Source organism: Streptomyces sp. 4F14 (genome assembly GCF_048159485.1).
In the GTDB taxonomy this organism is placed as follows: domain Bacteria; phylum Actinomycetota; class Actinomycetes; order Streptomycetales; family Streptomycetaceae; genus Streptomyces.
Genome location: NZ_JBLRVY010000004.1, coordinates 393151 through 480475, shown reverse-complemented (window position 1 = coordinate 480475; position 87325 = coordinate 393151). Strand labels below are relative to the sequence as shown.

Below are 87325 nucleotides of genomic sequence, written 5' to 3'. Positions count from 1 at the left end.
ACCTGCCCGGCCTCAGCCACCGACAACGAAATGGGCCCCCGACTCCGTCGGCGGCCCATCACGAAAGATCGAGGCTAAGACCGTGGACATGACCACATTGTGACCCAACTTTCCTTACCTCACAGGAGGTTCGCCGAGGCGGGCCGGCGCAACGACCGTGTGGTGCTGCCGCAGGTCATCAGGTGTGACGGGAAGGTGTATGTGGGCTCCGGTGGCCGGGCGCCGCGGCGGTTTCGGGGACGGCCGTACGACTTCGCGCCGCCTGACAGCCGCGCGCCGCTGTGAGATCGGCACACCGAGAAGGTCGCGGTCCCTGGGCCCATTCCGCCAAGAGATCCTGGTGCTGCGCCGGTTTTGCGGTCACACCTGTGTGCACTGAGCCGCTTCAGCGGCCACCCCGGCGTGTGAGCGGCCACCGGGTGTTGACGGAGTCGGTGAGCGGAGCGCTGTGGACATGGCAGACTCGCGTGGTCAGCGGCGTTCTATGGTCGCTGACCACGCGAAGGGGCTCCTGGCCGTGCGCCCCGGCACCCTGGTCTTCAGGATCAGGGTGCCGCTCGCCGGTCAGATCAGCCCAACTGGTGCTTGGCCTTGCACTCGTAGTACGCGTACGTGCCCGGCCGGAGGTGGTCGCAGGGGCCGCCGGACGAAACTGTCGCGAAGCTGAAGATTCCTGCGGCGGAAAGTATAAGGGCTGCGAGAATTCTGCTCATTTTTCAGTCCGATCGATTGTGGCGATCAAGTTATGGATGGCGTGCCGCGCACATCTGACGGGTCGTGTGCGCCGGATGGCCGGGCACGCACGAATAAGGCAAGAACTGGCGGCCTCGCGTAATCGGGAGTCGCGTCTTCCTCTCACCGTGACCAGTCAGTCAAGCCGAAATATCACCCCAGCTCAACAGGACGCGACCGAATCCCGGCCTCGAGAAGGCCGATTTCCGGCATACGTAACGTCGCTGGCCAGGCCGCCCTGACCTTCCGTCACCCCTGCTGAACAGCTACGCACATATGATGGGCCGCCACTCGCAAGGCTGTTTCCATGAGCTGATGCTGTCGCTCCAGTCCCCCAGTCTGGGAATCTGAGTGCGTCCACTCATCGAGAAGCTGGCCCCTCCGTAGCCCGCATGCTCGTAGAACCTGATCCAGTAATTAGTGTTGTTGATGATGGAACTCGCTCGGTCGTTCATGTAGTCACCGACATTGGGGCGGTCATGACCCTTGAGATTACCGATCCAGCGCCCCTCGTAATTCGCGTGCTGGAAAATGCATACATAGTGGTCAGGGCAGTCGCCAGGGGCGGCGCTCGCGGCAGGCGCGGAAGCTAAACTGCCGCCCGCTATGACGGCCACCACCGCTGCCGGCACGGCCACTCGTCGGAGGAGTCGCTTGTAGGTCACAGGAGAGATTCTTTCCATTTTTTGATGAAGCCGAGGTGTTCGAGCACAGCTCCGCCAGTGTGCCGGGACCTCGCTGACCGGATGCTGACCCAACCTGACCGGACGATCAGGAAGGCGGGCCGGCGCTGTGCGAGGCCGCACGACATGCGCATCCTGGTGGTCGAAGGCGAGGTGGACCTTGCTCACACCCTGCACACCGGTCTGACCGCCGAGGGCTACAGCGTCGACCTCGCCTATGGGCCTTGGCCCAATGCCGGGTAATTGACGTTTTCGCAGGTCACACAGGTGGTGCTGGAGACCATGATGTTGCGGAGTGGAGGCAGGGGCCGAGCTTGTGGATGAGGCTGCTGACGGCCCATCGATTCAGTTGCCTGCACATGCTCTCCAGGGTGATATCGCCGAAGCGGGCAGCGATGGCGCGGGGCTGTCAAAGACGCGTGGGGTCTTCCTGGAGGAGTGCAAGGACGCGGTGTCGTCGCCGTGCGGCAGGGGTGGCGTGCCGGTCGTCCCGGGATGCCATGGGCAGTGCCGGTGAGTGGACCTCTTTCATCCTTCTCGCAGGTGTAAATGGGCTGGTGGACAGAGGCGTGACAGGGCAGGGCCCCTCGTCGTTGGCCTGGTGATCTCACTCATCACGCCGGCGACCGAGGGGCCCTGCTGGTTCCGTATCCTTCTAACCGCTGTCTCCTGAGGGCATGGCGGGGCTGGGGAGCCGAAGAGACCGGCCGTGTAACCGTAGAGGTTCCACTTCGGTAGCACGGTCACATGGCCGAGTGGCAAGGTGCCTCTGTTCGGCTCAGCGTGCCGTTGGGTCACTGGCGTCGAAACGGTCCTCGAATCAGGCCGCCCACCTGGGTGTTCGCCGGCGGCCGGTGGACCTGACGCCGGTGGCCGAGCGCCGGCGCGGGCACCGCGAGCGGCACGCCCCGGACACAACCTCGGACCGCCCCCGTCTTCCACGACGGCGGTCAGCGGGCAGACGGGTCACGCCGGGCGATAAACCCGGTACCACTTCTGGTAGTTGCCGCCGTTGCACCCCAGTGCGTAAACACTTCCGGCCGCATTGCTGTCGAGGCAGATCGAGCCGTTGTGGACCTCGGCTTCGGGAGAGCCCGTGGTCCGGAGTGTCCACATCTGAGGTCCGTACCCGGAACGGCACCGGTCGGCGATGATCGGCCCTGGGCCCCTGGCGGGGCGCTGCAAGCACAACCCGGTGGCCACATTCCGGATCGAACCAAGGGAATTGAAGCTGGCAGTCCCTTCCCACCTCTGATATTCCCCGTAGTTGCAACGGAGTGTGTAGACGTCGCCCCTGCCGTTGGAATCCAGGCAGCGAAGTGTCCCCAGGCTGACGAACTCGGTGCCGGCGGCAGCGATGCCGGACTGGGAGACCGAAGCACCCGAGGCCGATGCCGAACCGGGGAACAAACCGGTGACCAGCGTACCTAGCCCCAGGGCCAGGGCGGCGACGCGTGTGCCGACCGTCAGGGATGCTTGCCTTTTCTTCATGCTTCTCTCCTCAGCAGTGTGAAGCGATGGCGAAGACATTCCGTCAGTGTGCTCGAACCGTGCTGACCCGTTGCTGATCCGACCTGACCAGATGATCAGGAAGACGCTCGTTCACTCAGCTTCAGTCGTCAGTGAGCGACTCTGTCGGGAATCTTGATGCCGGTAGTCATTTGCCCTGGCGCTCGCAGATTCTGATGATCCGGTGGGTGCGGGCAGCGGTCAGGTCGTGTGTGCGGCCCGGCAGGGCGGGTGAGAGCCACAGCAGCCGGCCAGCCGGGTCGGTGACGACCTGCACGTTCACGCCGTGGCGCCGGTGTTTGATGCCCCTATGTTCGTCAAGCTGCGGTCATCAGGATCGCTTCGGTATCAGGCTGCTGGTGGCACGCGATCATGTCGGCGCGGATCAGGTGGTAGACCTCGCGGGCTGTGTAGCGTTTCAGGCAGCGCATGACCTCGCGTTTTCCCTTTCCTTCGGCAGTGCGTCGCTCCAGGTAGAGACGGGTGCGCTCGTCTTGTCGCATGCGGGTGACCACAATGCGGTGCAGCGCGGCGTTAGCCTGCCGGTCTCCGCCGCGGTTGAGCCGGCGGCGCTGGCTCTTCCCCAGGGTCTCTTGCATGATCGAGGTCTGTCCGGGTTCATCCGGTGATGCCGAGGGCGGCCAGGGGCCTTCGCCAGTCGCGAGCGGTGTGACGTAGGGCGGCGGCGATGTTGGTGTGGCCGTCCTGACGGTGGACGCTGATGGCGAGGTTGCGCAGGCCGGCCATGATGCGTGGGAGATGCCCGGCATGGATCTTGGAGTCGTCCTCGCGGAGCGTGCGGTCGCGGACGTGGTGCAGAAGATTTTCGATCTTCCAGTGGCCTCTGATCCAGTCGGCGAGCTGGGCGCCGGTAATGGCGCCGGGCGGCAGGCTGGTGATCAGGTGGACGCGCTCGATGGTGAGCTTGCCGCTGGTGAAGTCCTTCCTCCAGCGCACGACTTGCAGGGCCTGGCGTGCGTCGGGGTAGTCGAGGTGGGCGAAGGCGGCGGTCTTCAGCCGCCGGATCTCCAGACGGTGGTGGGCGCGGGTGCGGTCGTGGTGGTCGAGCGTGATCTCGCGCCAGGGCAGGCGGCGGACGCGGTCGAAGAGGCCGGGATGGTTGGCCTTGACCTGGGCGATGTAGTGGGCATCGCGCTCGCGGAGGTAGGTGCCGTGAGCGTGCTGGGTGTGCAGCGCGTCGGCGGTGATGACCGTGCCGGTCAGGTCGACGCTGTCCAGCAGGGGCCGGAAGGCGGGGATCTCGTTGCTCTTGTCGGCGACCTGGCGCTGGGCCAGGACGTGACTGCTGTGGTCCATCGCGGCGAGCAGGGTGACGTGCCCGGTGACATGGGTGCGCGAGCCGCGCAGAGCTTTGCCGTCAACGGCGATCGCCCGCGGTCCGGGGCCGGCCGGGGTGGCGCGGGCGGTTAGGAAGGCGCCGGTCGCCCGGTCCAGGGCGTCGCCGTCGAGCTGGACGAGCAGACGGCGCAGGGTGTGGGGGTGCGGGACGGACACGGTGCCGGAGAGCGGGTCGGTGGGGAAGCCGGGAACCCGGCAGGCCCACGCGGGGACGTCGCTGATCCATTCGGTGATCGCGGTGAGCGAGCGGGCACCGGCCAGGACGCTCGCCGCGGCTGCGGCGACCAGGGCGGACAGCCGGTAGCGGCGGCCACGGGCGCCTCGCGGGTCGGGCACCAGGTCCAGGAAGCCGGACAGTGCGACCGCGTCCGCCAGCGGGATCGGCGCAACAGTCCGGCCCAGTTGGGCCAGCGCGGTGGGCATGGGGGAAGATGCAGGAGCAGGCACGGACTCGCCAGGTGTTCATGGGACTTCGACACTCACATGATCACTGAGACTGCGCCTGCACCGCGTCCGCCCCCTGCCCGAACCGGGGTGTCCCCTCCCGGGCTGGGCCAGCACGGCACTCCGGACGAAACGTGATCACGCAACGGCCCCTGGGTCCTGCCCCGGGAACGCCCCCAGGCCAGTGCCACCTTGTCAGCCACACCCGCGAAGTGCGTGAGAACCATGCTGATTGCGCATGGGCAGCCTCAACTCACGCCCCGGAGAATTCGCCTATCCGCATCACGGATCCGTTGCCCGCCATCTACAGTGAGTGAATGGGGTTTCGTGCTCGCTCTGCGGACGACGTCTTTCGTTACGCCTTCAGGCTGGACAGCGGACACCGCTCCCTGAGCGACGGATTCGGCTGGACCATTCTGTTCCTCGGCGACAGCGGCGAGCTGTCCAGGGAGTTCCTGCTGCGCCACGGAGTGGACCTCAGCATCGCGACCGCGCACCGGGTCCGCTTCGTCTTCTTCTCCGAGATCCCGGAGCAGGCGATGTACCGCTTCCAGGAGGCCCGTGCCTTCGGCCGGTCGCAAAGGCGATCGTTCCTCGATCTGCTGGAGCGCGCCCTGCGGAGTTCGCCCCGCCGGCATCAGCCGCTCGACTGGGAGGGAGACCCCTGGCGGGTTCTGCGCCCCGCTGCGTTCACGCCCTTCACGGGCGCGCGGGATGTCCACACGCACCTCAGCAACGAGTACCGCTTCTCGGAGTTGGCGATCCCGGGAGTCGAGGCCTCGGTCAGGTTCGCGCAGACCCTGGGCATCGGACGCCATGTGCCCTGTCTGCTCATGTTCACCGACCTCGGAGCCCCGCACTACCACATCCTGCCGATCGGGGACCTGACTGCTGCCGAGGCCTACGCCCGCGTCCGGGGCTGGATCGACTCGTTCTACGAGACCAACCATTTCGACCTGACGCGCTGGTCCTCGGTCGAGCAAGAGATTCAGCGGCTGGCCGCGCAGGCCCGTCGTTCCCTACAGTCCATCCAGAGCGAGCCTGAGCAACGCAAGAGCGACTGGCTCAGCCTGAGCACGCTCGCGGAGTGTGCACGCATCACACGAGAGAGCCCAGCCGAAGCCCTGCTGACGCTCCAGAGGCTCCCCCTCCGGTCCCGCATGCACTGGCGGATCAACGGAGAGCTTTACAACCTGCAACAGCGAGGCAGGGAGCTCGAATCCCGGGAGGAGACCGGGCGGAAACTCTCCGTGCTCGCCCGCTCTCTCCAGGACACCTCGGACCCGTACGAGATCTCCGTTCTCCTCGGCCGGCTGAGCCGCCGAAAACCAGCCGGACTCTCCCCCGAGCTTCGGCAGGCGATAGAGGCGGCCTCCGCCGCCCTTCAGACCGATCCCCCGCCCGTTCCACCAGACGTCGAACTCTTCATGTGGTGGCGGCACATCGGCGGTTCCCCATTCTCCACGCACCAGTTCCTTCGCCTGCGCCGCGCGTGGCGCACATTCCACCAGCCCCTGCAGCGGGCGGACGAGTCGGACGCAGAGCAGGAGAAGAGGGACTACACCGCCTTCTGGACAGCGATCGGGCACTGCCCTCTATCGGCAACGGCGGAAGACACCGCGGAAAACGTGCGCGCATACCTCGCACGCCACTACGAAGTGGCACCTTCCGAACCCACGTGGCTCACAGCCACAGACAAGCTCCGCGATCATGTGGTCGGCGGTGTGCGCAAGTACCAACGCACATGTCCTAGCTGGATTCTTGAGTGGACCCCTCCCGCGCTGCTGCACGAATGCTTGCTTCCCAGCGGCCAGCGCGATGAGAACAGCCTCCGGCAGTTCCTCGCCTCGTCCGCCAGGCTGGTCGCTGCCACGCGCGACCGGAGCGCGGATTCCGGCAACCGCTTCGCCGCATCCAACAAGGTCTATTTCCACCATCGGGACGTTCTCGCCCAAGTGCTGCTCGCGGACGCCCGCCGAACGAAGACGGTTCCCGAGAGTCGCGCGTCATTTACACAGGACACAGCCGACTATCTCGAAAAGGTACGAGCGGAACTCCAGGCCGAGATGCAGAAAAGTTCCGAGACCGTTTTCGGTGAATCGGTGGACATTTCGGCGCTCAAGGACGGTCTGGTGGTCGCGGAACGTCTCGGCGCGGCGCTGGACGAATACGACGAAGCCGTTCGCGGGCTGGTCTACCCCTATGTGTACGACCCCCGTGTTATTCCATACGAGACCCCGCCCGACCTGATCGAGGCCACCATCGGTCGGTACGGGCGTGACCTGCTTCCCGAAGCCAACGCGACGCTCCGGAAGGCCGTGCAGCAGACCCACGAGGATACCGGTGAGGTGCTGGCCGGGTGGCAGGGCGCGCGAAGGGAAGCCGCCAGATGGACGCCTGAAACCCGACTCGGGGAAGTCGTCACCACGGTGCTGACCCCAGCGAGGACAGCCGAGGTCCTGGACCCGTTTTCCGGTGCGACGGCCGAGGAGAAGGTGTCCCGCGCCGTACGGGATCAGCGTGCGGTGGAGTTGCTCGCGTCTCTGCGACCCGAGGAACTGGCCTCGGTCCTGGAACACGCCCGCCCGTCCGACGCACCGCGTCGCCCCCGGCTCCTACCAGAAGAGACGGTGACACCGACCGTGGTACTGAACTATTTCGGACTGAGTGCCCCGCCCCGGGTGTTCATTTCCTACGCACACGAGAACGACGGCGGTGTCCACGCCGAGCGTGTACGGGCGCTGTGGCTGCTGCTGCGTGCACGGGGGGTCGACGCACGGCTGGACCTGTCTGCGGCGGAGGAGCCGCAGGACTGGGCGCTTTGGATGCAGGGCGAGTTCCGGGCTGCGGACTACGTCCTTGTGATCGCGTCGCCAGCCTACAAGCGCCGCGCCGAAGGCACCGAGACCCCGGGTGCCGGAGAGGGCGTGATCTGGGAGGCGCGCGGCATCAGGAGTGAGGTATACGCCCGTCCGGATACCTGGTACCGCCGCATCCTGCGCGTCATCCTGCCCGACGGCTCTCGCGAGAACCTGCCCGACTATCTGGGCGGCCACGCCGTCACGCACTACACCGTCGACCCGATCGACGACACGGGCGTGGAGAAACTTCTGCGCTACCTCACCCAGCAGCCGTACGAGGTCGAGCCCCTGATCGGTACCCCTCCGCTGCTCCCGCCGCGCGGAGCGGAGTGACAACGCCGACCGCACTCGCTGATGCCCCCGGTCACGCCAAGAACTCGTCCAGCAGTGACCGTTGGCCGCCCTCGGCCTCACCGGATGAATCCGGACAGACCTCGATCATGCAAGGGACCCTGGGCTCTTCCCTGAGGATTTCTCAACAGGGCTGACACCGCACAGGGCGGCGAAGGAAGCCTCGCTGCCCAGCCGTTCCGGGTTGTCGCCCGCAGTGATCAGCAGGGCTGCCGCACTGTCCGGTCCGATCCCGAGCTGCTCCAGCAGGCTGGGCGCGGTAGCCCGGACCGCTATCGTCATCCGCCTTCCGAGCTCGGTGGCTTCTTGCCGAAGCTGCACGACGCGCTGCGCCAGCAGCCGCAGCGTGAAGACCGCCGTGTCGGCTGCCGGACTGCCCCCGCAGGTGTCCGCCAGTTCTGCGCACCGGCGGACCAGCAGCGAATTCGAGAGCGGCTCCAGCTCCTCGCGTAGGGCGTACGGAGCGTTGACCAGCACGGCCTTGAGCTGGTTGAGCGCCTGCGTGCGGGCTTTGACCGCGGAGTTCTCGCCAACCGGAGCATACGCAACGCTTCCACATGCCCGTCGCCGCTCTTCGGCAGTGCCCGTGCGATGCCGGACAGCGCGGCCCGGGCGGCAGACTCGGCGTCAAAGGCGTCGGTCTTGCCACGGCGGCGCCGGGTCGAGCGGTCGGGCTGGTTGACCTCCACCACCGGAACCTGCTCGGCCGCGAGGTGGCGAGCCAGGCCCGCACCGTAGGAACCAGTGCACTCCACCCCAGCCCGCAGCACCGTGCCGAACGTGCGCGCCCAGTCGAGAAGGTTGCGGTAGCCGGGCGCGGTGGCCGGGAACTCCCCTGTGTTCAGCAGTCGGCCGAGATGGTCAAGGACAGCGGCGACGTGCACATCCTTGTGGGTGTCGACGCCCAGCACCACTACGCGCGACTCGACCTCAGCCCCAACAGCGTGGACAGCAGGAAAGACAGCAGGTATGGCGAGGGCGGTCACGGTGCTCCTGTTCGATGACGTACCGATAGCCAGCACCGGTCGGTGGAGCGGTGAGAACTGTGACGATGCCTTCGAGGCCAAGGCCCCTATCGGGACACGCTCCGCCGGCCCAGCGCCGGTGCGTGCCGTCCCGGCCAGGCTGACAGATCAAACACAAGGCACAAGAGGCCAGTGGGAATACGAGTCAAGCCGTGGCCAGAACGACACGGCCACCATCCTCACAGTGGGAGTAGTCGCCTCGCCCGTCGCCGACCCGGCCGCACTCGGCGAGGGTGCCGTCCAGCAGGACGAAGTCCGCATCGGTCTCGCGCAGGACCTTGAGCAGACCTGGTGATCGTTCGGCGAGCAGGGCGACGACCGCACTGGTGTAGGCGTGGGCGGTGGACTCGCTGATCCCGAACCCGGCTGCGATCTTTGCCAGAGTGGTGTGTTCCCGCAGGTACACCAGTGCCACCATCGCGCGTTGGGACGGGCGCAGCTTGCAGCGGCGGTCGCCCTCACGGGTGACGATCAGCATGGTGACCCACTCGACGAGCACATGCGGCAGGTCGAGTGCGGCAGGATGGACGACCAACGAGGCCCCCGAGCAACGTGATGGAGACGTCAGACATCTCGATCAACAGCCCGGGGGCCTCGCTCGTTGCGCTTCACGGCACCATCACCTGATCGGTGGCCAACCCGAAGAAGCTCACTGTGTCGAAGACGGCCCTGGGCGGTTTGAGGGAGTACGCGTGGTTGAACTCGGTGACCGCGAGGTCGAGGTGGTCCAGGGTTCCTGAGCCGAGGGAGGACGCCTCGGCCTGCTGGGTGAACTCCACGGCCTCGGCGGCGGCTTGTTCGAGGATCTGTGCTGCGGCGGCCGGGGACGCCATGGCCAGGCCAGCGAGTTTCTCCGCGTCGCGACGTTTCGTTGCCTCCACCTCCGTGAAGGTCCGCGAGCTCTTGTCTGCTCGGGCTGCTTCCCCCACGGACAGGGTTTCATCCGGACTGTTCCCGTTCTGGGAAGGAGAGGTCTCGTTCGCCGCAGGGGCGGGTGAGTAGTCGCGGGCGAAGTCCAGCTCGACGGGGTTGGTGGCGAACAGGCGGAACAGCAGGTCCTGGTAGCCGGGGCTGGGCAGGCGGCCGGCCTCCCAGTCCTTCCACGACCGCTCGGACAGTCCCACCGTGGGCAGGTTCTCGTCCTCGACCACTTGGTGGGCGGCGGCGACGGCCTGGGCGACGGTCCATCCCATCGCCAGGCGGCGGCACGGGGTCGGGAGAGCCGCCCTGGCCCAGGGCGCGTTCGCGCAGGGCCTTGCCGCAGGTGATGGCGTGGACCGTTCTCGGTTGCTGCCGCGCCTGGTGTGTCACCGGCCTGCCTCCCCGAGGGCACGCGGCGCGTTGGGTCGCGCCGCTGGTGCCGACCAAGGATTTCCTGCCTGTCCCGGCGCGCGGTGAAACCTTCCGCAAGCGGGCGGACCGGCTGCCCGCCGCAGGCGGCGTGACCGCCCAGGCGGCGCGAGCACCTCGCACTACCTGCGGTGACGTGGGCGAATCACTCTGATGCCGGCGCCGCGTCCGGCCGACGGACCCCGGCATCCACGGTTCCCTCGACGGTGGACTCAGGGGCATCCGGCCGGATGCGGTGCCTTCCACCCCCTGTCCACATGCCCGGGGCCTCGGCCGTGGGCGGGAGAACGAGAGGGACATCATGGAAATGGAAGAAGTGCAGCCGACTGCGGCCCTATCCGGTCAGATCGTCCAACTGGACGGTCTGGACGGGCAGTTGATCGAGCGGATACGGCACGAGGTACTGACCGCCCCCGCGCCGTGGAAGGCGGAGTACGGCGAGTTCCAGTCCAGAGGCTGGTGGACCACGTCGTTGATGAATACCTCCGGCGACGCCGCCGAGGTACGGATCACCGACGGCGTCGCCCGGCCCACCGCGCTGCTGGAGCACATGCCCGCCACCGCGGGCCTGCTGGCCGGCCTCGGCCTGAGCTACATGTGGGTGCGGCTGGAGCCGAACGTGTTCCTGTGGCAGCACCGCGACTACGACGAACTCGACCGGGTCGAGCGGCATCGGCTCCGCACCAACTCCTCGGCCGCGTCCTCGGCCCACTCCCGTCGGTGTGGCTGCCCGGGCCATATACGACCCGGCGCAGGAATGGGTCCAGATCGATCCATAAGGCCACGTCATGGGCTTTGTGTCGGCGGCCATTGTCGTTGCTCGGCTTCGACGATGAGGGTGCGGCTCCCGTTGAAGCGGCTGGTCCAGTACGGATCTTGGGGGCGACGTTGCGCGTGAACGGTGAGTTGGAGGACCTGGCTGGTGTTGAGGCAGACACGGCGGTCGACGGGTACGTCGATGGTGAGAGTTCTGTTCTGTGCGTCCCAGTGGTAGGGGATGCCGGGGTGGCCGAGTTTGGTCAGGTGCTGGGTGATGGCGTTCTCGGTTATGGGCGGGGTCTCGCGAGCAGCGGCGGTGCACAGGGTTCGTTGCTCGGTGGGGCAGCGGTTGACGTGTCGGCAGGTGGGTGTGTCGAGGACGCGGAAGCGGTCGGGCTGGTGCAGGACGTGGGCGAGGGCGCAGGAGTTGGTCTGGTAGATGGGGTGGCCGGCATAGCGGGCGGGGACGTTGCGGAGGGCTTCCCAGTCGGCGTCGGGCCAGATGGAGTCGGCGCTTTCGGGGTCGAGGTCGGGGTGGGCGAGGGCGGGCCAGAGTTCCTCCATCTGGTGGCGGGAGCCGGGCGGGACTTTGAGGCCGATCGACACCGAGCAGTCGGCGTAGCGGGTGGCGAGGCCGAGGACGGTCTCGATGCTGTCAGGACTGGAGTTGTCGGGGAGGGCGGGCCGCCAGTAGTGGACGATAGGGACGCCGGCGGCGTGGAGGCGGGGAAAGTTCGCGCGCAGGGCCTGATGGTCGATGCCCAGTTCGATCGTGGGGCCGAGTCCGGAGTACGAGAGGTAGACGATGACGCGTTGGCCGTGGGTGTCCCGATTGCGGACAACGGAGTCGAGGACGTCGTCGGTGACAGCACACTTGGTGATCATCACCAAGGGGTTGGGGACGAGGGCGGCGGCGAGGGCGTCGAGGAGGCGGATGAGGTGGCGCCGGTTGGGCGGTGTGGCCAGGGCGTCGGTGCAGGTGTAGAGGGCGACGGCGGCCTCGGGGTGGTAGTAGGGGCTGGTGAGGAGTTGGCGTACGGCGTCGTCGGCGGCGGCCAGTTCCGTGGGGCGTACGCGGGTGAGGCCCCGGTCCTTGAGGAAGCAGTAGGTGCATGCCTTGGGACAGCCTTGCCGCGGGTTGAGGGCGAGCCAGCTCTCGTGCTGGTCGACGACGGGCTCGAAGACGGGTCGGGGAAGTTGCACGGTCGGTCCTCCGGAAAGGAGAAAGGGGAGGGTCCGGGGCGTGCTGTCCCGGACCCTCCCCTGGTGGATGTGTTGGCTCAGTCGGCAGTGCCGATCACGTGGTCGCGCCGGTCGTACCAGCGCAGGGAGTCGCGGATGCCGTCCTCCAGGGACAACTGCGGCTTCCAGCCGAGGAGTTCGGCGGCGAGGTGGCTGCGGGTGTAGGCGCCGGCGGCGTCCCCGGGGCGGGGGCCGGTCTCGGTCGTGGGCAGGGCGCGGCCGGTGACCGTCTCGAAGGCGGCGATCAGTTCGCGCACGGTGGTTCCGTTGCCGGTGCCGAGGTTGATCACCCGGTAGGGGGCGGGGCGGGTGACGTCGTCGAAGCGGCGTACGGTCTCGATGTGGGCGGCGGCCAGGTCCCAGACGTGGATGTAGTCGCGGATCCCGGAGCCGTCCCTGGTCGGCCAGTCGGTGCCGGTGATGGTGAACGTCTCGCCGGTGTGGTGGACGTCGATCATCTTGCCGAGGGCGTGGGTGGGCTTGCGGATCTGGAGGCCGGAGCGCAGCTCGGGGTCGGCGCCGATCGGGTTGAAGTAGCGGAGGGAGACGACGTTCAGGGCGCCGGAGTCGGAGATGTCCTTGAGGACGGTCTCGAAGACGGCCTTGGTGCGGGCGTAGGGGCTGAGGGTCTCGACGGGTGAGTCCTCGTCGACGGCGAAGGTGGCGGGGTCGGACTGGTAGATCGACGCCGAGGAACTGAACAGGAGCCGTCGGCAGTTGTTGCGGACCAGGTGCCCGATGAACTCGATGCCCTTGGCGACGTTCTCCCGGTAATAGCCGAGCGGGTCGGCGACCGAGTCGGGTACGACGATCAGGGCCGCGCAATCGATCACCGCGTGCAGGTCGGGGTGTTCGGAGAAGATCCGGTCGATCAGCTCGCCGTCGGCGATGTCGCCGCGGTAGAAGGTGCGGCTCTCGGTGAACTCCCGGCGTCCGGTGGCGAGGTTGTCCAGGACAACCGGCTGGATGCCGTTGTCGAGGCAGGCTGAGGCGATCGTGCTGCCGATGAATCCGGCGCCGCCGGCGATGAGAATCTTCACAGGGTTCCTTGTTCGAATCGAGGTGGATGGGTTCCGTCTGTGCTGCCGCGGGGACGGGCGGCGGGAGCACCTTGGCCGGGCACTGTAGCGTCATCGCCGCCCCCTCACGGTCGCTGACGGCTCGTCAGGGTGACGGTCGGCGGCGCACCGGAAACCCGTGCTGAAGTTGCTGTATGCGGGGTCGGCGGCGATGCGTTCCGCGCACCGGGACTGCCAGCGGTAGTGCATCCAGCTCCCGCCCCGGATCACCCGGTAGCGGCCGAAGAGGCGCGCGTACAGATCGCCGTAGTCGCGGGCGGCGTCGTAGGGCTGATAGAAACTGGCGGTCCACTCCTGAACGTTGCCGGCCAGGTCGGCGACTCCGGTCGGGGAGTCACCGGCCGGGTGGGCGCCGACGGGTGTGGTGCCGGGCACGACGTGGGTGGTTCGGTAGCCGGTCCACCAGGAGCGCCAACTCGCCATGTCGTTGACTGCGGCGCCCCCGGGGGTTTCGGCGGTGGTGCAGCGGGCCGGGTCCCAGTCGTCGCCCCAGGGCCAGGTCCGGTTGTTCCCGGAGCCGCGGGCGGCGTACTCCCACTCGGTTTCGGTGGGGAGGCGCAGTCCGGCGAAGTCCGCGTAGGCCATCGCGTCGGGCCAGGCGATATGAACGACCGGGTGGCCGGGACTCTCGGCGGCCGGGATCCCGCCCGGACCCGCGGGGCGACGCCAGGAAGCGCCCGGTGTCTCCTCCCAGAAGTCGGCGCCGTAGACCAGCCCGAATCCGCGTTCCTCGGCCACGGTGCGGTATCCGGTGGTGGCCGTGAACTCGGCGTACCGGGCGTTCGTGACGGGGTGGCGGTCGATCAGGAACGCGTCCACCGGCAGGGTGTGCTGCGGGGACTCGTCTTCGAACCAGGACCGGGGCAGGTGCTGTGCGGCGGCGATGGCGTCGAGCTCCTGTTCGCCGGTTCCTCTGATCAGGGTTCCGGCCGGTATGGAGAGCAGGCTGTGGCCGTTCACTCCGGGCTCTTTTCCGGGGCGGGGGTGAGGTAGGCGGCGAGGGCTTCGTCGAGGGGGCGCAGGCGGATGCCGCACGCCTCGGTGAGGTCGTGGGCCAGCAGCCGCTGTTCGAAGTCGCTGGTGCGGGTGGTGACGGCGGCGGGCAGTCCGGACAGATCCAGTACCTTCCGGGCGAGTTCGGCAGGCGTGGTCGTGCCGTCGTTGACGAGGTGGTAGATGCCGGGGTGGCCGACGGTGGCCAGGTCCAGGACGGCGTCGGCGACGTCCTGGGCGTATGCGGCGTCGGTGACCGTGTCGGCCGTCATGTGCAGGGGGGTGTGGTCAGCGGCGTGCCTGAGGACGCGGCCGACGAGTCCTCCGGGAGTGCCGCCCGCGCGGTTGCCGAAGAGGCAGGCGGTCCGGACGATCACGGGGTTGGCCGCGAGGGTGCGGATGTAGCCCTCGGCGGCGGTCTTGGCCGTGGCCAGGACGCCGTGCGGGTTGTCGGGGTGGTCCCACTCGTGGCGGGCGTGGAGGGAGGGCCGGAAGACGATGTTGCCGCTGATCTGGACGCACAGGGCGTCGACGGTATTCGCGGCGAGGGCGACGTTGCGGGCGCCCAGGGCGTTGACCGCCCAGGCCTGTTGTGGATCCGCCTCGCACGAACGGGTGTCGGGCAGGGCTGCGGCGTTGACCACCGCGTCGGGCCGGTGGGCCGCCACCATGTCAGCGATCTGCACGAGGTCGGTGACATCGCACAGGGCGCGGGACACGCCGGTGATCTCCGTCCCGGTGCGCTGAGCCGAACACAGGGCGGTGCCGAGTACGCCGGTGCTGCCGAGGACAAGGACACGCATGAGGAGCCTCCGCGGACTGGTAGGGGTGTAGGGTCAGCCGCCGGCCAGGGCGGGCACGATCGTCACGTCGGCTCCTGGCGCGAGGACGGTGTCCAGTCCGCCGGTGTCGCGTACGTCGTCCTCGCCGACGTAGACGTTGGTCCAGCTCGCGATCCTGTCCCCGGCGAAGATCCGCTTCCTTAAGTCGGGGTAGCAGGAGGTGAGTTGGTCGAGGACCTGGCCGACGGTGCCGCCGGGAACGGTCAGGCTGCTGCGCCCTGCGGTCGAGGGTGTCCAGGCGCCGGGGATCTTCACGGTGGGCACGGTGACCCCTCCCCTTCACCGGCTGGGATCGCGGTCGGCGTGGAACGTGAGGACGTCGAGCAGGCCCTCCCGTAGTCCCACGGTCGGCTCGAAGCCGAGCATCGTCCGGGCCCGGCCGATGTCGGGGCACCGGTTCCAGGTGTCGTCGAAGTGCTCGGAGTAGGCGTATCCCTCGGTCAGGATCTCCGGGGCCTTGTCGACGAAGCCCTCCGTGACGGCGAGTTCGGCGATCAGGTCCGCAAGCTCCCGGATGCTCACGTACGTGTCGGGGTTTCCGAGGTTCATCGCGAGGTTCCCGCCTTGCGTGAACTTCCCGGCACTGTCGAGCGAGCACGCCATGCCGACAACCAGGTCGTCGATGTGACAGAACGCTCGGTGCTGGCTGCCGTCGCCGCTGACCCGCAGCGGCAGGCCCGCGAGCACGGCCGCGGTGAACCGCGGGATGACCCGCCTGGGCTGCGGGTGGTCGAACCCGGGACCGTACGCGTTGAAGATCCGTACGCAGACCGTGCGCGCGGGGCAGCAGGCGAACAGGTTCTCCGCGAGCGACTTGGCCCGGCTGTAGTTCCAGCGGCTGACCGACGGACTCTCGTACACCGTGAGGTCGTCCTCCGCCATCGGCCTGTTCCCGTAGTGCTGGGAGTGCAGTCCGTAGACGTCCGAGGTGGACGCGTACAGCACGGTGTGATCCGCCGTCAGTAGGCCGGCCAGAGTGGCGGCTTCCTGGAGCGCGGCGACCTGCGTGCCGGGGGTGCGCAACATCTGCTCGACGCCGACGGTCGGCGCGGCCAGGTGTGCAACCGCCTCATGTTCGTTGAGCAGATGCCGCATCAACACCTGGTCACCGACATCGCCCTTGACGACGGGGATCTCCCACCGCGTGAGTTCGTGGCACCCGAAGACCGCGTTCGGGTCCCCCAAGGTGTCGAGAGCGGTGACCTGGTGACCCTGATCGCGGAGCAGCAGAGCGAGGTGGCGTCCGACGAATCCGGCGCCGCCGGTGATGAGAATGCGCATGCCGTCTCTCCCTACAGAGGTAGATGGGTGGAGTCGTTCGGGTTCGCCGACGAGAAGGACGCGAAGGCGACGCCCGTAGCCGGCGTCTGGCACTATTCGGCCCCAGGCGGGCAGGATGAGGTGATGGTGAGGACCGCTCACTCACGTCCTCACTCAACTCCCGTGGAGGAATGGCCTTTTGGAGAGTGGGGGGCGCGGCAGGTTCGCGGCGGAACTCACGCGCTGGCGCACCGTGCGGGGGCTGTCGAAGCGTGCTCTCGCGGCCCGGCTCAGCATCGACGCTTCGTACGTCAGCCACCTTGAAGCCGGACGGGAGCGCGGGAGTTCCGCTCTGGCCCGCAGCGTCGACGCCGAGCTCGACGCGGGCGGGGCGTTGTGGAGGGCGTGGCAGAGCACCGGTGACTCCCTGGTGTCGGCTTCCGAGCTGTCCGAATCCTCGGGAGGGGCCGGGCTGGTGGTCCTGGAGGACGAGGCGGCGCTCGCTTTCGACGGCAGCCGCTACCACCTGCGGATGCGGCGGCTGTTGCGCAACGACGGGACGGAGCCCATCACCCGCTACCTGGTCCGCATCGCGGTGGACCGCTACCCCGACGACCCGGAGCGGTCCAACGCGCTGTACCGGCGCACCCCGCTCACCTGGGAGGAACTCGCCTTCGAAGCCCGGTGCGGTGACGAACCGATGGACTGGACGGTGAAACACGACCGGGACGCGGTCAAGGAGGTGTGGATCCAGTTCTGCAACCCGACCCGACGTTTCCCTCTCTACCCGGGCCAGAGCGCGGAAATCACCTACTCCTACCGGGTTGGTGCGGACAAGTGGGGCCGTTGGTTCCAGCGAGCCGTGCGCCTCCCTACCCAACGCCTGTCCGTGCAACTCGTCTTCCCCGTAGGGACCGGGCCGACGGTCTGGGGCACCGAGACCTCGCTGAGCGCCGACTCCGTCCCCCTGCGCACCCCGCCCCGGCGGACCGAGCAGGACGACCGGACGGTGTTCACCTGGACCACCCTGGATCCGCCCCTGCACGCCCGCTTCCGTCTCGAATGGCGCCTGGAAACCGGCCCCGACATGAAAGAGAACGTCCCCGTGAGTACCCTCTCCGCGAGTCAGTCCATGGCGAACGCCGGTGTCGTCCAGGACGGCGACCCCGTCCTGGCCCGCCCCGCACGGCCTTTCGACCTTCCCGGCGAGGCGGACGAGGCTCAGCGCGTCGTCGGAGAACTCCTCGATGTGATCGAGCGGGTGCGCCGACTGCACACGTTCGGCAAGGGGATGGGGATCGCGGCCCCGCAGATCGGCATCGACCGCCGCGCCGCCCTCGTCCTTCCCCCGGATGCCGGCGCCGAGCCCTTGGTCCTGCTCAACGCCCGGATCGAGGAGTCTTCCGCTGAACTCGACGAGCAGTTCGAGGGGTGCTTGTCCTTCTTCGACGTCCGCGGTCGGGTTCCCCGGCCGCTGAGCATCGTCGTCGCCCACACCGAACTCGACGGTACTACGAGATTGTCCCGGTTCTCCCTCGGGGCGGCTCGTCTCGTCGCTCACGAGGTCGACCACCTCGACGGCGTCCTCTACCGCGAGCGCATGCGGCCGGGCGTCCTCCCGATCCCGGTGGAGGAGTACCGGGGAACCGGAACGCGGTGGAAGTACAGCTGACCCGGAGAAACCTGCGTGCCCCGGTGCGCCGCGACCGCCAATCTCGTCGGGGTATCGGCGGTTCCTGCCGGATGGCGGGAATGCCGGGCCCCGTGGGGTCGGGGTGTTCATGTGGCGGGCGGCCGCGCCGCGATGTGAGGTTGGGCGAGGAGGCGGGCGATGGCTGCGGAGATGGGAAGGCCGGGAAGTTCTTTCTGGAGCCAGTCGTAGTGGCCGGCGGGGTTGAGGTCGATGAACCACCAGCGGTCGTGGGGGTCGACGATCAGGTCTGCTGCGGCGTACGTGAGCCGGTAGTGGTGCAGGAGGCGGGTCATACCGGTACGTACGGTGTCCGGGACAAGGACGTGGGAGTACGTCAGGGCCGTGTAGTCGGCGCGGAAGTCCCGGCGTGCCGCACTGTTGTGGGCATCGATGCGGGCGGCGAACATGTCTTCGCCGACGACGATCAGGCGGACCTCGTACGCCTTGGGGACGGTGTGCTGGAGCTGATGGGCTCCTCCGGCGATGGACCGGTCGATCTGAGTGGGGGTCACAGAGGTGGTGTAGAAGGAACTGCGGCGGCTTCCGTGGCGGATCTCCGGTGTCACCAGTGACTTGCAGACCGTCCCGGACGGGCCGGTGCGGGCGAACTCCCGCGCCGGACCGGGGGTGTTGCCGATCCAGGTCGCAGGGACGCGAAGGCCGCATCGGACGGCGTGGACGAGGGTGTCGGCCTTGAGCTGAGCGGTGAGGGTGGCCGGGGGGTGGTTGAGATGGAGGCAGTCGAGGGAGGCCAGGACGCCGACCAGGCCGGCGGTCGCCTCTTTCTGAACCCACTGCGCCTGGGCGTCGGACAGGCCGTTGGTGGTGATGCGGGGTCTGCCGGGGTGCCACCACAGGATCGCGCCGATGTCCTCCAGCACGGCGGTGCGGCCGTGGACGCGGAGGGTGCCGGTCCATCGGCTGCCGTCGAGGGCCGCGTCCAGGGTCACCTGGCGGGGGAAGTCGGCGAGGTCGAAGCGGAGCGTGGGGACGTCGAGTTCGGCCAGTTCCAGAACGATGCGGTCGGCGGCGGGGTCGGTGTTCTCGGTGACCACGCAGACCGGGCGCGTACGCCCGGTCTGCGGGTGCGCGGTCGCTACCACTCCAGGCCACCGGCAGGAGCGGATATCACGTCCATGGCCTCGGGCTCGGAGCGCGTCGACACGCCGTCGCAGGTGTAGGTCGTGGTGTAGGCGGAGGAGGCACGGGGGGTTCCGTCGGCCAGGACGGTGACCTGGTGTTCGGAGTCGAAGTGCTCGCCGGGTGCCGGGGCCGGGGCGGGGACTTCGGCGGGGTCGGTGAACAGGCGCAGGGCGAACACCGTGGGGTGGTTCATCGGGATCTCCGTGAGGTATTGAGCACAGCGGACGGTGGGGCGGGGCGTGCGGGTCTGTACGGATGGTGAGGCCAGGTGGGGCAGGGCGGGACGTGGGTGGGGGTGGCCTCCTGCCGCTGCCACCCGGCCCAGAGCAGGGCCGCGGGGTGGCCGCGCGCGCTGGCCTGAGGGATGAGGGTCAGGGGGTGGGGCCGCTGGCGCGGAGGTGGATGCGCCAGATGCGTCGGCGTTGCTTGTCGGGGAGGTGGTGCTGGAAGCCGCCGAGTGCTCCGTGGCCGTGGGCGCACAGGTGCTGGTTGGTGATGAGGAGGTCGCCGATGGCGAGGCGCATACGGCGTTGGCGGGCGACGAGTTCGTGTTCCAGGGCGTGGAGGGCGCTGGTGTGGGGGTCGGCGGGGTCGGTGTTCTTGAGGAGGTGGGGGTGGAAGCGGACGTAGCCGTCGGCCGGCGGGAGGGTGGTGTCGAGGACGGGGAAGACGTCGAGGATGGTGCCGGTGCCGGTCGTGGTGTCCGTGTCGTGGGGGCGGTGGATCCGGTCGGTCAGCAGGGCGTGTTCGTCGTCGGTGAGGCGGGATATGGCCCGGTGGATCGGGGAGACGAGGCTCAGGCCGCCGCCGCGTGGGTCCGGCCGCCCGCACAGGAATGCCGTGTAGTCCGGCGGCCGGGCCGTGTGCACGGCGTCGATATGCAGGGGGCTCTGGTCGACGGTGTGCTGCGGGTCAGCGTCGAGAAGGCTCCACAGGGGTTCGGTGTCGTTCGTTTTGAGGGGTGTGGCGAGCCACGACAGGATTACCGTGACGGCTTTCAGGCCGTCGTCGATGCCGCGGTGGTCGAGGAGCGGGGTGGCGGTCAGGACGCCGAAGCCCTCGCCCTGGTCGTCGTCGAGGAGGTCGCGCAGGTGCTGGATGAGCGCCCAGGCGTCAGGCGTCCCGGCGAGCACGGCCCGGTAGCGGTCGGCGACGTCCGCGCTCAATTGACCGTCAGTCAGGCTGAGTTTGGGGTTGGGGAGGTCGTCGAGGTGTTTGCCGATGAGGTCGATGAGGCGGTCGGGCAAGGGCACCCGGTAGGCCGGGGGCACGGTAGTCATACGGGTGGTCACCAGTTCCTTCGTGATCGGGAGCGTGGGGTTGCGGCACGTCGCGCTTCGGGCGAGTGGATGGGGCCGCTGCGGGGACGTCCGGGGTCGTCACCGGTCGAGCGTGGGAGACGTTGGCTGCGGGGGATGTCTTCGGTCGGGTAGTCCGGCCTGTGTCTTGCAGCTCGAAGACAGGCTTTGCCGTTGGTCTCCGGTTCCGGCAGGCGGTGAACCCGCCGGGACCGGAGGCTGTGTCACCTCCTGTGCCGGCTGTCGGTCATCCCGTCTCTTTGCCGCTGGGCTTGTAGCCCAGCTCCCGCAAGTAGACCTCGTCAGGTTTCCGGGGGACCGCGAGGCGGTCCGAACGCACACGAGCCACTGGTAAGCCTCCACACCACACGTCAGAGAGAAAATGGACAGGTTCATGCCGTGCAAGGGCCGGTGTGGAAGTCATGGACGGACCCCGGCCACCGGCATCGACTCGGCTCGCGCCCGCAGGAGAAACGCCTCGCCGGGATCGGTCTGCGAGGACCCGGTGTAGACCGAGGCCCACGGTTCGTGGCACGCGTACGGCTCCAGCGCCGCGAACACCTCTGCCGCCTCCCGGAGCCGGCCACCCGCCCACAGCGCGTACGCGAGCAGACTCGAATCCGCCACCGACCGCTCCACCAAAGGGGTTTCGCGGAACCAGTGGTGGAAGGCGTCGAGCGTGGAGGAGAGCATCGCGCCGTCCTCCCAGTAGAACCGCCATGCCCGGTTCGTCACGCCCCGGCGTCTGCGCTCCACATACGCGTGGGCGGGAAGGAGCAACAGCGGCGACCCAGCCGGGCGTTGGAGGGTGACGTAGCGGCCGAAGTCATGCACTGCGGCCAGCGAGGCCCAGGTCCCGCAGCCCCGCGCGAGCAGGAACTGCACCACCCGGTGGTACGCCTCTCGGTTGAACGGGTCGAGCCGGTCGGCCTCCGCCAGCAGCCCCCACGGCCCCGGCGGGAACCCCTCCCCGGACACCACCCGGTGCTCCTCCCGCACCCGCCCGGAATCGAGCTGCGCGAGCGCCATCAGACACACCCACCCCACCGGATCCCCCGGCCCCCGACGCAACGCCTCCCACACCGCACCCCGCGCTCGCACCTCCAACGTCAACGCCTGCGGATGCTCCCGCTTCCGCGCCCGCAACGCCCGCTCCACCGCCACTCGCGCACTCATCAGCCACGCGTCGTAACACCCCGGCTCCTCACGCAGCCACACCCCGACCACGTCCGAGCGGGCCGCCGCCACCGCCAGCACCTGCGTACGCGACGTCCGCAACCTCCATCGCGCGCCCGTCACCCGCAGCAGATCCCGCATGCCCCGCCAATGCCCTGCCTGCACCTCCACGAGCGCCATCCGCAGCTCGTCGTCATGACCCGCCGGGTGATATATGAGCTGCGTCATCACACCTCCCCGGAACGGGAGTTACCCGTGTCCCGGAGGCCGGCGAGCGGGACCTCGACCCACACACCGTCCCCCTCGGCGAAGGCCCACCGCCCGCCCAGCCCCTGCACCACGGCGTCGACCAGAACGAGCCCCCGACCGCCGTTGGACAGAAGATCCTCCTCCCCGCGCACCGGCACGGACGGACACCCGTCACGCACCTCCAGCCGCACCCACCCGTCCCAACACCGGCCCCACAGCACCACCGGGTCGGCGCCGCTGTAGAGGACCGAGTTGGTGACCAGCTCCGACACGACCAACTCCAACTCCCCGCCCCCTGCACCGCAGCCGCGCGTCAACCACTCCCGCACACTGCGCCGCACATCCGGGACGTACCGGCACTCGGCCGGAATCTCCATCTCGAACTCCTCGGCCTCAGCCACCTCGGCATCCCGCCGCCGCACCTCGGCCAGACCCACCAGACGAGCACAGAGCATCAGGGACCGCCCCAACACGTGACCGGTTGCCGCCGACGGACGTACCGCCGCCCTCACCGCCGGCCTCCCTCGACCACCGCGACGAACGCCAAGTGCGCGCTGAACCAGGCCAGTTCCTCCGCGTACTCGTCCCGGCCGGCGTCGACGTCGACGTGCGCAGGCACCACGACATCGTCCGCACGCCTGACCTGCTGATATACCCGCCCCCACCCCGGCTGGTCCGTGCACGCGTTCCGCAGGAACTTGTCCGCCGGCCGGTGTCGCAAGGCGTCGGGGGCCAGAAGGAAGGACTTGCCGACCGGGCGGTCGCGATTCATCTGGATCAGACCGTGATGGGAGGTAGCGCTGTGCATCTTCTGCCTCGGCTTCCCTGGAGGTGCGAGGGTCTCCGTCCGCAACGTGCGTGAGCGGAGGTGCAGACGGCCGGCGGAGAGGAACCAGCACGTCAGATTGGTGTGCCTGGACTTTGGTGAGGCTCCGTGGAGGCTCGCCGGTCCGTGGCTCAACCACGGTGCCCCATGGGAGAGTTACATCGCAACGGATACAGCGGAGAATATTCTTCGAAATCAAAGTTGAGGCATGCCGCAGAATCGCGCATGGACTATTCCGGCGAGCGAATGGCATGTCAGACTGCGCGTATCGCTGTTTTCGGCGAGCGCATGAGACGGAAGGCTAGACGCATGGCAGCAAAGCCCAGGCCGACGGTGCGACGCATCGAGTTGGGTCATGAACTGCGCCAACTGCGCGAGCGGGTGGGCCTCACCCTGGAGAACGTCGTCGAACGGAACGTCGTGGAGGGGCTCTACTTCGCCAAGCTCCAGAGAGTCGAGACCGGCCTTCAGGATCTTCGCTCCGCCGCCGACCTTCGGGCGCTGCTGAAGCTGTACGACGTCACCGCCGAGGAGGACGTCAACCAACTCCTCGCCATCCAGCGGGAATCCGCGAGCCAGGACTGGTGGACGCCGTTCCGCAAGAACCTGCCGTCGGGCATGCCCAGGTTCGTCGGGATCGAGTCGGCGGCGCGGGAGACCTTGGCGTTCCACCCGAGCCTGGTTCTCGGGTTGCTTCAGACCGAGGCATACGCTCGCGCTCTCTTCCGGCAGTCCCAGCCGATCGAGGAGACCACCAGCGAGTTCATCGACAAGAACGTCGCGTTGCGGATGCTCCGCAAAGAGGTGCTGACGCGTTCCAGCGATCCGCTTGTCCTGCGCGCCGTGCTGTGGGAGCCCGCGCTCAGGCAAATCATCGGCGACGCGGACACCATGGTCGAGCAGTACGACGAGATCGTCTCCTTGGCCGCTCTCCCGAACGTGACCGTCCAGGTCCTGCCGTTGTCCCCGTCAAAGGTCAGGGGCTACATCCCCGAGCAGAACTTCAGCGTGCTGCACCTGACCCAGAACCTTCCCACGACCGTGCAGGTGGACAACGCCTGGAGCACCACGTCCGTGAGCGACAAGCCACGTGAAGTGGGCCGCTTCAACCGCATGTTCACCTCCATCACAGCTTCTGCCCTCGGGCCGGAGGACACACCAGCGTTTCTTGAGAAACTGAAGCGAGAGATCATCCAATGACTGATAAGCGCATGTACGCTGCCCCCGAGCTGACGGCAGCCGGCGCGGTCTGGCGCAAGTCGTCTTACTCCAACGGCTCCGGGAACAACTGCCTCGAAGCCGCTACCTTCCCGGCCGTCGTCGGCGTCCGCGACTCAAAGACCCCTGAGGGAGCCGCACTTGTCTTCCTTCGTTCGTCGTGGACGGACTTTGTCGACGCTGCCGGGTCGGGCGCGCTCGCTCCGTACGCCTGATCCGCAGTGAGGTTGGCTACCCGAACCAGTTGGTGAGTCGGCGAGTGGTCGAGGAGGTGTGGACTCCCCGACCACTGCGGCGGACGCGGCCTGTTCTGTGGCGTTCTGGTTGGCGGGTTCGCATCTACCTCCTGGGCGGCGAACCCACGACCCACCCCGAACTCGACGCGATCCTCGACGTGTGCAAGGCCCAGGACTACAAGACCGTCCTCACCTCCAACGGCCTCATCCCGCCGAAGACGTGGCCCGTCCTGGACGAGCGGCTCGACTCCTTCAGTTTCTCCATGGACGGTGCCCGCCGGGAGACCCACGAGACCATGCGCGGCCCCGGTACCTGGAAGCCGTTGCTGCGCAGCATGACGCGAGCCGTCGAGGCCGGTTTCCAGACCCGGGCGATCTTCACCGTCACCACCGACAACCAGCCCGACGCCATCGACCTCGTCGACCGCATCGGCCTGGAGATGATCTCCTTCCACTACTCACCCCCACTGAGCTCGGCAGGACCGCCCCGCACCTCCAACTCCCGCCCACCGCCTGGATGGAGCTGTGCCAGGACATCCGGAGGCACGCCGGCGGCCTGCGCGTCCGCGTCTTCTACCCACCCGCCTTAGCGACCCCCGACCAGCTCCCGCAGATCAACGCCCAGGGCTACCGCGGCTGCACCGCCCGCAACCTCGAACGCCTCGCGATCTTCCCCGACAACCGGGTCTACATCTGCTCGGCGTTCTTCGACACCGAGCTGCACTACGGGACGTGGCACAACGGCGCGATCCGCCCCCGTCTCCACCAGGGCCGCAACGAACTGACCCTCGTCAGCAGCACCGCACCCGGCTGCCGAAGTTGCACCCACGCGAGCGTCTGCGGAGGCGGCTGCGCCGCCCACGATCACCTCCAGCGCACCCTCGTCAGCACCGAATGCGACCAGCAGACCATCCCCATCTGCCCCCTGTGGTCGATGTCTGCAACCCCCACCACCACCGCACACCGCCTCGTCGACCTGCGCTGACGACACAACCGACGAGCGGCTCCGGCGAAGACAGGGGCCGCTCGTCTGCGTTCATCCCGCCTGGAGCTTCGCCGACGCCGCGTCGATCCGCGCGAGCGTCCGCTCCCGCCCCAGCACCTCGACGGACTCGAACAGCGGCAACCCCACCGTCCGACCGGTGACCGCGACCCGCACAGGGGCCTGTGCCTTGCCCAGCTTCAGCCCGTGCTCTGCGGCAGCCTCCTCAAGCCCGCCCTTCAACGCGGCGGCGGTCCACTCTGACTCCGCCCAGCGGGCCCGGGTGGAGGCCAGGATCTCGGCGGCGCCGGGTTTCATCGCCTTCGTCCACGACGCCTCGTCCTCCTCGGGGGCGTCGAGGAACAGGAAGTCGACGTACCGCGTGATCTCGCTCAGCACGGCGATCCGGGTCTGCGCCAGCTCCGCCACCGCACGCCACACCCCCTCGTCGAAAGCCTCCGCAGTCCACGTCGCGTACGGCGCCTCCAGCCAGCGCCGGCCCACCCGGACGAACTCCTCCAGCGGCAGCGCCCGGATGTACTCCCCGTTGAACGCGGACAGCTTCTTCACGTCGAAGAACGCGGACGACTTGTTCACGTCCTCCAGCCGGAACAGCTTCTCCAGCTCCTCGTACGGCCGGATCTCCACATCGTCACCCGGCCCCCACCCCAGCAACATCAGATAGTTGACCAGCGCATCAGGCAGGTACCCCTCCGCGAGATAGTCCTCCAGAGCCACCTTGTCCCGCCGCTTGGACAGCTTCTGCCGCTTCTCGTTCACGATCACCGGCAGATGAGCCCACACCGGAGGCCGCTCACCGAACGCCTCCCACAGAAGCTGCTGCTTCGGCGTGTTCGACAGATGCTCCTCGCCGCGGATCACATGCGTGATGCCGTCGCGGATGTCGTCCACCGCATTCGCCAGGACAAACACCGGCGACCCGCTCCCACGCGCGATCACGAAATCTTCGATCGCCTCGTTCGGGAACTCCGTGCGCCCGCGTACGACGTCCTCGACGGCCGTGGCGCCCTCGTCCGGCGTACGGAACCGCAGCGCCCGCCCCTCCCGGTACTCCAGCCCGCGTTCCCGGCAGAAACCGTCGTACCCCAGATGCTGCGAACCCGTCCGCGCGACGAGTTCCTCGCGGGTGCAGTCGCAGTAGTACGCCTTCCCCTCGCCGAACAACCGCAGCGCCGCATCGCGCTGGCTCTCGGTGTTGTGGGACTGGAAGTACGGTCCCTCGAAGGTGGGGTCGTCGGCGTTGATGTGGATCGCGGACAGAGCGTTGAGGATGCCGTCCACCCATTCCGGTCGGTTCCGGGCCTCGTCGGTGTCCTCGATCCGGAGCACGAACCGGCCCTGCTGCTGTCGCGCGACGGCCCAGTTGTACAGGGCGGAGCGGGCGCCGCCGACGTGGAACATGCCCGTCGGAGACGGGGCGAAACGGACACGGATGGTGTGGGACATGGCCACAGAGTAACGGGGTCGGGACACCCAGGGTTCGTTGTCCGGACTCCCGGGAAGTACGTGGAGTACGGGCCCGTAGGCAGCCAGCCTTTCCCGCGCGGTCTCCGGGAGAAGCCAGCTTTCCGCCTACGTCGATACGGTGGATGCCGCCGTTCGCTGTGACGCTGGAACAACGGCCAGGCAACTGGCCTCAGTCAGGTGTCGCCGCCTTTCGCCGGTGTCTGACCCGGTCCACCAACTCCGAGTGTTCCTCGGCCCACAGAGCCAACGGCGTTGCGGCGACCAGGAGTTCTCGCGCAGCCGGCATGAGTTCGTAGGTTGCGCGGCCCGGGAAGCCGGACTCGCGGGTGTGCTGGACGAGTTCGGCTTCCTCCAGGCGTCGGAGTGTGCGGTTCAGGGGGCTGTCCTGGAGGTGGTGGTGTTTCCTGCCCGGCCACCGCGGGGCGGTGTTCTGATTGCGGATGGTGTCCAGCAGACGTGTGTAGTGGAGCGGCCCGTCGTAGAGGGCGACGAGGGTGTCCCAGGTCCATTCGCCGCTGATCATGTGTCGGATGTCGTGGAGCCCTTGCAGGAAATGGTCCTCACGGGGAGAAAAAAGCCCCCGGTGTATCTCACTTTCCTCTGAACCATCTTGTTGCCATCGACTTTCGTGGTCCGACACGGAACTCCCTCCGGAGAAGAAAAGAAGCTGTGCCGCAACGGCTGGATGGGACGATGGACTCGGTGATGGCCCCGGTAGAAGATCAGCGGTTGCGGCGGAGGTACTTGTGCCACAGGGGTACACCACTGCATCGACATCACTTCAAAATTGAGGAGTCTGTCGATCTTTAGGGCTTGCGGGCGACACCCGCGTAGACCGCGGGCTCGTTGCGGACGCTCATGGTGTCGTCGGGGCGCCACTCGGGGGAGGGCACGATGCCGGGGTCAGTTACCTCAAGTCCCTGGAAGAACTGGGTGATTTCCTCGAAGGATCTTGCCCTGACCGAGGTGCCTCCGGCGCGGTAGATGGCGTCGACCCGCTTCACGGTTTCGGGGTCCTCGATGATCCCGTGGGACAGCATCAGATAGCTTCCTGGAACCAGGGGCTCCAGTAGTTTTTTGACGATCTGGTAGGGCTGCTGGTCGTCGGGGATGAAGTGCAGGAGTGCGATGAGGGAGAGGCTGATCGGGTGGGTGAAGTCGAGGTGTTTGCGGGCGTACGCGAGGATTTGGTCGGGGTCGCGGACGTCGGCGTGCAGGTAGGTGATGTGGCCTTCGGGTGTTCCGCGGAGGAGGGCCTGGGCGTGTCGGAGGACGATGGGGTCGTTGTCCACGTAGACGATGTGGGCGGTGGGGGTGGTCTGTTGGACGATCTGGTGGAGGTTGGGTTGGGTGGGGATGCCGGTGCCGATGTCGAGGAATTGAGTGATTCCGTGGTCGGTGAGGTGGCGGGCGGCTCGGTGCATGAACTCGCGGTTCGAAAGGGCTGTTTGCTTTATGCGGGGGAATAACTCCATGACTTTCTTGGCCGCGGCTATGTCGGCGGTGTAGTGGTCTTTGCCGCCGAGGTACCAGTCGTAGAGGCGGGCCGAGTGTGGGACGCTCGTGTCGATGTCGTGTGCGCTGAACCCATCTTCGGTCATGTCAACTCCGCGTTATTTCTGAACTTGTTTTGTGGTTCATGGTTTCCGGGCAACGCCCGCGTAGACGGACGACTCGTCGCGGATGCGCATGGTGTCGTCCGGATGCCATTGGGTGGCTCGCACCACGCCGGGGTCGCACATCTCAAGTCCCTGGAAGAACTGGGTGATCTCTTCGGTGGACCTTCCCCTGACCGAGGTTCCCCCTATGCGGTAGATGGTGTCGATCTGCTTCGCGGCCTCGGGGTCTTCCACGATGATGTGGGACAGCATCAGATGGCTTCCGGGAACCAAGGGTTCCAGTAGCTTTTCGACGATCTGGTAGGGCTGCTGCTCGTCGGTCACGAAGTGCAGGAGTGCGATGAGGGACAGGGCGATCGGCTGGGTGAAGTCGAGGTGTTCGCGGGCGTGGGCGAGGATCTGGTCGGGGTCGCGGACATCGGCGTGCAGATAGGCGATGTGGCCCTCGGGTGTTCCGCGGAGAAGGGCTTGGGCGTGTCGCAGAACGATCGGGTCGTTGTCCACGTACACCACGTGGGCGGTGGGGGCGACTTCCTGGACGATCTGGTGGAGATTGGGCTTCGTGGGGATGCCCGTTCCGATGTCGAGGAATTGGGTGATTCCCTGGCTGCTGAGGTGACGGGCGGCGCGGTGCATGAATTCGCGGTTGGCCCGCGCTGCCTGCCGGACACGGGGGAATAATTTGAGGACTTTTTTGGCTGCGGCTATGTCGGCGGCGTAGTGGTCTTTGCCGCCGAGGTACCAGTCGTAGAGGCGGGCCGAGTGTGGGACGCTCGTGTCGATCTCGTGCGCGCTGAATCCGTCGTCGCTCATGGCAACTCCATTTCGGCTGGATATTTTTGACTGTCTTCGGGTTACCCCGGGACGGTTTTCGGCGTCAGGGTTTTCGTGCGACACCGACGTAGAGGGACGGTTCGTCGTGGATGCGCATCTGGTCGTCCGGGTGCCAGCGGGTGGACAGCACGACGCCGGGGTCGCAGAGGTCGAGTCCGGCGAAGAAGGCGGTGACGTCGGCGACGGATCTGCCCTGGATCGAGTTGCCGCCGGCGCGGTAGATGTCCTCGACCCGTTTCATGAGGCCGGGGTCCTCCAGGACGAAGTGGGACAGCATCAGGTGGCTTCCGCCGGCCATCGGTTCGAGGAGTTTCCGGACGATCTCGTGGGCGCCCTGCTCGTCGGTGACGAAGTGCATGAGCGCGACCAGGGAGAGACCGATCGGCTGGGTGAAGTCGAGGTGTTCGCGGGCGTGGGCGAGGATCTGGTCGGGGTCGCGGACGTCGGCGTGGACGTAGGCGATGTGGCCTTCGGGCGTTCCGCGGAGGAGAGCTTGAGCGTGGCGCAGGACGATCGGGTCGTGGTCGGCGTACACCAAGCGGGCGGTGGGGATGGTCTGTTGGACGATCTGATGGAGGTTGGGTTCGGTGGGGATACCGGTTCCGATGTCGAGGAACTGGGTGACCCCGAGGGCGCTGACGTAGCGGGCGGCCCGGTGCATGAACTCGCGGTTGGCCCATGCCGAGTTCTTGACGTGGGGGAAGAGGTCCATGACTTTCCTGGCCGCGGCTATGTCGGCCGCGTAGTGGTCCTTACCGTTGAGGAACCAGTCGTACATGCGGGCCGAGTGAGGCTTGCTGGTGTCGATTAAGTGCGGGCTGAATCCGTCTTCTGTCATATTCGGCTCCTGTGTGTTGTGGTTCAGGAGATGAGAAAGTCGGCCAAGCCGGACTTCGCTGCCTCGACGAACTGGGCTATCGCTGTGGGGGAGCAGACGAGGGCGGGACCGTGGGGGTCGGTGGACTGCCGTAGGGCGACGTTCCCGCCGTCGAGTCTCTTGGCTTCGAGGCAGTTGCCGTTGTTGCTGCCGCTCCAGGGTTTGTGCCATTCCTGGGAGCCCAGTTCCTTTTCGGCATTCATGACGTGGTTCATTCGCTCAGTTCCTTGCAGACGGCCAGGAGGTGTTTCCTGGTGCGTCGGTGTGACATGGCCTGGGTGCTCATCCGGTCGAAGACCTCGCGGTGCAGCGCGACATCGGGTTCCTCCTCGGTGTAGTTGGCGCTGCTGAGGGTGTCCGTGCCGACGATGTCGGGGAAGTCGGTCATCGGGAACCGGAAGAGGGTGAAGGGGCCGAACGCTCCCGCGTGGAGGCCGGCGGTGAATGGCATGACCTGGAACGTCACGTTCGGGAGGTCGCCGATGTCGACCAGGTGCTCGATCTGGGCCTGCATGACGGCGGGTTCACCGGCCGGGCGGCGCAGGACCGTCTCGTCGACGATGGCCCAGACCTGCGGTGGCGCCGGGTCGGTGCGGGTGAGGAGGGTCTGGCGTTCCAGCCGGAGGGCGACGCGGCGGTCGAGTTCGTCGGGGGTGGGGTGGGGGCGGTTGAGGGAGAGGACCGCGCGGGCGTAGGCGCCGGTCTGGAGGAGACCGGGGACGACGTGAGGCTCGTATCCGCGGATGTGGACGGCGGCGTTCTCCAGGCTGACGTGGACGGCGAACCAGTCCGGCAGGGCTTCGCGGTAACGCTGCCACCAGCCGGGCTCGTTGGCCTTCACCACGAGGGCGAGGAACTGCTCCGCCTCGGGCCTGTCGACCCCGTACAGCTCCAGCAGGGCTTTGACCGTCGCCCACTTCAGGGCGACCTTGGCCTGTTCCATGCGGATGACCGTGGTGTGCGCGATGTGCAGGCGCGCGCCGGCTTCCTGGGACGACATCCCCGCGGCTTTGCGCAGGTCGAGCAGGCGACGGCCCAAGACCATCTGGAGGACGGTCGGGGCGGACCGCGGTGCGCTCACGTCGATGCCTCCTGAGAGCCCGGTGGGCCCGCAGTCTGCCACGGTCTTCGCGAGACGGACAGGCGCACGGCTGGATTGTGCACTGTGCGGAGTGACGTGTTGCCAAGCGGCGGGAGGGGCGAGCATAGTGACCGCGCGACCGGAGTCACCCTTTGTTCCGTGGCACGCGCCGACCGCGTGGGCCGATGGCGGGTGACTTCACCATCCGGAAGCCGTGCACCAGGCTCGTCGCCGACATCGCGCACGCTTGTCACTCGGCGAATCCCCCCACGGGCCTTGCTGCCTTCGACGGATCCCCGACCGCGGACACCGGGGCTGTTCGGGCAGCGCGTGCACTACGGCTGACCCTCAACTTCCGTTAGGAACCCGTCGTGGCGCTCCCCGACATCACCGTTTCGGGAGGTCCCCCTCCCGAATTCACCAACACCGATCACCGAGTTCGCTTCGCTCTGCCTGCCACCTCCGCATCCGTGGCCGAGGCCCGCTGCCGCGTCCACCGCACCCTCGGCGTCTGGCGCGTCCCCGCCAACAGCCGCGACGCGGCGGCCCTCGTGGTGAGCGAACTCGTCACCAACGCCGTCGTCCACACCGACACCCGAACCGTCACCTGCGTCCTGGCAGCCACCGGACACCAGGTGCTCATCCAGGTGGAGGACCACGGCACCGGGTTGACCAGGCCCACCCTCCACGCCGCTGCGCCGCGGGAGGAGAGGGGCCGCGGGCTGATGCTCGTCGCGGCGGTGTCCCGGTGCTGGGGTTCGACCGCACCCGACAACGAGGCCGGTGGACAGGTGGTCTGGGCGACGCTGAACGTCGCGACGGAGTGACGGATGCCGATGGACGCGCACGCGCGCAGACTCCGGGGCATCGGGATGGTCCTGGAACTGCTCCGGAACCGCTGGACCTACTCGGTCGTGGTCACCCTGCTGGAAAGCCCGCTGGACGGCAGACAGTTGTTGGCTGGCATCAACGAAGGAGCGGCGCGCAACGCCGACCTCGCGGCCGTCCGCGTACTCCACCCCAACGTCCTGCTGACGCGGCTCCGGCAGATGGCGGAGGAAGGGCTCCTGCTCGCCAGACATCCCGGCGCGGACGTCGGGGACGGCCCTGATCTGTGGGAGCTGACGGCGGAGGGCAAGGAACTGTTCCACTCCCTGCACCGCATGACCGCGTGGGCGACCGGGCACCGCACCTGCCTGACCACCGCACTGCGAAGACACCGCCAAGGTAGCGGCTGCGGCCAACCTCCTACCTGGGGACCGGTGTTGACGCCGGAGCAGGAACGGCGGCGCGGTACGGGCATGGTGCTGGAGGTACTGCGTCCACGATGGGCCTTCGCGATCCTCTGCCAGTTGAGCCATGGCCCCCAGCAGCCCACCGGTGTCACTGAGGCCGTGAACGCGGGGGTCGTCCGCAACCGCGACCTCACAGGGCCGCGCCGGCTCTCGGAGAAGGTCTTCTGGGACACCCTCCACCGCCTCGTCGACGCCGGCCTCGTCGTCCACCGGCCCCGCCCCGGCCAGATCGCCTCCACCGCGCGCTGCACGCTGACCCCGGCCGGCCATGAACTCCTCGCCGCGCTCGGGCCGGTGGGGGAGTGGGCGGTCGAACACGAGGACCGGTTGCTGGTGATCGTGCGTCGACGTCGGGGGCTGTCCGATCGGCACGGGATGTGAGCGGCCGCCAGTATGGGAATTGCTTCTGCAATGCCCCGGATGCTTGCTGTGAAGCCTGCCAGGCAGAGTGTCCAAAGATTTCCTGCTTTGGGTGCACAGATCGTGGGTCTCTCGCTATTGATTTGGTAACGGAGTGCTCCGAGTGCTCGTTCGCACCTTGCAGTTGGAACGGGACCGGGGGGTAGACGTGGAGGCGCCGGTACGTCGGACAGCAATCAGCATCGTTCGCGAGGTGACGAGTTGTGGTGGTCTTAGGAACGCGTACGTCCGTGAGGCAAGTGGGCCTGGCAGCGCTGGTGTTGCTGGTCGTCGGCTGTACCCCGGCGGGGGAGTCGTCTCCGGGGGAACGGGCGACGACGTCTGCCGGGTCGCCCCCGGTTTCCTCGCCTGCGGTGTCGTCGGCGGAGGTTGCGCGGGAGCGGGCTTCGGCGGCGTACGTGGGGATGTGGCGGGACATGGCCGAGGCGGCGAAAACCTCGGACTGGAAGTCCCCGCTCCTGGGCCGGTATGCGACGGGGGACGCGCTGTCGGCGATCTCGCGGGGGCTGTACGCGGATCATCGGAACGGCCTGGTGGCGAGGGGCGGGCCGAAGAATTACCCGAAGGTGACCTCGGCGACGCCGGTGGGAAACCCTGCGGTGGTGATGGTCTCGGACTGCGGTGACTCGACGAACTGGTTGAGGTACCGGAAGGAGACCGGTGAGCGCGCTGAGAACGAGACCGGTGGGCGGCGGGCGATCACGGCCGAAGTTGTCAAGCAGAGCTCGGACTTCTGGAAGGTCACCTGGTTCGAGGTAAAGGAACTGGGCTCATGCTGAGGCGCGTGCTCTCCACCTTGGGGGCGGTCGTGGTCGCCGTGATTCTGGGCTCCATCCCGGCAGCCGCCGATGTGTGGGGCAACGTTGACTGCTCTGAGAACCCCTCCCCACAGTGTGAACTCGGTGCAGGTTCGGGCGGTGGACACCGAGCGCTACCTCCTCGGGACCGAGGTTTCTCCGATTCGGGCGGCACGTCCGCGGAAGGCGGCAAGGAGCAGCCAGTTGCGCCGAAGTTCTCGGATCAGAACTTGAACCGGGCCGAGTGTGTGTACGAGCGCAGTGACTTCGCACCTCCTCTGGCGGCGGCGCAGACGTTGTACGAAGACGAACCTCGCGGCGATGGGGCGGTGACCATTACGTACCGTCCCGTCGTACCGGTGGCGGATCCGAAGCCAAGCGGGCCGGGCGCTTGGTACGTCTACAAGTGCGCAGCAGGAGGCGTACGGGACGCCCTCTACCGGCCCCCGGTCTGGATCCCCGACGGACAGCAGCCGACCGGCGGAGTCCCGCAACCGTCCCCGGCACAGCTCGCTCAAATCGCCCGTGACCAGCTCCGGTTGCCGTCGCCGCGGATCGAGGCGAGTCCGGCGGCCGAGCAGTTGGTGCAGTTGCCGACCTGGTTGTGGCTGGACCGGCAGACGTGGGGCGCGGTGTCGGCGACGGCGTCGGTACCGGGGGTCTCGGTGACCGCCGTGGCGCGGCCGACGTCGGTCTTGTGGGACCTGGGCGACGGCGGCTCGGTGACGTGCGACGGTCCCGGCACGTCGTACGACGCGAGCGTGAACCCGAACAGCCCTTCGCCGGACTGTGGTTACACCTACCGCAGGTCGTCCGCGGGGCGGCCGGGTGAGGCGTACGCGGTGTCCGCGACGGTCCGCTGGACCGTGACCTGGTCCGGGGCCGGCGAGAGCGGCGTCTTCCCGGGGCTGGCGACCGAGTCGGTCGCGGAGTTCCGCGTCGCGGAGAGCCAGGCCCTCAACAGCGGCGGCTGACCGCCGTACCTCTCGGCGGCGCCCCAGGACGGCGCACGCCGAATTCCATTCGTGGTTCTCCCGGTTCGGGAGAGCTCTGTGCCGGGAGGCACCCGTTGGCGAACACTCGAACGTTCCCGCACTCCGTCAGTTCCGGGCGCGGCAGTTCACCCTCAGGTCGCGGTCGGCCCTCGGCGCGCATGAGCGGTGTCCCGCGCCCCCGGCGTCTTCCCTATCTCCTGGTCGGTGTGCTGCTGGTGCTGGGCTGCACGGCGGGCGGTGTGCTGGTCGCGACGCAGGCCGGGTCGCGGGAGCCGGTGTTGGTGCTGGCCCGTCCGGTGACGGTCGGACAGACGCTGTCGGCAAGGGACCTGCGGGAGGAGAACGTAGCGGCTGAGGCGCTGGACCTGCTCCCCGCGCGATCGCGCTCGGCGGTGCTGGGCCGTCCGGTCGCCTACAGCCTGCCCGCCGGCACCCCGTTGACGAAGAACGCGCTGGGACCGGCGAGCGTCCCGCCCGCCGGGCAGGCGGTCGCGGCGATCGGGCTGAAGGCGGGCCAGTTCCCGCCCGGGGCCCAGCCGGGCAGCCGGGTGAGCGTCGTCCTGGTGCCCGCCGAGGACACCGCGACGCCTTCGACGCCGACGGCCTGGTCCGCGACGGTGACCGATGTGCGCGGTGACGGCACCGGCCAGAACACGGTGCTGTCCCTCCTTCTGCCCCAGGCCGACGCCCGCGAGCTGGCGGCGGCACCGCCCGGGCAGCTCAGCGTCGTCATGGAACACGGAGACGGCCCGTGACCCTGGTGGCGATCGGCAGCCTCAAAGGCTCCCCGGGGGTGACGACGTCGGCGCTCGGCCTGGCGGCGGGGTGGCCGTCGGGCGGGCACCCGGTGGTCGTCGAGTGCGACCCGGCTGGCGGCGACCTCCTGGGCCGTTTCCGCCTGGAGGCGGATCCGGGGCTGGTGTCGCTGGCGGCGGCTGCCCGCCACCGCGCGGGTCCGGGGCTGGTGTGGCAGCACACGCAGCGTCTTCCCGGCGGCCTGCCGGTGGTGGTCGCGCCGCCGGGCGCGGACCAGACGCGTACGTCGCTCGACCAGCTCACCCGCAAGGGGTTCGAGGTACTGCGGTGGGCGGCGGCCCGTCCCGGCACGGTGGTGGTCGCCGACTGCGGACGCCTTGACCCCGACTCCCCGGCCTGGAAGGTGACCGAGGCCGCCGACGCCCTCCTCCTGCTCTCCCGCGCCCACGACGACGCCCTCGCTCACGTGGCCGCCCGCTGGCCGGCGGTGGCGGGCCGGTCACAGCACCCGTACTTCGTCCTGGTCGGCGACGGCTACCCCACGGACGAGGTCGCGCGGGAACTCGACATCACGGTCACAGCCCGTCTTCCGTACGACCCGAAGGGCGCCGCCGCTCTGGGCGGCCGACCGGGCCGTCGTAGCGCGCCCTCCCGCTCACCCCTCGGCCGGACCCTGGCACAACTCGCCGGCCACATCGCCTCCTTGGCGGTTACCCCGCCGCAGGAACACACCACGGCCCTGCGCATCCACACCGATCCAAGAACCGTCTGGAGCGAGGTATCGAGATGACCGAAACGCCCAAGACCTACCGCGTCCTGCCTGTCGGCGGCGTCGTGCCTCCGACGAACGGACCTCGTCCGACGATGTCGCCGGGCCTGGGCGAGCGCCGCATCCAGACCGCGCCCCCGGCCGAAGCCCTCCGCCTGCACCTGCGCACCCGCCTCGCCGAACAGCTGACACAGCGTCTGCGCGCCTACGAAGAGGCCGGCCGTCCGCCGGTCCCGGACGCCGACCGCCTGGCGCTGGCCGGGAAGATCCTCGGTGACGCGGCCGAGGAACACACCCGCACGCTCCTGGCCGGCGGACGGGAGGCGCTCGCGGCGGACGTCGAACAGGCGGTCATCACGACCGTCCTGAACGAGGTGTTCGGCGCGGCGGGACTGGAACCGCTCCTGAAGGACCCCCGGATCGAGAACATCAGCGTCACCGGGGACCGGGTCTTCGTCCGCTACGACGACGGCCGCCGCGAACGCCTCCCGCCGGTCGTCGCCTCCGACACCGAACTCGTCGACCTGATCCGCAGTCTCGCCGCGCGCAGCGGGATCGAGGAACGCCGCTTCGACCGCGCCAGCCCCGGCGTCAGCTTCCAACTCCCCGGCGGGGAGAGGGCGTTCGCGGTGATGGCACTCACCCGGCGCCCGTCGCTGTCGATCCGCCGGCACCGCTTCCAGCACGCCACCCTCGCCCAGCTCCGCCACAGCGGCACCTTCGACCCCGGCCTGGAATCCTTCCTTGCCGCCCTGGTCCGGGCCCGCAAGAACATCCTGATCACCGGCGGCACGGGCATCGGGAAGACGACGATGCTGCGCGCACTCGCGGCGGAGATCCCGGCGTGGGAGCGGCTGGTGACGGTCGAGGACGTCTTCGAACTCGGCCTCGACACCGATGAACAGGCACATCCGGACGTCGTGGCGATGCAGGCCCGCGAGGCGAACATCGAGGGCCGGGGCGAGGTGAGCGCGGCGGACCTGGTGCGCTGGGCGCTGCGGATGTCCCCGGACCGGGTCATCGTCGGCGAGGTCCGCGGCCCCGAGGTCATCCCGATGTGCAACGCGATGTCCCAGGGCAACGACGGCAGCATGGGCACGCTCCACACCTCCAGCAGCCGGGGCGCGTTCACGAAACTCGCCGCGTACGCCGTCCAGGGCCCCGAGCGTCTCTCCCTGGAGGCCACCAACCTCCTGGTCGCCTCCAGCGTCGACTTCGTCGTCCACCTCGACCGGCCGCGCGGCCTGCCCGGCAAACGCGTCGTCTCCTCCATCCGCGAGATCGTCGACGCGGACGACCGGCAGATCGTCTCCAACGAGGTCTTCCGCCCCGGCCCCGACCTGCGCGCGATCCCCGGCGTCCCGCTGCGCACCGAAACGCTGGAGGACCTCGTCGCGGTCGGCTTCGACCCCGCCCACACCGACCCCCTCGCCTGGCGCCGGGCATGAACGCGCCACTCCTGGGACTGCTCGGGCTCGGAGTCGGCTGCGGCCTGCTCCTCGTCGTTCACGCATGGCGCGCGCCCGTACGCCGGTCTCGAAGACGCCGTCCGTACGCCGGGCGGTGGGCGGTTGCTGCGGCGGGGACGGGGGTCCTGGCGTGGGCGGTGACCGGCTGGATCGCGGGCGGTTTGCTCGCCGGGGCGGCCGCCTGGAGCCTGCCGCACCTCCTCGGTTCGGGTACGGCGCACCGCGAACGTACCGCCCGGATCGAGGGGATCGCGGGGTGGACGGAGATGCTGCGCGACACTCTCGCCGCCGCGGCCGGCCTGGAACAGACCATCCAAGCCACCGCCCCCACCGCACCCCACGCGATCCGCCCCCACGTGACGGCGATGGCGACCCGCCTGGAACGCGGCGAACCCCTCGTCCCCGCCCTGCGGCACCTCGCCGACGACCTCGAAGACCCGACCGCCGACCTCGTCATCGCCGCCCTGACCCTGTCCGCGCAACATCAGGCCCGCCAACTCACACCGTTACTGGGGGAGTTGGCGGTCACGGCTCGCGCGCAGGTGGAGATGCGCCACCGCATCGAGGCGGGCCGCGCCCGCATCCGTACGACCCAACGCGTGGTCGTGGTCACCACGTTCACGTTCGTCGCCGGGCTGATCCTGCTCAACCCCGCCTTCCTCACCCCCTACGACACCGCTGCGGGACAGTTCGTCCTGCTCTTGATCGGAGCCCTGTTCACGGCCGCGTTCATCTGGCTGCGCCGCATCGCCCGCATCGAGGAGCCCGAACGCTTCTTCGCCACACCCGAGGGGAGAAGCGGATGACTGTCCTGGCCCTGCTGGGCGCCGGAACCGGCCTGGGCCTGTGGGCGTTGACGGCGTGGCTGGTCCCGCCCCGACCGTCCCTCGCCGACCTCACCGCCCGCCTCAACACCACCCCCACGCCCCCGCCGCTTTTTCCCACCGAGACGGGAGGCTGGGTGGCCCGCCTCGGCAGCCCCTTCGTCCACTTCCTGCGCGCCGTCGGCCTCCCCACCCGTACGGCTGTCCAGGACCTGGCCGTCACCGAACGCTCCCACCACATCCACCTCGCGGAGAAAGCCGCCCTCACCCTCACCGGCCTCCTCCTCCCCGCCGCCCTCGGCACGCTCCTGGCCCTGGCCGGGCGCCCGCTGTCCTGGCCCGTACCGGTGGCCGCCTCTTTCACAGCGGCGACCGTCGGCTTCTTCCTCCCGGACCTCACCGTCCACGCCGAAGCCGAACGCCGCCGCACCGCCTTCCGCCACGCTCTCGGCGCCTACCTCAGCCTCATCCACATCCTCCTCGCCGGAGGCGTCGGCATCGAAGGCGCCCTCACCGATGCCGCCCGCGTCGGAAACGGCCGCTCCTTCCGCCACCTCCAACGCGCCCTGACCACCGCCCGCCTCACCCGCACCACCCCCTGGACCGCCCTCGCCCACCTCGGCGCAGAACTCCACGTCAACGAGCTGACCGAACTCGCCGCCGCCCTCTCCCTCGCCGGCACCGAAGGCGCCAAAGTCCGCGCCTCCCTCGCCGCGAAAGCCGACGCGATGCGCCGACGCGGCGCCACCGAAGCCGAGGGAAAGGCGAACGAGGCGACCGAACGCATGGCCGTTCCGGCCGTCCTGATGGCCTTCGGGTTCATCGTCTTCGTCTTCTACCCAGCCCTCATCCAGATCACCAACGCCCTGTGACCAGAAGGAAGTCGAGGATGTCCCTGCTGAACCGGTCCCTGTCCCGGGCACGGACCCTGCTGCACCACCTCGCCCACGGCGACGACCGCGGCGTGACGACCGAGTACGTCATCTGGATCGCCGGCCTGTCCGCCCTCGCCCTCGCCGTCCTGGAGATCTTCCGCCCCGAGATCGTCGCCGCGGCCAAGAGTGTCGTCCTCAAGTAGGCCCACCACCATGCCCGTTACCCAGCCGAGACACCTGCGCGGCGACAGGGGAGCGGTCACCACCGAGACGGTGATCGTCATGCCGCTGTTGCTGACCCTGGTCATGCTCCTCGCACAGGCCACCGTCTGGTGGCACGCCGTCCACATCGCCCAGACCGCGACCGCCCACGCCCTCGCCGCCACCCGCGTCGACGACGGCACAACCACCGACGGCCGCCACGAGGCCGAACACCTCCTCGATCAACTCGGCCCCGGCCCCCTGCGCGACGTACGGATCACCGTGACCCGTACGGCCGACCGCGCCGACGTACGCATCACCGGCACCGCCGCGAGCGTCGTGCCCTTCCTCCACCTGCCGGTCGACACCCACGTCTCCGGCCCGGTCGAACGCTTCCGCCCCAACGCCCAGGCGGCGCCATGAGACGACGGTGCGGGACCCGCGGCTCGGCGACGGTCGAACTCATCCTCCTGGCCCCGGTGTTGCTGATGATGCTGTGGTTCCTGGTCTACTGCGGACGCCTCACCGACACGCGCCTGAGGATCGAGGCTGCCGCTCACCAGGCCGCCCGCGCCGCCACCCTCGCACCCTCCCCGCCCCTGGCCGCCGCCGAGGCCCGCGCAACGGCTGCCACCGCGCTGCGCGACGCGGACGTCACCTGCCAGAGCATGTCCGTCAGCGTCCACGGCACCCTCACCAACGGATCCGCCCTCACCGTCGCGGTCACCTGCACCGTCGACCTCCACGACCTGACCCTCCTCCAGGTCCCCGGCACCACCACCCTCACCGCCGACTTCACCGCACCCGTCGACACCTACCGCTCGAAGGCTCTTGGGTTCGCGAATTCTGAAGTGCTGGTGAGCGGGAACCGAAGCGTGGATGGGCCCCATGAGTGAGTGCGAGTACTTGGGTTCATGCGCCTTCGGTGAATCCGGGATGGTCGATGACGTTGGTGTAACGGAGGCTGGCGGTGATGGACAGGCCGAACATGTCCTGCAGGCGCCGTGCGTCGCCGCGGCTGACCAGTGCTTCCGCGAGGATGCGGTCTTCGCGGATCGAGCGGCAGCTGACTCCCGGGCCGAGCAGCAGTTTGATCCAGCGGCGGCTGACTCTGGGCAGTTCCATGGCGCTGCGGCGGTTGACGAACAGGTGGGGGTTGGCGGTGCGTGGCCAGGTGGCGGTGCGGTAGTCGAGGTAGGCCGTAACGCGCTCGCGCACCGGCTCAGCCAAGGGGATCTTACGGCCGTCGATGTGGAGCCATCCGGCGCTGATGTCGATGAGCTTGAGGTCGCACACCTGGCCGGTGTGGAGTGCATGGAAGGCGACAAGGGCGGCGACTGCGGCGCGGGCGGGGTTGGAGGTGTCAAGCAGTGCCTTGATGGCGGCCGTTTCCACCGGCAGCGGCTCGCGCGTCGGGTGGTAGGGAATGCGCATGCGGTAGGTGGGGTCGGCGAACAACACGTGGTCCTGCTTGAGCAGTTGGAACATCGAGCGCAGTCCCTGTCCGGTGCGGGAGGGGTGTTCGGCGTCGGTCAGAACGGCGGCGACGGTTTCGCGGGTGATCGTGCGCAAGGTGGTGTGCCCCTCGGCCGCCCATCTTGTGAGGGCGGGCAGGGCCCAGGAGAAGTGCAGACGGATGGTCACGGCATTGCGGGGACGTCGACGAGGCGGTTTGCTGCGGCCGTTGACCATGACGTCGAACCAGATGCGGACCTCACCGATCATCTGTGGGGGCAGTCCGGTCAGCCGTGTCTCGATCCACCGCTCCAGGGTGCTTTCCCGGTCGTCGACGAGCAGGCCTGCTTCGTCCAGGACCGCGGCCACATGCTTGGACGTCAGGTTGATGTCGGCGAGGAACTCCAGGCTCGTCAGCGGGACGGGGGCGCCCGGGGTGTCCTGCAGGCCGAGCACGATCCGCAGTCCGGCGCGGCAGCGCATCCGCACCGGCGTGCTCCATCCCAGGCGGGCGGCGCGCTCGTCCGTGAGCTTCCACAGCCGCAACAGCAGCCTGCTGTCGGTCGGCCAGGGAAAGTCCTTCTGGCGCAGCCTGGTGTAGTCCCGTTCGACACGGAACAGCGGCCGGTGCTCGTAACGGGAGGAGATCGTGTAGTCGTCCAGGGTCCCGGGAGTCGGCAGCGGCGGCGCAAGCAGCAGCTTGTGCCGCTTCGTCATCTGCGGGGAGATGGCGAAAGCGTCGTTGCGAGCCCGCAGCTCGGCCTGCCGGGCCTTGCGCGAAGAGCCCTTCTGCCAGGTGAGTTCGGCGAAGAACAGCTGCTGGCCGTGCCGGTTGGCCTCGGCGATGTCGAAGCGGCCCAGTACAGACGCCATGCTGCGAGCTTGAGCGAAGCACAGCCGGCAGACGCCGTGCTCGCGGTGGAGATGGGTGACGGTGGCGCAGGTCCGGCAGGCCCCCTGCACGGGGTTGGCCTTGTTCCAGCTGTGACAGGCCCTGCAGAGCCACTTCCATTTCCGGGTGGTGCCCCAGGCCAGGCAGTAGCGGCAGGCCTCCACCCCCGGTTGTCCGTAGAGGTGGCAGCGTCGGCATTTGCCGGTGTTGTAGTAGTCCAGCGAGCCACAGACCAGGCACGGTGGCGGAGTGACGGGCCCGCCGGGCCAACAGCTGAAGCAGTACCCGGTGTTGGCGATGGCCTCGGGAATGGCGTGGCAGATGGTGCACAGATTGTGGACCGGGCGGGTCATAGCGGCGGCCTGGAGCGGGGGCGGCCGGACTTGGGCACGATCGCCGGAGGACTGCCCGGGTTGTCGCCAGTGGCGCGGGTGGACGGCTGCGTGTCGCGTGCCGCTGCGTCGCCGGTGGGCACCAGCAGGTCGCAGGGGGTGCAGTCCAATACGGAGCACAGGACTTCCAGATCGTCCAGGCGGATGGTGGTCGGGGTCCTGGACCACAGCATCGACATCTTGCCCGCGCTGATCTCCAGCCCGGCCTCGGCGAGGCGGCGGCGCATCTGGCTGGCCTGCCAGATGCCGGCCTCCGCCGCCTTCATCCTCAGGTTCCACTGCACCGTGCTCTCCTTCCGATCAGACCAGCAGGCGTTGGGCGGTGCGGTCGTTGGCCTGCATCCACTCGTTCTCGATGTGCTGGGTGGGCACGTGGATGTAGTGCGACGTCGTCGACAGCCAGTTGTGTCCGAGGAGGTCCTGGATCGCTTTGAGATCGACTCCTCGCTGATAGAGCGCCGAGGCGCAGTAGTGCCGCAGGCCGTGCGGGGTCAGCAGGCCCTTCCAGTCGGGCAGCCACTGGCGGACCGCGCCGGCCAGCCCCGAGCGCAGGGCGTCGGTGCCGATGCGGCAGCAGGATCCGGTGAGTTCGTCACGCCGTTCGCTGGGCAGCAGCGGGGCATCGGGGTTGGTCCAGTCGTCGTCGAACTGGTGCCGGACGTCGGTGAACCACCAGGTCATCAGCGTGTCTATGCCGTCGATGGCGGGCACCAGCCGGGTCTTTGGCCCGCGTCCCCGGCTTCCCTTGGCAAACCGGACATGCAGCTTGCCCCAGGCACCCAGGTCGGGCCGCCAGTCACGGATGTCGAGCATCGCGGTCTCACGGATCCGCAGGCCGCCGCGCCGCCACAGCGAAGCCGCCAGGTAATCCCGTGCCGCCGGAAGGTACTTGCGCGCGTCGGGCAAGGCGGCACCCCACTGCCTGAACAAGCACTCGACTTCCTCGCGGCTCGGCGGAACGCGAACGAGGGAGAGGTTGGCGCGGGCCGGTCGGTTGAACTCGTCGATCGGCTGCGTCATCACGCAACCGGTCAGCGCGTGGACATCGCCCTGGTACCGGCTGATTGCGAAGTCGTAGAACCGCAGGATCGCCCGGGCGTAGCCCTGGACCGTCGACGGCTTCAGGTGCCGCTCCCGGCGCAGGAACACCAGGTAGCGGTCGGCGTCCTCTGCCCCAAGGCTCCACAGCCGGCGCCCGCCGAACCGGATGAAGTCCACCACCGCACGGCAGTTGGACTCCACCGTTGCGTCTCCCGCGCCCGTGGCCGCCAGCGCCAGCGCGTACTGATCCACGATCTCCTGCTCAAAATCCTCACCGTCGGCGGCCGACCGGAGGACGCGCGGCGACGCGAGATTCCGTACGACGGCCAGATTCATGGCTGCGTCAGTTCACGGGAAGGGTCCATGTTTCAGGAATACCGAAATCCCTTCATGATTCGAAGAGTTCCGTCACATTCCTCGCCCCCTCCGGTGAACGCCCTGACCAGGAGACGGCCATGACCTGGCGAAAGATCCCCACCCGAACCGGCGACTTTTCCGACAACGGGGGACAGGCCGTGAACGACGCCCTCCATCCCGTGCCCCGAACGGACTTGAGCCCGCGTGAGACAGGCCGCCCGTGCTGTGACCCAGACGGCCTCGAACCTCTCGACGCCCAGGGCCTGCGGCTCGTGCCCGTTCCACTCGTCGACGGGGACGTCCGCCGTGATGCCGAACACCGCCTCGTACTCCACGACCGTTCCCGAGTCCCGGGCGGCCTCCCACTCGACCGAGGACGCCTCGGCGACTGGCTTCTGGAGCGGCCCTTGAAGTTCGACCTGGCGGGTGACCCAGCCGTCGGCGGCGACCTCGAAGTAGAACCAGAGGTCTTCCTCGGCCTAGTAACTGCGGAACCAGCGGTTCATGCGGCCATTGTCCTGGAGGAACGGGAGTCAGCCGATCGTGCTGCTGAAGAACGCCCCCTACCGGCCGTGGTCGACGGCCTTGAGAGCCACCGGGACGCTCGCGACGTCGTACCGCTCCTGGTCGTGACCGATGGATGTGACACCGAGGCCATGGGGTGCGCCTGCAGGAACCCGACAGCACCGGTGACCTGTTCACCGAATCCCGAAAAGCCCACGGCAGTACGGCAGTTGACCCCCACCCCGTCGGCCCGCGAGACGCCTCCTCCCGAATCCGTCACGAGACGCCCGGCCGGAGACGCCGGCCAGGTCACCCCGTTCGTCGTCATCCTCACCGCCGCCGTTGTCATGTTCGCCGGCCTCCTCCTCGACGGCGGCCTCGCCCTCGCCGCGAAGACCCGCGCCCTCGGCGAGGCCCAGGAAGCCGCCCGCGCCGGTGCCCAGGCCCTCGACCTCACCGCCTACCGCACCGACGGCACCGTACGCCTCGACCCCGCCCAGGCCCGCACCCGCGCCCGGACCTACCTCGCCACCACCAACGACACCGGCGTGGTCACGGTCGTCGGAGACACGGTCTCCGTGACCGTCACCGTCCACCAGGCCACCCAACTTCTGCGCTTCATCGGCCTGGACACCCTCACCGTGACCGCCACCGGCACCGCCCACCCCGTACACGGCATCACCACCCCCGACCCCTGACGAGGCCCGCTCATGACCACGTACCGACACCCCGTACGCCGACGAGAGCGGCGCGGTGCCGTTCTGCTGCGCGGCCTGCTCGCCACCGGGATGCTCACGGCCCTGGCGGGCGGCATCCCCTGGGGGCTGATCCACTACATCGGTCGGCCCCTGCCGCGTACGGTCCCGACCTGGCCGGAGATCGAAGCACTCCTGCTCACCCCGATGAGCAGCACCTTCTTGCTGAACACCCTGGCCTGCCTGCTCTGGGCGACCTGGGCCGCCTTCGTCCTGGACATCGCCCGTGCTGCCGCCGAGGAACTCCGCGCCTTCCCCCGGCCGGCACTGCCGCGCACCGGACCCCTCGACACCCTCGCCGCCGCCCTGGTCGGCGCGATCCTCGTCACGGTGCTCGCACGCCCCGCCGTCGCAGAACCTCCCGCTACGACAGCCGTGTCGACGTCCTTGCAGCCCAAACAGGCGGTGACTACGCCACACCCGCCGGAGGAGCACCGTACGACGGGAACAGTCGAGGTCCGGCCGCCCCACGACGGCATCTACGACAGCCTCTGGCGCATCGCGGAGCGCACCCTCGGCGACGGAAGCCGCTGGCCCCAGCTCTACGCCCTCAACCACGATCGCCCCCAACCCGACGGCCGTGCCCTCACCAACCCCAACCTCATCCGGCCCGGCTGGATCCTTCGCCTGCCACATGACCGCCAGGCAGACCCTGCACCTCCACCTCACTCCAACACCCCCACCACACCCGTCCCTTCACCCACCCCCACGCCCACCCGAACCCCTCACGCCGAGCCCGGCATCAGCCTGCCCACCGGCGCCTACGTCGGCATCGGCCTCGCCGCCCTCGTCGCCGCAGCCCTCCTTACCGTCCGACGCCGGAGCCGCATCAACTACCGCCCGGGCAGCGGCGATCGCACGGACCTCACCCTCGCCCCGGTCGTGCGAGCCCTCCGTATCGCCCACGACGCAACAACACCCCCGGACGGCACGAACCCGCTCCGCGACGACATCGGCAACCTCACCCCACCACCTACGAACAGCCGAATCATCGGCGTGAAAGACGGCCAAGCCCACGCCCTGAACCTTGCCCACACCCGAGGCATCGGCCTCATCGGCCAAGGAGCCCCCGACGCCGCCCGAGCCCTCCTCGTCACCGCCCTCGCCGAACCCGGCACCGAACTAGTCGTCCCGGCCCCCGACGCAGCCCCCCTCCTCGGCGACCTCACCGACCACCCCGCCACCGTCCACCTCACCGCCACCCTCGACGCGGCCCTCGACCTGATGGAAGCCGAACTCCTCACCCGCACCCACACCACCCCCGACCACGACCTCATCCTCGTCGCCACCCCCCAACCCCACACCGAACCCCGCCTCCAGGCGATCCTCGACAACGGCTCCTCCCTCCGCCTCGCCGGCATCCTCCTCGGCCCCTGGCCCCCGGGCGGCACCGCCCACCTCCACTCCGACGGAACCGTCGCCGCCACCAGCACCGCCCTCGCACACCTCACCGGCACCCGCCTGTTCACCCTCCCCACCACCGACACCCAGGACCTCCTCCACCTCTTCCGCCAAGCACAACCCCCGACCGAGCAGCCGTCGGTGCTCCCGTTCCGAACACCCCACCGACATAGCACCGGCACCGAAGCCCCCAACTCCCCAGCGCCCGCCCCCGATCCGCGCCGGAAGGACAGCCCCGCCCCTCCACGACCTCCCACGGCAGCACCCGGCCCGGAACCCCCTGAAGCCGAAGACACCACAGACCCCCAACCCCCCTTACACCTCACGGTCCTCGGCCGCACCCGCCTCATCCACCACCCACCCGACGACGAACCCACCGACCTCACCCCCACCCTCACCCGCCGCCAACGCGAAGTCCTCGCCTACCTCGCCCTCCACCACGACGGCGCCCGCCGCGAAATCCTCGCCACCACCCTCTGGCCCGACGCCCCACCCGACCGCCCCTACAACACCTTCCACGCCACCGTCAGCCAACTCCGCCGCACCCTGCGCACCGCCACCCACGACACGATCACCGACTTCACCACCCACACCGATGGCTACTACACCCTCGACCCTGCCCAGATCGACGTAGACCTCTGGCACCTCCAACACGCCCTCGAAACCGCCCACCACCTCCCCGAACACGACCCCCACCGCCGCCCCGCCCTGCAACACACCATCGACCTCTACACCGGCGACTTCGCCGCAGACCTGAGTGCCGACTGGATCGAAGCACCCCGCGAGACCCTCCGTCGTAGCGTCCTCGACGCCGTGAGCACCCTGGTCCGCATTCTGCGCGCCACCGCCCCGGAAGAAGCCCTCACCCTCTTGGAACGCGCCCGCATCTTCGACCGATACAACCAGGCTATCTACCGCGACATCGCCCGCTTCCAGGCCCACCTCGCCCGACACGACGCCATCTCCCGCACGTTCGCCCTGCTCACCACGGTCCTCGGCGAGATCGACGAGGAACCCGGCAGGGAGACTCAGGACCTGTTCGAGTCCCTTCAACGGACCCGTCCCGACTTTGCACACCGTGGCGCCGGCGAACCGGAGACGCAATGATCCTGGCCGACGGCACCCGTGACTCACCAAGTCCCGCCCCCCGGGACCAGCTCCCGAGTACGCGGCACGGCCATGGGGCAGGGCCCGGTCGGGCGCCACGGAAACAGTCGCGCACCCAGTTTGCCGGACCTAGATGCGTGAGTTGCGCAGGGACTGCCACATCGCGCCGGTCAGCGCGCGCGTCGCCCGCGGGACCGACAGTTGTTCGTGCTCGCGGTACAGGGCCCAGTTGTACTGCACGAGGGAGAGCTTGTTGGAGGACAGCGATCCCGTCTGGTGGGCCCGGTACACCGCGAGCGGCTCGTCCAGGCCCCGGGCGTCAGCGCCGTCCCGCATGATCGACAGCCAGAGAGCGTAGTCCTGGCGCTTGCGCATCTCCGGCATCAGCCTCGTGCCCAGGACCTTGCGGTCGTACATGGCGGTGAGGGCACCGATGTGGTCGCGGACCAGCATTGCGCGGTAGTCCACGTGTTCCCGGGCACGGATCACCCGGCCGTTCGGGACCCAGTCGGTGCTCTCGCTGTCGTGGTCGGCGTCCATCTTGAAGTACGAGGTGAATGTCAGAGGCGCATCGCCTTCCGCGGCGAAGGCCAGTTGCTTCTCGGTCTTCTCCGGCAGCCACATGTCGTCGCTGTCGAGGAAGGCGATGTAGTCCCCGCGGGCCCGCTCGATCGCCAGGTTGCGGGCCCGGCCCGCGCCGCCCCGTTCGGGTGCCGGCTCCGGCAGAACACGCTCGTCCTGCTCGGCGAACTCGCGGAGCAGGTCCATGGAGCCGTCGCAGGACCGGTCGTCGGTGACCAGCAGTTCCAGGTCGCTGTGGGTCTGGGTGAGTACCGAGCGGACGGCCGCGCCGAGGGTGGCTGCCGAGTTGTACACGGGCATCACGACAGACACCAGGGCCACAGTGCATCTCCTTGCCGGGTCAGGAACGACGGTCCATTCAAGCACCGCGATCGATCAGGAGCTGTCATGCAGACAGTCGTCGCCGGGCAGGGCTACGTGGGGCTGAGTCTGGCTGTACGCGCCGCCGGGGTGGGACTCCGCGTCGTCGGCTACGACGTGGACCCGCGCCGTATCGAGCGACTCATCGGCGGTGAGTCGTACGTGCAGGACGTGACCGCCGCGCAGCTGTGTGCCGTGTTGGTCGGCTTCGACATCGCGGTGATCGCCGTGCCGACCCCGCTGGGTGACGGCGTGCTCCACCCCGGAGCGGCAACGCTGAAAACGCTCCCTACGTTGTTCTGCAGGAGGCGATGAGCGGTCGGCGTTCGGCGAAGGGACAGGGAGTGGTTGCTGCGGTGGTGAAGGCGTTTGCTGGTCCTTGTGAGAGGTGGGTGAGGACGCCGAGGAGGAGGGTGTGGGAGATGGTGAGGAGGGTGCCGCGTTCCTGTGCGGCGTGGTGGAGGAGGTCGGTGCATCGAGTGGCGCGGGTGTGGAGGTCGGTGAGGCTGTTGGCGCCAGGTGCGGTAGGCGGGTGGGTAGGTGGCGGGGTGTGTCCGAGGACGATGCTCGGGGCATGCCATTCGGCGAGGAGGGGGATGGCGATGATCGGCAGGCCGGTGAGGCAGGCGGTTTCGTGGGCGGTCTGGCGGGCGCGCAGGACCGGGCTGGTGATGATGGCGGCGACGTCGGCCGGGAGAGGCAGGGATTGCCGGATCTGGGTGCGTCCCGTGGGGCGTGGTGTCCGGGGTGGTGGCCTTCTGAGGCGGCGTGGCGCATGAGCCAGATGTCAGCCAAGGATCCAGCCTCCGTCGACGCGGAGGGTCTGTCCGGTGATGAACCCGGCGTCCGGGGAGGCGAGGAAGGCGACGGCGGCGGCTACGTCGGCGGGGGTTCCTCGGCGTTGGACGCACTGGCGGGCGAGTTGCCGGGTGGTCATGGCGTCGGGGTCGTCGACCACTGAGGTTTTGGCAGGGACGCGAATGGAGCCGGGGCCACGCAGTTGGAGGTGATGCCGTCCGGGCCGAGTTCGCAGGCGAAAGCGCGGGTGAGTCCTTGCAGGTCGCGGCGGCCACCGCCAGGAGCATCGCGCGTCCCCGGTCGAGCAGTCCCGTCCGGCCCGGCTCCCGGGCGGGGGTCCGTTTGGCGTGGCCGGCCAGCAGCATGCGGGTCAGCTCCTCGGTGCTGGACGTCTCGAACCACCACTGTGCGTAGTCACCCCCCGCCCGCCCGCCCCCACCGTTCACGGTCGTGATCGTGGACCGCACCGAGCGGCTGGAATCTGCGGCTGGAGCGTGCCAGCAGCTGGAGCTGGGTGGTCTTGCCGACGTTGTCGGGTCCGTTGAGGCTGAGGAAGTCCCACCCCGCGGCGGACATCACGGGTTACGGACGGGCGTGTCGAGGACCGAGAGGATCGCCCCGGTGTTGTCGGCGATGAACTGCGCCAACTGCGGCGGCATCAGGTTCAGTTCGCCGACGGCCGCCGCCGTGAACGGCACCTGGACCACCTCGTAGCCGCCCCGCTCGGGCTTGCCGAACTCGGTACCGGTGCGCGCCGTCAGGTCCATCGACACCAGACGCGCGACGAAAATGTGCTGGATGCCGATGCCGTCGTCGAGGTCGTCGGTGATCAGGCGCACGAGCTGCGCGCGGCCCACCGTGCCGCCGAGTTCCTCGAACACCTCGCGGCGCAGGGCCGCTTCGATGCTCTCGTCGTCGGCTTCGACACCGCCGCCGACCGTCACCCAGTACGGGTCCCGGCCAGGCTTCGTCCGCTTGATCAGGACAAGCTGGTAACCGTCGAGGAGGATGGCGCGGGCACTGCGCTTGACGACCGTAGTCATGGCGTGGGTTCCTTCTGTCGACCGCGAGGACAAGCCGCCCGTCGGCCGCTTGTGGCATCGGCAGTCCGGCCAGCACCTGCCGCAGCCGGGGCGCGTCCACGTTCCCGCTGTTCAGGGCCTCGTACATCGCGCCGTGCCCACGCCGGTGCTTGGCCACCAGCGTCAGGTCCACAGGCGAGGTCACCGGCCCGTCCGCGCGCAGCAACGCGTCGACGAGGTCGAACAGTTCGTCCCCACGCGCGGTCAGGCAGTCGAATAAGTCCTCCCGCAAGCGTGACGCTTGCGCGAACGCTTTTCCGGGACCGGTGTCAGGCAGCAGAATCACCTTCACGGCCTTCGTCTTGATCGGTGCACCTTGGTCGGAGCACATGATCAGACGAAGGCCGCCCCAGCGTCCGGCGAACACCCCTGTGAGTGGCCTAGTTCGAGGACGATTTCGACACCGGACCGGCCGCGGTGTCGGCAGCCGGGGATGATGCCAGCCGGCGGACCGGGCGAAGCCCTATGTGCCCACCGCGCCCCGCACGAATCTCCGAAGGTGCGTACGCACGGCGTCGGGCTGCTCCAGCCAGGGCTCGTGCCCAGCGCCCTCGATCCGCGTCAGCGGAAGATCGAGCCGGAACGCGAGTGATTCGAGAGCCGACAGAGGTCTGGGATCGGCGACCCCACCGAGGAGCTCCGCTCGCGCGGGCAGGCGCACACTCAGTTCGGCAAGGTGCTCATCGAGCGGGTCCGCGCGTGCTTCCTTGCCAAGTTCCCTGTTCATAGCCCAGTTGACGGGGCGCCGCCGCCGGGCACCCTGCGCGGCCCAGCGCCACCCCCGTTCGGGATCGGCATGGTCGGTGAACCAGGCCAGCGTGAGCAGCTCGACTTCCTCCCCCTCCGTACGGCGCGGCAACTCCTCCAATGCGCGGAGCCGCTCTTGCTGCGCGGCGGACATACGGCGGTCACGCTCCGCTCGGTCCCCCGTGCGCCAGTCACCGACGAACGGCCCGCACATCAGCAGCATTCCGGCAATCCGGTCAGGGTGCGCCAGGCAGAACCGGCTCGCCAGGTCGGTGCCGTAGGAGTGCCCGACCAGCACGGCCCTGGACACCTCCCATACGTCGAGCAACTCGGCGAGGTCGTCGACGTGCCGGGCGAGGGAATGGCGGCCCTCCCACGAGGATTGGCCGGTGCCACGCTGGTCGTACCGGTACACGGGCGCGAGGTCCGCGACCATGGGCGCGACATCGCACAGGTAATCCGGCAGCCCCGGACCGCCATGGAGCATGACCACGGGCGGCTGCCGAGTCGTGTCCCCCAGCGCCATCCAACGTAACTGCGCCCCGTCGCTCATCGACCCGAGGCCCTGCGTCTCTATCAAGGTCACCGCGGAGAACCTACCGGTGTCGCCGAGGCTCCGCCAAAGGTTACTGACTTCGGCTCGTCAGGGTGACGCTGGTTCGTCGAGGGCCAGGCCGGTGCCCGCTATGAAGCCGTCGAGGATGCCGGACCGGTACTGAAGGCACTTGAGCCGGTTGCGTACGAGTGCTTCGAGCAGGTCGAGGGCGACGACGGCGAGGTTGGCCAGGCTCCGCTTGACGTGCGCCCATACCCACTCGACCGGGTTGAGGTCGGGTGAGTAAGCGGGCAGCAGGAATACCGTCAGCCACTCATGCTCGGCGATCAGCTCGCCCATGGCGCGGGAGACGTGGGTGTTCAGGCGGTCCCGCACCAGCACGATGGGCGCCTTGACGAGCTGGTGGACGCCGTCGATCAGCGCGATGAAGTCCCGCTCGCCCATGCTGCGACGCTTGCCTTTGCCTGCGGGGTGGGTGCGCAGACGGTGGCACAGCCGGGTCCGGGAGCCGGGCCGCATGGCGATCATCCCAGCCACGGACAGTCGTCCCGAGCGTCGTCACCGTCACCCGTGGGGTGTGGCCGCGCCGGCCCCAGGTGCGTCCCCTGGGCGGTCGGCGGGTGAAGCCTGCCTCGTCCTCGAAGCAGATGTAGCCCCCACAGGCCGCCCGGGCTCTTTTACCTCCGCCCAGGTCGCCTCCTTCCACGCGGTGACGGCCTGCTCGTCGCGCTCGGCGACCCGCCGCGCGGGGACCTGCGGGCTGAAGCCGAGCCGGTGCATCAGCCTCGTCGCGCCCGAGACGCTGTAGGAGACGTGAAACTTCCTGCCGATGAGCGTGGCCACCCTCGCCGCGGTCCACACCTGGTCCTCCACCCACCCGTGCGCGGTCGGCCCCTGCTCGAGATACCTGGCGAGCTTTTCCAGACAGCGTGGCGACAGGCGACACCGGCTCCCGCTCGGTCCTCGCGAAAGCAGCTCGTCGGCACCGCCTTGCCGCCACAACTGCTGCCACTGGTAAGCCGACTTCAAACTCACGCGCAGCTGTCGGGCCACCTCGGGCGGTTTGACCTGCTGCGCGAAGAGCTCCGCCGCCTGTATCCGCACCGCTTCCCGACGTCGCCGTGCTGCAGGCGACAGCCCGCCCCCATCCGCGTATCTCACACGCCACGGACTACCGACAACACCACACCCGCATCAGCAAGTTCAGCAAACATCACCCTAACGAGCCGAGATCAGTAGCGAGGCGGGCGAGCGGCTGACTCGGTGCAGACCACTGCTCACTTGAAGAACGCCGGCCGGGCAACGGAAGAAATAAAAGATCACCCGCCGAAGAAGCGTTCGTCCGGTGTGTGGTGCTCGCCCGGGCGCGTCAGGCACGTACCCGGTCGCCCTCCTGATGGTGACGCGGTGCCCGACGTTCCGACGCCGTCGGGTGTCAGACCGAGGGTTTGGTGCGCTCCGGTTGCTGTGCGGGTGGGGACTGCTGAGGGGGGACCAGCTGCGGTTGCCCGGTTGGGGGCAGGGTGGTGCGGGTGCGGCGGTGGAAGGCGAGCAGGCCGATCAGGGCTGCCGCGGCGAACCACAGGAGCTGGATGGCGAGGTAGCGCGTGAGCGGGGCGTCGGAGAAGGCGGCTCCGGTACTGGCCTGCATGGACCCGTAGGCGGGGAGGTAGCGCACGATGGGGCTGTCGGACCCGGAGCTGTAGAGCGGGTTCTGCAGGGCGAGGTCGATGACGCTGATCATGACGATGGCGAACATGCCCTCGACCTCGCGGCGCAGCAGGGAGCCAAAGGCCACGCCTAGCGCTCCGTAGGTCAGTCCCACGCAGAACAGTGCGGTGGCAAAGAGGAGCGGTTGGTCGGGGATGCGGAACAGGCAGGTGAAGGCGGTCGCGTACAAGGCGACCACGCCGGAGGCCAAAGCGAGGGAAGTGATCTTGGCGAGGATGAGGTGCGAGCGGGGGTAGCCGGCCATGGCGAGCCGTCGGTCGAAGTGGCCGCTGGAGAAGGACGCCGCGAACATCATGAAGCCGATGATCAGGGTGACAGCGTTGAGGGCTCCGGTGATCTCGGTGAGCTGGTTGCCGCCGGGCATCAGCGTCTCGCCCGTCGCCCGTAACTGGAAGCGGACCTTGGTACTGGGGACCGACAGGAACGCGAGCGCGGTCCACACCGGGATGAAAAGGGCTACGAGCACCATGGCGAACCGGTTGCGCAGGTACTCGGTCAGCGCGTACCGGGCGGCGGTGGCGAAGAGTGTCCAGTGACGGCTCGTGGGGCGTTTCATGAGGCCCGCTCCTTGGCCCGGTCGTGCAGGAGTCCGTCGTCCAGCCGGTACAGGACGTCGAGGCGTTCAGTGTCGTAGGCGAGGTGGGAGACGACGAGGACGGAGCGTCCGTTCTCGCGCAGCCGTGTGGCCAGGTCCCAGAAGCGCTGGTAGGTGTCCCAGTCGAAGCCCTGATAGGGCTCGTCCAGCAGCAGGACCTGCGGATCGTGCATGAGGGCCAGCGTCAGATTCAGCTTCTGCCGGGTTCCGCCGCTCAGGACGCTGACCCGTTCGTCGGCGTACTCACGGAAGTGGAGCACTTCCATGCACTCCTCGGCCCTGCGCAGGTCCGCAAGGGCGTAGGCGGCCTTGAAGAAGAGAAGGTGCTGTTGGACGGTGAGGGCGTCGTTGAGGACGACCGCCTGTGGGCAGTAGCCGAACCTGCCGCCGTGATGTACCACGCCGTGGTCGGGGCGGAGTTCACCGGAGAGGATCTTCAGCAACGTGGTCTTGCCCGCACCGTTCTCACCGACGATGCCGGCCAGCGTTCCCCGGGGCAGGTCGAGCTCGACACCCCGCAGCACCACGCGGCTGCGGTAGGCGTGGCGCACATCGCGGACCTCCATCGAGGGCTTCCTCCCGGTGTCATGAACGCAGAGACGAACTGGTCTTCGTCCAACGCCTTATGAAGTGGGAAGACACGCCAACGGCCGTGATCGCTTTCGTATTTCATCCAATGCAGTGAATATCAGTGCGATCGCTACCGCTCGGGCGTCAGGAAGCCTCTAGGTTCGCTGCAATGACCCGCTCTGTCTCCACCCCCACATCTCAGGTGCCCGCACCGGCACCACGTCCCATCGCTGACGTGCTGCCCTTCGGCAGCGCACGCATGTCAGCCGGTGTCGAGAATTGGCACCTGACGGGGCACCTGCGTGACGAGGACGGCGAAGCGCATACCTGGTCGGCCAGCGTGCTGCGCCATCACGACACGCAGAACCCGGCCAGAGGGCCGGGCCACTGTGTGTACATCGCGCACCACGGCCCGGCGGGCCTGTCATACGGCACATGGATCACGCCCCCTGCCTTCAAGGCGCTCCGTCAGGCGATCAGCTCGGACCAGAGCATGGATCCGCGGGTCCGCGCGGCGATGACCGAGGCCCTGGCGCAGGGCCCCTTTCTCCCCGACCGCTTGCTGCCGGAGCCGGTGGCGGAGAAGCCCGGGACGCTGGATCTCACCGCGGGCGATGTGATGGCGCTGCGTCGGAAGGACGACGGGAGCTTCCACCTGGTCTTCCAGGAGCAGGCACACTTCGACCTGCTTCTTACTCCCCTCAAGCCGGTGGTGCCGCAGTTCGATTGCGCGGCCTCCATCGCAGAGGGCCCGGCCGAGCTCACCTCGTCCGTCCTGCCACGTTTGGAGGCTTGCGGCACGCTGCTCACCAGCGACGGGACGGCAAAGCGGGTAGCGGGCCAAGCCTGGTTCGACCACGGCTGGGGCGCGATCCCTACCGGCGGCGCGCAGACGCTGGGTCCGTCGAACCTCGACAGGGGGTGGGCCGGCCTGCACCTCGACAACGGCTGGGACATCAGCGTCCTTCACATGAGCACCGGTGACTCCAGCTCGGTCGACTGCCCTTCGGTCCTCGCGTGGGCGACCGCCGTCGCCCCGGACGGCAGCGTCAGCCATCACGACCTGAGCTGGCAGCCGACCCGGCACTGGACCTCTCTGGCCACCTACAACACCTATCCCACCGCGGTACGGGTTCACGTTCCGGCACTCGACCTGAACGTCGAGCTCACCGCACCCGCCGCCGCGCGGGAAATCCGCACCCTCACCGTCGGCCGCGGCTTCTGGGAGAGCCCCGCCACCGCCCGCGGCACCATGCAGGGCGCTTCCGTGAGCGCCATGGCCGTCCTGAAGACCCTGCCCGACAACACGATCGGTGACTTCGAGCGCTACATGCGCCGCAGCCACGGCATCGCCCGGGCGGAAGCCGCAGCCGTCTACCCGGCCACTCCGGCCGACACCGCCGGCGTCGATCTCCTCGCGGGAACACACGACGGCACACTCCTGGACGCCACGGCCCACGCCCGGCTCCACGAGGCCCTCGCCGCGCCCGTCCTGCACCTGCTGAACACCTCAGGACGCTCCTGGCGCCCCTTCGTAGCGACATCGGTCCTGTGTCTCCTGGACACCGACCCCGAGCCCTACCGCCCGCTCAGCGCGGTCACGGAACTCCTGCACACCGCGGCACTGATCATCGACGACATCCAGGACGGCTCCCCCACCCGGCGCGGACTGCCCAGCGTCCACGAAGTCTTCGGCACCCCCGCAGCGATCACCGCCGGGACTCTCGGCTACTACACCTTCGACCCCCTGCTCCAACGCGTTCCCCAAGCCGACGCGGGCACGATGCTGCGCATCTACCAGGTCTACCTGCGCGCCATGCGCGCCGCGCACGCCGGACAGGCCCTCGACCTGGCCGGATACCGCATTACCTTCGACAGCGCCGTCGAAAGCGGGAACCCGGGCGCGCTTCTCGAACAGATCCGCACCACCCACCGACTCAAGACGGGCATGCTTGTGCGCAGCACCGCCGAGATCACAGCGATTCTCGCGGGCGCAGACGACGCACAACTCGGTGCGATCTGCCAGTACTTCGAGACGATCGGCGTCGCCTACCAGATCAGCGACGATGTCGCCGACCTGTACGGCATGTCCACCCCCGACGACTACCGGCAGGGCATCTTCGTACGCCCGCCCGCCCGCGACCTGGCCAACGGCACGGTCACCTACCCCGTGGCCCACGCCCTCGCCCTCCTCGACGCGGACAACCGCCGACGCCTGGCCACAGCCCTTCACGCCCGCACCGAAGCCGACGCCGCCCAGGCGGCCGAACTCCTGATGCACAGCGGCGCCCTGGAGGTGTGCCTCACCGAAGCCCGGGACCTGGTCGACCGGGCCTGGGACACCCTTGACCCACTGCTCCCGCAGACGCTGCACAAGGCGATGGTGCGCGCTCTCGGCTGGTACACCGCCCAGCGCGGTCCCGGAAACGATCACATCCCGACCGAGCGGCCCACACCAGGTTCCGGCTGCGCCTGACCGCGAGGCCGCCGCGAAAGCCGCAGCAGTCCGGGCGCCGTTCGCGTGGCACTTCTTCTTGCCGTGCCAGCACCGCGCACTGTCACCGGACTTGGGCTGGGGCTGGGATCGCTGATCTCGACCGGTCTACCGGGCAGACCTTTGGGTCACCTGCATGCGCAGTCCGTTCGGGGCCAGTGTGATCGCCAGGGAAGGGCGAATGCGGCAGCCGGGAGTTGGGGTCAGACGCCAGCGGGCTGTGATGGTGGCCAGGGCGATGGTGGCATGAGTCATGGCGAAGTCTTCGGCGATGCACTTGCGGGCGCCGCCCCCGAAGGGGAGGAAGGCGTGGCGCGGTGGCTGTGGACGCCGTTCGTGGTCCCAACGGTCGGGATCGAAGCGGTCGGGGTGCTCGTACAGGTCGCGCCGGCGGTGAATGACGTAGGGGCTGTAGACGATGGTCATTCCGGCGGGAACGTGATGGCTGCCCAACCGGGTATCGGCGGTGGCGGTGCGGGGTACCAGCCAGGCCGGCGGGTACAGGCGTAGCGCTTCCTTGATGACCCGAGCGGTCAGCGGTGGGCGGGGCAGGTGATCAACATCTGCCCCGGCGCCCGCAAGGACAGCATCGACCGCGGCGTGGACTCGGTCTTCGACCTCTCGATGCTGCGCCAACAACAGGAGTGCCCAAGCCAGCGTGGTGGCAGTGGTATCTGTCCCTGCCAAGTAGAAGGCCGTGAGCTGGTCGATGATTTCTCGGTGGGTGAAGCTCTGGTCTCGGGTCTCTGTTCCTGCGGAGGGCCGGACGGCCAAGAGGGCGGAAAGCAGATCTCCGGGGTCTGTCGGCGCTCACGTAATGGGGCTCTGGCGATGATCACGTGACGTGCGCTGGTCGGTGTGTCGTGCGGGCGAGACCCCAGGGTCCGCAGGTCATGATGTCCGGCGTGCATATCGCTGAGCGTTGACGGGCTTGTGCCGCAGTTCGCGGCGGTGACGGTGGAAGGCGTCGACCAGGATGGGGACTTGGTGACGTTCCGGGTGCGGGCGAAGGCGGTCGGTGCGGCGTGCTCCGGCTGCCGCAGGCGCTCGTTACGGGTCCATGCGCGCTACCAATGTCAGCTCGCCGACCTCCCGCTCGGCGGCCACAGAGTGCGGGTAGTCGTGCGTGTTCGCCGGTTCAAGTGCGCCAACTCCCGATGCGCGCAGTCCACGTTCTCCGAGCAGATCCCGGGGCTGACCACGCCGTTCGCCCGCCGCACCCCGCCACTGACCAGGCTCTGACCAACGTTGCTCTCCCGCTGGCCGGCCGTCCTGGATCCAGGCTCGCGGAACGACTCGCGATGCCGTGCTGCCGTGACGTGCTGATCCGGCTCGTCCGCGCCCAGCCGTTGCCCGAGGCCGGGCGGATCACGGTACTTGGCGTGGACGATTTCGCAGTCCGCCGCCGCCAGTCGTACAACACCATCTTGATCAACATGGACGACCACAAGCCCGTGGACGTGCTGCCCGATCGCGAGGCGGACACGCTCGCGGCCTGGCTGCGCGAACACCCCGAAATCCAGGCCATGTGCCGGGACAGGGCAAGTGCGTATGCCGAGGGCATCCGTTCAGGCGCCCCGCAGGCGACCCAAATCGCAGACAGGTTCCATTTGTGGAAGAACGTGTGCGAGGCGGCGGAGAAGACCGTGGCCGCCCACCACCGCTGCCTGCGCGAAGCCGCCGCGGCCCCGGTCGAGCCTGTGGCGTCGGAGCCTGTCAGTCCTCTCTCTAGTTACGACATGAACATGACTCTGTCGGGGATCTTGGTGCGGGCGGAGTCAAGTGCCCAGGGTTCGCCAGGACTTCGGATGCGGGATCTCGTGTTGGTCGAGGTAGTTCTGGAGGGCAGTCGGCTGGCGGGGGCTGGGGGCTTCCTCAGCCGGCGGCAATCCGCTGAGGCGCTCGATGTTGACGGCGATGGCTGTCAGAACGTGCTGGACGTGAGCTTTTCCCTGCGCTCGGTAGCGGCAGTGTCGTATGCCGTGTCCGTGGGCGAACTCGTTGACCGTGCTCTCCACTCCGGAGCGGACCGCGTAGCGGGCCTTCCACTCGGGTGTCTGCTGCTCGGCGCGGACGCGGAGTTGCAGGTCGCGGAGCTCTCGTGGTGGGAATCCCACGGTGCGGGCGTCGTCGGCGGTGCTGGTGCACTGGGTGCGGGTCGGGCAGGGGCGGCACTGGCTCTTGGTGAACCGGGCCACGATCAGCGGGGCCGCGGTGGGCGACGAGGTTGGATAGGGACCGTGCCAGCCCGCGCTGACCTGTCCCTGGGGGCAGGTGACCTGCTGCTTATCGTAGTCGATGTGGAAGTCGTCCCGGGCGAAGCCCGCGTTCTGACGGTGCTGGCGGGTGGGGTTGCTCTTCAGCGGTCCGGAGACGGTGACCTGGTGTTCGCGGGCGGCTTGTTCCAGGTGGGGCAGGGAGGTGTAGCCGGCGTCGACCAGGTGCTCGGCGGGGAGCAGTCCGCGACGGGCGAGACGGGTGTGGATGCCGGGCAGGACCTGGCTGTCGTGGGCGGTGGCCGCGGTGGTGGCGACATCCGTGATCACGTTGGGGCCGTCGGCGGTGCAGGTCTCGGTCAGATGAGCGGCGAACCCCTTCCAGCTGATGATGTGCCCGTGCCGCGCGTAGCGGGCCGAGGTGTCGTAGGGCGAGACGATCGCCCTCGACGACGGCGGCAGACCCGCCCCGCCCTCCTTCTCGGCGGTGCGCCAGCGCAGGTGTCCTGCGGCATCACGGTGATAGTTCTGCACCATGATCTGCCGCAGAGCCCGGACGCGGGGGCCGGACATGCGGTGAGCTCCGTGGCAGTGGAGGTGTTTCAGGAGCCGGACGGCGTCGTTTCCGGTGGCAAGAATCCTGGTCATGGGCTTGGTGGGGTTCTTGCCCAGGCGGACCGGCCGGCCGTAGCGCAGCCCCCAGCCCTCGTCGACCAGCCCGTCCAGCAGGTGAGGAGAGATGCCTGCGACCTCTTCGAGCGCGGCACGGACCGCCTCGGTGACCAGCTCCAGACGGGTCAGGTCCCGCACCGCGGCCAGGACGTGCGTGGTGCGTGGTGCGCTCACGGACGAGATCTGCCCCCTTCAGGCGCGCGAGTGCGAGGTCGAGAAGGCGGTCGGCGCGGCCGTCCTCGGCGAGACGGTCGCGGAAATCGGCCAGCACACTGTGGTGGAATCCGGGGTCGTCCAGCTCCATGGCCAGGGCGTACTTGAAGTCAATGCGGCAGCGGACCGACTCGGCGGCCTGCCGGTCCGACAGACCGAGCACGAACTGCAGCACACACACGGTGGCCAGCTGAGCGGGCGACAGCCCCGGACGCCCGTCCCGCGGGTACCAGTCGGCGAAGTCCTCGTCGCACCACAGCCCGTCCAGCCGGTCCCGCACCCATATCGCCGTCGTGCCACCCGGGTTGCTCACCCGCGCGACCCGCGCAGTCAGAGACGGGACCTGCTCACCGGAACGAGGGCGAAGGGACAACGGACACCTCGACAGCTTCATCGGCCTGAACTGTCCCGAGCATGCCCGTTGACCATGCCGCCGCACCGGGAAACTCCAAGATCCCCGACAGAGTCAAGGACAGAGGCTGGCCCTGAGCCTCGCATGACACATTGACGGCACCTCGCGAGGCAGCGGTGACTGGGGCCCTTTGTGCGCGCGAGCCGCTGCGCAGACGCCGTCGGGCCGGGCGTCTCAGCCCGGTGTGCTCGTCGTCATGAGCTGCTGACTCGCCGTGGTGGCCGGTGGCCCGTTCGACGGCTCCGGGGATCCACCGGCGTGAACCGCCGGTGGATCCCCGGAGCCGAAGTGGCAGCTCGGACGCGGCCGGGCCGCAGCGAGGCGCCGGCCGCTGGTGGTTATGCCGTGCCGCAATCCGACAGGCTGTTGGTGTTGGTACGGATGTGGCCGCCCCAGATGTAGCCCGCGGTGTTGGCCCACTGGACCCCAGTGCGCCCGGGCCGCTCGATGCCGAGAACCATCCGGTTGCCCAGGTTGTCGTTGATCTTGCAGATTCCGGCCACGTCATCACCCGCCCACGAAGTCCCGATCCGCGGGGTGCTCAGCCCCGGACCGGAATACAAGCCGGTTTCGATCGTGCGGAGGCCCTGTCCGTAGCCGTCGCACGACGGCAGGTTGCCGGTGTCTGTCTCCCTGATGTCGGGGTCGAAGACGTAGCCGGCGGTGTTGGCCCACTGGACCCCGGTGCGCCCGGGCCGCTCGATGGCGAGGAGCATCCGGTTGCCGACACTGTCACGGGTCTGGCAGATGGCGGCGACGTTGTCGCCCGCCCACGCTGTTCCGACCCGCGGGGTGCTCAGACCGGGACCGGAGTAGACGCCGGTGTCGATCCGAGGGGTGACTCGCCGCCCGATGCCGAGGAGTTGAGCGGCCGGTGCCGCTTTCGCCTCGGCCGTCTCACGCACGGTGCGGCTTCCGGGGCTGTCCGCTGCCGGTGCGGCGGCGGCGCCCAACGTCACAGCCGCACAGGCCGCAAGGACGACGGACAGGGGTTTTGAGATGCGCATGATGGTTCCCTTCTGATTCGATGCCCGACCGACAGCCGTCGTGCGTCCCACTGGAATTCGGTGGTCCGGTGCACGCACGCCGTCGGCGCTGAAAAAGCGATATTCCTGCCGGGCAGACTTGGCGTTCCCCTTTTTTCATCCTGCCGAACGAAATTCCCATTCGGCGGAATTCTGAATAGATCCTCCCTTGCGGCAGGACCGATTGTTTCGGAAGCGGCTACGGGGGCGAGGGCGCGACAGATGCGCGGTCTCCCGAACCGGGCTTTCAGCAGCTTTTCGAACTGCTCGTCGAGGTCGGCCTCACCGCGCATCCCGGAGGAGGGGTCCACCGGCCGTTGCGGACGGCCGGCCCGGAGGCTGCGCCCGCGATCAGCCTCATACACGCATGCCCCCCTTTGTGCCGCATCCGCTCGCGCCCGGTTATCCCTTCATCCCCTTCACCTGCTGCCGACGGCGGAGGTAGTAAGCGACAGTGACCACGCCCAGCAGCGGCCCCCAGGCCAGCATCGGTGCGTAGGCCACGGCCATGATCACGCCCGCCAGCCCGTTGGGGGAGTCCTGAATCTCCTGCTGGGTCATGTCAGGGGCAATCCACTCCTGGACGCCCATGACGCTGAGAAAGGTGACCCCGAGCGCGCCCAGGGCAGCCGGCACGACCGCTGCCATGACCGGGACCGTTCTGCCACCGAGGAAGGGGATCCACCGTGGCACCACTTCTCCCCATGGCTGCACGAGCCCGAGCGTCAGCAGCGCCAGACCCTCCGCGATGGCGCTGAGCACGATGACATACAGCGTGATCCAGCCGGGACCGTCGTACAGCTCGGCCATCTCCCCGTGAAAACCGACGGGGATCCCCGCCCCGAGAGCCAGCCGCCACAGCCCGGAGGGCAGGGCGGTGAACGGCACGGCGTGGGCTGCCCACACGGCCCAGCGCGGCACGGTCGCCTTGAAGTTCCCGGGAAGTGGGATACGTGGTGAAGCGGTCGTCGTCACGGCACGGCCTTTCCTGTCTGCGCTGCCGGAGTTCACCGGAGCCGGCGTGTAGAGACCAGCTTCGGGACCGGGCACCGGGAGCCGCCATGTGCCGATCGGGCTGTTCCCGCCGTTGACGTACGTGCCCATATGCCGTTCGGCAGGGGGCGGTTCGGGAGCGCGGTCCGTAGAGTGGGGACATGCGCACGAGAGCTGAGCGCTTGCGCGCGGGGCGGGAGAACATCGGTGTGGCCGTCGTGTGTGCGGTGGCCCTCGCCGGCGTCGGGACCGCGCCGGCGTTCGGCCCTCTGGTCACGGTGCCCGCCGCGTTCGCGTCGGCGAGCGCGGTCGGTGTGCTGCTTCTGCGGACCCGTACCCGTCGGAGGCTCGCTGCCCTCACCTGTGCGGCCGGTCTCGTTTCACTGGCCGCCACCGCCGCCGTCCCGCTGTTCGGAGAACGGCAAGAAGACGCGGGAACCGGGGGCGGCTGGCTGCTCGCGGAGTCCGCAGCGCTGCTCGTCCTGACCGCCCTGACGGTACGAGCAGCGCGCTCCGGCCGGCACGTCGCCTCAGCGGCGGTGGCCGCAACGGCCGTGCCGGTGACGCTGACGCGGTTCTGGTCGGGGCCTCCCAGCCTCGTCGCCCTCGCAGGGAGTGCCTTCTGGGTGCTGCTCACCCTGCTCGCCGCCGCGGTCGGGCTCTACCTGCGGTCGCTCGACGACGGACGGATCCGCTCCGTTGCCGAGGGCCGCCGTGCGCAGCGCCTGCAACTCGCCCGCGATCTGCACGACTTCGTAGCCCACGACGTGAGCGAAATGCTGGCGCTGGCCCAAGCCGGGCAGTTCCTGGCCGAACGGGATCCGCGGAAGACATCACAGACAGCACAGGCGGACATGTTCCGCCGTATCGAACAGGCGGGGTTGCAGGCCCTGGCGTCTTTGGACCGGACGGTGCGGATGCTTCACGACGACGTCGACGGAAGGGCCGGGGGCGTGTACGCGGGCGGGGACAGGGACCGGGAGCCGACCATGCGTACGCCGCTTCCTGACCTGGAGCAACTGCCCGAACTGGTCGCGCGTTTCTCCGCCTCCGGCACCGCGCGCGTGGACCTCCATATCGACCCCGAGCTGCGGGACACCGCGCGGCGGGACGTGACCACGACGGCCTACCGCGTCGTCGTGGAATCGCTCACGAACGTACGGCGTCACGCCCCGGCCCCACGCCTGGTGGATGTGGCACTTCGCCACGACGGAGGGGCACTGGTGGTCACGGTGACCAATGACGCACGCTCCACGACCGCACCCCCGGCGATGGGAGACTGCGGGGGCAGGGGCCTGCGCGCACTGACCCAGCGGGTCGAGGCGATCGGCGGGGCCCTGTCCGCCGGTCCCCACGATCCGCCGGGGTGGCGGGTAACCGCCGTCCTGCCGCTGACCTACTGCGACGGGGACGGGGGCGGGGCCGGGTGAGCGGATCAACCGGACCGACCCGGCTGCTGATCGCCGACGACCAGGAGAACATCCGCGGCGCCTTCCGGATCATCCTCGACGCGCAACCCGACATGACCGTGATCGCCGAGGCGGGCGACGGCGTCTCGGCCGTCGAGCAGGCCCGCGTTCTGCGACCGGACGTCGTACTCGCCGACATCCGGATGCCCCGGCTCGACGGTCTCGAAGTCACCCGGATCCTGGCCGCACCCCAGGAGGGCGAACCGATCCGTGTCATCGTGGTCACGACGTTCGACCTCGACGAATACGTCCACACCGCGCTGCGCAACGGTGCCTGCGGGTTTCTGCTCAAGCGCTCGGGTCCCGCCCTGCTCACCGAGGCTGTGCGCGCCGCCATGGCGGGTGACACACTCATCAGCCCTCAGCTCACCGTGCGCCTGCTGCGCGACCTGGCCACGCCGCCGCCGAGCCCTCACCGCGATGCCCTCGACCGGCTCACCCACCGCGAACAGGAGATCACCCGCCTGGTCGCCCAAGGCCGGACCAACGCCGAGATCGCCTCCGAGCTCTTCATCGCCCCGGGCACCGTGAAGAACCACGTCGCGGCCGTCCAGCGCAAACTCGGCGCCCGTAACCGTGTGGGGATCGCCGCCTGGGCCTGGGAAACCGGCCACGCTGTGCCCTAGAGGGGAGTGCGGGTGGGCCTGCCGGTCGCGTCCGTCATCCAGGGAACGGGAAGACCGCGCCGTGCAGCGTGGTGTCGGTGGACGGCCGCCGGGGTTCGGGCGTGATCTGGATGGATGTTGCCGAGAAGACACGGTCCGCGAGCGTCCGCAGGGCGGCGTCGAAGGATGTGCTGGTGGCGCCGTGGTGTGCGGTCAGCGTCAGGGTCCGGCGGGAGGAGCAGTGCACGCCGGGGGCGATCTGGGTACCGGGCCGGTACCCGATGTTTTCCAGGAGCCAGCCCGCGCTGGCTCGCAGCTTGCCGCTGTGAGAGCGGTTGACGGGGCCGCCGGCGGCCCGTACGGCTTGGGCCTGTTCGCCCGTGATGAGGGGATTCAGGAAGACCGAGCCCGCCTGGCGGGAGTCCGGTCCGCACGTGGACAGGGACAAGCCGCGGTTGTCGCGGTCGGTGAGTACGCCGTGGGCTGCTTCGTTGAGCGGTGGCCGCACGCCCAGAGGAACGCCCAGCAGGTCGGCGAGGTGCGGGTAGGAGACGGGGGCGGCGTAGGTGGCGCGGGTGAGGACGAGGGTGATGGTGAGGATCGTCCATCGGCCGGGTTGGTTCTTGAAGATGCTGGTGCGGTAGCCGAAGTCGCAGTCGACGGGGGACAGTTCGACACGGTGGCCGCGGTGCCAGTCGTAGGCGGTGAGACGGGTGAGGGTGTCGGACATCTGCTGGCCGTAGGCGCCGGTGTTCTGGACGGGAGCGGCGCCTGTGGTTCCGGGGATGCCGCCGAGGTATTCGATCCCGGACAGGCCCTCGGCGACGCTGAACGCGACGAGGTCGCACAGCGGGTGTCCTGCCTGGACGGTGAGCTCCACGTGCTCGTCGTCGAGGGTGCGCGGCTGGATGCCGTGGGTGGCGATGCGGAGGACCGTTCCGTGGAATCCAGCGTCGGCGGCGATGGTGTTGCTGCCGCCGCCGAGAACGTACAGGGGGGCCGGGCTGCGGTGGATGTCTCTCGTCAGGTCGGTCCAGGTGACGGGGTCCTGGTGGGTGAGGATCCGGTCGGCGGGTCCGCCGAGACGCAGTGTGGTGTGGCCGGACAGCAACTCACCCATGGGGTGCCTCCGTGTCTCAGGTGGCGGTGATGGTCTTGAGCGCGAGGACCCGCAGTGGTGCGATCTTGGTGCGGGCGTTGCCGCCGTAGACGGCGTTGGTGCAGATGACGAGGTAGCGGCCGCTCTCCGGCGCGAGGTAGAGGCTCGTGCCGGTGAACCCGTGGTGGTAGGCGACGTGTCCGCCGGCCGCGAGGATCCAGGACAGGCCGCGATCCAGGCCGGGCTCGATCGGGGCGTGGGGGACAAGGCTGGCGTGCAGCCATCCGCCCAGGCCGTGCTCGTCGCCGTCCGCGTGTGCGGCCAGGAGCCGCTGAGCGTAGACGGCGAGGTCGGCGGGGGTGGAGAACACCCCTGCGTGGCCGGCGATGCCGCCGAGCAGGCCGGCGTTGTCGTCGTGCGGGGCGCCCCAGGTCCTCGGGGCGCCAGGGATGCGCTGCTCGGTCGGGGCGACCCGAGGGGTGCGGGCGACGGGCCCGTACACGGTGGTGTTCATCCCGAGTGTTCCCCACAGGTCCGCGCCCAGCTGGTCGAGGGGGCGGCCGTGGATGTGGGCGAGGGCCAGGCCGAGCAGGATGTAGCCGCGGTTGATGTAGCGGTGCCGGCCCGGGGCGACTTCGAGCGGTTCGCGGCACAGGAGTTCGTGCAGCGGCAGGTCGGCGCCGCGGTAGTGGTCGAGGCGGGTGGAGGCACGCAGCCCGGAGGTGTGGGTGATGAGCCGGCGGACGGTCGCCTCGCCGCTGGGGGTCTCGCTGTTCATCGGCGGCAGGACGTCGCGGATCGGGGCGTCGAGGTCGAGCAGGCCGGCATCCAGGGCCTGGCCGATCAGGGGCCAGGTGGCGACGACTTTCGTCAGCGAGGCGATGTCGTAGAGGGTGTCCTGGCCGGGTTCGGTGTCGCCGCACTCGGGAGCGACTTGGCCAGCACTGAGGAACTGGGGCCTGGCGTTGGTGGTGCCGTAGGCGATGACGCCGCCGGGGGTGGCGCCGTCGGCGACGACCTGGTCGAAGGTGTCCCGGAGGCGGGTGGTGTCATCGGCGGTGAACGGGACGGGCATCAGGGGCCTCCGGGGATGGTGGTGATCGCGGCTCCCAGCGTGGCCAGATGGGGCAGCAGGCGGGCGTAGCCGCGCCGGAGACGGAACATTCCTCGGATCGTAGAGGCGCCGTCGGCGGCGAGTGCGGCGATCAGCAGCGCGGTCACCGCACGGATGTCCGCGGCCTCCACCTCGGCGCCGCGCAGCCGGGCCGGTCCGCGGACGCGGAGGACCGAGCCGGTGGCGGTGATGTCGGCGCCGAAGGCGCACAGGCCCTGGACATGGGTGTCACGACGGGGGTAGATGCGCTCGCCGATCACCGAGATGCCGTCGGCGAGGGTGAGCATCGCGGCCAGCTGCGGCGCGGTGTCGGTCGGCAGACCCGGGTGCGGGCCGGTCGCCGCCTCAGTGGCCCGAAGCGGCCCGTCAAGGCGTGTCCGCACGCCACCGCTCGGATCGTCGGCCAGGGTGATGCCCGCTTCGGCGAGGGCGCGGGTGAGGCCGCCAGGGAAGCCAGAGGCGGTGATGTTGTCGAGGTGGACGCTGCCGCCGGTCGCGGCGGCGGCCATGACCATGGTGGCGGCCTCGATCCGGTCCCCGGCCACCGCGAACGTGCCGCCGGCGATCCGGTCGCTGCCGGACACGTGCAGGCCCTCCCGGTCGACGTGGACGAAGGCGCCCCGGTCGGCCAGGAAGCGCGCGGTCTCGGTGACCTCCGGCTCGATCGACGGGCGGGTGATCAGGCTGGTTCCGCGGGCGCGGGCAGCCAGCAGCATCGCTGTGACCGTCGCCCCGAGACTTGGCCCGTACGGCGTGTTCACGTCCACGGTGAACGCCCTCACCCCGTGGACGCACCGAGCGCGGATGCCGGTGTCGCTCGCGATGACCTCGGCGCCTGCGGCCTGCACCGCCGCGAGGTGCCGGTCGATCAGGCGGGGGCAGAACGCGTCGCCGCCGGGATAGGGGAAGGTCACCTGCCCGGTGCGGGCCAGCACCGCGGCGGCCAGCACGGCGGTCGTCCGGACCCGGCGGCCGAGTTCCGGATGGATGACCGGGCGGATGGTGCCCGGCGGGGACACCGTGAAGCATCCGCCCCGGGTGTCGACGCGGGCGCCGGTGCGGCGCAGGATCTGCGCGCACACCCCGGTGTCGATGATGTCCGGCGCCCCGGACAGGACCACCGGGCCGTCGGCAAGGAGCGCGGCGGCATACAGGTGCAGGGCGATGTTCTTGCTGCCCTGGACCGGGACACGGCCGGACAGCGGGCGTCCGCCGATGACCTGCACGAGGGCGGTGTCTATGGTGTCGCGGGCGGGTGCGGTGGCCACGGCTTTCACCGGACCCGGGAGCCGGCGGGCAGGAAGCCCCCGATGTGGTCGCGGGGGTAGACCACAGTGCCCGGCCCGATCAGGGTGCCCGGCGCGAGGACGGTACCGGCGGGCAGCGCCACCTCGTCCCCGACAATGGCGCCGAACTTCGTCTGGCCGGTGGAGATGCGCTGCCCGTCAAGGTTGACGGTGATCTCCTCGATCGCCGGTTCCGCGACAGGGCCGCAGTCACACCGCAGTCCGGTGGCGGAGCAGAACGAGCCGATGTTGACGCGCCGTCCGATCACCGAGTCGCCGACGAAGCTGGGGTGTTTCATGAAGACGCGCCCGGCCAGCAGGCTGCGGGTGACCTCCGCGCCGAACCCGATTCGGCAGCCGGGCCGATCACGCTGTGGTCGCGCACCAGCGCGCCGGCCGCCACCACGGCCCCCGCGCAGACCAGGACCGGACCGATCACCTGGGCTCCCGCCTCGATCCGGGCCCTCGCCTGGACGATCACATCGCCGTGGAGCAGGGCGCCGTCCTCGACCACACCCTGCCCCTCGCGGAGCTGCTCGCCCCCGGCATCGAGGTCGGCGGCCATTGCGGCCTTGATACCGAAGACGCTGGAGCAGCCCTCCAACAGGCGGGCGACATACGGCCCGAGGCACTCGGAGCGGAAGTAGTAGTCGGGGGCGAGTCGGGCGTCGACGGCCGGCGCCGTGGACGGGACGGGATTCGCGAACTGCATCAGGACCTCCCGGAATCACGGCGGCCCGTGGCTGCGGGCCGTTCGTTCTCGAAGGTCGGCGCTACCGCCCCGACAGCGGGAGGGGCGCTGCCCTGGCCTGCAAAGCCGTTTGCATCGCATGCAAGCGGCCTGTCGGCCGCGCAGTTCCCAGGACTATGGTGAAGGCGGCGCAGCCTCGGCTACCGGCGGAACGGGGTACAGATGCGGTCAACGGATCACGAGCGCCCCTCGAGGTTGGAGTGAAGCCCGGGGAACTGGTGCGGCAGATCCGGCAGGCGAAGGGGTTCACTCTTGCCGGGCTCGGCAAGCTGACCGGATACTCCGGGGCTCAGGTCTCCCGGTACGAGCGCGGCATCTCACCGATGACGGACATCGACGTACTGCGCCGCTGCGCCGACGCCCTCGAACTCCCGCACCAGGCATTCGGCCTCGCACCGCCCGCCCCCCGGCCGGACGTTCGACATGGTCAGCCGGTCGACGCAACCAGCGTTTTCCCCCGGCTGCCTGCCTCTCAGGTGGGAAGATCCGGTTGGGAGGACGGTGACGACCCGGTGCGCCGACGAAAGCTGCTCACAAACCTGGCGGCCACAGCCGCTTCGGCTGTCGGCGCCCCACTCCGCGGGAGCGGCACCGCGCAGGCCGACGAGGCGCCGCTCGGAGAGCTGCTGGTCGCCCGACTGCGGGACGCGATGCTTGGACTCGGCCCGGCCCTCGCGACCCCTCCGGCTGACAAACTGGCAGCTCACTTCACCCGCGCACTCGCCGACTTCGACGCCTGCCGCTATGCATCCCTCGCCGTCCGCCTGCCGCGCCTGATCCGCGCCGGCCACGCGCTGACCGCTCCCGACGGCGACACCGCGCAGTACGCCTTCCTCGCCAAGAGCTACCTACTGGCGACGCGCATGCTCGTGAAACTGGACGAACAGCAGCTCGGCTGGATGGCGGCCGACCGCGCGCGACAGCTCGCCGAGGCCGCTCAGGCCGTCCTTGCCGTTGCCGAATCCGCCCGCCAACTCGCTGTTCTGGCCCGGAAGGCAGGCTGGCATTCCGAGGCACTCTCGATCGCACTGTCGGCCGCCGACCACCCGGACCTACGCCGCACCGGACCGGCCGGGACTGCGGTACGCGGCCTTCTCGTGCAGAGCGCCAGTTACACCCTCGCCCGCAGGGGCGACCGGGACGGGATGCGGGAGCTGACCGACGAAGCCGCCGCCATCGCCAAGGAACTCGGCGGCGGAACCCTCCTGCGCGACCACGGCGGAGGCTTCAGCCCACTCACCGTGACACTGCACAGAATCAGCGCCGAGAACCACGCCGGCGACCCCCTGGCGGCGCTCGCCGCCGCCCGCTCGATCTCCCTCAAGGCGCTGCCCAGCGGCGAGCGCCGCTCCCGCGCGCTCAGCGATATCGCCGTCACCTGCGACCGCCTCGGCCGCCGCACGGACTGCGTCCGCACGCTGCTCTGTGCAGAACAGCTTGTTCCCCAGGAAACCCACGCCCGCCCGGCGACCAAGTCCCTCATCTCCAGCCTGCTGGTCTCCGGCCCCACATCGACGGAACTGCGCGGCCTCGCCACACGCAGCGGCGTGCACACGTGGTGAACGTCCCGGCCTCGGCCAGGAAGCACGACTTCATGCCCGTCAAAGTGTCGCTGGTCCTGCCGGTTCCGGTAAGACGAGAGACACGGCGCAGTCCGCGAGAACCAGTGGCCGCAGCCCCGCAAGGGAGCAAGAGAACGGTGCTCAGACTGTAGAACTGCACCTGCGCAGTGACTGCTACCCATTGGTCGCCCCTGCTCCGCACTCTGCCGCACCACCTGGGAAAGGTGGACGCTCTTCCTGACCAGACGCCGCCCGCTGCCTCCACTGGGGAGCCGAACCGCGCAGTCCCAGAACATCCAGAACCGTCCAACCGATGAAGCCCAACTCGGCGACCGACATCGTACCCTCACCGCACTCCGGGCCATCGAACGCACCGCACCCGAAGAAGCCCGGCGCCCCGCCATCCGCACCTTCACCGCCGAACTCCTCCACACTCCCGGAAACGTCTCTGGCCTACGCGAGTTCGCGGCACGCACCGGAGCCGTCGGTTCCCTGGGGCGCAGCCCATACCTCTCGGTCTTGGGGCGGGGCAACGCGGAGCTGGTGAAGCGGCCGGCTCTCTTTTCCGGAGCAGCCGACCACGGCCTCGGGTGAACGAGTTCCACGCGAGGTGATATAGCGGAACCATTCCGTGAATGAATACATTTCGGCGCCCCTGCCGTTGCAGCTTCCGTTCCCTGTTCCTATCTCGATTCCCATCTCGGTACCCATTAGACAGGAAGCCCCTGGGGCTGGATTCATTGCAGGTCCGGGGGCATTTAAGTCCTGCCGATGCCCAGCGCAACTAAGTACCCAGAAGGGGTATCCCTGAGTAGACGCGTGGAGGGACGGCCGGGCGTGCTGCTGGCTGGCAATATTTCATGCATGGAATGAATCCCTTTCCGATTACTCTGACTGCTGCTCTTTCGGTTCGGATTCTCTCGCTTTTTCGTATGCGGCCGACTTCCTCTTTTCCGGATTGGCGATGCGGCCTTTCGGTGGGATTCGCTGAATGGTGAATGGTCGCTTCTCGGGGTGTTCTGAATTTCTCTAGGCAAAACGGGAAGGCTGTCCAATTCGGGTTGCATTGCCTTGAAATGGCGAGACAATTGAATTGCCGAAGCGATTCGGAATGGCGAGTGCCCCGGATGATCGGAGAAGGTCATGGAAAATCAACAGACAGGAACCGGGAATGTAGCGATCCGGAAGAGTGAGCCGGTCACGGCGGAAGATCTCAAACACGTGACAGAAGAAGACTTCGCCGAATTACGGAGCATTGCGCGCCGCTACTGCCGCGCGGTCGACGCGACCCGTTCCCGCAAGCGCATGGACGGCAGTGCCACCGTGGCGCGGAGCGGGCGCGCGCTGTACGGCACCGACGACGCGAGCGACGACGTGACCCAGGACGCAGTCTTGATCTTCGCGAAGCGGCTGCGGGACATCGTGGAAAGGTTCGAGGTTGCGGCGGTCTGGGTCGGCACCCGCGAACCGTGCGCATGGCAGTACGTCCGCCGGGACGGCGAAACGATCATCGTCACGCGGAGGAAGATCCAGTACTGGGCGGTACGGGATGCCGCCGCCCGGAACGGATACCGGCTCGATGCCAGCCTCAAAGGGAACGGCGAGATTTCTGGGAAGCAGATCCCGTATGCCGACAAGCTTTCCACGCTCGCAGTCACCCCGTATCTGGCGGGCAACAGTGCAGAGATCTTCCGCTCGGTATGGGGAGACGGAAGCGATTTCCCGACGCTTCGCGTCATCCTCCGGTACGCCAACGAAGCAGACGACCTTGGTCGTTCGGGCATCCTATCCAAAGCGGCTGAGGAACTGTACGGGGGGCCGCGAAATTCGACGTCAAAAGTGCTGCGCGCCCGGAATGCGGGGACCAAGGAATTGCGTACCCTGTCCGCCTTGCTCGATGCCGCGCGAGAAGAAATGGTCTACCGCAGCACGCGCGTACAGAAAGACGACTAGGCGCGGAATGTGCGTCAGTGACCCCCGGCCGTCCGCAGTCGGGGGTCACGTTTGGGAGATCTCAAAGAATCTTCGAAAATTCTCTCACGATCGGTATTTGGGCGGCTCGGGACGACGTATTTAGGTGAGAGCGCATCGCGCTTCAGTAAGAATTTCACCGGCTGAGTTCCACCTGAACGTGCGACTCGTACGCGCGCTGATCGGGGTGCTCATGCCGGAGCCCCCATGTCCTGATCTGTTAGAGAGGGATCATGGAAGCAAAAAGCGCGATAAAGCTGATCTCTGATGTGATCTACAAGCCCGGTTGGGTCTTTGTCGCCAGCGATCACACGGGCCGTTTCGAGGATTCGATAACGGTCCGGATCGAGTACCCGGCGCGCAACAGCAACCGGGATCAAGCCCTGTCGGGCTACTCGGAGGAGATCAACACGTACGCGGAATTCCCGTTGGTCGTCAAGGACTGCACCGACGAGGACCTGTACGCGGCACTCCTCCGGATGATCGTGTCGGTCGAGGAGCACGAAGCGCGGGAGTTCCTGCGCGTGGAGCCGACCCAGTGGGCACCCTTCCACCCGCACCGGGCGGACGGGATGCGCCGGTGGGCGGCGCGCACCGGCAGGGACCTGAGCGCCGATCTTCAGTTCGGACTCGCGTGATGTCCCCCCGGACGTGGCGCATGATCGCCTGGTGCATGCTGTTCTTCTGGCTCGGACAGCTTGTCGCGCTCTACGCATACCGGTGAGCGCGTCTGCCGCGTGGCATGGGTGCGGCGTCCCCCTCGACAGGGGGACGCCGCCGCCCGTCCGCAACAGGCACATGATCGAGGAGAAGGTCATGCAGCTCATCCACGACGCGACTGCCTCTGTCGTCGAACCGGGCGCCACGATCCATCTGGCGTCCGGCCCCAGTGAGGGGCAGGCGTGGCGGTTCGAGAAGCTCAGCGAGCATCCGACGGACGGTCACCGTGTCCACGCGAGCCGCTCGCACCCCAGGATCGGCCGCGTCCACCGGGAGTTCCACCCCCGGCTGTTCGGCTGCACGGTGAAGATCGACCTCCCTTGGTACGCGGACCGGGCGCGTCTCCTGCACGTCGTACAGCACACGGGGGCGACGTGCGTGAGCGCGTTCACGGCGGCGGTCGTCGCGTGGATGGTCCACGAGTACGGCAACGCTGAATGGGGCCCGCTGCTCACGATGTTGGGCGTGCACGCGGGGGAGTGACTGTCAGGCCACGAGGGGCACGCGTCCATGCCGGGACGCGCGCCTCTCCAACCGTGCAGTCCCGCACGGCCTTGCCATGCCGGGCGGGAACCCTCGATGGAGAGGACCGGACGCGTCCGTTCCGACGATCACCGAACTGGCCTCGCTGTACGACGACCTGTTCTCGACCGGCAGGCCGCGACCGACACCGGGTTACAGCGCCACCAATTGGCGATCTTCGACCTGGCGACCGGCGCGGAGATCACCCTGTAGAAGCGGACGGGCACCAATTGGTCGCGCCTGCCCGCACGGGGGCCGTACGACGACCCCACCTTTGAATGAGGGCCCTGGAGAGGACGCCAGCGGGGATGCCGCCCCGCCGCGCCCGGGCCGAGAGCTCGGGCGCACGGCGCCTTGAGGGCCCTCACCCGTCCCGTTTCTTCGGAGAGGAACCGGACTATGCCCAAGCTTGCCACGCAATCGTGGGCGGTGCGACGGGCTCTGGCATCCCGTCAGCCGTTCACCACCTACGGCGCGTTGAGCGCCACGGACCAACGGTCCTACCGCGTCGGGCGGTTACCGGAGCGGTGGGCCGACCTGTACCGGTCGGACGCCGATGCCGGACGCATCCGCTACCAGGTCTTCAGCTACAGCACCCCGATCGCGTGGGTGCTGGACGACGGTACGGCCGTCGTACCGCAGGTGCGTTACTCGATCACCACCAATCATCATCAAGCGCTGCTGTACGCGCTGCTCTCGGAGCCGGACAGCTTCCCGCAGGACACCCCGGACGAACCGGCGTTCGCGCCGACTCAGGCCCCGGGCAGCTGGGACTGGCCGAGGTACGACGCCGCCCCCACGCTGCGCGTTCTGCCGGGGCTGTTCGTCCGGCGGGACTTCGCGCCGGTGCGCATGGAGTACAGCGAGAGCTACAGCGTCCGGCAGGGCTGGGCGACGTCGTACGACGTCGGCCCCGCGTCCGGCGTGGAACAGGCGGCGTGACCATGGCGTACACGATCGAGATCACCCGCCGTGTGGTCGGCTACCGCACCCCGCAGGAGGTCACCCCGGAAGGGGAAACCTGCGGCGGGCAGTGGATGGACGGCGACGCCCGCACGATCGAGCGGCCGTCCACCAGCCGCGCCGTGTACGACGAGTTCGACGCGCAGACGTGGGACGACGACGTGATCGCCTGGGCCGTCGACGCGATCGGCCCGACCGGGGCGGTCGAGCCGTCGTCCTGCCCGGTGGGTACGTCCGTACCCGAACACGCCTGGCTGTCCGGCCGGTACGACGACCCTTACGAGGGCGACAACCGGGTCACGGAAACCAGCGTGCGGCTGACCGATGACTGGTCCCCGCAGGAGCGCGCGGACGTCTTCCACGCGCTCGACCGGAGCTGAAACAACCTCCTTTCACGCATACGGCGGACGCGTCCGCCGTTCCCGACGCCCGTACCCCCTCAACTCCCCACCCCGGAGGGGGTACGGGTCCGCCGGGGGTGCCACCACCCGAAGCGATGCTCGGGTGGTGGCACCCCCGGTCTGCCCCTGCACGGGGCCTGCCGGGGCGCTGTCGTGTCCGGCGACGGTGTCCCGGTCCTTCCCACGACCTGAAGGAGAGGGACGATCGCATGAACACGGAGAAGATGATCGAGATCACGGCCGTCTTGAAGATGGTCGAAGAGGTGGCGTACGAGTTCGAGGCCGAGGTGACCGTACCGGTCTCGGTGGCCGACGACCCGCAAGCCCTGACGGTGTACCTCGCCGAACACGAGGAACTGTGGCGCGACCAACTCCAGCGCACCGACAGCGACCCGACCGACGTGACTGAGAGCCCACTGTCCAAGGGAAAGTGGCTCAAGGTCCTCCAGCCTGGCACCCCTCCGGAGTGAGCAGGCATGATCATGAGCGAGCGGTACGACATCGGGATCGGTCGGCGCGTGCGTCACGTCGACACCCCGGCGGGGGCTTCCGCGATCGTCAGGGCGTTCTACGCCTACCCGCTCGTGACGGTCGAATGGGAGGCTACCGGGCGGGAGTCCACAGAGAACAGGGCTTACCTCACCCCGGTCTTCACCGACATCACGGTGGACGAGGTCACGGACGACAGAGGGTGTGCCTTGCGCGTCACCGCGTACGTCGGGGCCGATCGCCGAGGTGAGCGCATTGTGATCGAGAAGTGGCGTACGGCGTCCCGGCTCGGGCATCCGGCCGGGACGATCACCTACTGCCCGATCACCGGCCCGGACGCGTCCGCCGAGACGCTGGAGCCCGAACGCACAGTGTTCGAGGACGAGTTGTACCCCGACGTCGCGGCCCTGTTCTGACGGGACGTCATCACACGGAAGTTCCCAGCACCGGCCTCCGGAGATCCCTGGAGGCCGGTGCACTTTCCTGTCCGGCCATCCCACCTGCCCGCCGAAGGGAGGCACGCCATGATCCCCATCGAGGCATCCGAGGAGACGCGCGAGCAGTACATCCGCAACATCATCACGACGTGGTACGCCGCCACCCCGGGGCAACTCCGGCGCGGGCGTACGTGGTACCGCACCGTCCATGACGTCGTATCCCTGATCACCGACGGCCACATTCGCGCGGGGGCCGGCGTGATCGCCGCCCTTTCGGCGAACAAGCCCTGGGCGCAGAACCGGCGCCTGGCACGCCAGGCATACCGGTCGGCCACACCCAGAACGTGCTGGCCAAGGTGAACCGGATCATGGCGGGCGCGGAACCCGAAGAGGTTCTCCCGGCGTCCCGCAAGACGGGCATGTTCTTGCCGTGCATTGCCGACCCGTGCGATCCCGACGCGGTGGTGATCGACTGTCACACCCACGGCATCGCCGTCGGCGAACTCTACGGCCGGCGCGACCGGGGCCCGGGCAGCGCCCGCCGGTACGCGATGCTGGCCTGCTGCTACCGCGAAGCTGCCCTGCGGCTGGGCGAGTTGCCGAGCACGGTGCAGGCCGTCGCCTGGGTGGTCCACACCGAACGCATCGCGGGCACCGGAACCCGTCCGCCCCTCGACGTTTCTGATCCGTTCGAAAAAATCTGACGCGAGCCGGTATTTGGGCTCTGCGCGGCCCCGTATTTGAGTGAGGAAAGAAGATGCGGCGAGGGCATCGGAAGCCCTGTCGGAAGAAATTCGGGCGTCAGGTATCACCCGCCGGAATGATGCTCAGGGCGGGGGAGCGTGTACGTCTCACCCCGGCTCGGTTGCGTAGCTCAGCCGGTAGAGCGCCGGTCTTATAAGCCGTGAGGTCGCGGGTTCGAACCCCGCCGCAACCACCTCCATCTCTTGATAGACGGAAACCTGAAATGACCCTCCATGTCGTCCAGCTCTCCGGCGGGATCGGGAGCTGGGCCGCTGCCCAACGCGTCGTCGCAGAACACGGAACGCGTGATCTCGTCCTGCTGTTCGCCGACACCCTCGTCGAGGACGAGGATCTCTACCGGTTCCTGGACGACGCCGCTGAGCAGATCGGCGTCACGGTCACCCGCGTCGCCGACGGACGCACCCCCTTCGAGGTCTTCCGCCAGCGCCGCTTCCTCGGCAACAGCCGCCTCGCGCCCTGCTCGGACTTCCTCAAGCAACGCCCCTGCCGGTCCTGGCTTGAAGCCCACGCCGACCCGGCGGACACGGTGCTGCACATCGGCATCGACTGGTTTGAGGAGCGCCGCGTGCCGGCGATCGTGCGGGGCTGGGCGCCGTGGACGGTGGCCTTCCCGATGTGCGACCCGCCGTATCTGACGAAGGAACAGATGCTGGACGCGGCCCGGACGGCGGGCCTTCGGCCGCCCCGGCTGTACGCGTTGGGCTTCGCCCACAACAACTGCGGCTCGCTGTGCGTACGCGGCGGACAAAAACACTGGGCTCACGTCCTGGACGTCTTCCCCGAACGGTACGCGCAGTCCGAACGCGAGGAACGGGAACTGCGGACCGAACTCGGGGACGTGGCGATCCTGCGCGACCGCACCGGCGGCCATTCCCGCCCGCTCACCCTGACCGATTTCCGCGAGCGCCAGGAATCCCAGGAAGGGCAAAATCGACGGAGGAATCATGATCATTGACCAGAACAAGATGATGCCGTGGAAGATCATCCACTACACGCGGGTAGAAGTACGCTCCGGCGTATTCGATGGAGTCTTTCTCGGTGTCGACGGCGACCGCTGGATCGCCGGCCGGATGTACACGGGCAAGACCATGTCCGACGGATTCGACGAGAACGGGGAATGGCGGTACTCCCATTCCTGCACCTCGCCCAACCGGTTCGGCGTCCGCAATATGCGTGATGCCATTGCCAGTTACATCGAGATGGGGCGCGCGGCGCTGGTCGGAGACGTCGTGTTCGAACGGAGCACGTGGGACACCGTCGACCGGTACCTCGTCGGCCAAGTCCCCCTGGACGGTGTGGCCGACCTGGCGGCGGGCTGGGAGCGCACGGCGGTCGGCGGGTCGGTGAATGCGCTCGGCGGCAGCACCTACCTCCTGCCTGCCACCTTGGCGAAGCGGCAGCTGCTGGGCTACCTCCGCCGCACCGTGTCCGAAGCCGGTCAGCCCTCGACCTGTCAGGGGCTGAGCCTCGACGAGGCGTACGAGCAGGTGATCGGTGCGGACGGCCCTGTGCGGTTCGAAGTAGGCCGCAACACCTACTGGCTCACTCACGACGGCCACTACAACGACCGCCACGGCTTCCGCCGCCACCCCCATGCGGAAAGGAGAGGAAGCGATTCATGACCGACAACTTCGAGTGCTGGGAGAGCGACTGCACGGCGACCCCCACCCACGCCCTGCGGACCGACCGCCTGTGGACGGTCCTGGAAGTCTGCGACGACCACATCGGCCGGGCCGTCACGTTCTTCATGAAAGTGCACGGCCGCAAGGTCGAGCCGTTCGTCGTCGCGCCGATCGCCTTCGGCGCGGAGGCAGGTATCTCTGTGCCCGTGATCAAGGCCGACCTGCTCGACGAAGCGGCCCGCCGTATCCAGGCGGAGGCCGACGTCGAGGAACCCGGCAAAACCCGCGTGATCGAAGTGCTGCGGGAGATGCGCAAGGAGCCGAGGTCATGACCGAAGACGACTTCTGGCTCGGCCACCTGCACGGATACGGATACGACGACACGAACGGCGACGTCTGGCTCGACTCGATGATCGACGAGCCCGGACCCCACTTCCGGTGGACCGTATTCGTCCGCCTGTCGAGGCCCGCCCAAGTGGACCTCGCCGCATTCCTTCTCACACAGATCTTCAGTGAACCCGACACGAAGGAGCCCAACGATGACGCATGACGTCAACACCGCCTTCGCCCAGGAGAAAGCCGGGCAGATCGAGGACGCGCGAGCACAGGCCCGCGCGTTCCAGGACCGTATCGACCGGGGCGAGATCGAGCACCTCGGCGCCGACCGCTACCGGGTCCGCACCGGCCTTGACGCGGGCGAGGTCTTCACCGTACGGCGCGGGGTGCGCGGCGAGGTCGAGGAGAGCCTCGCGCGGCACGGCCTGGACACCACCACGGGCACCGCCGCCCTCTACACCACCATCCCGGCCTGGCACGGCCTGGGCGCCGTGATCCCGGGCGGGATCACCGACGTCGACGAGGTGCTGAAACTGGCCCGCATCGACTGGGAGGTTGTCAAGCGGCCCGCCCTGTTCGAGTGGGACGACGGCATCCACGCCGCCACGGGCCGGTACGTCACGGTCCGCTCGGACACCAGCCGTGCCCTGGGCACGGTGGGCGACCGATACGAGGTCTTCCAGAACGCGCACATCTTCCGCTTCCTCCAGGACCTCGTGGAGGAGCACGACGCGGTCTGGGAGTCGGCCGGAGCACTGCGCGGCGGACGCAAGGTCTTCGTGACCATGCGCATGCCCCACTCGATCGTGATCGACCGGGGCGGCCTCGACGACGAGATCGTCCTCTACCTCGCCGCGATCAACTCCCACGACGGGACGTCGGCGGCCGAATCGGTCGTCACCCCGTGGCGCATCGCCTGCGGCAACACCGAACGCTTCGCCAGCCGCGACGCCGTCCACCGCTGGGGCATCCGCCACACGAAGAGCGGCCTCACCACCCTGGACGAGGCCCGCCGCACCCTCGGCCTGACCCTCGCCTACGCCAACGCGTTCGAGGCCGAGGAGAACCACCTCGTACGCACCGACCTCCTGATCGACGAGTTCCACGACCTGATCGACAGTCTCTGGACCGTCGACGAGGACGCCACCGACGCCGCGAAGACGTCCGCCCGGGCCAGGCACGACCACCTGGACGGCATGTTCCGCGACCGCGCCCGTCGGCTGGGCCGCACCGCGTACGCCGCCGAACGCACCGTCACCGACTACCTCGACCACGACCTGCGCGTCGTCTCCCGCGACCTCGGAGACGAACTCGCCCGCGCACAGAGGGCGTTGGAAGGAGGTGCTGACGACCTGAAGTCCCAGGCCCACCGCCAGCTCCTGCTGCGTACGCGGTGAAACAGGACACCGCCGTACCCAGCCGACTCAGCGGCCCGCCGATCGGCGGGCCGCCCTTCATTATCCCTGAGCAGCGGAGGAACGACATGACCCTGACCGAGTTCAAACGCCGCGCCGGGCGATGCCCGGCGTTCCAGTGCATCAACTATCGACACCCGCACCTCTCGGGCCCGTGCGTCGTCTGGTCCGTCGGCGCGAAAGTCATCCGTTACACCCCTGAAGGCGCCCTGGGTATCGGACGCACCGTGTGGCCGCCCGGGCGCCTGTCCCGGATCGAGGGGAACAAGATCACCTGGCTGGACGCTGACGACGGCACCGACAGCTTCGCCTTCGTCTTCCCCTTCACCACCGACGCCGGGCCCCGGCACGTCGAACCCGTGGAAGCCGAGGCGCTGCTGATCGGGGCGACCGGCGTAGGAGAACACCGGCCCGACGGCGCCACGGTGTCGCACCGCCACGGCTGCGCCTACCCCGTGACCTGGGACGGCGTACCCCAGGCGAGGCTCCCCGGAGAACCCGCCGACCCCCAGGCGCTGGCCACCGTACCCGTCACCTACCACGTGGACCTCTCCCTGAGCGGCACCACCTGGCACCGCACGGCCGCCCCCGACACAGCCCGCGCCCTGATGACCAGCGCGAACGACGCCCAGCGCGACGGCGCCCGCCTCACCCGGGACGGCTGGACCTTCCACCTCGCCTACCCCTCCGGGCTCTGCGCCCGCCTCACCCCCACCGGCCTGGACGGACAACTCGTCGACCAGGCCCTGCACGTGGCCATACAGGAACCGGGCTGGGACGACCCCGGCACCGCCATGGAACTGGCACAACACGTCCTCAAGACCGCCGGCCTGCGCTGAAACCCCGGCGCGCGGCCAGGGATCAACACCCTCTCCCAACAAGGAGTTCCACCATGCCGACCTACACCTTCGTCCTCGACCAGCCCCAGCGCCCCGACCTGGACGGACCGCAGTACGTGGTCGCCGAGGGCGACGCGCGCGACGATGCCGAGATGCGAGCCCGCGAGTATCTGAGGAAGGCCACCGGGGCGACGCACGGCTTCCGCCGCACCCTCGTCTTCGACGGCGCCCCGCTCACCCCGCCCGACCTTGACGGGGGAATCTGGACCGATGCCCGCGTACGTCCCGCAGCCTGACGGCCCGCATCTACGGATTTGGCATGCTCATGCAATGTGCTGACTGTGGGGGCGCAGACGTCGTCGTCTGCGCGACCCTCTACCTCAACCTCGGTACCGGCGCCGACGGCAACCACACGGTCGCCGTCGAGAACGTCCCTCGCGACGAGCTCGACCTCGCCTGCCGCGCGTGCGGCAGCCCGCTGAGCGACGACGAGCATTCGGTGTACGCCGAAACGGCCCGCCGCCTGATCACCGACCTGCTCCACAAGGGACTTCGACCAGCGGAGCTGGAGCGGCCGAAGCCGGGAGCGGACGCGGGACCCTGCACGGGCTGTGGAAAGCCGCTGATCTGGGACCGCTCCGGCTCCCGTGTCCACGACGAGTGGGGCGAGTACCTCTGCCCCGCCACCCACAGGGTCCACCAGATCTGCGAGGACACCGCATAGCGGCCCTCCCCCCGGACGCCGGTGGCGGCTTTTCTGCATTCCCCGCCACCGGCCCCGCCCCCTTTCCCGCTTCAGGGGGCGGAACAGCCCTCTCCCGGACCTCGTCCACCCGGGAGAGGGCCCCGACACCCACCCACCCGACCCACCTCAAGAGATGTCTCATGACCGACAACGACCTCGACGCCTACCTCCGCCGCGTGAAGGAGATCATCGTCCGGCACGGCCGCGCCGTGCAGTACGTCCAGGATGACTCCCGCTTCGGTGCCCACCCCTTCGCCTACACGGTCGGCCTGCACACCCGCCCCGACTACGACTACGAACTCGCCGTCACGGGACTGGACGGCGAGTCCTCCTCCCTCCTGCTCGACACCCTCGCCGACGTGCTCGCCACCCGACACCTCACCCCCACCGACGGCCTGGAGATCAGCGGAATCCTCCCCGGCACACTCACCCTGCGCCTGCGCCGGGTCGAGCGCCCGGAAGACCTCGGCATCATCCACGCCGTCTACGGCACCACCCCACCGATCTGGCAGGCAGTCTGGCCCGACGAGATCGTCACCCCCCAACCCCGGCGTGCCCAGCCGCTGCTGTGACCACCCGCCAACCGTCTCTTCACCAAGGAGGAAGAGACCCATGCACCTGTTCACCCTGAACGAGGAGAAAGCGTCCGACTGGCTGACCGACCTCGTGGTCTCCTGGGAGATCGCCCTGGCCTTCGACGAGGACTGGGACGACAACCTTCCCGGGATCGACCCGGACTGGGACCCTCTGGAACTCGGCGAGGCGGACACGGTCTACCACCTGGTCCGCGCGGCCCAGCACAGCGGCATGATCACCAGCACGGCGAACGCGCTCGTCACCTTCGAGGCCATCGGCGACGGACACGGCGGAGTCTTCCACTGGTTCCTGGACCTCCGCGAACCCACCCCGCTGCGCCTGGCCACCCTCGCCGAGGCGATGGACCAGCTCGGAGACTCCGGCTCGTACGGCGTCGAGGCGGCGATGGCGGTCCTGCGGGACGCGGTCGGGGCGGCTAACCTCCTGGCACAGCAACTGTCGGACCACATGATGGCCAGAAAGCCTCCGGCTCCCGGCAGTTGACCGCCGTGCCGGGCCCCGTCGACCGCCCGGGCGCGGAAGGCGGCCGGAGAGCGTGGAGGCCGGTCCGGTGGAGATCGAGTTGAGCAAGGTACGGGAGACCGTACGGGAACTCTCCGACCGCGCGGCAGAACTGGACGGGGCGGAAGTCGACGAGCCCCCCACCCGCGTCGGTTCGCGCCGGCGTACGGAGATCAGCCGCAGGCTCCAGTACCTCGCCCACCTCAGCGACAAGACCTCGGTAGAGGACGTCCTCTACGCCTTCCGGCAATGGGATAAGGGCTGGCCGGCAGACAGGCACCCGAATGCACGAGGCCACCGACCGCCTGCTGCGCGAGGTGACCCGCCGTACCGAGCGAGCCATCCACGACCGCGACTGCCCGGCGATCACAGCGCTCCAGGGCGACCGGAAACTCCTGCTCTCCGACTACGACTACCTGCGCGACGAACCGACCGCCGAGGCGTTCGAGCACCGAGCGGCGGCCAGGGCCCGCGAGATCTACACGGTCCGCTTCGTCTTCGCCGTCCCCCAGGTGTGGCTGTTCACCGACGAGACCATCTACGGCCGGGCCGTCGCCAACCTCCCCCTGCACGAGGGCGAACAGGAACTCGTCGTCTGGACCGCCTTCGACCTGGAGGAGGGCGTGGACTACGGCTATCTCCCCTACGCTCGCCGCCCGGGCGGCGAGCCGGCCTTCGACGAGGAGGACCAGATGGTGATCACCATCCCCACCCGGCCGAAGGGCAACTACCCGGGCTTTCACCTGCTACAGGACCTGATGCAGGACGGATGGCGCCCTCTTCGCGATGCCATTCCGGTGCGAGTCGAACTCCGGTCACTCATGGTTGTGGAGGTCGTCCAATACCGATAGTTTCGGCGCTTCGTTGGTGTGTTGCTCCCACAGGATTCGGCCCACTCGGTCGGTGCCTCGCTCCGTACGGCGTCGCGAAGGCGTGTCCCATCCGGTACGCGCACGCAGCACCGCGACCGGCTTCCAGCCGACCGCACGCAGGCTCGCTCCCGATTCGCCGTCCTGGGTATAGGTCACGGCCCGTCGGAACCCCATCCGGGAGGCGGCACCCCACGCGGCGCCGTATAGGGCGCTGCACGCGTTGGGGGTTCCGTCCGTGGCAACACGGGTCACCTCGATTGTGAAGCGGTCGTCGAGGACCCGGTTGACGGGGCGGCCGACGATGGCCACCCCGCACAAGGTGCCGTCGGGGCGCTGGACCCCGATGCTGAACCTGTGGCCCTGCGGTCTGCGGTGGTGACGGTGGAGCAGATCGACTACGTCGCACGCTTCGCGGAACGTGAGCGGCACGATCGTCAACCGCTCCTGCCGGGTGGATATCGGTACGGCACTCACCTCCTGGCCTGCCGACGACACCAAGGCCCTTATGGCTTGAGAGATGGTCTGGTGGCTCCCGCGTAGTCGTCCCCCGGATACCGGTACGGCTCGATGCGGACGGGTACGTGCGGGCGGGGTGCGTCGATCATCTGGCCGCTGCCGATGTAGAGGCCGACGTGGTGGATGCCGCCGCGCGGGCTGCCGTAGAAGACGAGGTCTCCGGGGCGGAGTTGGGTGTCGGTGGGGAGGAGAGGGCCGTGGTCGTACTGGGTCTGGGCGGTGCGGGGCAGGGTGATGCCGGCGGCGGCGTATGCGGCCGTGGTCAGGCCGGAGCAGTCGAACCCCGAGTCGCCTGCAATGGGGCCGTCACCGCCCCATTCGTAGGGGAGGCCGAGTTGGCCCTGCGCGTAGTTGACCGCTTCGAGAGCGGTGGCCGTGGGGGTGGTGTCGGTGCCGAACTCCGTGCCTGCTGTGTAGGACTGGGCCTGGGCGAGGACCTGGGAGACGTACGTGTCGGAGTGGTTGTAGGTCCGGACGGCGCCGGGGATGTCCGTGCCGCCTCGGGCGCCGGAGTCGCACAGGTAGGCGGCGGCGGCGTGCACGGCGTCGTGGGCGTCGTACGGCGATGGCGGTGTGGAACCGCCCTCCGGGAGCCGGTGGCGGGCGGTGACACTCCGGAAGGTGGCCGGCAGGAACTGCAGGGGGCCTTGGGCGCCTGCGTAGTTGGCGCCGGTGTGGACGCCGGGGAGAGTGGAGCGGCCGTGGTCGGATTCGGTTTTGCCGATGGCGGCCAGGAGGGTCCAGGGCAGACCGGGGCAGGTGGCGGATGCTTGGATGTAGAGAGTGAGGTAGGCGGGCGGGATGTCGGTGAGGGCGGCTCGGCTGGGCTGGGTCGTGGTGCTGGTGGCGGAGGTGAGGAGGCCGCCTGCTCCGGCTCCGCCGAGGACAGCGACCGTGATCAGGAGTCCGGCCGCCAGCGCGGCGAGCCTTCCCATCTCCGGGTCACCTGCGGGGGCTGCGGGGTGTGGGGGAAGGCGGGATCGGTGAGGGCGGCGGGAGGCCCGCGCCGGTGTGCGGCGCGTCCGGGCGGAGGGGATTGACCGGGGACAAGTAGGGCCAGGCGTAGGGGAGTTCGCCGAGCCGGAAGTGGTTGAGGCCGGGGTGGTGGATGTCGAGGGGGTGCCAGCGGTCCTTGTCCGGGGCGCCGGAGCACGCGTCGGCGTTGATGGTCGCGACCGGGACGAGGGTGGGGTCGTCGAGGGCGGTGAGGGCCTGGGCGAGGACGTGGCGGAGGTGGGCTTCGCGCCTGGGGTTCGGCGTCCACATCAGGACGGGTGTGGTGATGCCGGTGGTGGCGGCGAGGCGTGCGTAGCGGGGGAGTTTCGCGGCGACACGGTCCAGGCGTTCGGTGCCGAAGTCGAACTCCAGGAACCATTCGACGGTCGTGGTGTCGCTCTGCCACAGGCCGTAGGCGTCGGGGCGGGCGATGTCCCCGAAAAGCCGGGCGCATCGGGATTCCGACCACCAGGCGGTGAGGCGGCCGGTGGGCCGGGCGTGGGCGATGAGGGCGGTGAAGAAGGTGTTGGTGCCGACGGTGTGGGCGAGGTGGAGGGAGTGGGCGATGCCGAGGGCGCGGTCGTGCTGGTAGTCCAGTTCGCGGGGTTCGAGGCCGTGTTCGCGGGCGAGGAGGGTGGCTCCGGCGACGTCCAGGACGTAGTGCATGGGGGCGCTGCCGTAGGTGACGAAGGGCTGGAAGCGGTCGATGACCCGCCACCGGTACAGGCGCAGCAGCCGTAAGTTGGCGGCGCGTTCGGAGGGCCAGGCCATCTCGGTGATCTGATGGGTGGTCAGGACGCGGTGTTCGTGGAGCATGTGGACGAGCCAGCGGTCGCGGCCGGTGAGGCGGGTGGCGAGGTGGGCGGTGTAGGCGCTGGAGGCGGCTGTGGTGGTGGCGGGGCGTTGGGGTCGGTGGCCGCGCAGGGCGCGTTGGGGTGTCGGGTTGGTGATCACGGGCTTCTCCGATCGGGCAGGCGTGTCGTGGGATCGTGGTCACCGTCTGGGGTGGCGCGGGGCGAGCGGTGAGGGCGGGAGGAGTTCGGCCGTGGAGTCGTGGGCCGGGGTGGGACGGTTCGGGGGTGGCAGGTGGGGCCAGACGCGGCGGAGTTCGGGCAGGGGGAGACGGCGGTGGGCGAGCCGGTCGAGGGGCTGCCAGCGGGCGGTGCCCGGGTCGCTGAGGTCGGCGCTGGAGGTGGCCACGGGTACGAGGGAGGAGTCGCCGAGGTTGGCGAGGGCGGAGATGAGGGCGTGGCGGATGCGGGTCTCGCGGCGGGTGGTGGGGAGCCGGATCAGGACCGGGGTGATGGTGCTGGTCGTGGCCGCGAGACGGTGGTAGCGGGGGAGTTTCGCGGCGACCCGGTCGGGGCGTTCGGTGGCGAGGTCGAATTCCAGGAACCAGTCGAAGACGGTGTTGCCTTCCTGCCAGCGGCCGTAGCCGTCGGGGATGACGGTGTCGCCGAAGTGGCGTCGGCAGCGGGCCTCGGACCACCAGGCGGTGAGCCGCCCGGTGGCGTCGGGCCGGCGGGAGCGGGCGATGAGGGCGGTGAAGAAGGCGTTGGTGCCGACGGTGTGGGCGAGGTGGAGGGAGTGGGCGATGCTCAGGGCCCGGGCATGCCGGTAGGTGAAGTCCTGGAGGTCGAGGCCGTCCTCGTGGGCGAGGGTTGCGGCGCCGGCGACGTCGAGAACGTAGTGCATCGGAGCGGCGCCGTAGGCGGTGAACGGCTGGAAGCGGTCGACCAGGCGCCATTTGTAGAGCTGGAGGAGGCGTTGGTGGGCGGGGCGCGGGGAGGTGAAGGCGGCCTCGGTGAGCTGCGGGGTGGTCAGGACGCGGTGTTCGTGGAGCATGCGGGCGATCCACCGGTCCCGCTCGGTGAGGTGTTCGGCGAGTCGGGTCACGTACGCGGTGCTGGTGGCGGCGCGTTCGCTGAGCCGGGTGGGCCGGTGGCCGCGCAGGGTGCGCTGGGTGGTGGAGATCATCAGGGGTGCCTCCGGACAGGAGTCAGGTGGTGCGGCGGGGGTCTGTCGTACGCCGTTTCAGCGCGTCGTCAGGAACAGGAGCCGGGGCGCTCCGACGAGCGGCGGCGGCACGGATCTGCTGCGCGCGGCCGGGGACGGGCGGGGGGAGGGGTTCGGTGACGACGGTGAAGGCGGGGGCCTGGGCGCCGTTGAGGA

At 68.8% G+C, this 87325-nt stretch carries 99 protein-coding genes, 1 tRNA gene and 8 pseudogenes (1 of these 108 cut by a window edge); 49 read left to right on the top strand and 59 right to left on the bottom strand.

The features are described from left to right. Positions 1-998 precede the first annotated feature (998 nt). The gene (locus ACLZOT_RS09420) at positions 999-1415 is read right to left on the bottom strand and encodes a peptidase inhibitor family I36 protein (RefSeq protein ID WP_416968308.1); all 417 of its coding nucleotides are present in this window, start codon (positions 1413-1415) and stop codon (positions 999-1001) included. Positions 1416-1541: 126 nt separating this feature from the next. Between ACLZOT_RS09420 and ACLZOT_RS09415 the strand changes: the two are divergent. Then, positions 1542-1634, top strand: a pseudogene (locus tag ACLZOT_RS09415) (response regulator transcription factor); the annotation flags it as partial. Positions 1635-2381: 747 nt separating this feature from the next. Here ACLZOT_RS09415 and ACLZOT_RS09410 read toward each other — a convergent pair. The 4 genes and pseudogenes from ACLZOT_RS09410 to ACLZOT_RS09395 form a co-directional block, all read right to left on the bottom strand. After that, entirely contained in the window at positions 2382-2906 is a 525-nt protein-coding gene (locus ACLZOT_RS09410; protein WP_416968307.1) for an RICIN domain-containing protein, read from the bottom strand. A 172-nt stretch (positions 2907-3078) separates the two neighbouring features. Then, a pseudogene (locus tag ACLZOT_RS09405) lies at positions 3079-3225 on the bottom strand (transposase family protein); the annotation flags it as partial. 16 nt (positions 3226-3241) lie between these two features. Beyond that, positions 3242-3508, bottom strand: a pseudogene (locus ACLZOT_RS09400) (IS110 family transposase); the annotation flags it as partial. A 34-nt stretch (positions 3509-3542) separates the two neighbouring features. Further along, on the bottom strand, positions 3543-4706 hold the full coding sequence (locus tag ACLZOT_RS09395) for an ISAs1 family transposase (protein ID WP_416968306.1): 1164 nt from the start codon (positions 4704-4706) through the stop codon (positions 3543-3545). A 338-nt stretch (positions 4707-5044) separates the two neighbouring features. On the opposite strand from ACLZOT_RS09395, the gene ACLZOT_RS09390 reads away from it, so the two are divergent. Beyond that, entirely contained in the window at positions 5045-7921 is a 2877-nt protein-coding gene (locus ACLZOT_RS09390; RefSeq protein WP_416968305.1) for a toll/interleukin-1 receptor domain-containing protein, read from the top strand. A gap of 105 nt (positions 7922-8026) precedes the next feature. On the opposite strand, the gene ACLZOT_RS09385 is transcribed toward ACLZOT_RS09390, so the two are convergent. The 11 genes and pseudogenes from ACLZOT_RS09385 to ACLZOT_RS09335 form a co-directional block, all read right to left on the bottom strand. Next, positions 8027-8416 carry a transposase gene (locus ACLZOT_RS09385; protein WP_416968304.1) on the bottom strand — a complete coding sequence of 130 codons (390 nt, stop codon included), beginning with the start codon at positions 8414-8416 and terminating at the stop codon, positions 8027-8029. A 104-nt stretch (positions 8417-8520) separates the two neighbouring features. Beyond that, positions 8521-8823, bottom strand: a pseudogene (locus tag ACLZOT_RS09380) (IS110 family transposase); the annotation flags it as partial. 325 nt (positions 8824-9148) lie between these two features. Beyond that, positions 9149-9499: pseudogene (locus ACLZOT_RS09375) on the bottom strand (helix-turn-helix domain-containing protein); the annotation flags it as partial. Between the two features lie 73 nt (positions 9500-9572). Continuing rightward, positions 9573-10157, bottom strand: a complete 585-nt coding sequence (locus tag ACLZOT_RS09370; RefSeq protein WP_416968303.1) for a hypothetical protein — start codon at positions 10155-10157, stop codon at positions 9573-9575. Positions 10158-10648: 491 nt separating this feature from the next. Next, positions 10649-10987, bottom strand: a complete 339-nt coding sequence (locus ACLZOT_RS09365; RefSeq protein ID WP_416968302.1) for a hypothetical protein — start codon at positions 10985-10987, stop codon at positions 10649-10651. A 113-nt stretch (positions 10988-11100) separates the two neighbouring features. Further along, a complete protein-coding gene (locus tag ACLZOT_RS09360) occupies positions 11101-12276 on the bottom strand; it encodes a hypothetical protein (RefSeq protein WP_416968301.1) in 1176 nt (391 codons plus the stop codon). Positions 12277-12353: 77 nt separating this feature from the next. Further along, positions 12354-13355, bottom strand: a complete 1002-nt coding sequence (galE, locus tag ACLZOT_RS09355) for a UDP-glucose 4-epimerase GalE (RefSeq protein WP_416968300.1) — start codon at positions 13353-13355, stop codon at positions 12354-12356. Positions 13356-13445: 90 nt separating this feature from the next. Continuing rightward, positions 13446-14354, bottom strand: a complete 909-nt coding sequence (locus tag ACLZOT_RS09350; protein ID WP_416968299.1) for a formylglycine-generating enzyme family protein — start codon at positions 14352-14354, stop codon at positions 13446-13448. Further along, positions 14351-15190 carry an SDR family oxidoreductase gene (locus ACLZOT_RS09345; protein ID WP_416968298.1) on the bottom strand — a complete coding sequence of 280 codons (840 nt, stop codon included), beginning with the start codon at positions 15188-15190 and terminating at the stop codon, positions 14351-14353. Before ACLZOT_RS09345 ends, ACLZOT_RS09350 begins: the two co-directional genes overlap by 4 nt. Positions 15191-15223: 33 nt before the next feature. Beyond that, complete coding sequence (locus ACLZOT_RS09340) at positions 15224-15493, bottom strand: MoaD/ThiS family protein (protein ID WP_416968297.1); 270 nt, start codon at positions 15491-15493, stop codon at positions 15224-15226. Positions 15494-15508: 15 nt separating this feature from the next. Next, positions 15509-16510, bottom strand: coding sequence for an NAD-dependent epimerase/dehydratase family protein (locus ACLZOT_RS09335; protein WP_416968296.1), 1002 nt, complete (start codon positions 16508-16510; stop codon positions 15509-15511). Positions 16511-16688: 178 nt separating this feature from the next. Between ACLZOT_RS09335 and ACLZOT_RS09330 the strand changes: the two genes are divergently transcribed. Further along, a complete protein-coding gene (locus ACLZOT_RS09330) occupies positions 16689-18161 on the top strand; it encodes a peptide deformylase (protein WP_416968295.1) in 1473 nt (490 codons plus the stop codon). A gap of 107 nt (positions 18162-18268) precedes the next feature. On the opposite strand, the gene ACLZOT_RS09325 is transcribed toward ACLZOT_RS09330, so the two are convergent. From ACLZOT_RS09325 to ACLZOT_RS09300, 6 genes are all read right to left on the bottom strand, one after another. Beyond that, positions 18269-19285 carry an MvdC/MvdD family ATP grasp protein gene (locus ACLZOT_RS09325; protein ID WP_416968294.1) on the bottom strand — a complete coding sequence of 339 codons (1017 nt, stop codon included), beginning with the start codon at positions 19283-19285 and terminating at the stop codon, positions 18269-18271. Next, complete coding sequence (locus tag ACLZOT_RS09320) at positions 19279-19518, bottom strand: hypothetical protein (protein WP_416968293.1); 240 nt, start codon at positions 19516-19518, stop codon at positions 19279-19281. Before ACLZOT_RS09320 ends, ACLZOT_RS09325 begins: the two co-directional genes overlap by 7 nt. A 178-nt stretch (positions 19519-19696) precedes the next feature. After that, a complete protein-coding gene (locus tag ACLZOT_RS09315; RefSeq protein WP_416968292.1) occupies positions 19697-20605 on the bottom strand; it encodes a TauD/TfdA family dioxygenase in 909 nt (302 codons plus the stop codon). 438 nt (positions 20606-21043) lie between these two features. Next, positions 21044-22027, bottom strand: coding sequence for a hypothetical protein (locus ACLZOT_RS09310; protein ID WP_416968291.1), 984 nt, complete (start codon positions 22025-22027; stop codon positions 21044-21046). After that, positions 22027-22503, bottom strand: a complete 477-nt coding sequence (locus tag ACLZOT_RS09305; RefSeq protein ID WP_416968290.1) for an ATP-binding protein — start codon at positions 22501-22503, stop codon at positions 22027-22029. The genes ACLZOT_RS09310 and ACLZOT_RS09305 overlap by 1 nt, the downstream gene beginning before the upstream one ends. A 53-nt stretch (positions 22504-22556) precedes the next feature. Next, a complete protein-coding gene (locus ACLZOT_RS09300; protein ID WP_416968289.1) occupies positions 22557-22820 on the bottom strand; it encodes a hypothetical protein in 264 nt (87 codons plus the stop codon). A gap of 363 nt (positions 22821-23183) precedes the next feature. Here ACLZOT_RS09300 and ACLZOT_RS09295 point away from each other — a divergent pair, with 363 nt between their 5' ends. The 4 genes from ACLZOT_RS09295 to ACLZOT_RS09280 are packed head-to-tail and all read left to right on the top strand — an operon-like array spanning position 23184 to position 25313. After that, on the top strand, positions 23184-24074 hold the full coding sequence (locus ACLZOT_RS09295; protein WP_416968288.1) for a helix-turn-helix domain-containing protein: 891 nt from the start codon (positions 23184-23186) through the stop codon (positions 24072-24074). Continuing rightward, positions 24071-24307, top strand: coding sequence for a DUF397 domain-containing protein (locus tag ACLZOT_RS09290; protein WP_416968287.1), 237 nt, complete (start codon positions 24071-24073; stop codon positions 24305-24307). Before ACLZOT_RS09295 ends, ACLZOT_RS09290 begins: the two co-directional genes overlap by 4 nt. A gap of 32 nt (positions 24308-24339) precedes the next feature. Beyond that, complete coding sequence (locus ACLZOT_RS09285; protein WP_416968286.1) at positions 24340-24918, top strand: radical SAM protein; 579 nt, start codon at positions 24340-24342, stop codon at positions 24916-24918. Further along, positions 24846-25313: an SPASM domain-containing protein gene (locus ACLZOT_RS09280; RefSeq protein WP_416968285.1), complete on the top strand. Its 468-nt coding sequence runs from the start codon at positions 24846-24848 to the stop codon at positions 25311-25313. Before ACLZOT_RS09285 ends, ACLZOT_RS09280 begins: the two co-directional genes overlap by 73 nt. Positions 25314-25364: 51 nt before the next feature. Here the strand turns inward: ACLZOT_RS09280 and gltX are convergent, their stop codons facing one another. The 7 genes from gltX to ACLZOT_RS09245 all read right to left on the bottom strand — a co-directional run bounded on the left by gltX (position 25365) and on the right by ACLZOT_RS09245 (position 31209). Next, positions 25365-26732 carry a glutamate--tRNA ligase gene (gene gltX / locus ACLZOT_RS09275; protein ID WP_416968328.1) on the bottom strand — a complete coding sequence of 456 codons (1368 nt, stop codon included), beginning with the start codon at positions 26730-26732 and terminating at the stop codon, positions 25365-25367. A 235-nt stretch (positions 26733-26967) separates the two neighbouring features. Further along, a complete protein-coding gene (locus tag ACLZOT_RS09270) occupies positions 26968-27321 on the bottom strand; it encodes a winged helix-turn-helix transcriptional regulator (RefSeq protein WP_416968284.1) in 354 nt (117 codons plus the stop codon). 283 nt (positions 27322-27604) lie between these two features. Next, positions 27605-28399, bottom strand: a complete 795-nt coding sequence (locus ACLZOT_RS09265) for an SAM-dependent methyltransferase (protein WP_416968283.1) — start codon at positions 28397-28399, stop codon at positions 27605-27607. Positions 28400-28435: 36 nt separating this feature from the next. After that, entirely contained in the window at positions 28436-29230 is a 795-nt protein-coding gene (locus tag ACLZOT_RS09260; protein ID WP_416968282.1) for an SAM-dependent methyltransferase, read from the bottom strand. Between the two features lie 64 nt (positions 29231-29294). Next, a complete protein-coding gene (locus ACLZOT_RS09255; protein WP_416968281.1) occupies positions 29295-30089 on the bottom strand; it encodes an SAM-dependent methyltransferase in 795 nt (264 codons plus the stop codon). 23 nt (positions 30090-30112) lie between these two features. After that, complete coding sequence (locus tag ACLZOT_RS09250; RefSeq protein WP_416968280.1) at positions 30113-30343, bottom strand: DUF397 domain-containing protein; 231 nt, start codon at positions 30341-30343, stop codon at positions 30113-30115. After that, positions 30340-31209 carry a helix-turn-helix domain-containing protein gene (locus ACLZOT_RS09245; RefSeq protein WP_416968279.1) on the bottom strand — a complete coding sequence of 290 codons (870 nt, stop codon included), beginning with the start codon at positions 31207-31209 and terminating at the stop codon, positions 30340-30342. Before ACLZOT_RS09245 ends, ACLZOT_RS09250 begins: the two co-directional genes overlap by 4 nt. A 371-nt stretch (positions 31210-31580) precedes the next feature. On the opposite strand from ACLZOT_RS09245, the gene ACLZOT_RS09240 reads away from it, so the two are divergent. From ACLZOT_RS09240 to ACLZOT_RS09185, 12 genes are all read left to right on the top strand, one after another. After that, positions 31581-32036, top strand: a complete 456-nt coding sequence (locus ACLZOT_RS09240; RefSeq protein ID WP_416968278.1) for an ATP-binding protein — start codon at positions 31581-31583, stop codon at positions 32034-32036. A gap of 3 nt (positions 32037-32039) precedes the next feature. Further along, positions 32040-32885 (top strand): hypothetical protein, encoded by an 846-nt coding sequence (locus tag ACLZOT_RS09235; protein ID WP_416968277.1) that lies wholly within the window; start codon positions 32040-32042, stop codon positions 32883-32885. Positions 32886-33340: 455 nt separating this feature from the next. After that, complete coding sequence (locus ACLZOT_RS09230; RefSeq protein WP_416968276.1) at positions 33341-33703, top strand: hypothetical protein; 363 nt, start codon at positions 33341-33343, stop codon at positions 33701-33703. Positions 33704-34050: 347 nt separating this feature from the next. Beyond that, positions 34051-34695, top strand: coding sequence for a hypothetical protein (locus ACLZOT_RS09225; protein ID WP_416968275.1), 645 nt, complete (start codon positions 34051-34053; stop codon positions 34693-34695). Positions 34696-34874: 179 nt separating this feature from the next. Further along, positions 34875-35471 carry an SAF domain-containing protein gene (locus ACLZOT_RS09220; protein WP_416968274.1) on the top strand — a complete coding sequence of 199 codons (597 nt, stop codon included), beginning with the start codon at positions 34875-34877 and terminating at the stop codon, positions 35469-35471. Then, positions 35468-36262 (top strand): hypothetical protein, encoded by a 795-nt coding sequence (locus ACLZOT_RS09215; protein WP_416968273.1) that lies wholly within the window; start codon positions 35468-35470, stop codon positions 36260-36262. The genes ACLZOT_RS09220 and ACLZOT_RS09215 overlap by 4 nt, the downstream gene beginning before the upstream one ends. Then, positions 36259-37689, top strand: a complete 1431-nt coding sequence (locus ACLZOT_RS09210) for a CpaF family protein (RefSeq protein ID WP_416968272.1) — start codon at positions 36259-36261, stop codon at positions 37687-37689. Before ACLZOT_RS09215 ends, ACLZOT_RS09210 begins: the two co-directional genes overlap by 4 nt. Continuing rightward, positions 37686-38516: a type II secretion system F family protein gene (locus ACLZOT_RS09205; protein WP_416968271.1), complete on the top strand. Its 831-nt coding sequence runs from the start codon at positions 37686-37688 to the stop codon at positions 38514-38516. Before ACLZOT_RS09210 ends, ACLZOT_RS09205 begins: the two co-directional genes overlap by 4 nt. Further along, the gene (locus ACLZOT_RS09200) at positions 38513-39406 is read left to right on the top strand and encodes a type II secretion system F family protein (RefSeq protein ID WP_416968270.1); all 894 of its coding nucleotides are present in this window, start codon (positions 38513-38515) and stop codon (positions 39404-39406) included. Before ACLZOT_RS09205 ends, ACLZOT_RS09200 begins: the two co-directional genes overlap by 4 nt. Before the next feature lie 17 nt (positions 39407-39423). Further along, positions 39424-39612, top strand: a complete 189-nt coding sequence (locus ACLZOT_RS09195) for a hypothetical protein (RefSeq protein ID WP_416968269.1) — start codon at positions 39424-39426, stop codon at positions 39610-39612. A 10-nt stretch (positions 39613-39622) separates the two neighbouring features. After that, positions 39623-40033 carry a TadE/TadG family type IV pilus assembly protein gene (locus ACLZOT_RS09190; RefSeq protein WP_416968268.1) on the top strand — a complete coding sequence of 137 codons (411 nt, stop codon included), beginning with the start codon at positions 39623-39625 and terminating at the stop codon, positions 40031-40033. Continuing rightward, positions 40030-40506, top strand: a complete 477-nt coding sequence (locus tag ACLZOT_RS09185) for a TadE family protein (protein WP_416968267.1) — start codon at positions 40030-40032, stop codon at positions 40504-40506. Before ACLZOT_RS09190 ends, ACLZOT_RS09185 begins: the two co-directional genes overlap by 4 nt. A 16-nt stretch (positions 40507-40522) precedes the next feature. Here ACLZOT_RS09185 and ACLZOT_RS09180 read toward each other — a convergent pair whose 3' ends face one another. Genes ACLZOT_RS09180 through ACLZOT_RS09165 form a run of 4 tightly spaced genes read right to left on the bottom strand, consistent with a single transcriptional unit; the run spans position 40523 to position 44082 of the window. Beyond that, on the bottom strand, positions 40523-42310 hold the full coding sequence (locus ACLZOT_RS09180) for a hypothetical protein (protein WP_416968266.1): 1788 nt from the start codon (positions 42308-42310) through the stop codon (positions 40523-40525). After that, complete coding sequence (locus tag ACLZOT_RS09175; RefSeq protein WP_416968265.1) at positions 42307-42633, bottom strand: helix-turn-helix domain-containing protein; 327 nt, start codon at positions 42631-42633, stop codon at positions 42307-42309. The genes ACLZOT_RS09180 and ACLZOT_RS09175 overlap by 4 nt, the downstream gene beginning before the upstream one ends. A gap of 16 nt (positions 42634-42649) precedes the next feature. Next, entirely contained in the window at positions 42650-43726 is a 1077-nt protein-coding gene (locus ACLZOT_RS09170) for a tyrosine-type recombinase/integrase (protein ID WP_416968264.1), read from the bottom strand. A gap of 32 nt (positions 43727-43758) precedes the next feature. After that, positions 43759-44082, bottom strand: coding sequence for a hypothetical protein (locus ACLZOT_RS09165; RefSeq protein ID WP_416968263.1), 324 nt, complete (start codon positions 44080-44082; stop codon positions 43759-43761). Positions 44083-44481: 399 nt separating this feature from the next. Here ACLZOT_RS09165 and ACLZOT_RS09160 point away from each other — a divergent pair, with 399 nt between their 5' ends. Further along, entirely contained in the window at positions 44482-44949 is a 468-nt protein-coding gene (locus ACLZOT_RS09160; RefSeq protein WP_416968262.1) for a pilus assembly protein TadG-related protein, read from the top strand. A 12-nt stretch (positions 44950-44961) separates the two neighbouring features. Continuing rightward, a complete protein-coding gene (locus tag ACLZOT_RS09155; RefSeq protein WP_416968261.1) occupies positions 44962-47514 on the top strand; it encodes a hypothetical protein in 2553 nt (850 codons plus the stop codon). 129 nt (positions 47515-47643) lie between these two features. On the opposite strand, the gene ACLZOT_RS09150 is transcribed toward ACLZOT_RS09155, so the two are convergent. Further along, complete coding sequence (locus ACLZOT_RS09150; RefSeq protein WP_416968260.1) at positions 47644-48417, bottom strand: glycosyltransferase family 2 protein; 774 nt, start codon at positions 48415-48417, stop codon at positions 47644-47646. Positions 48418-48483: 66 nt separating this feature from the next. Here ACLZOT_RS09150 and ACLZOT_RS09145 point away from each other — a divergent pair, with 66 nt between their 5' ends. Then, positions 48484-48771: a hypothetical protein gene (locus ACLZOT_RS09145; protein ID WP_416968259.1), complete on the top strand. Its 288-nt coding sequence runs from the start codon at positions 48484-48486 to the stop codon at positions 48769-48771. Here ACLZOT_RS09145 and ACLZOT_RS09140 read toward each other — a convergent pair. The 10 genes and pseudogenes from ACLZOT_RS09140 to ACLZOT_RS09095 form a co-directional block, all read right to left on the bottom strand. After that, entirely contained in the window at positions 48746-49129 is a 384-nt protein-coding gene (locus ACLZOT_RS09140) for a histidine phosphatase family protein (RefSeq protein ID WP_416968327.1), read from the bottom strand. The two genes, ACLZOT_RS09145 and ACLZOT_RS09140, sit on opposite strands and share 26 nt — an antisense overlap. A 114-nt stretch (positions 49130-49243) precedes the next feature. Continuing rightward, positions 49244-49393: an SDR family oxidoreductase gene (locus ACLZOT_RS09135; protein WP_416968258.1), complete on the bottom strand. Its 150-nt coding sequence runs from the start codon at positions 49391-49393 to the stop codon at positions 49244-49246. Between the two features lie 275 nt (positions 49394-49668). After that, on the bottom strand, positions 49669-49830 hold the full coding sequence (locus ACLZOT_RS09130; protein WP_416968257.1) for a hypothetical protein: 162 nt from the start codon (positions 49828-49830) through the stop codon (positions 49669-49671). Continuing rightward, on the bottom strand, positions 49830-50297 hold the full coding sequence (locus tag ACLZOT_RS09125) for an NUDIX hydrolase (RefSeq protein WP_416968256.1): 468 nt from the start codon (positions 50295-50297) through the stop codon (positions 49830-49832). The genes ACLZOT_RS09130 and ACLZOT_RS09125 overlap by 1 nt, the downstream gene beginning before the upstream one ends. 7 nt (positions 50298-50304) lie before the next feature. Continuing rightward, a pseudogene (locus tag ACLZOT_RS09120) lies at positions 50305-50622 on the bottom strand (transposase); the annotation flags it as partial. Positions 50623-50799: 177 nt separating this feature from the next. Then, positions 50800-51669 (bottom strand): alpha/beta fold hydrolase, encoded by an 870-nt coding sequence (locus ACLZOT_RS09115; RefSeq protein WP_416968255.1) that lies wholly within the window; start codon positions 51667-51669, stop codon positions 50800-50802. A gap of 57 nt (positions 51670-51726) precedes the next feature. Continuing rightward, complete coding sequence (locus ACLZOT_RS09110; protein WP_416968326.1) at positions 51727-52167, bottom strand: transposase; 441 nt, start codon at positions 52165-52167, stop codon at positions 51727-51729. 36 nt (positions 52168-52203) lie between these two features. Next, positions 52204-52743: a winged helix-turn-helix domain-containing protein gene (locus ACLZOT_RS09105; protein ID WP_416968254.1), complete on the bottom strand. Its 540-nt coding sequence runs from the start codon at positions 52741-52743 to the stop codon at positions 52204-52206. Positions 52744-53074: 331 nt separating this feature from the next. After that, entirely contained in the window at positions 53075-53926 is an 852-nt protein-coding gene (locus ACLZOT_RS09100; RefSeq protein WP_416968253.1) for an ABC transporter permease, read from the bottom strand. Then, positions 53923-54531, bottom strand: a complete 609-nt coding sequence (locus ACLZOT_RS09095) for an ATP-binding cassette domain-containing protein (protein WP_416968252.1) — start codon at positions 54529-54531, stop codon at positions 53923-53925. The genes ACLZOT_RS09100 and ACLZOT_RS09095 overlap by 4 nt, the downstream gene beginning before the upstream one ends. A gap of 173 nt (positions 54532-54704) precedes the next feature. Here ACLZOT_RS09095 and ACLZOT_RS09090 point away from each other — a divergent pair, with 173 nt between their 5' ends. Further along, positions 54705-57011: a polyprenyl synthetase family protein gene (locus ACLZOT_RS09090; RefSeq protein WP_416968251.1), complete on the top strand. Its 2307-nt coding sequence runs from the start codon at positions 54705-54707 to the stop codon at positions 57009-57011. Between the two features lie 126 nt (positions 57012-57137). Here the strand turns inward: ACLZOT_RS09090 and ACLZOT_RS09085 are convergent, their stop codons facing one another. Continuing rightward, positions 57138-57818: a cytochrome P450 gene (locus ACLZOT_RS09085; RefSeq protein WP_416968325.1), complete on the bottom strand. Its 681-nt coding sequence runs from the start codon at positions 57816-57818 to the stop codon at positions 57138-57140. Positions 57819-57962: 144 nt separating this feature from the next. Between ACLZOT_RS09085 and ACLZOT_RS09080 the strand changes: the two genes are divergently transcribed. Both ACLZOT_RS09080 and ACLZOT_RS09075 read left to right on the top strand, forming a co-directional pair. Next, positions 57963-58271, top strand: coding sequence for a transposase family protein (locus tag ACLZOT_RS09080; RefSeq protein WP_416968250.1), 309 nt, complete (start codon positions 57963-57965; stop codon positions 58269-58271). After that, positions 58187-58699, top strand: a pseudogene (locus ACLZOT_RS09075) (ISL3 family transposase); the annotation flags it as partial. The gene ACLZOT_RS09080 and the pseudogene ACLZOT_RS09075, both read left to right, overlap by 85 nt. Before the next feature lie 108 nt (positions 58700-58807). Here ACLZOT_RS09075 and ACLZOT_RS09070 read toward each other — a convergent pair. The 4 genes and pseudogenes from ACLZOT_RS09070 to ACLZOT_RS09055 all read right to left on the bottom strand — a co-directional run bounded on the left by ACLZOT_RS09070 (position 58808) and on the right by ACLZOT_RS09055 (position 62671). Beyond that, complete coding sequence (locus ACLZOT_RS09070; RefSeq protein WP_416968249.1) at positions 58808-60091, bottom strand: transposase; 1284 nt, start codon at positions 60089-60091, stop codon at positions 58808-58810. Between the two features lie 97 nt (positions 60092-60188). Next, positions 60189-60524: pseudogene (locus ACLZOT_RS09065) on the bottom strand (transposase); the annotation flags it as partial. Positions 60525-60880: 356 nt separating this feature from the next. Continuing rightward, positions 60881-61549, bottom strand: a complete 669-nt coding sequence (locus tag ACLZOT_RS09060; protein WP_416968248.1) for a hypothetical protein — start codon at positions 61547-61549, stop codon at positions 60881-60883. Between the two features lie 420 nt (positions 61550-61969). After that, positions 61970-62671 carry a hypothetical protein gene (locus ACLZOT_RS09055; RefSeq protein WP_416968247.1) on the bottom strand — a complete coding sequence of 234 codons (702 nt, stop codon included), beginning with the start codon at positions 62669-62671 and terminating at the stop codon, positions 61970-61972. A gap of 50 nt (positions 62672-62721) precedes the next feature. Here ACLZOT_RS09055 and ACLZOT_RS09050 point away from each other — a divergent pair, with 50 nt between their 5' ends. Together ACLZOT_RS09050 and ACLZOT_RS09045 are read left to right on the top strand one after the other, a co-directional pair. Then, complete coding sequence (locus ACLZOT_RS09050; RefSeq protein ID WP_416968246.1) at positions 62722-63990, top strand: sensor histidine kinase; 1269 nt, start codon at positions 62722-62724, stop codon at positions 63988-63990. Continuing rightward, positions 63987-64655: a response regulator gene (locus tag ACLZOT_RS09045; RefSeq protein WP_416968245.1), complete on the top strand. Its 669-nt coding sequence runs from the start codon at positions 63987-63989 to the stop codon at positions 64653-64655. The genes ACLZOT_RS09050 and ACLZOT_RS09045 overlap by 4 nt, the downstream gene beginning before the upstream one ends. 34 nt (positions 64656-64689) lie before the next feature. On the opposite strand, the gene ACLZOT_RS09040 is transcribed toward ACLZOT_RS09045, so the two are convergent. The 5 genes from ACLZOT_RS09040 to ACLZOT_RS09020 are packed head-to-tail and all read right to left on the bottom strand — an operon-like array spanning position 64690 to position 68845. Next, positions 64690-65754, bottom strand: a complete 1065-nt coding sequence (locus ACLZOT_RS09040; protein WP_416968244.1) for a UDP-N-acetylmuramate dehydrogenase — start codon at positions 65752-65754, stop codon at positions 64690-64692. Between the two features lie 16 nt (positions 65755-65770). Next, on the bottom strand, positions 65771-66808 hold the full coding sequence (locus tag ACLZOT_RS09035) for a serine hydrolase domain-containing protein (RefSeq protein WP_416968243.1): 1038 nt from the start codon (positions 66806-66808) through the stop codon (positions 65771-65773). Continuing rightward, entirely contained in the window at positions 66808-68115 is a 1308-nt protein-coding gene (locus ACLZOT_RS09030; RefSeq protein WP_416968242.1) for a UDP-N-acetylglucosamine 1-carboxyvinyltransferase, read from the bottom strand. Before ACLZOT_RS09030 ends, ACLZOT_RS09035 begins: the two co-directional genes overlap by 1 nt. Before the next feature lie 5 nt (positions 68116-68120). After that, complete coding sequence (locus ACLZOT_RS09025) at positions 68121-68432, bottom strand: hypothetical protein (RefSeq protein ID WP_416968241.1); 312 nt, start codon at positions 68430-68432, stop codon at positions 68121-68123. After that, a complete protein-coding gene (locus ACLZOT_RS09020; RefSeq protein WP_416968240.1) occupies positions 68429-68845 on the bottom strand; it encodes a hypothetical protein in 417 nt (138 codons plus the stop codon). The genes ACLZOT_RS09025 and ACLZOT_RS09020 overlap by 4 nt, the downstream gene beginning before the upstream one ends. A gap of 239 nt (positions 68846-69084) precedes the next feature. Here ACLZOT_RS09020 and ACLZOT_RS09015 point away from each other — a divergent pair, with 239 nt between their 5' ends. The 22 genes from ACLZOT_RS09015 to ACLZOT_RS08910 all read left to right on the top strand — a co-directional run bounded on the left by ACLZOT_RS09015 (position 69085) and on the right by ACLZOT_RS08910 (position 83620). Further along, positions 69085-70446 (top strand): helix-turn-helix domain-containing protein, encoded by a 1362-nt coding sequence (locus tag ACLZOT_RS09015; protein ID WP_416968239.1) that lies wholly within the window; start codon positions 69085-69087, stop codon positions 70444-70446. 1143 nt (positions 70447-71589) lie between these two features. Then, positions 71590-72399 (top strand): hypothetical protein, encoded by an 810-nt coding sequence (locus ACLZOT_RS09010; protein ID WP_416968238.1) that lies wholly within the window; start codon positions 71590-71592, stop codon positions 72397-72399. Between the two features lie 251 nt (positions 72400-72650). After that, on the top strand, positions 72651-73055 hold the full coding sequence (locus ACLZOT_RS09005; RefSeq protein WP_416968237.1) for a hypothetical protein: 405 nt from the start codon (positions 72651-72653) through the stop codon (positions 73053-73055). A 178-nt stretch (positions 73056-73233) separates the two neighbouring features. Continuing rightward, positions 73234-73620: a hypothetical protein gene (locus ACLZOT_RS09000; RefSeq protein WP_416968236.1), complete on the top strand. Its 387-nt coding sequence runs from the start codon at positions 73234-73236 to the stop codon at positions 73618-73620. Positions 73621-74058: 438 nt separating this feature from the next. Then, positions 74059-74601, top strand: coding sequence for a hypothetical protein (locus ACLZOT_RS08995; RefSeq protein WP_416968235.1), 543 nt, complete (start codon positions 74059-74061; stop codon positions 74599-74601). Then, positions 74598-75002 carry a hypothetical protein gene (locus tag ACLZOT_RS08990; protein ID WP_416968234.1) on the top strand — a complete coding sequence of 135 codons (405 nt, stop codon included), beginning with the start codon at positions 74598-74600 and terminating at the stop codon, positions 75000-75002. Before ACLZOT_RS08995 ends, ACLZOT_RS08990 begins: the two co-directional genes overlap by 4 nt. A gap of 230 nt (positions 75003-75232) precedes the next feature. After that, complete coding sequence (locus tag ACLZOT_RS08985) at positions 75233-75493, top strand: hypothetical protein (RefSeq protein ID WP_416968233.1); 261 nt, start codon at positions 75233-75235, stop codon at positions 75491-75493. Between the two features lie 6 nt (positions 75494-75499). Beyond that, entirely contained in the window at positions 75500-75928 is a 429-nt protein-coding gene (locus ACLZOT_RS08980; protein WP_416968232.1) for a hypothetical protein, read from the top strand. Positions 75929-76036: 108 nt separating this feature from the next. Beyond that, positions 76037-76309 (top strand): hypothetical protein, encoded by a 273-nt coding sequence (locus tag ACLZOT_RS08975; RefSeq protein WP_416968231.1) that lies wholly within the window; start codon positions 76037-76039, stop codon positions 76307-76309. Continuing rightward, positions 76294-76653 (top strand): hypothetical protein, encoded by a 360-nt coding sequence (locus ACLZOT_RS08970; RefSeq protein WP_416968230.1) that lies wholly within the window; start codon positions 76294-76296, stop codon positions 76651-76653. Before ACLZOT_RS08975 ends, ACLZOT_RS08970 begins: the two co-directional genes overlap by 16 nt. 159 nt (positions 76654-76812) lie before the next feature. Next, positions 76813-76886, top strand: a tRNA-Ile gene (locus ACLZOT_RS08965). A 30-nt stretch (positions 76887-76916) separates the two neighbouring features. Further along, positions 76917-77669, top strand: a complete 753-nt coding sequence (locus ACLZOT_RS08960) for a hypothetical protein (protein WP_416968229.1) — start codon at positions 76917-76919, stop codon at positions 77667-77669. Next, positions 77659-78336 (top strand): hypothetical protein, encoded by a 678-nt coding sequence (locus ACLZOT_RS08955; protein WP_416968228.1) that lies wholly within the window; start codon positions 77659-77661, stop codon positions 78334-78336. The genes ACLZOT_RS08960 and ACLZOT_RS08955 overlap by 11 nt, the downstream gene beginning before the upstream one ends. After that, on the top strand, positions 78333-78668 hold the full coding sequence (locus ACLZOT_RS08950; RefSeq protein WP_416968227.1) for a hypothetical protein: 336 nt from the start codon (positions 78333-78335) through the stop codon (positions 78666-78668). The genes ACLZOT_RS08955 and ACLZOT_RS08950 overlap by 4 nt, the downstream gene beginning before the upstream one ends. Continuing rightward, entirely contained in the window at positions 78665-78886 is a 222-nt protein-coding gene (locus tag ACLZOT_RS08945; RefSeq protein WP_416968226.1) for a hypothetical protein, read from the top strand. Before ACLZOT_RS08950 ends, ACLZOT_RS08945 begins: the two co-directional genes overlap by 4 nt. Beyond that, positions 78876-80069: a DUF932 domain-containing protein gene (locus tag ACLZOT_RS08940; RefSeq protein WP_416968225.1), complete on the top strand. Its 1194-nt coding sequence runs from the start codon at positions 78876-78878 to the stop codon at positions 80067-80069. The genes ACLZOT_RS08945 and ACLZOT_RS08940 overlap by 11 nt, the downstream gene beginning before the upstream one ends. 86 nt (positions 80070-80155) lie before the next feature. Beyond that, positions 80156-80926 carry a hypothetical protein gene (locus ACLZOT_RS08935; protein WP_416968224.1) on the top strand — a complete coding sequence of 257 codons (771 nt, stop codon included), beginning with the start codon at positions 80156-80158 and terminating at the stop codon, positions 80924-80926. A 53-nt stretch (positions 80927-80979) separates the two neighbouring features. Continuing rightward, the gene (locus tag ACLZOT_RS08930) at positions 80980-81222 is read left to right on the top strand and encodes a hypothetical protein (protein WP_416968223.1); all 243 of its coding nucleotides are present in this window, start codon (positions 80980-80982) and stop codon (positions 81220-81222) included. Positions 81223-81245: 23 nt separating this feature from the next. Continuing rightward, positions 81246-81650, top strand: coding sequence for a hypothetical protein (locus ACLZOT_RS08925; protein WP_416968222.1), 405 nt, complete (start codon positions 81246-81248; stop codon positions 81648-81650). A 161-nt stretch (positions 81651-81811) separates the two neighbouring features. Next, on the top strand, positions 81812-82243 hold the full coding sequence (locus ACLZOT_RS08920) for a DUF4262 domain-containing protein (protein ID WP_416968221.1): 432 nt from the start codon (positions 81812-81814) through the stop codon (positions 82241-82243). Between the two features lie 40 nt (positions 82244-82283). Then, positions 82284-82751, top strand: a complete 468-nt coding sequence (locus tag ACLZOT_RS08915; protein ID WP_416968220.1) for a hypothetical protein — start codon at positions 82284-82286, stop codon at positions 82749-82751. 302 nt (positions 82752-83053) lie between these two features. Next, complete coding sequence (locus ACLZOT_RS08910; RefSeq protein ID WP_416968219.1) at positions 83054-83620, top strand: hypothetical protein; 567 nt, start codon at positions 83054-83056, stop codon at positions 83618-83620. Here ACLZOT_RS08910 and ACLZOT_RS08905 read toward each other — a convergent pair. The 5 genes from ACLZOT_RS08905 to ACLZOT_RS08885 all read right to left on the bottom strand — a co-directional run. Then, positions 83585-84070: an XF1762 family protein gene (locus tag ACLZOT_RS08905; protein WP_416968324.1), complete on the bottom strand. Its 486-nt coding sequence runs from the start codon at positions 84068-84070 to the stop codon at positions 83585-83587. The genes ACLZOT_RS08910 and ACLZOT_RS08905 overlap by 36 nt on opposite strands. A 74-nt stretch (positions 84071-84144) precedes the next feature. Beyond that, complete coding sequence (locus ACLZOT_RS08900; protein ID WP_416968218.1) at positions 84145-85092, bottom strand: NlpC/P60 family protein; 948 nt, start codon at positions 85090-85092, stop codon at positions 84145-84147. 7 nt (positions 85093-85099) lie between these two features. Beyond that, positions 85100-86107 carry a replication-relaxation family protein gene (locus ACLZOT_RS08895; protein WP_416968217.1) on the bottom strand — a complete coding sequence of 336 codons (1008 nt, stop codon included), beginning with the start codon at positions 86105-86107 and terminating at the stop codon, positions 85100-85102. 39 nt (positions 86108-86146) lie between these two features. Next, positions 86147-87130 carry a replication-relaxation family protein gene (locus tag ACLZOT_RS08890; RefSeq protein ID WP_416968216.1) on the bottom strand — a complete coding sequence of 328 codons (984 nt, stop codon included), beginning with the start codon at positions 87128-87130 and terminating at the stop codon, positions 86147-86149. A gap of 22 nt (positions 87131-87152) precedes the next feature. Then, a protein-coding gene (locus ACLZOT_RS08885) for a type IV secretory system conjugative DNA transfer family protein (RefSeq protein WP_416968215.1) crosses the window boundary here: on the bottom strand, positions 87153-87325 show its 3' end. 2263 nt of this gene lie beyond the right edge of the window; the window shows 173 of its 2436 coding nt (coding positions 2264-2436); its start codon lies beyond the right edge, outside the window; its stop codon occupies positions 87153-87155.

What these genes read in the sequence shown, in the direction of transcription:
- ACLZOT_RS09420 (WP_416968308.1), bottom strand. Translation starts at nt 1,415, where the DNA reads ATGGAAAGAATCTCTCCTGTGACCTACAAGCGACTCCTCCGACGAGTG.
- ACLZOT_RS09410 (WP_416968307.1), bottom strand. Translation starts at nt 2,906, where the DNA reads ATGAAGAAAAGGCAAGCATCCCTGACGGTCGGCACACGCGTCGCCGCC.
- ACLZOT_RS09395 (WP_416968306.1), bottom strand. Translation starts at nt 4,706, where the DNA reads ATGCCCACCGCGCTGGCCCAACTGGGCCGGACTGTTGCGCCGATCCCG.
- ACLZOT_RS09390 (WP_416968305.1), top strand. Translation starts at nt 5,045, where the DNA reads ATGGGGTTTCGTGCTCGCTCTGCGGACGACGTCTTTCGTTACGCCTTC.
- ACLZOT_RS09370 (WP_416968303.1), bottom strand. Translation starts at nt 10,157, where the DNA reads ATGGGATGGACCGTCGCCCAGGCCGTCGCCGCCGCCCACCAAGTGGTC.
- ACLZOT_RS09365 (WP_416968302.1), bottom strand. Translation starts at nt 10,987, where the DNA reads ATGCCGCTCGACCCGGTCGAGTTCGTCGTAGTCGCGGTGCTGCCACAG.
- ACLZOT_RS09345 (WP_416968298.1), bottom strand. Translation starts at nt 15,190, where the DNA reads ATGCGTGTCCTTGTCCTCGGCAGCACCGGCGTACTCGGCACCGCCCTG.
- ACLZOT_RS09335 (WP_416968296.1), bottom strand. Translation starts at nt 16,510, where the DNA reads ATGCGCATTCTCATCACCGGCGGCGCCGGATTCGTCGGACGCCACCTC.
- ACLZOT_RS09320 (WP_416968293.1), bottom strand. Translation starts at nt 19,518, where the DNA reads ATGAACCACCCCACGGTGTTCGCCCTGCGCCTGTTCACCGACCCCGCC.
- ACLZOT_RS09315 (WP_416968292.1), bottom strand. Translation starts at nt 20,605, where the DNA reads ATGACTACCGTGCCCCCGGCCTACCGGGTGCCCTTGCCCGACCGCCTC.
- ACLZOT_RS09310 (WP_416968291.1), bottom strand. Translation starts at nt 22,027, where the DNA reads ATGACGCAGCTCATATATCACCCGGCGGGTCATGACGACGAGCTGCGG.
- ACLZOT_RS09305 (WP_416968290.1), bottom strand. Translation starts at nt 22,503, where the DNA reads ATGCTCTGTGCTCGTCTGGTGGGTCTGGCCGAGGTGCGGCGGCGGGAT.
- ACLZOT_RS09300 (WP_416968289.1), bottom strand. Translation starts at nt 22,820, where the DNA reads ATGAATCGCGACCGCCCGGTCGGCAAGTCCTTCCTTCTGGCCCCCGAC.
- ACLZOT_RS09295 (WP_416968288.1), top strand. Translation starts at nt 23,184, where the DNA reads ATGGCAGCAAAGCCCAGGCCGACGGTGCGACGCATCGAGTTGGGTCAT.
- ACLZOT_RS09290 (WP_416968287.1), top strand. Translation starts at nt 24,071, where the DNA reads ATGACTGATAAGCGCATGTACGCTGCCCCCGAGCTGACGGCAGCCGGC.
- ACLZOT_RS09280 (WP_416968285.1), top strand. Translation starts at nt 24,846, where the DNA reads ATGGAGCTGTGCCAGGACATCCGGAGGCACGCCGGCGGCCTGCGCGTC.
- gltX (WP_416968328.1), bottom strand. Translation starts at nt 26,732, where the DNA reads ATGTTCCACGTCGGCGGCGCCCGCTCCGCCCTGTACAACTGGGCCGTC.
- ACLZOT_RS09270 (WP_416968284.1), bottom strand. Translation starts at nt 27,321, where the DNA reads ATGATCAGCGGCGAATGGACCTGGGACACCCTCGTCGCCCTCTACGAC.
- ACLZOT_RS09265 (WP_416968283.1), bottom strand. Translation starts at nt 28,399, where the DNA reads ATGACCGAAGATGGGTTCAGCGCACACGACATCGACACGAGCGTCCCA.
- ACLZOT_RS09260 (WP_416968282.1), bottom strand. Translation starts at nt 29,230, where the DNA reads ATGAGCGACGACGGATTCAGCGCGCACGAGATCGACACGAGCGTCCCA.
- ACLZOT_RS09255 (WP_416968281.1), bottom strand. Translation starts at nt 30,089, where the DNA reads ATGACAGAAGACGGATTCAGCCCGCACTTAATCGACACCAGCAAGCCT.
- ACLZOT_RS09250 (WP_416968280.1), bottom strand. Translation starts at nt 30,343, where the DNA reads ATGAACCACGTCATGAATGCCGAAAAGGAACTGGGCTCCCAGGAATGG.
- ACLZOT_RS09235 (WP_416968277.1), top strand. Translation starts at nt 32,040, where the DNA reads ATGCCGATGGACGCGCACGCGCGCAGACTCCGGGGCATCGGGATGGTC.
- ACLZOT_RS09230 (WP_416968276.1), top strand. Translation starts at nt 33,341, where the DNA reads ATGGCCGAGGCGGCGAAAACCTCGGACTGGAAGTCCCCGCTCCTGGGC.
- ACLZOT_RS09220 (WP_416968274.1), top strand. Translation starts at nt 34,875, where the DNA reads ATGAGCGGTGTCCCGCGCCCCCGGCGTCTTCCCTATCTCCTGGTCGGT.
- ACLZOT_RS09210 (WP_416968272.1), top strand. Translation starts at nt 36,259, where the DNA reads ATGACCGAAACGCCCAAGACCTACCGCGTCCTGCCTGTCGGCGGCGTC.
- ACLZOT_RS09205 (WP_416968271.1), top strand. Translation starts at nt 37,686, where the DNA reads ATGAACGCGCCACTCCTGGGACTGCTCGGGCTCGGAGTCGGCTGCGGC.
- ACLZOT_RS09200 (WP_416968270.1), top strand. Translation starts at nt 38,513, where the DNA reads ATGACTGTCCTGGCCCTGCTGGGCGCCGGAACCGGCCTGGGCCTGTGG.
- ACLZOT_RS09195 (WP_416968269.1), top strand. Translation starts at nt 39,424, where the DNA reads ATGTCCCTGCTGAACCGGTCCCTGTCCCGGGCACGGACCCTGCTGCAC.
- ACLZOT_RS09190 (WP_416968268.1), top strand. Translation starts at nt 39,623, where the DNA reads ATGCCCGTTACCCAGCCGAGACACCTGCGCGGCGACAGGGGAGCGGTC.
- ACLZOT_RS09185 (WP_416968267.1), top strand. Translation starts at nt 40,030, where the DNA reads ATGAGACGACGGTGCGGGACCCGCGGCTCGGCGACGGTCGAACTCATC.
- ACLZOT_RS09180 (WP_416968266.1), bottom strand. Translation starts at nt 42,310, where the DNA reads ATGACCCGCCCGGTCCACAATCTGTGCACCATCTGCCACGCCATTCCC.
- ACLZOT_RS09170 (WP_416968264.1), bottom strand. Translation starts at nt 43,726, where the DNA reads ATGAATCTGGCCGTCGTACGGAATCTCGCGTCGCCGCGCGTCCTCCGG.
- ACLZOT_RS09155 (WP_416968261.1), top strand. Translation starts at nt 44,962, where the DNA reads ATGACCACGTACCGACACCCCGTACGCCGACGAGAGCGGCGCGGTGCC.
- ACLZOT_RS09145 (WP_416968259.1), top strand. Translation starts at nt 48,484, where the DNA reads ATGCAGACAGTCGTCGCCGGGCAGGGCTACGTGGGGCTGAGTCTGGCT.
- ACLZOT_RS09135 (WP_416968258.1), bottom strand. Translation starts at nt 49,393, where the DNA reads ATGACCACCCGGCAACTCGCCCGCCAGTGCGTCCAACGCCGAGGAACC.
- ACLZOT_RS09130 (WP_416968257.1), bottom strand. Translation starts at nt 49,830, where the DNA reads ATGTCCGCCGCGGGGTGGGACTTCCTCAGCCTCAACGGACCCGACAAC.
- ACLZOT_RS09125 (WP_416968256.1), bottom strand. Translation starts at nt 50,297, where the DNA reads ATGACTACGGTCGTCAAGCGCAGTGCCCGCGCCATCCTCCTCGACGGT.
- ACLZOT_RS09110 (WP_416968326.1), bottom strand. Translation starts at nt 52,167, where the DNA reads ATGATCGCCATGCGGCCCGGCTCCCGGACCCGGCTGTGCCACCGTCTG.
- ACLZOT_RS09100 (WP_416968253.1), bottom strand. Translation starts at nt 53,926, where the DNA reads ATGAAACGCCCCACGAGCCGTCACTGGACACTCTTCGCCACCGCCGCC.
- ACLZOT_RS09095 (WP_416968252.1), bottom strand. Translation starts at nt 54,531, where the DNA reads ATGGAGGTCCGCGATGTGCGCCACGCCTACCGCAGCCGCGTGGTGCTG.
- ACLZOT_RS09090 (WP_416968251.1), top strand. Translation starts at nt 54,705, where the DNA reads ATGACCCGCTCTGTCTCCACCCCCACATCTCAGGTGCCCGCACCGGCA.
- ACLZOT_RS09060 (WP_416968248.1), bottom strand. Translation starts at nt 61,549, where the DNA reads ATGCGCATCTCAAAACCCCTGTCCGTCGTCCTTGCGGCCTGTGCGGCT.
- ACLZOT_RS09055 (WP_416968247.1), bottom strand. Translation starts at nt 62,671, where the DNA reads ATGGGCACGTACGTCAACGGCGGGAACAGCCCGATCGGCACATGGCGG.
- ACLZOT_RS09050 (WP_416968246.1), top strand. Translation starts at nt 62,722, where the DNA reads ATGCGCACGAGAGCTGAGCGCTTGCGCGCGGGGCGGGAGAACATCGGT.
- ACLZOT_RS09040 (WP_416968244.1), bottom strand. Translation starts at nt 65,754, where the DNA reads ATGGGTGAGTTGCTGTCCGGCCACACCACACTGCGTCTCGGCGGACCC.
- ACLZOT_RS09035 (WP_416968243.1), bottom strand. Translation starts at nt 66,808, where the DNA reads ATGCCCGTCCCGTTCACCGCCGATGACACCACCCGCCTCCGGGACACC.
- ACLZOT_RS09025 (WP_416968241.1), bottom strand. Translation starts at nt 68,432, where the DNA reads ATGAAACACCCCAGCTTCGTCGGCGACTCGGTGATCGGACGGCGCGTC.
- ACLZOT_RS09020 (WP_416968240.1), bottom strand. Translation starts at nt 68,845, where the DNA reads ATGCAGTTCGCGAATCCCGTCCCGTCCACGGCGCCGGCCGTCGACGCC.
- ACLZOT_RS09010 (WP_416968238.1), top strand. Translation starts at nt 71,590, where the DNA reads ATGGAAAATCAACAGACAGGAACCGGGAATGTAGCGATCCGGAAGAGT.
- ACLZOT_RS09005 (WP_416968237.1), top strand. Translation starts at nt 72,651, where the DNA reads ATGGAAGCAAAAAGCGCGATAAAGCTGATCTCTGATGTGATCTACAAG.
- ACLZOT_RS09000 (WP_416968236.1), top strand. Translation starts at nt 73,234, where the DNA reads ATGCAGCTCATCCACGACGCGACTGCCTCTGTCGTCGAACCGGGCGCC.
- ACLZOT_RS08995 (WP_416968235.1), top strand. Translation starts at nt 74,059, where the DNA reads ATGCCCAAGCTTGCCACGCAATCGTGGGCGGTGCGACGGGCTCTGGCA.
- ACLZOT_RS08985 (WP_416968233.1), top strand. Translation starts at nt 75,233, where the DNA reads ATGAACACGGAGAAGATGATCGAGATCACGGCCGTCTTGAAGATGGTC.
- ACLZOT_RS08980 (WP_416968232.1), top strand. Translation starts at nt 75,500, where the DNA reads ATGATCATGAGCGAGCGGTACGACATCGGGATCGGTCGGCGCGTGCGT.
- ACLZOT_RS08975 (WP_416968231.1), top strand. Translation starts at nt 76,037, where the DNA reads ATGATCCCCATCGAGGCATCCGAGGAGACGCGCGAGCAGTACATCCGC.
- ACLZOT_RS08960 (WP_416968229.1), top strand. Translation starts at nt 76,917, where the DNA reads ATGACCCTCCATGTCGTCCAGCTCTCCGGCGGGATCGGGAGCTGGGCC.
- ACLZOT_RS08955 (WP_416968228.1), top strand. Translation starts at nt 77,659, where the DNA reads ATGATCATTGACCAGAACAAGATGATGCCGTGGAAGATCATCCACTAC.
- ACLZOT_RS08950 (WP_416968227.1), top strand. Translation starts at nt 78,333, where the DNA reads ATGACCGACAACTTCGAGTGCTGGGAGAGCGACTGCACGGCGACCCCC.
- ACLZOT_RS08945 (WP_416968226.1), top strand. Translation starts at nt 78,665, where the DNA reads ATGACCGAAGACGACTTCTGGCTCGGCCACCTGCACGGATACGGATAC.
- ACLZOT_RS08940 (WP_416968225.1), top strand. Translation starts at nt 78,876, where the DNA reads ATGACGCATGACGTCAACACCGCCTTCGCCCAGGAGAAAGCCGGGCAG.
- ACLZOT_RS08935 (WP_416968224.1), top strand. Translation starts at nt 80,156, where the DNA reads ATGACCCTGACCGAGTTCAAACGCCGCGCCGGGCGATGCCCGGCGTTC.
- ACLZOT_RS08930 (WP_416968223.1), top strand. Translation starts at nt 80,980, where the DNA reads ATGCCGACCTACACCTTCGTCCTCGACCAGCCCCAGCGCCCCGACCTG.
- ACLZOT_RS08925 (WP_416968222.1), top strand. Translation starts at nt 81,246, where the DNA reads ATGCTCATGCAATGTGCTGACTGTGGGGGCGCAGACGTCGTCGTCTGC.
- ACLZOT_RS08920 (WP_416968221.1), top strand. Translation starts at nt 81,812, where the DNA reads ATGACCGACAACGACCTCGACGCCTACCTCCGCCGCGTGAAGGAGATC.
- ACLZOT_RS08915 (WP_416968220.1), top strand. Translation starts at nt 82,284, where the DNA reads ATGCACCTGTTCACCCTGAACGAGGAGAAAGCGTCCGACTGGCTGACC.
- ACLZOT_RS08910 (WP_416968219.1), top strand. Translation starts at nt 83,054, where the DNA reads ATGCACGAGGCCACCGACCGCCTGCTGCGCGAGGTGACCCGCCGTACC.
- ACLZOT_RS08900 (WP_416968218.1), bottom strand. Translation starts at nt 85,092, where the DNA reads ATGGGAAGGCTCGCCGCGCTGGCGGCCGGACTCCTGATCACGGTCGCT.
- ACLZOT_RS08890 (WP_416968216.1), bottom strand. Translation starts at nt 87,130, where the DNA reads ATGATCTCCACCACCCAGCGCACCCTGCGCGGCCACCGGCCCACCCGG.